General features: G+C 71.5%; 100 protein-coding genes, 2 tRNA genes, 1 pseudogene and 1 riboswitch (2 of these 104 only partly in view). Of the genes and pseudogenes, 49 read left to right on the top strand and 54 right to left on the bottom strand.

What is annotated here, in order from left to right; genetic code table 11:
- Positions 1-133: the end of a hypothetical protein gene (locus AB0F38_RS06010; protein WP_361887319.1), read on the top strand. The gene continues 1,526 nt to the left of window position 1, outside the view; the window shows 133 of its 1,659 coding nt (coding positions 1,527-1,659); its start codon lies off the left edge, out of view; its stop codon occupies positions 131-133.
- Between the two features lie 49 nt (positions 134-182).
- On the opposite strand, the gene AB0F38_RS06005 is transcribed toward AB0F38_RS06010, so the two are convergent.
- Complete coding sequence (locus tag AB0F38_RS06005; RefSeq protein WP_361887316.1) at positions 183-1,307, bottom strand: Ku protein; 1,125 nt, start codon at positions 1,305-1,307, stop codon at positions 183-185.
- 59 nt (positions 1,308-1,366) lie between these two features.
- Here AB0F38_RS06005 and ligD point away from each other — a divergent pair, with 59 nt between their 5' ends.
- The 7 genes from ligD to AB0F38_RS05970 all read left to right on the top strand — a co-directional run bounded on the left by ligD (position 1,367) and on the right by AB0F38_RS05970 (position 9,636).
- Positions 1,367-2,260: a non-homologous end-joining DNA ligase gene (gene ligD / locus AB0F38_RS06000; RefSeq protein WP_361887313.1), complete on the top strand. Its 894-nt coding sequence runs from the start codon at positions 1,367-1,369 to the stop codon at positions 2,258-2,260.
- A gap of 171 nt (positions 2,261-2,431) precedes the next feature.
- Positions 2,432-4,543: a HEAT repeat domain-containing protein gene (locus tag AB0F38_RS05995; protein ID WP_361887920.1), complete on the top strand. Its 2,112-nt coding sequence runs from the start codon at positions 2,432-2,434 to the stop codon at positions 4,541-4,543.
- A complete protein-coding gene (locus tag AB0F38_RS05990; protein WP_361887310.1) occupies positions 4,540-4,854 on the top strand; it encodes a zinc-ribbon domain-containing protein in 315 nt (104 codons plus the stop codon). The genes AB0F38_RS05995 and AB0F38_RS05990 overlap by 4 nt, the downstream gene beginning before the upstream one ends.
- A 62-nt stretch (positions 4,855-4,916) precedes the next feature.
- Positions 4,917-6,293, top strand: a complete 1,377-nt coding sequence (locus tag AB0F38_RS05985; protein WP_361887307.1) for an FtsW/RodA/SpoVE family cell cycle protein — start codon at positions 4,917-4,919, stop codon at positions 6,291-6,293.
- 25 nt (positions 6,294-6,318) lie between these two features.
- Positions 6,319-7,782, top strand: coding sequence for a penicillin-binding transpeptidase domain-containing protein (locus tag AB0F38_RS05980; protein WP_361887305.1), 1,464 nt, complete (start codon positions 6,319-6,321; stop codon positions 7,780-7,782).
- A 4-nt stretch (positions 7,783-7,786) separates the two neighbouring features.
- Complete coding sequence (locus tag AB0F38_RS05975; protein WP_361887302.1) at positions 7,787-8,851, top strand: amidase; 1,065 nt, start codon at positions 7,787-7,789, stop codon at positions 8,849-8,851.
- 536 nt (positions 8,852-9,387) lie between these two features.
- Positions 9,388-9,636: a hypothetical protein gene (locus AB0F38_RS05970; protein ID WP_361887917.1), complete on the top strand. Its 249-nt coding sequence runs from the start codon at positions 9,388-9,390 to the stop codon at positions 9,634-9,636.
- Between the two features lie 176 nt (positions 9,637-9,812).
- On the opposite strand, the gene AB0F38_RS05965 is transcribed toward AB0F38_RS05970, so the two are convergent.
- Positions 9,813-10,922 carry a ferritin-like domain-containing protein gene (locus AB0F38_RS05965; protein WP_361887299.1) on the bottom strand — a complete coding sequence of 370 codons (1,110 nt, stop codon included), beginning with the start codon at positions 10,920-10,922 and terminating at the stop codon, positions 9,813-9,815.
- Positions 10,923-11,099: 177 nt separating this feature from the next.
- On the opposite strand from AB0F38_RS05965, the gene AB0F38_RS05960 reads away from it, so the two are divergent.
- The 5 genes from AB0F38_RS05960 to AB0F38_RS05940 all read left to right on the top strand — a co-directional run bounded on the left by AB0F38_RS05960 (position 11,100) and on the right by AB0F38_RS05940 (position 17,415).
- Positions 11,100-12,035 carry a diiron oxygenase gene (locus tag AB0F38_RS05960; RefSeq protein WP_361887296.1) on the top strand — a complete coding sequence of 312 codons (936 nt, stop codon included), beginning with the start codon at positions 11,100-11,102 and terminating at the stop codon, positions 12,033-12,035.
- Positions 12,036-12,179: 144 nt separating this feature from the next.
- Positions 12,180-12,917, top strand: coding sequence for a TetR/AcrR family transcriptional regulator (locus tag AB0F38_RS05955; protein ID WP_361887293.1), 738 nt, complete (start codon positions 12,180-12,182; stop codon positions 12,915-12,917).
- 230 nt (positions 12,918-13,147) lie between these two features.
- A complete protein-coding gene (locus AB0F38_RS05950) occupies positions 13,148-13,423 on the top strand; it encodes a hypothetical protein (RefSeq protein ID WP_361887290.1) in 276 nt (91 codons plus the stop codon).
- A gap of 80 nt (positions 13,424-13,503) precedes the next feature.
- The gene (locus AB0F38_RS05945; protein ID WP_361887287.1) at positions 13,504-16,119 is read left to right on the top strand and encodes a PQQ-binding-like beta-propeller repeat protein; all 2,616 of its coding nucleotides are present in this window, start codon (positions 13,504-13,506) and stop codon (positions 16,117-16,119) included.
- A 162-nt stretch (positions 16,120-16,281) separates the two neighbouring features.
- Entirely contained in the window at positions 16,282-17,415 is a 1,134-nt protein-coding gene (locus AB0F38_RS05940; RefSeq protein WP_361887284.1) for a C40 family peptidase, read from the top strand.
- Positions 17,416-17,501: 86 nt separating this feature from the next.
- Here the strand turns inward: AB0F38_RS05940 and AB0F38_RS05935 are convergent, their stop codons facing one another.
- Genes AB0F38_RS05935 through AB0F38_RS05915 form a run of 5 tightly spaced genes read right to left on the bottom strand, consistent with a single transcriptional unit; the run spans position 17,502 to position 23,212 of the window.
- A complete protein-coding gene (locus AB0F38_RS05935; RefSeq protein WP_361887281.1) occupies positions 17,502-18,743 on the bottom strand; it encodes a styrene monooxygenase/indole monooxygenase family protein in 1,242 nt (413 codons plus the stop codon).
- Between the two features lie 39 nt (positions 18,744-18,782).
- On the bottom strand, positions 18,783-19,433 hold the full coding sequence (locus AB0F38_RS05930; RefSeq protein ID WP_361887278.1) for an ATP/GTP-binding protein: 651 nt from the start codon (positions 19,431-19,433) through the stop codon (positions 18,783-18,785).
- The gene (locus AB0F38_RS05925) at positions 19,414-19,827 is read right to left on the bottom strand and encodes a DUF742 domain-containing protein (protein ID WP_361887275.1); all 414 of its coding nucleotides are present in this window, start codon (positions 19,825-19,827) and stop codon (positions 19,414-19,416) included. The genes AB0F38_RS05930 and AB0F38_RS05925 overlap by 20 nt, the downstream gene beginning before the upstream one ends.
- Positions 19,824-20,306, bottom strand: coding sequence for a roadblock/LC7 domain-containing protein (locus AB0F38_RS05920; protein ID WP_361887272.1), 483 nt, complete (start codon positions 20,304-20,306; stop codon positions 19,824-19,826). The genes AB0F38_RS05925 and AB0F38_RS05920 overlap by 4 nt, the downstream gene beginning before the upstream one ends.
- Entirely contained in the window at positions 20,303-23,212 is a 2,910-nt protein-coding gene (locus tag AB0F38_RS05915; RefSeq protein WP_361887914.1) for a nitrate- and nitrite sensing domain-containing protein, read from the bottom strand. The genes AB0F38_RS05920 and AB0F38_RS05915 overlap by 4 nt, the downstream gene beginning before the upstream one ends.
- A 365-nt stretch (positions 23,213-23,577) precedes the next feature.
- On the opposite strand from AB0F38_RS05915, the gene AB0F38_RS05910 reads away from it, so the two are divergent.
- A complete protein-coding gene (locus tag AB0F38_RS05910; protein WP_361887269.1) occupies positions 23,578-24,363 on the top strand; it encodes a hypothetical protein in 786 nt (261 codons plus the stop codon).
- Positions 24,364-24,786: 423 nt separating this feature from the next.
- Here the strand turns inward: AB0F38_RS05910 and AB0F38_RS05905 are convergent, their stop codons facing one another.
- Complete coding sequence (locus tag AB0F38_RS05905) at positions 24,787-25,284, bottom strand: MarR family transcriptional regulator (RefSeq protein ID WP_361887266.1); 498 nt, start codon at positions 25,282-25,284, stop codon at positions 24,787-24,789.
- A gap of 265 nt (positions 25,285-25,549) precedes the next feature.
- On the opposite strand from AB0F38_RS05905, the gene AB0F38_RS05900 reads away from it, so the two are divergent.
- Positions 25,550-26,314, top strand: coding sequence for a polysaccharide deacetylase family protein (locus tag AB0F38_RS05900; RefSeq protein ID WP_361887263.1), 765 nt, complete (start codon positions 25,550-25,552; stop codon positions 26,312-26,314).
- A 104-nt stretch (positions 26,315-26,418) separates the two neighbouring features.
- Here AB0F38_RS05900 and lon read toward each other — a convergent pair whose 3' ends face one another.
- Complete coding sequence (gene lon, locus AB0F38_RS05895; protein WP_361887260.1) at positions 26,419-28,854, bottom strand: endopeptidase La; 2,436 nt, start codon at positions 28,852-28,854, stop codon at positions 26,419-26,421.
- A gap of 331 nt (positions 28,855-29,185) precedes the next feature.
- Here lon and AB0F38_RS05890 point away from each other — a divergent pair, with 331 nt between their 5' ends.
- The 4 genes from AB0F38_RS05890 (at position 29,186) to AB0F38_RS05875 (ending at position 36,013) form a co-directional block, all read left to right on the top strand.
- Positions 29,186-29,869 (top strand): spermidine synthase, encoded by a 684-nt coding sequence (locus tag AB0F38_RS05890; protein ID WP_361887258.1) that lies wholly within the window; start codon positions 29,186-29,188, stop codon positions 29,867-29,869.
- 231 nt (positions 29,870-30,100) lie between these two features.
- Positions 30,101-30,838, top strand: coding sequence for a response regulator transcription factor (locus AB0F38_RS05885; protein WP_030079431.1), 738 nt, complete (start codon positions 30,101-30,103; stop codon positions 30,836-30,838).
- Positions 30,835-31,911 carry a HAMP domain-containing sensor histidine kinase gene (locus tag AB0F38_RS05880; RefSeq protein WP_361887255.1) on the top strand — a complete coding sequence of 359 codons (1,077 nt, stop codon included), beginning with the start codon at positions 30,835-30,837 and terminating at the stop codon, positions 31,909-31,911. Before AB0F38_RS05885 ends, AB0F38_RS05880 begins: the two co-directional genes overlap by 4 nt.
- A 280-nt stretch (positions 31,912-32,191) precedes the next feature.
- A complete protein-coding gene (locus AB0F38_RS05875; protein WP_361887252.1) occupies positions 32,192-36,013 on the top strand; it encodes a multifunctional oxoglutarate decarboxylase/oxoglutarate dehydrogenase thiamine pyrophosphate-binding subunit/dihydrolipoyllysine-residue succinyltransferase subunit in 3,822 nt (1,273 codons plus the stop codon).
- A 100-nt stretch (positions 36,014-36,113) separates the two neighbouring features.
- On the opposite strand, the gene fxsT is transcribed toward AB0F38_RS05875, so the two are convergent.
- From fxsT to AB0F38_RS05835, 8 genes are all read right to left on the bottom strand, one after another.
- A complete protein-coding gene (fxsT, locus tag AB0F38_RS05870; protein ID WP_361887249.1) occupies positions 36,114-39,107 on the bottom strand; it encodes an FxSxx-COOH system tetratricopeptide repeat protein in 2,994 nt (997 codons plus the stop codon).
- 91 nt (positions 39,108-39,198) lie between these two features.
- Positions 39,199-40,581: an HEXXH motif-containing putative peptide modification protein gene (locus tag AB0F38_RS05865; protein WP_361887245.1), complete on the bottom strand. Its 1,383-nt coding sequence runs from the start codon at positions 40,579-40,581 to the stop codon at positions 39,199-39,201.
- Positions 40,578-41,747, bottom strand: a complete 1,170-nt coding sequence (locus AB0F38_RS05860; RefSeq protein WP_361887911.1) for an FxsB family cyclophane-forming radical SAM/SPASM peptide maturase — start codon at positions 41,745-41,747, stop codon at positions 40,578-40,580. The genes AB0F38_RS05865 and AB0F38_RS05860 overlap by 4 nt, the downstream gene beginning before the upstream one ends.
- Positions 41,748-41,820: 73 nt before the next feature.
- On the bottom strand, positions 41,821-42,024 hold the full coding sequence (gene fxsA / locus AB0F38_RS05855; protein ID WP_361887242.1) for an FxSxx-COOH cyclophane-containing RiPP peptide: 204 nt from the start codon (positions 42,022-42,024) through the stop codon (positions 41,821-41,823).
- A gap of 112 nt (positions 42,025-42,136) precedes the next feature.
- Entirely contained in the window at positions 42,137-45,556 is a 3,420-nt protein-coding gene (locus AB0F38_RS05850; RefSeq protein WP_361887239.1) for an SAV_2336 N-terminal domain-related protein, read from the bottom strand.
- A gap of 7 nt (positions 45,557-45,563) precedes the next feature.
- A complete protein-coding gene (locus AB0F38_RS05845) occupies positions 45,564-46,598 on the bottom strand; it encodes a MoxR family ATPase (RefSeq protein ID WP_361887236.1) in 1,035 nt (344 codons plus the stop codon).
- Between the two features lie 13 nt (positions 46,599-46,611).
- Positions 46,612-48,642 carry a trypsin-like peptidase domain-containing protein gene (locus tag AB0F38_RS05840; RefSeq protein ID WP_361887233.1) on the bottom strand — a complete coding sequence of 677 codons (2,031 nt, stop codon included), beginning with the start codon at positions 48,640-48,642 and terminating at the stop codon, positions 46,612-46,614.
- 56 nt (positions 48,643-48,698) lie between these two features.
- A complete protein-coding gene (locus AB0F38_RS05835) occupies positions 48,699-49,202 on the bottom strand; it encodes a CU044_2847 family protein (protein ID WP_361887230.1) in 504 nt (167 codons plus the stop codon).
- Positions 49,203-49,385: 183 nt separating this feature from the next.
- Here AB0F38_RS05835 and AB0F38_RS05830 point away from each other — a divergent pair, with 183 nt between their 5' ends.
- The gene (locus tag AB0F38_RS05830) at positions 49,386-49,568 is read left to right on the top strand and encodes a DUF6104 family protein (RefSeq protein WP_003961784.1); all 183 of its coding nucleotides are present in this window, start codon (positions 49,386-49,388) and stop codon (positions 49,566-49,568) included.
- 9 nt (positions 49,569-49,577) lie between these two features.
- On the opposite strand, the gene AB0F38_RS05825 is transcribed toward AB0F38_RS05830, so the two are convergent.
- On the bottom strand, positions 49,578-50,435 hold the full coding sequence (locus AB0F38_RS05825) for a hypothetical protein (RefSeq protein ID WP_361887227.1): 858 nt from the start codon (positions 50,433-50,435) through the stop codon (positions 49,578-49,580).
- A 156-nt stretch (positions 50,436-50,591) separates the two neighbouring features.
- Here AB0F38_RS05825 and AB0F38_RS05820 point away from each other — a divergent pair, with 156 nt between their 5' ends.
- Positions 50,592-51,449 (top strand): DUF4097 family beta strand repeat-containing protein, encoded by an 858-nt coding sequence (locus AB0F38_RS05820; protein ID WP_361887224.1) that lies wholly within the window; start codon positions 50,592-50,594, stop codon positions 51,447-51,449.
- Between the two features lies 1 nt (position 51,450).
- The gene (locus AB0F38_RS05815) at positions 51,451-52,434 is read left to right on the top strand and encodes a helix-turn-helix transcriptional regulator (protein WP_361887221.1); all 984 of its coding nucleotides are present in this window, start codon (positions 51,451-51,453) and stop codon (positions 52,432-52,434) included.
- 72 nt (positions 52,435-52,506) lie between these two features.
- Here the strand turns inward: AB0F38_RS05815 and AB0F38_RS05810 are convergent, their stop codons facing one another.
- The 5 genes from AB0F38_RS05810 to AB0F38_RS05790 all read right to left on the bottom strand — a co-directional run bounded on the left by AB0F38_RS05810 (position 52,507) and on the right by AB0F38_RS05790 (position 56,242).
- The gene (locus tag AB0F38_RS05810) at positions 52,507-53,079 is read right to left on the bottom strand and encodes a Clp protease N-terminal domain-containing protein (protein ID WP_361887219.1); all 573 of its coding nucleotides are present in this window, start codon (positions 53,077-53,079) and stop codon (positions 52,507-52,509) included.
- The gene (locus AB0F38_RS05805; protein ID WP_006127526.1) at positions 53,079-53,288 is read right to left on the bottom strand and encodes a sigma factor-like helix-turn-helix DNA-binding protein; all 210 of its coding nucleotides are present in this window, start codon (positions 53,286-53,288) and stop codon (positions 53,079-53,081) included. The genes AB0F38_RS05810 and AB0F38_RS05805 overlap by 1 nt, the downstream gene beginning before the upstream one ends.
- 31 nt (positions 53,289-53,319) lie before the next feature.
- Positions 53,320-53,856, bottom strand: coding sequence for a GNAT family N-acetyltransferase (locus AB0F38_RS05800; RefSeq protein ID WP_361887908.1), 537 nt, complete (start codon positions 53,854-53,856; stop codon positions 53,320-53,322).
- A 5-nt stretch (positions 53,857-53,861) separates the two neighbouring features.
- On the bottom strand, positions 53,862-54,827 hold the full coding sequence (locus AB0F38_RS05795) for a zinc-binding dehydrogenase (RefSeq protein ID WP_361887215.1): 966 nt from the start codon (positions 54,825-54,827) through the stop codon (positions 53,862-53,864).
- Positions 54,828-55,006: 179 nt separating this feature from the next.
- The gene (locus AB0F38_RS05790) at positions 55,007-56,242 is read right to left on the bottom strand and encodes an NADP-dependent malic enzyme (protein WP_361887212.1); all 1,236 of its coding nucleotides are present in this window, start codon (positions 56,240-56,242) and stop codon (positions 55,007-55,009) included.
- 522 nt (positions 56,243-56,764) lie between these two features.
- Between AB0F38_RS05790 and AB0F38_RS05785 the strand changes: the two genes are divergently transcribed.
- The 3 genes from AB0F38_RS05785 to AB0F38_RS05775 are packed head-to-tail and all read left to right on the top strand — an operon-like array spanning position 56,765 to position 59,481.
- Entirely contained in the window at positions 56,765-57,727 is a 963-nt protein-coding gene (locus AB0F38_RS05785) for an ABC transporter substrate-binding protein (RefSeq protein WP_361887209.1), read from the top strand.
- Positions 57,728-57,775: 48 nt separating this feature from the next.
- A complete protein-coding gene (locus AB0F38_RS05780; protein WP_361887904.1) occupies positions 57,776-58,723 on the top strand; it encodes an amino acid ABC transporter permease in 948 nt (315 codons plus the stop codon).
- Positions 58,720-59,481, top strand: a complete 762-nt coding sequence (locus AB0F38_RS05775; RefSeq protein WP_361887206.1) for an amino acid ABC transporter ATP-binding protein — start codon at positions 58,720-58,722, stop codon at positions 59,479-59,481. Before AB0F38_RS05780 ends, AB0F38_RS05775 begins: the two co-directional genes overlap by 4 nt.
- A gap of 280 nt (positions 59,482-59,761) precedes the next feature.
- On the opposite strand, the gene AB0F38_RS05770 is transcribed toward AB0F38_RS05775, so the two are convergent.
- Entirely contained in the window at positions 59,762-60,523 is a 762-nt protein-coding gene (locus AB0F38_RS05770; protein ID WP_361887203.1) for a class I SAM-dependent methyltransferase, read from the bottom strand.
- A gap of 87 nt (positions 60,524-60,610) precedes the next feature.
- On the opposite strand from AB0F38_RS05770, the gene AB0F38_RS05765 reads away from it, so the two are divergent.
- Entirely contained in the window at positions 60,611-61,240 is a 630-nt protein-coding gene (locus AB0F38_RS05765; protein ID WP_361887200.1) for a CGNR zinc finger domain-containing protein, read from the top strand.
- On the opposite strand, the gene sodX is transcribed toward AB0F38_RS05765, so the two are convergent.
- Entirely contained in the window at positions 61,144-61,581 is a 438-nt protein-coding gene (gene sodX / locus AB0F38_RS05760; protein WP_361887197.1) for a nickel-type superoxide dismutase maturation protease, read from the bottom strand. The two genes, AB0F38_RS05765 and sodX, sit on opposite strands and share 97 nt — an antisense overlap.
- Positions 61,582-61,760: 179 nt before the next feature.
- Here sodX and sodN point away from each other — a divergent pair, with 179 nt between their 5' ends.
- Entirely contained in the window at positions 61,761-62,156 is a 396-nt protein-coding gene (gene sodN, locus AB0F38_RS05755) for a superoxide dismutase, Ni (protein WP_361887194.1), read from the top strand.
- 350 nt (positions 62,157-62,506) lie between these two features.
- Here the strand turns inward: sodN and AB0F38_RS05750 are convergent.
- The 5 genes and pseudogenes from AB0F38_RS05750 to AB0F38_RS05730 all read right to left on the bottom strand — a co-directional run.
- Positions 62,507-63,118: pseudogene (locus AB0F38_RS05750) on the bottom strand (peptidoglycan DD-metalloendopeptidase family protein); the annotation flags it as partial.
- A 14-nt stretch (positions 63,119-63,132) separates the two neighbouring features.
- A complete protein-coding gene (locus AB0F38_RS05745; protein WP_361887192.1) occupies positions 63,133-64,014 on the bottom strand; it encodes an NAD(P)H-binding protein in 882 nt (293 codons plus the stop codon).
- A complete protein-coding gene (locus AB0F38_RS05740; RefSeq protein ID WP_361887189.1) occupies positions 64,011-64,370 on the bottom strand; it encodes a DUF952 domain-containing protein in 360 nt (119 codons plus the stop codon). The genes AB0F38_RS05745 and AB0F38_RS05740 overlap by 4 nt, the downstream gene beginning before the upstream one ends.
- 9 nt (positions 64,371-64,379) lie before the next feature.
- Entirely contained in the window at positions 64,380-65,384 is a 1,005-nt protein-coding gene (locus AB0F38_RS05735; protein ID WP_361887186.1) for an NAD-dependent epimerase/dehydratase family protein, read from the bottom strand.
- A 195-nt stretch (positions 65,385-65,579) separates the two neighbouring features.
- Positions 65,580-66,533, bottom strand: a complete 954-nt coding sequence (locus tag AB0F38_RS05730) for a LysR family transcriptional regulator (RefSeq protein ID WP_361887184.1) — start codon at positions 66,531-66,533, stop codon at positions 65,580-65,582.
- 296 nt (positions 66,534-66,829) lie between these two features.
- On the opposite strand from AB0F38_RS05730, the gene snpA reads away from it, so the two are divergent.
- A complete protein-coding gene (snpA, locus tag AB0F38_RS05725) occupies positions 66,830-67,480 on the top strand; it encodes a snapalysin (protein WP_361887181.1) in 651 nt (216 codons plus the stop codon).
- 134 nt (positions 67,481-67,614) lie between these two features.
- Here snpA and AB0F38_RS05720 read toward each other — a convergent pair whose 3' ends face one another.
- From AB0F38_RS05720 to AB0F38_RS05705, 4 genes are all read right to left on the bottom strand, one after another.
- Positions 67,615-68,283: a DUF6304 family protein gene (locus tag AB0F38_RS05720; RefSeq protein WP_361887178.1), complete on the bottom strand. Its 669-nt coding sequence runs from the start codon at positions 68,281-68,283 to the stop codon at positions 67,615-67,617.
- Positions 68,284-68,360: 77 nt separating this feature from the next.
- Positions 68,361-68,957, bottom strand: a complete 597-nt coding sequence (locus AB0F38_RS05715; protein ID WP_361887175.1) for a GNAT family N-acetyltransferase — start codon at positions 68,955-68,957, stop codon at positions 68,361-68,363.
- Positions 68,958-69,048: 91 nt separating this feature from the next.
- Positions 69,049-70,092 carry a family 2 encapsulin nanocompartment cargo protein polyprenyl transferase gene (locus tag AB0F38_RS05710; protein ID WP_361887902.1) on the bottom strand — a complete coding sequence of 348 codons (1,044 nt, stop codon included), beginning with the start codon at positions 70,090-70,092 and terminating at the stop codon, positions 69,049-69,051.
- A 104-nt stretch (positions 70,093-70,196) separates the two neighbouring features.
- A complete protein-coding gene (locus tag AB0F38_RS05705; protein ID WP_361887172.1) occupies positions 70,197-71,603 on the bottom strand; it encodes a family 2B encapsulin nanocompartment shell protein in 1,407 nt (468 codons plus the stop codon).
- 174 nt (positions 71,604-71,777) lie between these two features.
- On the opposite strand from AB0F38_RS05705, the gene AB0F38_RS05700 reads away from it, so the two are divergent.
- The 3 genes from AB0F38_RS05700 to AB0F38_RS05690 all read left to right on the top strand — a co-directional run bounded on the left by AB0F38_RS05700 (position 71,778) and on the right by AB0F38_RS05690 (position 74,625).
- The gene (locus AB0F38_RS05700) at positions 71,778-72,230 is read left to right on the top strand and encodes an Rrf2 family transcriptional regulator (protein ID WP_361887169.1); all 453 of its coding nucleotides are present in this window, start codon (positions 71,778-71,780) and stop codon (positions 72,228-72,230) included.
- A 100-nt stretch (positions 72,231-72,330) separates the two neighbouring features.
- Entirely contained in the window at positions 72,331-73,527 is a 1,197-nt protein-coding gene (locus AB0F38_RS05695) for a globin domain-containing protein (RefSeq protein WP_361887167.1), read from the top strand.
- A 150-nt stretch (positions 73,528-73,677) separates the two neighbouring features.
- A complete protein-coding gene (locus AB0F38_RS05690) occupies positions 73,678-74,625 on the top strand; it encodes a pyridoxal-phosphate dependent enzyme (RefSeq protein ID WP_361887164.1) in 948 nt (315 codons plus the stop codon).
- Here AB0F38_RS05690 and AB0F38_RS05685 read toward each other — a convergent pair.
- Positions 74,601-76,202, bottom strand: a complete 1,602-nt coding sequence (locus AB0F38_RS05685; protein ID WP_361887161.1) for a Na+/H+ antiporter — start codon at positions 76,200-76,202, stop codon at positions 74,601-74,603. The genes AB0F38_RS05690 and AB0F38_RS05685 overlap by 25 nt on opposite strands.
- Before the next feature lie 35 nt (positions 76,203-76,237).
- On the opposite strand from AB0F38_RS05685, the gene AB0F38_RS05680 reads away from it, so the two are divergent.
- The 3 genes from AB0F38_RS05680 (at position 76,238) to AB0F38_RS05670 (ending at position 78,093) form a co-directional block, all read left to right on the top strand.
- Positions 76,238-76,498, top strand: a complete 261-nt coding sequence (locus tag AB0F38_RS05680; protein ID WP_361887158.1) for a UBP-type zinc finger domain-containing protein — start codon at positions 76,238-76,240, stop codon at positions 76,496-76,498.
- A 231-nt stretch (positions 76,499-76,729) separates the two neighbouring features.
- Entirely contained in the window at positions 76,730-77,143 is a 414-nt protein-coding gene (locus AB0F38_RS05675) for an anti-sigma regulatory factor (RefSeq protein ID WP_003966375.1), read from the top strand.
- A 23-nt stretch (positions 77,144-77,166) separates the two neighbouring features.
- Positions 77,167-78,093 (top strand): RNA polymerase sigma factor SigF, encoded by a 927-nt coding sequence (locus AB0F38_RS05670; RefSeq protein WP_361887155.1) that lies wholly within the window; start codon positions 77,167-77,169, stop codon positions 78,091-78,093.
- Positions 78,094-78,170: 77 nt separating this feature from the next.
- Here AB0F38_RS05670 and AB0F38_RS05665 read toward each other — a convergent pair whose 3' ends face one another.
- Complete coding sequence (locus AB0F38_RS05665; RefSeq protein ID WP_361887899.1) at positions 78,171-78,548, bottom strand: hypothetical protein; 378 nt, start codon at positions 78,546-78,548, stop codon at positions 78,171-78,173.
- Between the two features lie 221 nt (positions 78,549-78,769).
- Here AB0F38_RS05665 and AB0F38_RS05660 point away from each other — a divergent pair, with 221 nt between their 5' ends.
- Together AB0F38_RS05660 and AB0F38_RS05655 are read left to right on the top strand one after the other, a co-directional pair.
- Positions 78,770-79,738: a diacylglycerol kinase family protein gene (locus AB0F38_RS05660; protein WP_361887152.1), complete on the top strand. Its 969-nt coding sequence runs from the start codon at positions 78,770-78,772 to the stop codon at positions 79,736-79,738.
- Between the two features lie 320 nt (positions 79,739-80,058).
- A complete protein-coding gene (locus AB0F38_RS05655; RefSeq protein ID WP_003953983.1) occupies positions 80,059-80,316 on the top strand; it encodes a WhiB family transcriptional regulator in 258 nt (85 codons plus the stop codon).
- 171 nt (positions 80,317-80,487) lie between these two features.
- Here the strand turns inward: AB0F38_RS05655 and AB0F38_RS05650 are convergent, their stop codons facing one another.
- The gene (locus AB0F38_RS05650) at positions 80,488-81,954 is read right to left on the bottom strand and encodes a PAS domain-containing sensor histidine kinase (protein ID WP_361887896.1); all 1,467 of its coding nucleotides are present in this window, start codon (positions 81,952-81,954) and stop codon (positions 80,488-80,490) included.
- Between the two features lie 591 nt (positions 81,955-82,545).
- Between AB0F38_RS05650 and nagB the strand changes: the two genes are divergently transcribed.
- A complete protein-coding gene (gene nagB / locus AB0F38_RS05645; protein ID WP_361887149.1) occupies positions 82,546-83,331 on the top strand; it encodes a glucosamine-6-phosphate deaminase in 786 nt (261 codons plus the stop codon).
- Between the two features lie 131 nt (positions 83,332-83,462).
- Here nagB and AB0F38_RS05640 read toward each other — a convergent pair whose 3' ends face one another.
- The 4 genes from AB0F38_RS05640 to AB0F38_RS05625 all read right to left on the bottom strand — a co-directional run bounded on the left by AB0F38_RS05640 (position 83,463) and on the right by AB0F38_RS05625 (position 88,306).
- A complete protein-coding gene (locus AB0F38_RS05640) occupies positions 83,463-84,989 on the bottom strand; it encodes a glycoside hydrolase family 3 protein (protein WP_361887146.1) in 1,527 nt (508 codons plus the stop codon).
- A gap of 8 nt (positions 84,990-84,997) precedes the next feature.
- Positions 84,998-85,870 (bottom strand): carbohydrate ABC transporter permease, encoded by an 873-nt coding sequence (locus AB0F38_RS05635; RefSeq protein WP_361887143.1) that lies wholly within the window; start codon positions 85,868-85,870, stop codon positions 84,998-85,000.
- On the bottom strand, positions 85,867-86,883 hold the full coding sequence (locus AB0F38_RS05630) for a sugar ABC transporter permease (RefSeq protein WP_361887140.1): 1,017 nt from the start codon (positions 86,881-86,883) through the stop codon (positions 85,867-85,869). Before AB0F38_RS05630 ends, AB0F38_RS05635 begins: the two co-directional genes overlap by 4 nt.
- 124 nt (positions 86,884-87,007) lie before the next feature.
- Positions 87,008-88,306 (bottom strand): sugar ABC transporter substrate-binding protein, encoded by a 1,299-nt coding sequence (locus tag AB0F38_RS05625; protein WP_361887137.1) that lies wholly within the window; start codon positions 88,304-88,306, stop codon positions 87,008-87,010.
- 286 nt (positions 88,307-88,592) lie between these two features.
- Between AB0F38_RS05625 and AB0F38_RS05620 the strand changes: the two genes are divergently transcribed.
- From AB0F38_RS05620 to AB0F38_RS05600, 5 genes are all read left to right on the top strand, one after another.
- A complete protein-coding gene (locus tag AB0F38_RS05620; RefSeq protein WP_361887893.1) occupies positions 88,593-89,357 on the top strand; it encodes a GntR family transcriptional regulator in 765 nt (254 codons plus the stop codon).
- Positions 89,358-89,526: 169 nt separating this feature from the next.
- Positions 89,527-89,781 carry a DUF3311 domain-containing protein gene (locus tag AB0F38_RS05615; RefSeq protein WP_361887134.1) on the top strand — a complete coding sequence of 85 codons (255 nt, stop codon included), beginning with the start codon at positions 89,527-89,529 and terminating at the stop codon, positions 89,779-89,781.
- Complete coding sequence (mctP, locus tag AB0F38_RS05610; protein ID WP_361887132.1) at positions 89,778-91,412, top strand: monocarboxylate uptake permease MctP; 1,635 nt, start codon at positions 89,778-89,780, stop codon at positions 91,410-91,412. The genes AB0F38_RS05615 and mctP overlap by 4 nt, the downstream gene beginning before the upstream one ends.
- A gap of 285 nt (positions 91,413-91,697) precedes the next feature.
- Positions 91,698-91,829, top strand: a riboswitch (cobalamin riboswitch).
- Between the two features lie 135 nt (positions 91,830-91,964).
- Positions 91,965-94,361: a ribonucleoside-diphosphate reductase subunit alpha gene (locus AB0F38_RS05605; RefSeq protein ID WP_361887129.1), complete on the top strand. Its 2,397-nt coding sequence runs from the start codon at positions 91,965-91,967 to the stop codon at positions 94,359-94,361.
- Positions 94,361-95,377, top strand: a complete 1,017-nt coding sequence (locus AB0F38_RS05600; protein ID WP_361887126.1) for a ribonucleotide-diphosphate reductase subunit beta — start codon at positions 94,361-94,363, stop codon at positions 95,375-95,377. The genes AB0F38_RS05605 and AB0F38_RS05600 overlap by 1 nt, the downstream gene beginning before the upstream one ends.
- 250 nt (positions 95,378-95,627) lie before the next feature.
- On the opposite strand, the gene AB0F38_RS05595 is transcribed toward AB0F38_RS05600, so the two are convergent.
- From AB0F38_RS05595 to AB0F38_RS05555, 9 genes are all read right to left on the bottom strand, one after another.
- Positions 95,628-96,365 (bottom strand): D-Ala-D-Ala carboxypeptidase family metallohydrolase, encoded by a 738-nt coding sequence (locus tag AB0F38_RS05595; protein WP_361887123.1) that lies wholly within the window; start codon positions 96,363-96,365, stop codon positions 95,628-95,630.
- Between the two features lie 166 nt (positions 96,366-96,531).
- The gene (gene def, locus AB0F38_RS05590; protein ID WP_361887120.1) at positions 96,532-97,170 is read right to left on the bottom strand and encodes a peptide deformylase; all 639 of its coding nucleotides are present in this window, start codon (positions 97,168-97,170) and stop codon (positions 96,532-96,534) included.
- An 81-nt stretch (positions 97,171-97,251) separates the two neighbouring features.
- Complete coding sequence (locus AB0F38_RS05585; RefSeq protein ID WP_361887117.1) at positions 97,252-98,244, bottom strand: hypothetical protein; 993 nt, start codon at positions 98,242-98,244, stop codon at positions 97,252-97,254.
- A gap of 90 nt (positions 98,245-98,334) precedes the next feature.
- Positions 98,335-99,591 (bottom strand): HD domain-containing protein, encoded by a 1,257-nt coding sequence (locus tag AB0F38_RS05580; RefSeq protein WP_361887114.1) that lies wholly within the window; start codon positions 99,589-99,591, stop codon positions 98,335-98,337.
- Complete coding sequence (locus tag AB0F38_RS05575) at positions 99,588-100,982, bottom strand: HD-GYP domain-containing protein (RefSeq protein ID WP_361887111.1); 1,395 nt, start codon at positions 100,980-100,982, stop codon at positions 99,588-99,590. The genes AB0F38_RS05580 and AB0F38_RS05575 overlap by 4 nt, the downstream gene beginning before the upstream one ends.
- Positions 100,983-101,125: 143 nt before the next feature.
- On the bottom strand, positions 101,126-101,446 hold the full coding sequence (gene rsrA, locus AB0F38_RS05570) for a mycothiol system anti-sigma-R factor (protein WP_361887108.1): 321 nt from the start codon (positions 101,444-101,446) through the stop codon (positions 101,126-101,128).
- Positions 101,443-102,099, bottom strand: coding sequence for a sigma-70 family RNA polymerase sigma factor (locus tag AB0F38_RS05565; RefSeq protein ID WP_361887890.1), 657 nt, complete (start codon positions 102,097-102,099; stop codon positions 101,443-101,445). Before AB0F38_RS05565 ends, rsrA begins: the two co-directional genes overlap by 4 nt.
- 299 nt (positions 102,100-102,398) lie before the next feature.
- On the bottom strand, positions 102,399-103,055 hold the full coding sequence (locus tag AB0F38_RS05560; RefSeq protein ID WP_361887105.1) for an alpha/beta family hydrolase: 657 nt from the start codon (positions 103,053-103,055) through the stop codon (positions 102,399-102,401).
- An 18-nt stretch (positions 103,056-103,073) separates the two neighbouring features.
- Positions 103,074-103,889, bottom strand: a complete 816-nt coding sequence (locus AB0F38_RS05555; protein WP_361887103.1) for an SOS response-associated peptidase — start codon at positions 103,887-103,889, stop codon at positions 103,074-103,076.
- Between the two features lie 74 nt (positions 103,890-103,963).
- On the opposite strand from AB0F38_RS05555, the gene AB0F38_RS05550 reads away from it, so the two are divergent.
- The 7 genes from AB0F38_RS05550 to AB0F38_RS05520 all read left to right on the top strand — a co-directional run bounded on the left by AB0F38_RS05550 (position 103,964) and on the right by AB0F38_RS05520 (position 109,569).
- Positions 103,964-104,677: a M50 family metallopeptidase gene (locus AB0F38_RS05550; protein ID WP_361887100.1), complete on the top strand. Its 714-nt coding sequence runs from the start codon at positions 103,964-103,966 to the stop codon at positions 104,675-104,677.
- A gap of 97 nt (positions 104,678-104,774) precedes the next feature.
- The gene (gene aroA / locus AB0F38_RS05545; protein ID WP_361887097.1) at positions 104,775-106,148 is read left to right on the top strand and encodes a 3-phosphoshikimate 1-carboxyvinyltransferase; all 1,374 of its coding nucleotides are present in this window, start codon (positions 104,775-104,777) and stop codon (positions 106,146-106,148) included.
- Positions 106,149-106,152: 4 nt separating this feature from the next.
- Positions 106,153-107,169 (top strand): ribosome small subunit-dependent GTPase A, encoded by a 1,017-nt coding sequence (gene rsgA / locus AB0F38_RS05540; protein ID WP_361887094.1) that lies wholly within the window; start codon positions 106,153-106,155, stop codon positions 107,167-107,169.
- A 105-nt stretch (positions 107,170-107,274) separates the two neighbouring features.
- A complete protein-coding gene (locus AB0F38_RS05535; RefSeq protein WP_361887091.1) occupies positions 107,275-107,598 on the top strand; it encodes a multidrug efflux SMR transporter in 324 nt (107 codons plus the stop codon).
- 83 nt (positions 107,599-107,681) lie between these two features.
- Positions 107,682-108,482: a histidinol-phosphatase gene (gene hisN, locus AB0F38_RS05530; protein WP_361887088.1), complete on the top strand. Its 801-nt coding sequence runs from the start codon at positions 107,682-107,684 to the stop codon at positions 108,480-108,482.
- 136 nt (positions 108,483-108,618) lie between these two features.
- Entirely contained in the window at positions 108,619-109,020 is a 402-nt protein-coding gene (locus tag AB0F38_RS05525) for a CBS domain-containing protein (protein WP_361887085.1), read from the top strand.
- Between the two features lie 129 nt (positions 109,021-109,149).
- Positions 109,150-109,569, top strand: a complete 420-nt coding sequence (locus tag AB0F38_RS05520; RefSeq protein ID WP_361887082.1) for a Fur family transcriptional regulator — start codon at positions 109,150-109,152, stop codon at positions 109,567-109,569.
- A 131-nt stretch (positions 109,570-109,700) separates the two neighbouring features.
- Here the strand turns inward: AB0F38_RS05520 and AB0F38_RS05515 are convergent.
- The 4 genes from AB0F38_RS05515 to AB0F38_RS05500 all read right to left on the bottom strand — a co-directional run.
- Positions 109,701-109,774, bottom strand: a tRNA-Met gene (locus AB0F38_RS05515).
- A 104-nt stretch (positions 109,775-109,878) separates the two neighbouring features.
- On the bottom strand, positions 109,879-111,873 hold the full coding sequence (locus tag AB0F38_RS05510; RefSeq protein WP_361887079.1) for a tetratricopeptide repeat protein: 1,995 nt from the start codon (positions 111,871-111,873) through the stop codon (positions 109,879-109,881).
- Positions 111,874-112,087: 214 nt separating this feature from the next.
- Positions 112,088-112,161: transfer RNA gene (locus AB0F38_RS05505), tRNA-Met, on the bottom strand.
- A gap of 42 nt (positions 112,162-112,203) precedes the next feature.
- On the bottom strand, positions 112,204-113,371 hold the final stretch of the coding sequence (locus tag AB0F38_RS05500) for a UPF0182 family protein (RefSeq protein ID WP_361887887.1). It continues 1,769 nt past the right edge of the window; only the last 1,168 of its 2,937 coding nucleotides appear in the window; its start codon lies off the right edge, out of view; it ends in the stop codon at positions 112,204-112,206.

Below are 113,371 nucleotides of genomic sequence, written 5' to 3'. Positions count from 1 at the left end.
TTACGCGTCCGGTTCCCGCGTCAAGCCCGGTTACTCGTACACGAGTTGCACCTATCTCATCGAGCGGGACAAGTACGGCCTGGACCTCCCGCCCCTGGCGGACCCGCTGAAACCCTCCTCGTTCCGACGGTGAGAGCCGCGGCGGCCCGGTCAGCCGGACCGTGCGGGCGGGAGCCCGCGCCTCAGGCCGAGGTGCGCTTCCGCGCGGCCGGGGCCGGCTTCTCCGCCGCGGACTTCTTCGTCGTGGTCTTCGTCGAGGTCCTCTTCGCCGCCGTCTGCTTCGCAGCGGACTTCCGCGGGGCGGTCTTCTTCGCCGTGGTCGTCTTCGCCGCGGTCTTCTTCGCGGCCGTCCTCCCCGGCGCGGCCTTCTTCCCCGGCGCGGCCTTCTTCCCGGTAGCCGCCTTCTTCGGCGCGGCCCGCTTCGAGGGCGTCCGCTTCGACGCGGCCCCGGTCCGCTCGGTACCGCCGCTCCTGCCGGACTCGATGGGGTGGACCTCCGCCATCCCTCCCCCGGCGCCCCCGGCCTCCCCGTGGGACTCCTTCGCCGCCCGCACACTGCTCTCCAGCGCCGCCATGAGATCGATGACCTGACCGCCCCCTTCGCCCTCGTCCTCCTCCGCCTCCACGGTCTCCCCGGCGGCCTTCGCCGCGACGAGCTCCTCGACCGCCTCGCGGTAGTCGTCGTGGAGTGTGTCCAGGTCGGCCTCGCCGAGGGTGTTCATCAGGGCGTCGGCCAGGTCGAGTTCGGCGTCGCGGATCCTGACACCCGAGTCCGGGGCGACGCCTTCCGGGGCCCGGATCTCGTCCGGCCACAGCAGGCCGTGCATCGCGATGACGTCGTCGGTCACCCGCAGCATGCCGAGCCGTTCCCGCCCGCGCAGCGCGTACGTGGCGACGGCGACCTTCCCACTGCGCTTCAACGCCTCGCGCAGCAGGGCGTACGGCTTGGCGGCCGGGACCCCGTTGGCCGAGAGGTAGTAGGCCGAGTCCAGCTGGAGCGGGTCGATCGCGGAGGCGGGGACGAAGCCCTCGATCTCGATCGTCCTGGCCGTGGGCAGCGGGAGCGAGGCGAGGTCCTCGTCGGTCACGGGGATCACCGTGCCGTCGGCGTCCTCGAACGCCTTGCCGGTCTCGGCGCTGGTGACCTCCTGCTCGTCGAGTTCGCAGACCTTGCGGTACCGGATCCGGCCACCGTCGGCGAGGTGGATCTGCCGGAAGGAGATCGAGTGGTTCTCGGTGGCGTTCATCAGCTTCACCGGGATGCTGACCAGCCCGAACGAGATGGCTCCGTTCCAGATGGACCTCACCGTTCACCCCTTACACCCGCAAAGAACTCATACAACCGATTTCATGTGATTCTTATCGTATGACGCCGATCACGGAGGTGGAGGGGCGGCGCCTGGCGCTCAGCAACCTCGACAAGGTGCTGTACCCGGCCACCGGCACCACCAAGGGCGAGGTGCTGCACTACTACGCGGCCACGGCGGCGGACGTGATGCTCCCGCACCTGCGCGACCGGCCACTCTCCTTCCTCCGGTACCCGGACGGCCCGCAGGGGCTGCGCTTCTTCACCAAGAATCCGCCGCCCGGTACACCCGACTGGGTGCGGACGGCCCCGGTGCCCCGCCATGACGAGCCGGGCGCCCGCCAGGTGCTCGTGCAGGACCTGCCCTCGCTGATGTGGGCGGCGAATCTGGTGGTGGAGTTCCACACCCATCAGTGGCGCCAGGACAGGCCCGCGGTCGCGGACCGGCTGGTGTTCGATCTGGACCCCGGGGTGCCCGCGAGCATCGTCGAGTGCTGCACGGTGGCGCTCTGGCTGCGCGAGCGGCTGGCGGCCGACGGACTGTCCGCGTACGGGAAGACCTCGGGGTCCAAGGGGCTGCACCTGCTCGTCCCGCTGGAGCCCGGCCCGTCCGAGGAGGTGACGGCGTACGCGAAGGCGCTGGCCGTCGAGGCCCACGGCGCACTGCCCGATCTGGCCGTGTACCGGATGACGCGGGCCCTGCGCCCCGGGAAGGTGTTCGTCGATTTCAGCCAGAACGCCGCGGCGAAGACGACCGCGGCCCCGTACACCCTGCGCGCGAAGGACAGCCCGACCGTCTCCGCGCCGGTCACCTGGGACGAGATCGAGGCCTGCGGGGCACCCTCGGAGCTGGTCTTCCTCGCCGGTGACATGGCGGCCAGGATCGCCCGCCACGGGGACCTGCTCGATCCGCTGAACGATCCCCGGCAGGCGCGCCCGCTCCCCGCCGGCTGAAGCGGACAGGGGAATCACAGCCGGCCCACAGCTGTGCTGCCACACCACAGGAAAGGCCACAAGTGGACGGTGGATTGTCCTGGCCGTGGTGCACACTCTGCGCAGACGCTGCTTCATGAACACGGTATCGACCGGGTTCGGAGCAGAAGACGACACGGGGAGGGGATGGGCGTGTTCGCGGGGATCGACGAGGTCGACTGGGCCTCGATGGAGCATGCCTACGGGCCGGCCGACGATGTGCCGGGGCTCCTGCAGGGACTCGCATCGGCCGATCCGGCGGAGCGCGAGAGCGCGCTCGACGGGATGTACGGCGCGGTGCACCACCAGGGCGACGTGTACGCGTGCACGCTCGCCTGCATCCCGTTCCTCTTCGAGCTGGTCGTGGATCCCGGCCTCCAGGACCGGGGCCCCGTCGTCGAGCTGCTGACCAGCATCGGCGGCATCGATCTGGACGAGGACGACCTGGACGAGGACGAGATCGAGGGCGCCGCGAACTACGCGATGGCGGCGGCCGCCGTCACCGCGGGTGCGGGGGTGTTCTTCGAGCTGATCGCCGACGAGGACCCGGGCGTACGGCTGGCGGCGCCGCTGGCCCTCGCCACGCTGCACAGCCATCCGGTCAAGGTGCTGGCACTGCTGCGGGAGCGCCTTCCGGTGGAGGCGGACGACGAGGTGCGGCTGGCGCTCGTCGAGGCGGCCGGACGGGTCGCGCTGCGCCACCGCCCATTGGCCGGGCAGGCGGCGGACTGGCTGAGCCGGCTCGCCGCGGAAGCGTACGCGCCGGGGCTGCGGCTCGCGGCCCTCGCACAGCTGGCGCGGTGCGCCCCGGACGCCCTGCCCGGCGATGTCGTCCGGGTGGTGTCGGGGCTGCTTCGGGAGCTGCGCTCCGGGCCCGCCCGGCCGGAGCCGCAGCCCGTGGAGGCGCCCGGCACCGAAAGGCCGGTGGTGGAGCGGAACGCGACGCCGACGCTGGTGGAGCAGTTGCGGGCGCTGTCCGCGGAGGAGTCCGCGGGGCGCGGCACGCCCTGGGCCGCCGATCTGCTGCGGACGCTGCACGTCGGCCTGGACGACCGCGTGGAGGACCGCACGGCGTTGCTCACCGACCAGCTGCGCAGCCCCGATCCGTGGCAGCGCATCGACGCCGTACGGATGAGCAGCGGGCTGATACGGGCCTGGCGCGGATCGTACGAGGGGCTGGTGCGGCTGGTCGGTGTCCAGCTCACGGATCCGGAACCGCGGCTGGCGGAGGCCGCCTCGCACGTGCTGGAGGAGCTGTTCGGGCTGGCCGCGCCGGCTGCCGACGCCCTGGCCGGACGGGTGGCCGCCGATCCCGGTGGCTGGGTGCGGGAATGGTCCAGCGGGCCGCCCGGGCTGGGTTCCGCGGTGAAGGCGCTGGCCAGGCTGGGCGACGCCCGGGTGCTTCCCGCGCTGGCGGCGGCCCTGGAGCGGCCGGAGGTGCCGCACGACGTGGGTTTCACGATCGGGCATCTCGGCGGCACGGCCGCCCCACTCGCCGGGACGCTGCGGCGCAGACTCGGCGAGGTCGACCTGGACGAGGGCGCGTACGACCGGGCGAGCCCGCTGCTCGCCGGGCTGACGGCACTGCGTGCGGGCGAGGCCGCGCCGGAGGTGCTGCGGGTGCTGCGGGGGGCACCCGAGTACCGGGGCGAGTGGCTGCGTTCGGCGGCGCTGCGCGCGCTGGGGTCCTTCGGCCCCGCGGCCCGGTGCGCCGTGCCCGAGCTGCGGACGCTGATCCGGCGGCCCGGCACGGCGGCCGCGACGGAGGCGGCCGAGGCCCTGTGGGCGATAGACGGGGACGCGGACGCGGTGCTGCCGGTGCTGATCGAGGGCCTGCGGGCGGATCAGGTGCACGACCGCCGTGCGGCGGCGAGCGCGCTGGGCGGGCTCGGGGAGCGGGCGGCGGTGGCCGCGCCCCGGCTGCGCGCCCTGCTGGCGCACGAGGAGCTGTGGCTCCGGGTGGACGCGGCGATCGCCCTGTGGCAGGTCACCGGGCGGACCGGCGGTACGGTACCGGTGCTTCTCGCGGCCTGGGAGAAGAACCGGCACGTCAGGGTCCGCGTCGCGGAATGCCTGGCGCGGATGGGTACGGCCGGGGCGGGAGCGGACGCGGTGCGGGTGCTGCGTGCCGAGCTCCTCTCCGTACGCCGTCACAACGCGATGGACGGCGGCTACGGCAGTCACGACACTTATGAGGACGAGAAACTGCTGGCACTGTGCCGGCGGGCACTTCTGAGCACCACGGGGAAAGGAACCACATCATGATCATTTTCGGTACGCGGGGTTATCTCCAGCAGCTGGCCGTCCTCACGATGGTCTGCGGCTGGTGCGGCAACCCCGCCGCGCACACGCTGCGCAAGCGGGTCACGAAGTTCACGCTGTTCTTCATCCCCCTGTTCCCGTTCTCCACGAAGTACGCCACGCAGTGCACCTTCTGCGGCGGCGAACGGCAGATACCCAAGGAGGAGGCCGACCAGCTGCTCGCGCAGGCCCACGCGGGACAGGACGGCAATCCGCACGGCACGGCACAGCGGCCCGGGTACGCGCCTCCCGGCCGGAACCCGTACCAGAGCTGAGGGCACATGCCACGAAGCTGACATAAGGGAAATAACACTCGCCTCTTGCTACGTTGCGGGACATGACCGCAACGACGGCGGAGGCACGCCCGCCCGAGCTACGCCTGCCCAAGCGGCGCGGGGTCGAGCTCTCGCTCCTGATCGGGGCCGTGCTCATCTCCGTCTACGGCTACGCCGCCGTCGGCCTCGCGAGGAACAACGCCGTGCCTCCCGACGTCGCCGGTTACGGCGCCGGTCTCGGCCTCCTGTCCCTGCTCGCCCATCTCGCGGTCCGCTTCCGCGCCCCGTACGCCGATCCGCTGCTGCTGCCCATCGCCGTCCTCCTCAACGGCCTGGGTCTGGTGCTGATCTACCGGCTCGACCTGGAGACCCCGGGGGACCAGGCGGCGACGACACAGCTGATCTGGTCCACGCTCGGGGTCGCGTTCTTCATCGCCGTCGTGGTCCTGCTGCGCGACCACCGGGTGCTCCAGCGCTACGCGTACCTCTCGGTCGCGGTGGCGCTGGTCCTGATGATCGTGCCGATCTTCTTCCCCGCCGTGAACGGGGCCAAGATCTGGATCCGGTTCGGCGGACTCTCCTTCCAGCCGGGCGAGTTCGCCAAGATCCTGCTCGCCGTCTTCTTCGCCGCGTACCTGGCCGCCAACCGCAACGCTCTCGCGTACACCGGACGCACGATCTGGAAGCTCCAGTTCCCCACCGGCCGGGTGCTGGGCCCCATCGTCGCGATCTGGCTGATCAGCGTCGGCGTGCTGGTCCTCGAACGGGACCTCGGGACCTCGCTGCTCTTCTTCGGCCTCTTCGTCATCCTGCTGTACGTGGCCACCGGCCGGACCGGCTGGATCGCGGTCGGGCTGCTCCTCGCCGCCGCGGGCGCCTTCGTCGTGGGGTCCTTCGAACCCCATGTGCACAGCCGGGTGGAGGACTGGCTGAACCCCTACGCCACCATCGACGCCGGCCAGGGGCCCGGCCAGCTCGCCCAGTCCCTCTTCGCGTTCGCCGCGGGCGGCATGCTCGGCACCGGCCTCGGGCTCGGCCACTCCGTCCTGATCGGCTTCGCCGCCAAGTCCGACTTCATCCTGGCGACCGCGGGCGAGGAGCTGGGCCTGGCCGGACTCACCGCGATCTTCCTGCTGTACGCCCTGCTGGTGGCCCGCGGCTACCGGGCGGGCCTGGCGCTGCGGGACCCGTTCGGGCGGCTGCTGTCGATCGGCCTCGCGTCGATCCTGGCCCTCCAGGTCTTCGTGATCGCGGGCGGGGTGATGGGGCTGATCCCGCTGACGGGCATGGCGATGCCGTTCCTGGCCCAGGGCGGCTCGTCCGTCGTCACCAACTGGATCATCGTGGCGCTGCTGATCCGGGTCAGCGACGTGGCCCGTACCCCGGCGCCCCAGGCGGGGACCGGTGCCCCCGCCCCGGTCGTCGAGGACGAACGGTGAAGCCCCGCGGCCCGGGAGGCGCCTCGTGATCCGGTACATCCGGCGGGCCGCCGCCTTCTGCCTGCTCCTCCTCGTGGCGCTGCTGGCGAACGCCGCCCGCGTCCAGCTCTTCGAGGCCGACGAGCTCAACAGCAACCCCGCCAACCGCCGCACCACGATCGACCGTTACGACCGGCCGCGCGGCGACATCCTGGTCGACGGGGAGTCCGTGACCGGCTCGAAGGACACCGGCGAGCAGCTCGCCCACGAGCGCACCTACCGCCACGGCCCGCTGTACGCCCCCGTGACGGGGTACGCCTCGCAGACGTACGGCACCACCCTGCTGGAGAACGCCGAGGACGACATCCTGTCCGGCAGCGCCCCGGTCCTGGCCCCGCTCCCCCTGTGGGGCGACTTCACCCGCAGCCGGCAGCCCGGGGGCAACGTGGTCACGACCGTCAAGGACTCGGTGCAGCGGGCCGCGTACGAGGGCCTGGCCGGCCGGCGCGGTGCGGTCGCGGCCCTCGACCCGGCCACCGGGAGGGTCCTGGCGCTGGTCTCCTCCCCCTCGTACGACCCCGAGCTCCTCTCCGGCACCGGCTCCTCGGTCACCGACGCCTGGGCGCGGCTCAACCGGTCCGCCGGCCGGCCGATGCTCAACCGGGCCATCCGGCAGACCTATCCGCCCGGCTCCGCCTTCAAGATCGTGACGGCTGCGGCGGCCCTGGACGCCCGCGTGGTGACCGACCCGGACGCGGCGACGGACACCCCGTCCCCGTACGTCCTGCCGGGCACCTCGACCACACTCCCCGACGAGGCGCGCGGCTGCCGGAAGGCCTCGCTGGCGGAGGCGGTCCGGGTCTCCTGCAACACGGTGATGGCACACCTGGGGGTCGAGGTGGGCCTGGACGGGATGCTGGAGGCGGTGGGCAGGTTCGGCTTCAACGACGACGACCTGAAGATCCCCTCCGGGGTGGCGCGCAGCAACTTCGACTCGGAGATGAGCGACGATCAGCTGGCCCTGTCCTCGATCGGACAGTTCGACACGACGGCGACCCCGCTCCAGATGGCGATGGTGGCCTCGGCCGTGGCGAACGGCGGCGACCTCAGCCGCCCCCACCTGGTGGACCGGGTGACCACGCACGCCGGGGACACGGTGCGCCGGCAGGGCACCGAGTCGTACCACCGGGCGATGAACCCGGCGACAGCCGTGCAGCTGCGGCGGATGATGGTGGACGTCGTGGAGAGCGGCACGGGGACGAACGCGGCGATCGAGGGCGTCACGGTCGGCGGCAAGACGGGCACCGCGCAGCACGGCGTCGACAACTCCGGCACGCCGTACGCCTGGTTCATCTCCTGGGCCCAGGAGCCGGGTTCGGGGCGGCCGGCGGTCGCCGTGGCCGTGGTGGTGGAGGACGCCTCGGCGAACCGGGCCGACATCAGCGGCGGCGGCAGCGCGGCCCCGATCGCGCGGGCGGTGATGGAGGCGGCGCTGGAGGACCGAGACTGACCCCATGACATCAGCGGTGGCGGCGGCCCTGGCCCGGATCGACGAACTGGACCCGGCGCTCGGCGCGTTCACGGAGGTGTGGCGCGAGGAGGCGCCGGCCCGGGAGCGGGCCGCCCGGGGCCTTCCGCTCGCCGGACTGCCGTTCGCGGTGAAGGGCCGCGCGGGCATCCGCTCGTACGCGGCCCGCCGTCTGATCGCCGCGGGCGCCGTCCCGGTCGGCGCCACGTCCGTCCCCGGTCCCGGCACCCCCTGGCAGACCTGGGGGCAGGGCGCGCACGGCCGTACGGTCAACCCGTGGCGCCCCGACCGGACTCCCGGAGGCTCCTCCGCGGGTTCGGCGGTGGCGGTCGCGGCGGGCATGGTGGAGCTGGCGACGGGCAGCGACGGGGCGGGGTCGGTACGGATACCGGCGGCCTGGTGCGGGGTGTTCGGCCTGAAGACGACGACGGGCCTGCTGCCCTCCGCCGACCGCACGGGCCTCGCCTCCCCCGGCGTGCTCGCGAGCTCGGCGGCGCGGGCGGAGACGTACCTGCGCCATGTGCTGGACGCGTACGCGCCCCGGCCGGCGCGGCTCCCGGTCCCGGCCGTCTACAGTCCGGACCTGGGCTTCGCGTCCGTCGACCCGGACGTGGCGGAGGTGACCCGGGCCGCGGTCGAGCGGCTGGCCGCGGCAGGGGTGATCCGTCTCGTCCGGGCCCCCGTCACCCTGCTCGATCCGGCGGAGGCGTGGCCGGCGGTACGCGGTCAGGCTCCGACCCCCGCCACCCGGGCGCTGCGTGCCGCCAACGACCGCGCCCTCGACGGCTTCTTCGCCCGTACGCCCCTGCTCCTCACCCCGGTCACGCCGAACCGGCCGCACGGCCACGAGGGCCCGGGCGACGTCTACTCCACGGCCCTCACCTGGGCGTTCAACCTCAGCGGCCACCCGGCGGCGAGCGTGCCGGCCGGATTCACCCCGGACGGCTGCCCGGCCGGCCTCCAACTGGTGACCGACCGGGGGAGGGACGCGGAGCTGCTGGGCGCGGCGACGGCGGTGGAGCGCGTCCTGCCGCCGCCGCGCCTCAGCTGATCGGCTTGCGGATCCTCGGACCGCACGACCTGGCACTCCACCGCGATGCCGTACCCCTCGGGCCCGAACTCCTTCGGGGGCACCGCGACCGTCGCCCCCTCCGCCTCGGCCGCGCCCTCCATCATCGTGCCCCGCATGAGCTCCGGGCCGGCGAGCCCCCGTACATGCCGCAGAGCACGAGCCGGACGGGCTCGTGCGGGGTCCGGCGCACCCGGACCTCGTCCTACGCCGGCTGGGGCGGACGGAGGAGCGGGAACCACCGCTCCCCGAAGGCGTCACCGAGGGCGAGCCGCTTCGGGACTGCGCCGGGCTGCCGCACAATCGCCCGTGCCGGGAGGGGAGTTCATGCCTCCCTCCTCCGCCCTCGTGCCCGGTACGCACACCGGATATGAGTACGCGTGCTCACGATCCACACCTGCGGTCACGGCAGGCTGTACCCCGTCAGCCGCACACCAGAGGGAGCACCGACCATGCACACGCCCGACCGACTCCGTCCGCCGTCACGCACCACGCTCGGGCTCGCCCTGGCCGGTGTCATGGTCGCGCTGCTCACCAGCGCCTGCTCCATGCAGCAGGCCACCTGCGGGGGCGGCGAATACCCGGTCCTGGCGGTGGGAAGCGCCGGGAGCGCGTGCGTACCCGACGGCGAGGAGCCGCCCAAGGGCTACGCCCGCTACCCGGAGGGCAAGGTCCCCGAGCACGAGGGCGACAAGTGGGACACCTACTGGAACACCCGGACGCTCGACGAGAAGGGCGAGACGATCGAGCTCCCCGACGAGAACTAGTGCCGCACAAGGCGACGTTCGCCCCGTCGCGACGCCCGGCACGCACTCTCGCCGGGCAAACGTCGCCTGCCGCGGCACTGGCCCTTCGTCGGGATCAGGCCCGCCCCCGCGAGCCCGGCATGATCCCGAGGCGAGACCCCGGCCGCCGGCCGGAGGCCGCTACGGCCGGCCTCCGGTCAGCCGGCCGCCCCGCCCTCGGCGATCGCGTCCGCGACCTCCGCCACCCGCGCCCGCTCCTCCACGGCGAAGCGGTCCTTGTCGAGCTGCTCGGCGATCTCCTCGTCCTGGGCCATCAGCAGGTCCAGGCTGGAGTCGCCGAGCTCGAGGACGCCCATGTCGACGTACGCCGTCTGCAGGCGCTCGCCCCACAGTCCGATGTCCTTGACGCACGGGACGATGCGGCTGAACAGCAGCTTGCGGAACAGCTGCAGGTACTCCGAGTGCTCGGAGAGGTCCTGGGCCTCCTGCCTGGCGATGCCGAAGTTCTCCAGCACCTCCACACCGCTGAGCCGGTCGCGCATCAGATAGCAGCCCTCGATCACGAACTCCTCGCGTTCGCGCAGTTCCGCGTCGCTGAGCTGCTTGTAGTAGTCGCGCAGCGCCATCCGCCCGAAGGCCACGTGCCGGGCCTCGTCCTGCATGACGTACGCGAGGATCTGCTTCGGCAGCGGCTTGGTCGTCGTATCGCGGATCATGCCGAACGCGGCGAGTGCCAGGCCCTCGATGAGGACCTGCATGCCGAGGTAGGGCATGTCCCAGCGGGAGTCGCGCAGGGTGTCCCCGAGCAGGCCCTGGAGGTTGTCGTTGATCGGGTAGAGCATCCCGACCTTCTCGTGCAGGAAGCGCCCGTAGATCTCCGCGTGCCGGGCCTCGTCCATCGTCTGCGTCGCGGAGTAGAACTTCGCGTCCAGGTCGGGGACGGACTCCACGATCCGGGCCGCGCAGACCATCGCGCCCTGTTCGCCGTGCAGGAACTGACTGAACTGCCAGGAGGTGTAGTGCAGGCGCAGTTCACCCCGGTCCCGCTCGGTCATCTTCGCCCAGTACGGGGTGCCGTGGAGCGTGAGGGCCTCGTCCGGGGTGCCGAGCGGATCGGCGGGGTCGACCTCCAGGCTCCAGTCGATGCGCTTGTTGCCGTCCCACTGCTTGTCCTTGCCCTTCTGGTAGAGGGCGAGGAGGCGTTCGCGGCCGTCGTCGTAGTCCCAGCTGAACCGGGCCGCGCCGCTGGCGGGTACCTGCCACGACGGGGCGTCGGGGGCGGTGGTGTAGAGGTCGTGTGTCGACACGGACAGCTCCTTCGCCTGGCGAGGATCGTATGTTCCGTGGTGCTGACTTCAGTTGGCAGGTTCACATGTTGGTAGACGCGTAGTCAACAAGTCGTGCGCAAGGGATTGACGACCTTGCTGACAAGTAGTCTCATAAAGCATGACCGCCGGTAACCCATGTGCGAGGTGCCTTCAGCCATGACGACAGTGTCCGAAGAGGACGTCCAGGTGCTGCGTGACGCACTCGGCCCGCTCAGGGACCGCGAACAGATCGCCGCACGCCTGCTCGAATCCTCGGCCAAGCACTCCTTCGACCCCGACACCGAGCTCGACTGGGATGCGGCCGTCGAGGAAGGCAGGTGGTTCTGGCCGCCCGAGCTCGTCTCCCTCTACGACACCCCGCTGTGGCGGAAGATGTCCGAGGAGCAGCGGATGGATCTGGCCAGGCACGAGGCGGCGTCCCTGGCCTCGCTCGGCATCTGGTTCGAGATCATCCTGATGCAGCTGCTGGTCCGGCACATCTACGACAAGCCCGTGACCAGCAACCACGTCCGCTACGCCCTCACCGAGATAGCGGACGAGTGCCGGCACTCGATGATGTTCGGCCGCATGATCCTGTGGGGCGGCGCACCCACGTACCCGGTCCCCCGGGTCCACCACAACCTGGCGAGGATCCTGAAGACGGTCTCCACCACCCCTGGTTCGTTCGCCGCGACGCTGCTCGGCGAGGAGATCCTGGACTGGATGCAGCGGCTCACCTTCCCCGACGAGCGCGTCCAGACGCTCGTGCGCGGCGTGACCCGCATCCACGTCGTCGAGGAGGCCCGGCACGTCCGCTACGCCCGCGAGGAACTGCGCCGCCAGATGGTGACCGCGCCCGCCTGGGAGCGCGAGCTGACCCGGCTGAGCTGCGGGGAGGCGGCGCGCGTCTTCTCCGTCTGCTTCGTCAGCCCGCAGGTGTACGAGAACGTCGGCCTGGACCGCCGCGAAGCCGTCGCCCAGGTGAAGGCGAGCGGCCACCGGACCGAGGTCATGCAGACGGGGGCCAAGCGGCTGACGGACTTCTTCGACGACATCGGGGTGCTGAACGGTGTGGGGCGCAGGCTGTGGAGGCGTTCGGGACTGCTGGCCTGAGCCGGCACCCCCACGGATGACAGGCCGGGGCCGGGGCACCGCGGCGGAGGACGGGGCATGACGGAGTTCCACGGCCTCCGCGGGGTGCGTACCGGACCCCGTGACGCCGCACCCCGGGTGCCGGCCGGTCTTAGGCTTCGGAGTATGACCTCCGTCCCCGCAGCACCTCCCGCCCGCGCCTACCGACGGCTCGGTGTCGAGGAGCGCCGCGCGCAACTCCTCGGCGCGGCACTCACACTCTTCGCCCACCGGGCGCCGGACGACGTGTCGATCGACGAGGTGGCGGTCGTGGCCGGCGTCTCCAGGCCGCTGGTCTACCGCTATTTCCCGGGCGGTCGGCAGCAGTTGTACGAGGCCGCCCTCGGATCGGCCGCCGAGCAGCTGACGCTCTGCTTCGCCGAGCCCATGACCGGCCCGCCCACCGAGCGGGTGGGCCGGGTCCTGGACCGCTACCTCGGCTTCGTCGACGAGCACGACGCCGGCTTCAGCGCGCTGCTGCGCGGTGGCAGTGTCGCCGAGACCTCGCGCACGTCCACGATCGTGGACGGTGTGCGCCGGGCGGCGGCCGAGCAGATCCTGCTGCACCTGGGCAGGGGGACCGGGCCCGGCCAGGTGGCCGCCGGGCCCCGGCTGCGGATGATGGTGCGCACCTGGATCGCGGCAGTCGAAGCGGCCTCCCTGATCTGGCTGGACGAGGAGAAGCAGCCCCCGGCCCCCGATCTGCGCGGCTGGCTGGTGGACCATCTGATCGCGCTGCTCGCGGCGACCGCCGCCTCGGACGAGGAGACCGCGTCCGTGGCCGCGGAGCTGGTGAGCCAGGAGACCGCCGACGGCCCCGTCGGACGGCTGGCGGCCCTGGTGGCCGAGTCGCTGAACCCGTAGGCGTGACCCGCGGGGGCCCGGCCGGCCGCGCCCGGAGAGCTCTGCTGGATCGAAGCGGCGGGCGATCGAGATCGCACGGTCCCGGACGCACAGGGCCGGTGGCACGGTCGGGGCCCGCGGGCGCGCCCGCGCCCCGCGGACCTGCCGTCCCGTGCGAGCGGGACGACCGTCGGCCGGCACGGCACGGGCCGGGAGGGCGGTCCGCCGTCCGCCTGGGTCAGACTGACCTGGTGAAAAGCGAGAACACCCCCTTCACCGGCGGCCCCCTGGACGGCCGGGTCCTGCCCGTGCTCCTCGGCCCGACCGGGCACCCGCCCAAGTGGTACGAGGTCCCCGTGCCGGCCGCCGACGGCGGCCCCGCCTCGGTGTACGCCTACCGGCGGGCCCCGGCCGGCTACACGAAACGGCTGGGTCTGCAGCGTGGCTGGGTGTACGAGTACGCCCCCGGGGGCCGCGAGCGCCGCACGCTCAAGTGGCCCTGGACCAAGCCGCGCGGCGGCACCTGAGCGGCGTGCCCTCGTGACGCGCCGCACCCTCTAGGATCGGCGGTCAGGTGCCCAGGGCACGGTCACAAGGGGGGTGCGCCATGGAGGCGCTGCGTCAGGACGATCCACGCCACTTCGGCCCGTACACCGTGCTGGCACGCTTCCGTGGGACCGCGAGCGCGGTGCAGTACCTGGCCGGAGGCCCGGACGGGGACGACCTCGTCGTGGTGACGGCCGCGCGGCCCGCCCTCGCCGCCGTGCCCGCTTTCCGGCGGCGTTTCCGGGCCGAGGCCCAGATGGCCGAGCGGCTGTCCGGGCGCTGGGTGCAGCCGCCGCTCGCCACGCCGGACGACGGTGACGTGTGGACGGCGGCGGCCTATGTGCCCGCCCTGACACTGGCCGAGGCGATCGCCCTCGCCGGTCCGCTGCCCGAGCGGGCCGTGCGGATACTGGGCGCGGGCCTCGCCGAGACCCTCTCCCGGGTGCACGCCACCGGGGCGGTGCTCCAGGGGCTGGCACCGGGGACGGTGCTGCTGGCCGAGGACGGCCCACGGCTGACGGCGTTCGGACCGCTGGGCGCCGCCGCCTCCGCCGAGGCCAGGGCGGGCGGACAGCTGTCCGTGCGGCTGGGCTATCTGACGCCCGAACAGGTCGAGGGCCAGGACGTGGGTCCCGCCTCCGATCTCTTCGTCCTGGGACTGCTGCTGGCGTACGCGGCGACCGGGACGACCCCGCTCGCGGACGGCCCGGTGGACCAGGCGGCCGAGCGCATCGCGCACGCCTCGGCCGAACTCGACTCCGTGCCCGCCGAGTTGCGTGCGCTGATCGCGGGATGCCTGGCGAAGGATCCGGCCGACCGGCCGAGTGCGGGATCGGTCGCGGCCGAGCTGGCTCTGGAAGGCGCCGCGGGCCTCGCCAGGGGCGGCTGGCTCCCGGACGCCCTGGCGGCGGCGGTCGCGGACCAGGCGGCAGGGGCACGGGCGCTCAGAGCACCGGTGGACGAGGACCCAGACGCGGGAGCGGCGGCCGGCCCGTCGGCCGACGTGGCCGGGGCGGGGCCGCAGGACGCCCGGCCGGACCCGTCCCGCGCGCAGGAGCAGACGGGCCAGGAAGGTCCCTCCGCCCCCGCCGGCGGGGACACCGGCGCGGACACCGGCACCACCCGTTTCCTGCGCACCGGACCGCGCACCCCGCCAACCGACCTGGCGACGACCCAGCTCTCCGTCCCCCGCGGGCCGGCCGCTGCCCTGCCTCCGCGGCCCCCCATGCCCGGGCCGCCGGCAGCGCCCGCACAGCCGCACCCCTCCTACGCGCACCCGGCCGCCCCCGCCGCGCTCTCCCTGCCCGCACCGTCCCCGGCACCGGCCGGGCCCCCCGCGCCCGCTCCCCCAGCCACTCCCGCTCCCGGCCGGCGGGCCCTGCTCGTCGCCGCCGCCGCGGGGGCCGCCGGACTGGTCGTCGGCGGGGGCGCCGTGTTCGCCCTCGGGTCCGACGACTCCGCCCCCGCCTCCGACGACAAGTCCGCGCCCAAGCCCCGGACGGTCGTCCCGGGCCGGGCACCGGAGCCGCGGTGGATGTACACACACCCGGCCGACGAGCCCGCCCCGCTCACCTCCGGGGTATGGCAGGACACGCTGCTGGTGCTGACCACCGCGGCCGGGGCCACCGGTGTCGACCTGCGGACCGGTCGTCAGGTCTGGCAGTGCGCGGACGCCGCCGGCGCCCAGGCCGTGCTGCCCGCCGGGGACGGCCTGTGCTTCCTGGCGAGCCCCACCGAGTTCCTGTGGCTGTCGCCCGGGGAGGGGACGGTCAAGCACCGGGTCCGGTACGCGGACCAGTTCACCGGTGTACCGGACATGAAGGTGGCCACGCTCACCGGCAGGTCCGGATCCGTCGTCTGGTTCACCGGCTCCCACACCGTCACCGTGAAGGCGCCGAAGCCGAAGAAGGGCAGGAAGCCCGGCAAGGACAGGTCGGTCGCCAAGGCCTACTTCTTCGCGTACGACCTCGTGCGGCGCGAGGAGCTGTGGCGCGTCGCCGTCCCCGCGGGCCGGACCCCCGGCACCCCCGCCTACCGGCTCACGGCCGTCCGGGAAGCCGACATCGTCGTACGCCAGGACGCCACGACGCTCACCCCCGCCGACGTCGCGGCCGGCAAGGGGAAGGCCTTCTTCCGCTGCTTCGACCGCACCACCGGCAAGCTGCTGTGGAACCGTCGGTTCGGCGCGGTCGCTCCGGGCGGGGCCGCGATCGGTGATGAGGAGGGCCGGCTGTACGGAGCGGTGGGCGACGATCTGCAGGCCTTCGAGACGGGCACCGGGAAGCCGGCGTGGACACTGAACGGCACCTCCGCGTCCGTGTTCGGCACACCGGTGCCGGCCGGGGAACTGCTCCACACGACGAACCGCAACCAGGAGGTCGGCGCGGTGGAACGGGCCACCGGCAGGGTGATCTGGCGGCGGTCCACGGAGGTACCGCTCGGCGGCAACGCGCCCGCCCTCACCCTCAGTGGCGGCGGGAAGACCCTGCTCGCCGCGGACGCCACACAGGTGACCGCGTTCGCGGCGGCCGACGGGCGGCGGCTGTGGAAGTTCCAGGACATCGGCGTGCAGGACCCGAAGGGCGCCGCGGTCGGTGTGCCGTACCGGGTGCTGGCCGCCGGGAGGACGGCGGTCGTCCAGCGTGACCGGGCCTTCTACGCGTTCCCTGTGGAGTGACGCGGGGCGGCCGTGCGGCCGTCCGCCGTTCGGAGGGTGCCCGGGGCGCCACGCCGGACGGTCCTTGCATCACCTGACACCGAGTGACCGGATGGACAAAATCCGAGCATTTGTGGGGTAGTCCGATTTATCGGCACCATCCCTGTCACCGGAGGTGTTGTCGTGTCAGGCAGAGTCGCGCGTACCCTCTGTACGGCGGCGCTGGCGGCGGTCGTCGCCGTCTCCCCCGCCACCGCGGAGCCGGCCGGTCCGGACCGCGCGCCCGCCGCCCCGCAGGACATCGCCGGCATGCTGACGCGGCTGCAGACGCTCTACCGGGAGGCCGAGGAGGCCGGCGAGCTCTGGACCGGCGCCGCGGAGGAGCTGAAGAAGCAGTCCGCCCGTGCCAGGAAGCTCGACACCCGGCTCACCAGGGCCCGCGCGGCCCTGGACCGCAGCCGCCAGGACGCGGGCCGCCTGGCCCGTGCCCAGTACCAGGGGCACACCGACTTCTCGGTGTACCTGCGGCTGCTGCTGTCCCCCGACCCCCAGCACGCCCTGGAGCAGAGCCATGTGATCGAACGCGTCCAGGCGGGCAGGCTCGCCACGGTCGACCGGCTCACCGGCGCCGAGAAGCACGCGGACACGCTGGCGGCCAGGTCCCGTGCGGTGCTCGACCGGCAGCGGAAGCTGGTCGCCCGGCAGAAGAAGCACCTCGACACCGCCCGGTCCCGGCTCAAGGAGGTCGAGGCACTGCTGGCCTCGCTCCCCCCGGAGAAGCTCGCGGCGCTGTCGGAGCTGGAGCAGCGGAACACCGACGCGGCTCAGGACGAGCTGGTCGCCTCGGGGGCGCTGAGTTCGGCCCGGCCGCCGACCGGGCCGGGCAGCGAGGCGGTCCGGTACGCCATCGAGCAGATCGGCAAGCCGTACGTCTGGGGAGCGGAGGGCCCGGACGCGTACGACTGCTCCGGGCTCACCTCCCAGGCATGGTCCACCGCGGGGCTGACCATTCCTCGGACCTCGCAGGAACAGTGGCGGCAGCTGCCGAAGGTGCCGGTCGCGTCGCTGCGCCCCGGTGACCTGGTGGTCTATTTCCCGAAAGCGACCCATGTGGCGCTCTACATCGGCAACGGCCTGGTGGTGCAGGCACCCAGGCCCGGAGCCGCGGTGAAGGTCTCGCCCGTGGCGTCCAACCCGCTGCTGGGCGCGGTCCGTCCCGACCCGGACGGTGAACCGCTCTCCTCCTACACGCTCCCCGAGCTGCCGAAGGGCGCGTCCTCCGGATCGGACACGGGGTACGACTCCCCGGAGTCGTGAGGTCTTCCGCCTGGATCAGGCCCTGGGGACCGGGCCGCCGCGCCCTCGTGACGGGCCCGGCGGTCCGGTTGCCGTGTGCCCGGGTCTCAGGCCCGCGCGCCGGAGATCCCGGCGAGGTACGTGTTCGTCTTCTCGGGATCGAAGAAGAAGTTCTCGAAGTCCGCCGGGTTGTTGAAGCCGTTGGCGAACCGGTCGGCGGCGGGCTGGAGCTGACCGGCCGCGCCGATGAGGTTCAGGACGTGCTCCGGCGGCGGACCGAGCATCGCGTTCGTCCACTTCACGACATGCTGGGTGTTCTCCCAGTGCCGCTCGAAGGTGGCCTCCATCCACTCCTCGTCGAACGCGCGGTCGCCGTGCTCGAGAATCGAGTGCAGGTAGGAGTGCGCGCACTTGGAGGCGGTGTTGGAGCCCTGACCGGTGATCGGGTCGTTGGCGACGACCACGTCCCCGACTCCCAGGACCAGGCCGCCGCCGGGCAGCCGGCCGACCGGGCGGCGCACCGTCGGGGCGTAACGGCCCGCCAGGGTGGCGTTGGCATCGGTCAGTTCGACCCCGGTGGCGCGCGCGTACTCCCACGGAGTGAACCGCTCCATGAGCTCCAGCGTCCTGGCCAGGTGCTCCGAGGGGTCCTTGATGCCCTGGAAGGCGTCGAGCGGGCCGCCGGGCACACCCTCCCAGAACAGGATGTCCGCACGGCCCGACGTCGTCAGGGTCGGCATCACGAAGAGCTCGCCGACCCCGGGGACCAGGTTGCAGCGGACCGCGTCGAAGTCCGGGTGCTCGGGGCGCGGGCCCATGCCGTGGACGTACGCGACGGCAAGGGCGCGCTGCGGGGTGTCGTACGGCGAACGGGAGGCGTCCCGGCCGAACATGGAGACGAGCTCACCCTTGCCGGCCGAGACCATGACCAGGTCGTAGGTGCGGGAGAAGTAGTCCAGGTCGGATACGGCCGCGCCGTGGATGACGAGCTGGCCGCCACGCTGCGCGAAGGTCTCCATCCAGCCGGCCATCTTCACGCGCTGGTCGACGGACTGCGCGTGGCCGTCGAGCCTGCCCACCCAGTCGACGGCCCGCGAGGAGTCGGGGGCGGCGACCGAGACGCCGAGTCCCTCGATGCGCGGGGCCTGCGACTCCCAGAAGTTGAGCTGGAGGTCGCGCTCGTGCTGGAGGGCCGTGTGGAACATGCACTGCGTCGACATGACCCGGCCGGACCGGATCTCGTCCGCCGTGCGGTTGGACATGAGGGTGACGTCGTACCCGTGGGACTGCAGTCCGAGGGCGAGCTGGAGACCGGACTGGCCGGCCCCGACTATGAGTATCTTCCGCATCGCGGTTCTCCGTTGTGTGTGCGTGGGTGCGTGTGACGCCTACGCGGGCGAGACGTCGAGCGCGTGCCCCACCAGGGCGAGCAGCGACTCGACGACCGTGATCCTCTGACGCGCATCCATGATCACGACAGGCACGTGCGGCGGTACGGTCAGGGCCTCCCTGACGTCCTGCTCCTCGTAACCGGGTGTTCCCTCGAAGTGGTTGACGGCGACGATGTACGGGAGCCCGCAGCTCTCGAAGTAGTCGAGGGCCGGGAAGCAGTCGGCGAGGCGCCGGGTATCGGCGAGGACGACCGCGCCGATCGCGCCGCGCACCAGGTCGTCCCACATGAACCAGAAGCGCTGCTGGCCGGGGGTGCCGAAGACGTACAGGACGAGGTCGTCGTCGAGCGTGAGACGGCCGAAGTCCATCGCAACGGTCGTGGTGACCTTGTCGGGCGTCGCGCTGAGGTCGTCGGTCTCCTCGCTCGCCTGCGTCATCAGCGCTTCGGTCTGCAGCGGGGTTATCTCGGAGACCGAGCCGACGAACGTCGTCTTGCCGACGCCGAAGCCGCCCGCGACCACGATCTTGGTCGCGATCGGCGCACGGGTGTGGTCGAGCTGCCAGGACTGCACCGAGTCGTCGGTCTGGTCCTGCGGCCCCGGCTGACGCGGGGCGAAGAGCGGCGCCTCAGAGACGGCGGAGTCCATTGAGCACCCTTTCGAGCAGTGCGCGGTCGGGCTGGCCGGTGCCGTGACCGGTTCCGTACACGCGGATCTTTCCCTGGTCGGCCAAGTCGCTGAGCAGCACCCGGACCACACCGAGCGGCATCTTGAGCAGGGCCGAGATCTCCGCCACCGTACGCATACGACGGCAGAGTTCGACAATGGCGCGGAGCTCCGGCATGACGCGGGAGGCGAGGTTGCCGTTCGTGAGCTCGCGGCGCTCCTCGGGGGCCTCCAGCGCGGCGACGAACGTCTCGACGAGCAGGACGTGGCCGAAGCGGGTACGGCCACCGGTGAGGGAGTACGGGCGGACCCGTGCGATCTTGCGGTCGGAACCCCGGACGGGGAGCTTGCGTACGGGTTCAGCAGCAGAGGTCACTGGGCGCTCTCCATCGATTTGCGCAGTTCACTGCGGAGTTCGGGGGTGAGTACGTGTCCGGCGCGGCCGACGAAGAGCGCCATGTGGTAGGCGACGACGCTCATGTCGCAGTCGGGGGTGGCGTGCACGCCGAGCAGCGAACCGTCACTGATCGACATGACGAAGACACTGCCCTCGTCCATGGCGACCATCGTCTGCTTGACGCCGCCGCCGTCCATCAGCTTCGCGGCGCCGATCGTGAGGGAGCCGATACCGGAGACGATGGTGGCGAGGTCGGCGCTGGAGCCCTTGGGGCCGTCCTGCTGCCGTCCGGCCTCCTCGGCGACCGCGAGACCTGGGTCGGAGGAGAGCAGCATCAGCCCGTCGGACGAGACGACGGTGACGGAGTGGACCCCTGGCACCTCCTCCACCAGATTGCTCAGCAACCAGTGAAGATTCCGGGCCTCGGTACTCAGCCCCAACGTGCTCGGCGCAGTCAACTGCGTGCCTCCTCGACTGTGTCCCCCGTCTCATCGATGCGACCATCGGTCCGGCCGGTCAGCTCAGTGTTGTCGGTCTGGGGTGCGCCCTCCGCGATCTCGGCCTCGACATCGCGCCGGCCGTTCTTCGCGCCCTGGTGGAAACCGCCGAGCTTGCGGCGCAGGGCGTCCTTGTCCAGACCACCCTTGCGCTCGGTGGCCGGCGCGGCGGCGGGGGCGACGGTCTTGGGGGTGCGCTTGGGCAGCCCCTTGTCGGTGAGGCGCTCCGGCACGGGGGCCGGATCGGGCACCTCCTCGCCCAGGCCCACCGGGGGCGTCGCCGTCACGGGCTCGGTGAGGGGCTGCCGAGGGCCGGGCAGGGCGTCGGCGACGGGCGACGGGGCCGGGGCGGGGGGACTCGCGTCGGCGGCGCGCTCGTGGCGGTCGGGCCCGATCGTGTACGGGCCCGGCGCGTCCTGCGGCCTGGGCAGCCGGACCTGCATCGTGGTCTCGGCCTCGGACACGGCGGGGGCGGCGGTCTCGTGCGCGGTCTCCGCCGCGGCGGGCTCCTCCGCGGCCGGTTCCCCGGCGTCGGGCTCCTCCGCGGCCGGTTCCTCGGCGTCCGGCTCGGCGGGTACGGGCTCGGCGGCGGGTGCCGGGTCCGCACCCGCCTCGCTGAGCGTCCGTTCGGCCGCCGCGATCAGCGGGTCGGCGTCGGCACCGGGCGGACGTGCCGGCAGTGCGTTGGAGTTGGCCTCGGCCACCGAACCCGGCAGGTTCAGCGTGGGCGCCTCCCCGGGCAGTTGTACGGGCGGCGGGGACGCCGTCGGCGGAGCCTTCGGCAGCAGGGCACCGGGAAGGACGACGACCGCGGCCACCCCGCTCCCCTTCTGCTCGCGCAACTGCACCTGGACGCCGTGGCGGGCGGCCAGCAGCGAGGTCACCTGAAGTCCGAGTCCTGCCCCGTCCGCCGCCTGTTCACCCGCCTCGAAGGACGCCGGGTCCGCCAGCCTGGCATTGAGCTCACCCATCCGGACCGCCGACATGCCGATGCCCTCGTCCTGCACGGAGAGCATCACCTCACCGGTCTCCAGCAGCCAGCCGGAGAGCTCGACATGGGAGTCGGGCGGTGAGAAGGCCGTCGCGTTCTCCAGGAGTTCGGCGACCAGGTGGCTCAGGTCGTCGGCGGCGAAGCCCGCGACCTGGGCGTGCGGCGGCAGGGACCGGATGGTGACGCGCTCGTACCGCTCGATCTCGCTGACCGCGGCGCGCAGCACGTCGACCAGCGGGATCGGCCCCGCGTGTCCGTGGCCGTGCTCGGTTCCCGCGAGGACCAGCATGTTCTCGCTGTGGCGCCGCATGACGGTGGCCATGTGGTCCAGCTTGAAGAGCGTCGCGAGGCGCTCCGGGTCCTGCTCACGCTCCTCCAGGCCCTCGATGACCCCGAGCTGGCGCTCGACGAGACCGAGGGTCCGCAGGGAGAGGTTGACGAAGGTGTGGTGGACCGTGTTCCGCAGCTGTTCGAGCTGCTTGGTCAGCTCGGCGACCTGGGTGCGGAGTTCGTCGCGCTGGAGCGTGAGGGTCTCGTGGCCCGCGACCAGCTCGGCCCGCTCGGTCCGCAGGCTCTCGGAGCGGCCGGTCACCTGCTGGTGCAGTGCGTGCAGCTTGCCGTGCAGGGCGTTGATGGACCGGACGACCTGGGCGAACTCGTCGTTGCGTCCGGTGTAGCGGACCGGTTCGGCGGTCTCCGGTTCGGCGGCGATCCGGCCGGCACCGATCCGCAGGACGGCGAGGGGCTGGGTGAGCGTGCGGGCCACGGCGGTGGAGACACCGACGGCGATCAGCAGACAGCCACCGAGCAGCGCGAGCCGGAGTTCGAGCGCGGTGACGTCGTCGTCGCGCAGCTGCTGCAGACGCTTGATCTGGGCGGTGCCCAGGGCCGACTCGACGCTCCGCATCCGGTCGATACGGGCGGAGAGTGCCGCGCTCACCTTCTCGGGGTCGGAGGCGCGGTCCGTTTCGGAGAGCTCGGGACGGTCGGTGAGCCGGGTGAGGTACTTCTCCGCGCTGTTGACCTCGGGGCCGGTGACCGTGGAGGCGAGCTTGTCGCGGGCGGTGGGCCCGGCGGCCTGGTCGAATTCGGCGAGCGAGGCCAGTTCCCGCACCCGGGCCTGCTGGGCGGCGGCGCTCAGCTCGTCGCGGTTGCGGTCGTCCTCGCCGCTGCCCTCGTCCGGGTTCTGGACGGGCAGACCGGTGAGCGGGTCGATCTGCGGCTCGGCGGACCCCGCGCCGGGCACGGCGAGTGCGGCCAGGAGCAGGCCCCGGGTGGCGGACGCCTGCTCGACGGCGCCGCCGAGGGCGAGCGGGGCGCGAGTGGCGTCGGCGGCCCGCGGCGGGGTCTTCTCGGCGAGCTCGTCCGCGAGGCCGTGGAGCTTGGCGATGACCTCCGAGTACGCCTGGTGGGCCTCCATCGCCGTGCCCTTGCCGGTGAGGGCGGTACGGCGCAGCGAGGGGATGGTGGAGAGGTCACGGCGCAGCGCGGCAGGGGCGGCCTCCCGGATCTCGTCCACCTGCTGGTCCACGCGGGCGGTGGGATCTCCTTCTCCGTCCTTACCGCCCTTGGCGTCGCGGCCGGCCGCGATGTGGGCGGTGACGGAGTCGCGCTCGTCCGCGAGGGAGTGCGCGAGGGTGATCGCCTGCTGGTTCAGCTCGGCGAGCGTGACCAGCCGCTGGGACTCGTTGAGGTCGGAGGAGGCGCCGAGGGCCGCCGGGGCTCCCGCGGCGATGACGGTGATCCCCACAACGGCGACACCCGCGACGAGCCGGCTGCGCACCCGTACGGTCCGCTTGCCGGCACCCGCTGCCGGAGGCATGTCCCCGGCCCCTTCACGCGTGCTGTCCTTGCTCCGAGGCCGCTTCTTCTGCACCGGTGCTCGCAATCTTGACTCGTCCACCCTTGAAGCAGAGGTGACGCACGGTCATGTGAAAAGGCGCCCCCCTTCTCTGGTACGGCTTCTGACCATTCCAGCGCTTTTGAGAGGGGGGCGCGCATCAACCGCTCCGCCACTCGAAGGAGTGAACATCACTCCGGAGTTGGCGAACAAGTTTCCCCACAGGTTCCCCCTGTCATGCCCGGACCACCGGGTGGAACTTCCGCCCAGGCTTTGGGAAGATGCCCGCCCGCATATGCGCAAAGATCTTCCCTCCATCGGCAAGGGCCTCGCTGACCTGCCGGTTCGGGCCAACGGCCGGATCGTGGAGGGCCCGTGAAGCGATCGTGCAGACTGGCCGGATGCGCATCGCACTCGCCACCGAGCCGGGCAGTCCTCAACGCCCCAACGAGGACTGGGCGTCGACCGCCGTTCCCGCGGCCGGCCAGGGCGGTGTGCTCGTCCTGCTCGACGGTGTCACCCCGCCGAAGGGCGACGACGGGTGTGTGCACCCGGTGCCCTGGTTCACCGCGCGACTGGGTGGGTCACTGGTCGAACTGTCCGCTTCGCGCCAGGATCTGACACTGACGGAAGTCCTCGCGGAGGCCATCGGGCGCACCGCCGACATCCATCGCTCGACGTGTGACCTTTCTCACGTGCGTACGCCCCAGGCGACCGTGGTCCTGGCACGGTGGGACGAACAGGCGGTCGAGCACCTGGTGCTCTCCGACTCGGTGCTGCTTCTCGAAGCCCCCGACGGAGCGGTCCTGCCGGTGGTCGACGACCGCATCGACCGGCTGCCACCCGGCTCTCTCGCCTCCGAGGCCGTCGCGGACGCCCGTGTACGGAACAAGGAGGGCGGCTTCTTCACGGCCGCCGCCGACCCCCGGGTGGCGTCACGCGCGGTGACGGGCAGCACTCCGCGCACGGAGGTCAGGGCGCTCGCGGCGCTGACCGACGGGGCGAGCCGCTGGACGGAGACGTTCCGGGAGGGCGACTGGACGGCCGCCCTGGGACTGTTGCGCGAGGCGGGGCCACAGGGGCTGATCGAGCGCGTCAGGGAGCTGGAACGGGCCGACGCGGACCGCGGGTATCCGCGCCGGGGCAAGACACATGACGACGCGACAGCGGTCCTCGTCGAGCTCTAGGACGTGACAGCGGTCCTCGTCGAGCTCCGGTCCGGGGCCGGCGTGGACTGCTGCCGGCGCCCGGCCCGTGAGCGGTGCCCGTCACCGATACCCGGCCGTCTCCGCCGGCCGGCCGGCGTTGTCGGCCGTCCAGGTGACGCGAGCCGTCGCGGCCGGTGAAACCGTAGTCGCTGTGCGGGCTGCCCACGGGACGGCGACCGACCGCGCGTCCGACGCACCACGGGCTCTCCGACATGTGTGAAGGGGGGCGCCGCCTCAGCGCGTCGCGTCGGTCGTCCTCGGTGACACCGAACGGGACGAGCATCATCTCCGAGCGCCGCCGGCCGGGGGTGGGCGCCACCGCCGTCCCGCCATGCGGCTTCCGCTCGTGTACGAGCAGGGAGCCCGGGCCGGCGCCGCCGGCCCCCGCCCCTGCCGTCCGGCTCAGTCCTCCGCGCGTTCGTTCAGGTGGTGCAGCAGTCTCGCCAGCTCCGCGACCTCGGCCCGGTCCCAGTCCGCCAGCTTGCGGGCGTAACGGCCGCGGCGGGCGTCCCGGACGCTGCGGAACCGCGCGAGGCCCTCGTCGGTGAGGTGGACGAGCGAGGCCCGGCCGTCGGCCGGATCGTTCTCGCGCGCCACCAGGCCGAGGACCTCCAGGGCGCGGAGCTGGCGGCTCATGGTCGCCTTGCCGACGCCGAAGTAGGCGGCGAGATCCGTGGCGCGCTGCCGCCCTGCCGACTCCAGCCGTACGAGGAGGCCGTAGGCCGCGGACTCCAGATCCGGGTGGACCTCACGCGCCATCTCCCCCGAGCTGGCGCGCGCCCGGCGCAGGAAGACCGCCAATTCGCGCTCCAGCGCGAGGAATTCATGGTCCACACCACTCCCGGCCGCCGGAGCGGGTTCACTCCCGGTTCCGCTCCCGTGCACGTCAGCACTCCTCATACGCTTTCCTGCCGATGAAGGCCTCTCGGCTCCGGCCATCGCCGCAGCTGAGCCAGTATTTCGCAGGAGTACACCTCCGACGGGGCCGGACCCTCCCAGGTGGCTGACCGCCCCCGCCGTACGGCCGAGCGCCGGCGTGGAGCCCCGGGCCATCGGGACGCCCCGCCGCCTCCGGGCCCACTATGCACTCGGCGTATACACACTATGTATAGTCACACCGTCCCGCACCGCCGGTGTGCGGCCCGGCGATGGGGAGTGACCTGCTGTGCCCAGAAAGACGACGCGCTTCGGTACGGGGTTGGCCGCGACGCTTGTGACCGCGCTCACGCTGACGCTGAGCGGCTGCTCCGTGGCCACGACGGCCCCCGCGACAGCGCGCGGCGGCGCCGCCTCCGACGCCAGGGGGGCGTTCGGCCGGGTCGACTGCCGCGAGGCCAAGTGCATCGCGCTGACCTTCGACGCGGGCCCGGCGGAGGACACCCCGCACCTCCTGGACGTCCTCAAGGAGAAGAAGGTGCCGGCGACGTTCTTCCTGCTGGGCAGGAACCACGTCCTGAAACACCCCGGCACCGTGCGTCGCATCGCGGCCGAGGGACACGAGGTCGCCAACCACACCTGGACACACGCGATCCTGACGGAGCTGAAGCCCGACGCAATACGCGCCGAGCTGGAGAGGACCCAGCTCGCGATCGAGGAGATCACCGGGAAGAAGCCGCGGCTGATGCGTCCGCCACAGGGCCGTACCGACGACACCGTCTCCAGGATCAGCAAGGAGCTCGGCCTGTCGCAGGTCCTGTGGAGCGCGACCGCCAAGGACTACTCCACGAACGACTCCGCGCTGATAAGGAAGCGAATACTCGACCAGGCGGGCAGGGACGGGATCATCCTGCTGCACGACATCTACAAGGGCACCGTCCCCGCGGTGCCGGGCATCGTCGACACACTGAAGGACCGCGGCTACACCTTCGTGACCGTCCCTCAGCTCATGGCGCCCGCCGAGCCGGAGCCGGGCACCGTCTACCGGCCGTGACCCGCCCTGCCGGACACGCGGAACGGCCCGCCCCTCCCTCGCGGGAGGAACGGGCCGTCCGTACCGGCCGTGTCCGTGGTGCCGCGCCCGTCACCGCGTGGCGCCTACGCCGCGGCCGGGATCCTGTCCTCGGCCCTCGCCGTGGCCGGGGTGAGGGCGATCTCCAGGACCTGGCGGACATCGGTCACCGGGTGGACCTCCAGGGTGTCGAGGACCTCGGCCGGGACGTCGTCCAGGTCGGCCTCGTTCCGCTTGGGGATCACCACGGTGGTGATGCCGGCCCGGTGCGCTGCCAGCAGCTTCTGCTTCAGGCCGCCGATCGGCAGCACGCGTCCGGTCAGCGACACCTCACCGGTCATCGCCACGTCCGTACGGACGAGCCGCCCCGAGAGCAGCGAGGCCAGTGCCGTCGTCATCGTGATGCCGGCGCTCGGGCCGTCCTTGGGAACGGCGCCCGCCGGGAAGTGGATGTGCGCGCCACGGTCCTTCAGGTCCGCGACCGGCAGCTCCAGCTCCGCCCCGTGCGACCGCAGGAAGCTCAGCGCGATCTGGGCGGACTCCTTCATCACGTCGCCGAGCTGGCCGGTGAGGGTCAGCCCGGACGCCCCGGTCTCCGGGTCGGCCAGCGACGCCTCGACGAACAGCACGTCGCCCCCCGCTCCGGTCACCGCGAGCCCGGTGGCGACGCCCGGCACCGCGGTACGGCGCTCGGCCGGGTCCTGCGCCGACTCGGGAACGTGGTGGGGGCGTCCGATGAGGTCCCGCAGGTCCTCGTCGGTCACCATGAACGGGAGCTCACGGTCGCCCAGCTCGTGCTGGGCCGCGACCTTGCGGAGCAGCCGGGCGACGGCCCGCTCCAGATTCCGTACGCCGGCCTCCCTCGTGTACTCACCGGCCAGCTTGCGCAGCGCCGACTCGTCGAGGCTCACCTCGTCCTGCTCCAGACCGGCCCGCTCCAGCTGGCGCGGGAGCAGGTGGTCACGGGCGATGACGACCTTCTCGTCCTCCGTGTAGCCGTCCAGCCTGACGAGCTCCATGCGGTCCAGCAGGGCCTCCGGGATGGCTTCGAGCACGTTGGCGGTGGCCAGGAACACCACGTCGCTGAGGTCGAGTTCGACCTCCAGGTAGTGGTCGCGGAAGGTGTGGTTCTGCGCCGGGTCGAGCACTTCGAGCAGGGCTGCCGCCGGGTCGCCCCGGAAGTCGGAGCCGACCTTGTCGATCTCGTCGAGCAGGACGACCGGGTTCATCGATCCGGCCTCCTTGACGGCGCGGACGATGCGTCCGGGGAGCGCCCCGACGTACGTACGCCGGTGTCCCCTGATCTCCGCCTCGTCCCGGACACCGCCGAGCGCGACCCGGACGAACTTGCGGCCCATGGCGTGCGCGACGGACTCGCCCAGCGAGGTCTTCCCGACCCCGGGGGGGCCTACGAGGGCCAGCACCGCGCCGCCGCGCCGTCCGCCGACGACGCCGAGGCCCCGGTCGGAGCGGCGCTTGCGCACCGCGAGGTACTCGGTGATGCGTTCCTTCACGTCCTGCAGGCCGGCGTGCTCGGCGTCGAGGATCTCCTGGGCGCCCTTGATGTCGTACGCGTCCTCGGTCCGCTCGGTCCACGGCAGTTCCAGGACGGTGTCCAGCCAGGTGCGGATCCAGGACCCCTCGGGGCTCTGGTCTGAGGCGCGCTCCAGCTTCTCGACCTCCTTGAGGGCGGCCTCACGGACGTTCCCCGGAAGATCGGCGGCCTCCACGCGTGCCCGGTAGTCGTCGGACTCGTCCCCGGAACCGGATTCGCCGTTGAGCTCGGAGAGCTCCTTGCGCACGGCGTCGAGCTGGCGCCGCAGCAGGAATTCGCGCTGCTGCTTGTCGACACCCTCCTGGACGTCCTTGGCGATGGACTCGGCGACGTCCTGTTCGGCGAGGTGCTCGCCGAGCCACTGGACGGCGAGTTTCAGGCGGGCCACCGCGTCCGCGGTCTCCAGCAGCTGCACCTTCTGTGCGGTGGTGAGGAAGGGCGAGTACCCGGAATTGTCGGCGAGCGCCGAGATGTCCTCGATCTGCTGCACCCGGTCCACGACCTGCCAGGCACCGCGCTTCTTCAGCCAGCTGGTGGCGAGCGCCTTGTACTCCTTGGCGAGCTCGGCGGCGGAGCCGGGCAGGGGGTCGGGCACGGACACGTCGATCCTGGTGCCCTCGACCCACAGCGCGTTCCCGGGACCACTGGTGCCGGCGCCGATCCGCACCCGGGCACGGGCCCGGATGAGGGCACCCGGGTCGCCGTCCGAGAGCCGGCCGACCTGTTCGACGGTGCCGAGGACACCCGTCCCGGTGTAGCTGCCGTCGATGCGCGGCACGAGCAGCACCTCGGGCTTGCCGCCCCCCGGCCGTGCGACGGCCTGCGCGGCCTCGACGGCGGCACGGACCTCCGCATCCGACAGGTCGAGCGGCACCACCATTCCGGGCAGCACGACCTCGTCGTCGAGCGGCAGCACGGGCAGGTCGATCGGCGTGAACGCCTGGGACGCATTGGACTCAGCAGTCATGATCTCCCCTTCGGCAGGCAAGTTGAGTTACATGCACTCAATGCTCGTCAGTCGCCGAATGTTCCCCACGCCGCGTTCGCCCTGAGCGATCACCATGCCCGGGGGCGGCCAGGGGGACGGGCCCCGGACGACGCCGCCCGGACCGCTCCGCCGCACCCGCATCCAGGGCAGCACCCTGCGGGGCACCGCCATTCCCGGAGCCACCGTCAGGATGTGCCGCACGCCCGCGTCCGGAGGGTGAGTCCGCGGGAATCCGCTGGTCCGCCGGACCGGGTCCGGGCAGGATGGGCCGGATCAGGATCGCCGACGGCCGGAGACCGGAGACCCGCCCATGCCCACCGCAGATGCCCACCGCCCCGTGACCCTCGACCGGCGCGAAGGGCCGTTCGGCGAGGTCGTCCTGCGGGAGCGCGGCGACGACTTCGAGATCATCGCCAACGGCTGTTTCCTGATGGACACCGCCGACGGCCGCTCCGAGCGGCTGCTGATCGACGCGGCGCTCGCCGCCCTGCCGCCCGGCCGGCCCGACCCCGCCCTGCTCATCGGCGGGCTCGGTGTCGGATTCTCGCTCGTCCGCGCGGCCGAGGAGCGGCGCTGGGGCCGGATCGTCGTCGTCGAGCGGGAGCAGGCCATCGTGGACTGGCACCTGGAGGGGCCGCTCGGCCGGATCTCCGCCGCCGCCCTCGCCGATCCGCGGACCGGGATCCTCCGTACGGACCTCGTCGATCACCTCAGAACGGCCACGGAGCGTTACGACGCACTCTGCCTGGACATCGACAACGGGCCCGACTGGACCGTCACCGAGGACAACGGGAGCCTCTATTCACCCGCCGGTCTGGCGGCCTGCCACGCGCGCCTGACGCCCGGCGGAGTCCTCGCCGTATGGTCCGCACAGCCGTCCGCGGCCTTCGGCGAAGCACTGCGGAATGCCGGATTCCACGCGGTACGGACCGAAGAAGTAGCGGTTGCCCGAGGTGTGCCCGACGTGGTCCATCTCGCAGTGCGGGCCCGCTGAACCCCCACCCGGTCCGCACGGTCGCCGCCGGACCACGGGCCAAGTGGCACAAGGCCGACGATCCGCCTCCTCCGAGGGGTTCCGCCCCCACGTCGGACAACACCCTGCGTAGCCGGGAGCCGTCTTCTGCCTTTACGCTGCTGAGCGGCACAAGGGATCACCGACGACATCCACAAGCGATAACCGCGCTCCGGGGGAATGGCCTCCGCGAGAACGGGCAGGGGCGGGGCGATGGAACAGACACACACCACCCACAACGGCGTCGCTGCCACCCCCGGGGCTCAGCGCCGGGTTCTGGTGGTAGAGGACGACGCGACGATCGTCGACGCCATTTCCGCCCGGCTGCGCGCCGAGGGCTTTCTGGTGCAGACAGCGCTGGACGGTCCCGCCGCCGTGGACGCGGCCGAGGCCTGGCAGCCCGACCTGATGGTGCTCGACATCATGCTTCCCGGCTTCGACGGCCTCGAGGTCTGCCGCCGCGTCCAGGCCCAGCGCCCCGTGCCGGTGCTGATGCTCACCGCGCGCGACGACGAGACCGACATGCTGGTCGGGCTCGGGGTCGGCGCCGACGACTACATGACCAAGCCGTTCTCCATGCGCGAGCTGGCGGCGCGGGTGCACGTCCTGCTGCGCCGGGTGGAGCGGGCCGCGCTGGCCGCCGTGACCCCGCGCAGCGGCATCCTGCGTCTCGGCGAGCTGGAGATCGACCACGCGCAGCGCCGGGTCCGGGTGCGCGCCGAGGACGTCCACCTGACGCCGACCGAGTTCGACCTGCTGGTCTGCCTGGCCAACACGCCCCGGGCGGTGCTCTCCCGGGAGCAGCTGCTGGCCGAGGTCTGGGACTGGGCGGACGCCTCCGGGACCCGCACGGTCGACAGCCACATCAAGGCCCTGCGCAGGAAGATCGGCGCCGAGCGGATCCGTACGGTCCACGGTGTCGGTTACGCCCTGGAGACACCCGCGCCATGACGCGGCCCGGCTCCGGACTGCGGCCCTTCTCGATCAAGGCCAAGCTGGGAACGCTCGTCGTGGTCTCCGTGTTCATCACGACCGGACTGCTGATCGTCGCCCTGCGGACCAGGACCGAGTTCCGGTTCATCACGGTCTTCTCCGTGATCGCCACGCTGCTGATCACCCAGTTCGTGGCGCACGGGCTGACCGCGCCGCTGGACGAGATGCGGGCGGTGGCCCGGTCCATCTCGCACGGCGACTACACCAGACGTGTGAGCGGCGCCGGGCGGCGCGACGAGCTGGGCGACCTCGCGCAGACGATCAACCGCATGGCGGACGATCTGGAGGCGGAGGACCGGCACCGCAAGGAGCTGGTGGCCAATGTCTCCCACGAGCTGCGCACGCCCATCGCCGCGCTCAGAGCCGTGCTGGAGAACGTGGTGGACGGGGTGTCCGCCGCCGATCCCGAGACCATGCGTACGGCCCTGAAGCAGACCGAACGCCTGGGCAGGCTGGTGGAGACCCTGCTGGACCTCTCCCGGCTGGACAACGGAGTGGTGACGCTCAAGGCACGCCGCTTCGAGGTGTGGCCGTATCTCTCGGGCGTGCTGAAGGAGGCCAACCTCGCGGCCTCGCGGCGCCGGCTCTCGTCGGGCTCCGGGAACCACTCCCGTACGGACGTCCATCTGCACCTGGACGTGTCGCCGCCCGAACTGACCGCGCACGCCGACGCGGAACGGCTGCACCAGGTGGTCGCCAACCTCATCGACAACGCGGTCAAGCACAGCCCGCCGCACGGACGGGTCACGGTACTGGCGCGGCGCGGAGCCCGTCCCGAGTCGCTCGAACTGGAGATCATCGACGAGGGGCCCGGGATCCCGGAGGCGGAGCGCCACCGGGTCTTCGAGCGCTTCAACCGCGGGCAGGCACCGTATCCGCACGGCCCCGGCAGCGACGGCGGTACGGGACTGGGGCTGGCGATCGCCCGCTGGGCGGTGGATCTGCACGGCGGTCATATCGGTGTGGCCGAATCAGCCCGAGGCTGCCGAATCCGAGTCACCCTCCCAGGGACTCCGAGCTCGCACGGTTGACTCGGCGTTCGAACCGAACGTCACCCTGTGCGTACGGAAGGTCACATTCTACGTCGCGACCGGGAAAGCGATACGGTCCAGGTGGGCCGTAACACCGGTCCCGCGTACCCGAAGTGCAGCGGAACCCCGCTTGTTTCCCGCCATTTCATGCGCCGAAACCCGGTTTCCGATGTGATGTGCACGACGAAGACCGGCCCGGCCTGCATGTGACGGCTGGGGAGGCGTAGCCTTGATTTCCGCTGTCCATCACCTTGTGAAGCGGAAGAGGGCGGTTCACGCCGTGTCGTCTCAGTCCCCCAGTAACTCGAGCATCTCGACCGATCAAGAAGCCGGCTCCGGGTCCAACCCCGCCGCCGCTTTCGGCCCCAACGAGTGGCTTGTCGACGAGATCTACCAGCAGTACCTCCAGGACCCGAATTCGGTCGATCGCGCCTGGTGGGACTTCTTCGCCGACTACAAGCCGGGTACGTCCGGCACGGCGGACAAGCCCGTCCCCACAGATGCGGGAGCGGTGACCCCGGCCCCGGCCGCCGCCGCTTCGAGCACCGCCGACAACACCGCTCCGGCCCAGCAGGCCGCTCCGGCACCGGTCGCGGCGCCCGCGGCCGCTCCGGCGAAGGCGGCGGCTCCGGCCCAGGCCGCACCCGCCGCCCCGGTGAAGGCAGCGGCTCCGGCCGCTCCCGCGAAGGCAGCTCCGGCCGCCGCCAGGGCCGAGGCTCCGGCCGACGCCCCGGCCGGCCCGGAGTACGTGACGCTGCGCGGCCCTTCGGCCGCCGTCGCGAAGAACATGAACGCCTCGCTGGAGCTGCCGACGGCCACGTCCGTCCGCGCCGTCCCCGTGAAGCTGCTGTTCGACAACCGCATCGTCATCAACAACCACCTGAAGCGCGCCCGCGGCGGGAAGATCTCCTTCACGCACCTCATCGGGTACGCGATGGTGCAGGCCCTCAAGGCCATGCCGTCGATGAACTACTCCTTCGCGGTCAAGGACGGCAAGCCGACCCTGGTCAAGCCGGAGCACATCAACCTCGGCCTGGCCATCGACCTGGTGAAGCCGAACGGCGACCGCCAGCTCGTCGTCGCGGCCATCAAGAAGGCCGAGACGCTCAACTTCTTCGAGTTCTGGCAGGCGTACGAGGACATCGTCCGCCGTGCCCGCGTCGGCAAGCTCGGCATGGACGACTTCTCCGGAGTCACCGCCTCGCTGACCAACCCCGGCGGCATCGGCACCGTCCACTCGGTGCCCCGCCTGATGCCCGGACAGGGCCTCATCATGGGCGTCGGCGCGATGGACTACCCGGCGGAATTCCAGGGCACCTCGCAGGACACCCTGAACAAGCTGGGCATCTCGAAGGTCATGACCCTGACCTCGACGTACGACCACCGGGTCATCCAGGGTGCCGCGTCCGGCGAGTTCCTGCGCGTCCTGGCCCAGCTCCTGCTCGGCGAGAACGAGTTCTACGACGAGATCTTCAAGGCGCTGCGCATCCCCTACGAGCCGGTCCGCTGGCTCAAGGACATCGACGCATCGCACGACGACGACGTCACCAAGGCCGCGCGGGTCTTCGAGCTGATCCACTCCTACCGGGTCCGCGGCCACGTCATGGCCGACACCGACCCGCTGGAGTACCGCCAGCGCAAGCACCCGGACCTGGACATCACCGAGCACGGCCTCACCCTGTGGGACCTGGAGCGCGACTTCGCGGTCGGCGGTTTCGCCGGCAAGACGATGATGAAGCTCCGCGACATCCTCGGTGTGCTGCGTGAGTCCTACTGCCGCACCACCGGCATCGAGTTCATGCACATCCAGGAGCCGAAGGAGCGCAAGTGGCTCCAGGACCGGGTGGAGCGTCCGCGCCCGGCTCCGGAGCGCGAGGAGCAGCTGCGGATCCTGCGCCGCCTCAACGCCGCCGAGGCGTTCGAGACGTTCCTGCAGACCAAGTACGTCGGCCAGAAGCGGTTCTCGCTGGAGGGCGGCGAGTCCGTCATCCCGCTGCTCGACGCGGTCATCGACTCCGCCGCCGAGGCCCGCCTCGACGAGGTCGTCATCGGCATGGCCCACCGTGGCCGGCTGAACGTCCTGGCCAACATCGTGGGCAAGTCGTACGCGCAGATCTTCCGGGAGTTCGAGGGCAACCTCGACCCGCGGTCGATGCACGGCTCCGGCGACGTCAAGTACCACCTGGGCGCCGAAGGCACCTTCACCGGTCTGGACGGCGAGCAGATCAAGGTCTCGCTGGCCGCCAACCCCTCGCACCTGGAGGCGGTCGACCCGGTCCTGGAGGGCATCGCCCGCGCCAAGCAGGACATCATCAACAAGGGCGGTACGGACTTCACGGTCCTGCCCGTCGCGCTCCACGGCGACGCCGCCTTCGCGGGCCAGGGCGTCGTCGCCGAGACGCTCAACATGTCGCAGCTGCGCGGCTACCGCACCGGCGGCACCGTGCACGTGGTGATCAACAACCAGGTCGGCTTCACCGCCGCCCCGGAGTCCTCGCGCTCCTCGATGTACGCCACGGACGTGGCGCGCATGATCGAGGCGCCGATCATCCACGTCAACGGTGACGACCCGGAGGCCGTGGTCCGTGTCGCGCGGCTCGCCTTCGAGTACCGGCAGACGTTCAACAAGGACGTCGTCATCGACCTCATCTGCTACCGCCGCCGCGGTCACAACGAGGGCGACAACCCGGAGTTCACCAACCCTCAGATGTACACGCTGATCGACAAGAAGCGCTCGGTGCGCAAGCTCTACACCGAGTCCCTCATCGGTCGCGGCGACATCACGCTGGAAGAGGCCGAGCAGGCGCTCCAGGACTTCCAGGGCCAGCTGGAGAAGGTCTTCGCGGAGGTCCGCGAGGCCACCTCGACGCCGTCCCAGCCGCATGTCCCGGACGTCCAGGCCGAGTTCCCGGTGGCGGTGGCCACCGCGGTCTCCTCGGAGGTCGTGAAGCTGATCGCCGAGTCCCAGGTCAACATCCCCGACGAGATCACCGTCCACCCGCGCCTGATGCCGCAGATGCAGCGTCGTGCCGCCTCGGTGGAGAACGGCACGATCGACTGGGGCATGGGCGAGACCCTGGCCATCGGGTCGCTGCTGATGGAGGGCACCCCGGTCCGGCTCGCCGGCCAGGACACCCGCCGCGGCACGTTCGGCCAGCGTCACGCCGTTCTCGTCGACCAGAAGACCGGCGAGGACTACACCCCGCTGCTCTACCTCTCCGACGACCAGGCCCGGTACAACGTCTACGACTCGCTGCTCAGCGAGTACGCGGCGATGGGCTTCGAGTACGGCTACTCGCTGGCCCGTCCGGAGTCGCTGGTCATCTGGGAGGCCCAGTTCGGTGACTTCGTCAACGGCGCGCAGACCGTCGTCGACGAGTTCATCTCCTCCGCCGAGCAGAAGTGGGGCCAGACGTCCGGCGTCACCCTGCTGCTGCCGCACGGCTACGAGGGCCAGGGACCGGACCACTCGTCCGCCCGCCCGGAGCGTTTCCTGCAGATGTGCGCGCAGGACAACATGACGGTCGCGATGCCCACCCTGCCGTCGAACTACTTCCACCTTCTGCGGTGGCAGGTCCACAACCCGCACCACAAGCCGCTGATCGTCTTCACCCCGAAGTCGATGCTGCGCCTGAAGTCGGCGGCCTCGAAGGCGGAGGAGTTCACCACCGGTGGCTTCCGTCCGGTCATCGGCGACGAGTCGGTCAGTGCCGAGGCGGTCCGCAAGGTCGTCTTCTGCGCGGGCAAGCTCTACTACGACCTGGACGCCGAGCGCGAGAAGCGCGGTGACACGGAGACGGCGATCATCCGTCTGGAGCGTCTGTACCCGCTGCCGGGTACGGAGATCCAGGCCGAGATCGCCAAGTACCCGAACGCCGAGAAGTACCTGTGGGCCCAGGAGGAGCCGGCCAACCAGGGTGCGTGGCCGTTCATCGCGCTCAACCTGATCGACCACCTGGACCTGGCCGTCGGCGCCGACGTGCCGCACGGTGAGCGCCTGCGCCGCATCTCGCGTCCGCACGGCTCGTCCCCGGCGGTCGGCTCGGCCAAGCGCCACCAGGCCGAGCAGGCACAGTTGGTCGCCGAGGTCTTCGAGGCCTGATCAGCGGCAGTACACGCCACAGGGCCCGGACCCGCGAGAGTCGACTCGTGGGTCCGGGCCCTGTGGCGTCGTGGGAACGCCGTCCCGCGTCGTGTCGCGGTCAGATCATCTGCGGCTCGAAGTCCCAGTACGGCCGGTTGCGCGAGCGTGCGGAGACGGTGTGCACGTGCTGCGCGCCGAGGCTCGACGCGAGGTCGCCCAGCGCCTCGCCCTCGACCTTCTCCGCCCCGGTCCGGTCCCGCAGCCCCCGCAGGTCGGCCGCGTACGCGATCCTGGCCGACAGGGTCAGCGGGTGGGTGCGGCCCATGACTTCGGTGGCGCGGGTCACCGTGGCCTCGGTGAGCTCGGCCGCGGACTCCGGGTCCCCGACCAGGTTGCGCAGCGCCGAGGCGTTGATCGCGCAGCCCAGGGTCCAGGGGTGGTTCTCCCCCACCGCCCGGGTCATGTCGGCGAGGGCCCCCTCGATGAGCAGGTGGGCCTGGTCCCGTTCGCCCACGTTGCGCAGGATGAGCCCGTGGTTGGCCCGGATGCCGGCCAGGTACGGGTGATCCTCGCCGAGCATCATCCGGTACCCGTCCATGACCCGGTCGCTTATGGCCCTCGCCTGGTCGACGTCCGCGTGCTCGCGGGCGAAGCAGCTCTGGCCGGCCGAGAACATCAGGGTCAGCGGGTCGGACTCGCCGAGCACCCGCTCGGCCCGTTCCAGGACCCGGGCGAGCGCCGTCCCCGCCTCGCCCCGCTCGCCGAGGCGGTAGCGGCAGAGCGCCAGGTTGTACTCGGCGATCAGTGTCTGCGGGTTGTCCGCGCCCAGTGTGATCACGTGGACGCGGGCGCTCTGCGCCTGGAGGGACTCCGCCTCGCTGTAGCGGCCCAGCAGGCGCAGGTCCGTGGCGTAGCTGATCTCGGAGAGGAGGGTCCAGCGGTGCCGCGGTTTGAGGAGCAGACGCCGGGCCTCCAGGGTGCGCCGGTCGAGGTCGCGGGACTCCTCGTACCGCCCGAGCAGGCGCAGGGAGACGGCCAGGTTGTTCTGGGCGTTGACGGTGCGTGAGTCCTGGTCCCCGAGCAGGTCGCGGTAGGCGAGGAGGAGCCAGGTGGACATCTCCAGGGCCTCGTCGTACCGGCCGAGCCCGCGCAGGTCCGCGGCGAGGCCGGTGGCGGCCCTCAGGTGGTTCAGGTCCTGCGGCCCGCGCTCCTCGCGCAGATGGTTCACGACGACCCGCTCCATGGCCTCCGTGACCGCGTAGTCGCCCACGGCCCGCAGCAGGTTGGCGTAGTGGTAGCCGACGTCCCACACCCGGGGGTGGGTCTCGCCGAGCAGCTCCCGCCAGGTCTCCATGGCGCGTTCGCCGAGCTTGATGCCCGCCCGGTACTCCCCGGAGCAGTACATGTAGCGCAGACAGTTGAGGACCAGGTTCTGGACGGCCGGGTCGGTGCTCTCCAGGACCTGGGCCCATTTGAGATGCGGGACGACCTCTGCGTAGGCGGGCCAGTACAGCGCCTCCATGGGACGGCCGGGGTCCGCGGCGGCCAGGGCGCGGCGCACGACGTCGACGAACTCCCCGCGGTCGGGTTCGCGCAGGTCGAGCCCGAGGACCTTGTGCACCATCCGGTGCAGGTAGATCGACTCGCCGGAGGACGCCTCCTCGGTGCCCGACTCGTGCGACTCCAGCCGGACGACGGAGTACTGCCGCAGCCGGCCGACCGCCCGGTTCCACAGCACCGGATCGTTCATCAGCCGGGCGAGCTGCTCCGGGAGGTCGCCGGGCGGCATCTCCTTGAGCAGCCGTACGGGGATGGAGCCCGGGGCGAAGAAGCTGCACAGCCGGAGCAGGTCGACTGCCTCGGGGACGGTCTCCTTGAGCTGGTTCAGCAGTATCGACCAGGCGGTCTGGAAGGCCAGCGGGAAGTCCGCGGAGACCTTGACCACGTCTCCCTCGATGCCGTTGTCGAGGAGCTGGATGTACTCCCGCACGGACATGTCGGAGTCGTTGAGCCAGCCCGCCGTCTGGTCGAGCAGCAGCGGGAGGTCGCCGAGTGCGCCGGCCAGTTCGTCGGCCTCCGTCTCCGTGAGCCTCGGGGCCCGGCGGCGGACGAAGGAGACGGACTCGTCCCGGTCGTACTCGGGCACCCTGATCAGCGAGCTGTTGTACTCGCCCCACTCGGTGTTGCGCGAGGTGATCAGCACATGGCCGGGTCCGTTCGGTACCAGGTCGCTGATCTGGTCGGGTTCGTCGGCGCCGTCCACGACGAGGAGCCAGCGGGAGTGCGGTGCGCCGCGCCGCAGGGCGTCGCGCACGGCGCGCAGCCGCTCCCCGTACTCGGCGCCGGTGTTCAGGCCCAGCTCCGGAGCCAGTTCGGCGAGCTTCTGGCGGTAGAGGGCCCGCCGGTCGGCCGGCACCCACCACACCACGTCGTACTCCGCGTTGAAGCGGTAGACGTACTCCGCGGCCAGCTGGGTCTTGCCGACGCCGGACATCCCGTGCACGGTGACGACACCGGCGCCCGGACCCGCGTCCTGGAGGGCGTGGTAGACATCGCTGAGCAGGGCCTCGCGACCCGTGAACCGCGTGTTGCGGCGGGGCACGCCGCCCCAGACCTCGGGGGTGACGGCCGGATAGCGCGGTGCCGGTTTCGCTCCTTCGGGCCGGGGCAGCGGTTCCTCGGGCAGTTCGAGGTGGGCGAGCAGGCGCCGCTCCGCGTCCGCCTGACCGGTGTTGGTCAGGTCGGCCGCGGCGAAGACCGAGGTGGCGCCGGGAAGCGCCGAGGTGGTGACGGAGACGGCGGCGAAGCGGCCCGGGTCGGGGGCGACCACCGCGTGCAGCGCCCTGTTCCACTCCTCGTGGCCGCGGGGGCCGAGCTGGAAGTACCACTCGCTGAGGACGACGAGGATCCGGCCGGGGGCGAGCATCAGATTCCGGAGCTCGTCCTCCAGCGAGGTGCCGGCCCGCGGGTCCCAGCGCTGATAGCCGACCCGTACCCCGCGCCGTTCGAGGCAGTCCCCGATCCAGATGGCCCAGGCCCGGTTGAACCCCGCGAAACTGATGGTGACCAACTGCGTCCCGGCCGCCCCGACGTGCCTACCTGATACGGGCATTCAACCGTCTCCCTGCATCGTCACAAGCCTTTTCAACATACACCGGCGGCCTTGCCGGGACCGTGCGTTCCCGCCCGGCGGGCACGGTTGCTCACAGCTGCCCCGAGCCGTTCCTCTGCTGCCATATCACCCGCGCCGTACCCACGTAGGCCCGCGCGCGGGCCCGGTGCCCCGTGGGGGCGGGAGATTCCGCCAGACGGTGGTAGAGGTCGATCAACTCGTCGACGATCATGCGTCCCTCCCTCGTCAGCCCGCCTGATCCGGCCAGGACGGGCAGCACGGCGCCCACTTGCTCGTGGCAGCGGGCGTGTTCGGTCCACGCCAGGTCCCGCTCCCCGGTGCGGTCCGCGGCGAGCGCGCAGCGCTGCCAGTAGCCGGCGAGGGCCGCGTGCGACACGGCGCCCTGCAACAGCCCGTCGAACGGCCGGGGGTCGGGGCGCCAGGGCGCGAAGTGCCGCGCCTCCGGGCCCTCGTGGTGCAGCGGCACGAGCGCGGTGAGCGCGGCCAGCTTGGTGTGCTGCAGTTCGTGCACGAGGGTGGAGGCGAAGTACGCGGGCGTTCCCGGGCTGCTGCTGAGGACGGCCCCGAAGGCCTCGCGCCGGGTTCCGCTGCAGTGCGACGTACTCCCGCCCGCCCGGCCGGAACCGGGCGGCGGGGCGAGCGGGACCAGGCAGCGCAGCAGGACCGCCGCTTCGGTGAGCCGGTGGCCGCCGCCGGCCCTGAGCCGGTCGGCGACCCCGGCCCAGGACCCGGCCCAGCCCGCCCGGGCCCGGTCGTCGAGGCTCACGGCGCCGCTCAGGCCGTGGTGCCCCGGGCCGCCGCCCGCCGTGCGGTAGGGATCGAGGTCGTCGAGGGGGACGGGCGCGGCGCCGGGCACGAGGGGCGGCAGCACGTGCACGGGCCGCCACCGCGGGTCGGGGAGGGCCGCACCGTTCCCGGGCCGCACCACGACATCCGCCTCGCCCCTTCGACGTACGGTCATCACCCCCTCGGCGAACGTCAGATCGACCTGGCCGGGGCCGGTCCGCAGGGCCCCGAGGGTGGGCAGCGACAGCGTGGCGCCGCGGGTGGTGAGCCGGGTGGTGAAGGGCATCCGGGCGCGGATCGCGGCGGCGGCGGCGAGGGCCCCGAAGTGGGCGAGGTCGGTGAGGAGTCGCGGGGTGGCCACGTCGCCGCCGAGGCCGGACAGGCAGCGCCTGCCCCAGGGGCCCGCCAGCGGGTGGAGCAGCACGGCGCGGGCGGCGGCGCGATCGGCGCGCTCGGCCGCCTCCAGCAGGGCCCAGTCGGTACGCAGACGGTGGCGCAGGACGGGTGGACAGACCGCGTCCGGTGCCTGGTCGGCAGCGTCGAACAGGGCCCGCAGGAGGACGAAGCGGCGCGTGTCCTGGTCGTGCACCAGCAGGCCGAGGGCGCGGGCGTCCCCTTCGGTACGGCCCAGCGCCCGCAGCTCGCGGTCGGAGAGGACGGGGGTCACGGACGGTCTCCTGTGACGGCGCCGGCCAGCCGGGCCGCGATGTGGCGGATCAGCCGTTCGAGGTCGGCGCAGTAGACGGACGGGTTCACGAAGCCGTGTCCGGCGCGGTAGCGGTGGGCGTAGTGGCCGCCGCCGCAGACGGTGAGCAGCGGGCAGGCACGGCAGGCAGGGGCGAGCGCCCCCGCGCCTGCCTGGCGGGCGGCGACGCCGGGGTGGCGCAGCGCCTCGTCGAATCCGTGCCGGAAGACGTCGAGTCCCGTCGCCGCCGCCGTGTCGTAGGCGGACTTGAGGGAGTCGACCTGCTCGATGCTTCCGTCGGTCTCCACCACGATGGCGTTGACGGGGGCGAGTCCGAGGGATTCGGTGGCGGCGGGCAGGCCCAGCAGGAGGGCCAGGCACTCCTCGAAGAGGCGGATCCGGGTCTCCCGGCGTCCCGCCTGCCACCAGCGGTCGAAGACGGTGCACAGCCAGTCGCCGTACGGGGCCGGCCGCGGGCCCCGCGTGCCGGGGCCGCCCTCCGCGGGCGCGGCGGGCAGACCGGGCGGCGGGGTGGTCCAGTTGCCGTGCGGAAGCAGCAGGTCGAGGGCCGGCGGCCGCAGGGCGAGCAGCGACTCGTACACCTCGACCGGATCGGTGCGCGGGTCGACGACGGTGAGGATGCCGGCGTACGCCCCGGGGTGACGGGCGGCGAGCAGCCGGGCGCCGCGCGAGGCGGCGGGCCAGGAGGGGCGCCCGGCGTGGTCGGTGCGCCGGGTGTTGTGGGCGGGGAGGCCGCCGTCGAGGCTGATGCCGATGCGTATCCCGTGCCCGGCCAGGGTGGCGGCGCGTGCGTCGGTGAGCAGTGTGGCGTTGGTCTGGAGGGTGGTGCGGACGGTGCAGCGGCCGGGGACCCGTGCGCGGACCAGGCCGGCGAGTGCGGCCAGCCGGTCCGCGCCCGCGAGCAGGGGTTCACCGCCGTGCAGGACGAGCGAGATCTCCTTGAGCCGGTGCGTGGCTGCGTGTTCGGCGATGCGCGCGGCGGAGCGGTCCAGGACCGCGTCGGATGCCGCGCCGGGACGGTCGCGCCAGGTGCTGTCCGGCCCCTCGTAGAGGTAGCAGTAGCGGCACGCGAGATTGCAGCGGCCGTGCACCTTGATGATGAACTGCCCGAAGGGTACGGGGGTCACGGGACCGGCGGGCGGCGCCGTGGCAGGGATCTCCCGTGCGGATGCGGACACTCCGGCCTCCTCGCGGGGCCGGTCACAGCGCGCTGGTGAAGCCCCACAGCATTTCCTGCGGCGTCCCGGCCCGGCCCCGCAGATCCGCGACCACCGAGGCGAGGACCGGGTGGTCCATCGTCCGCAGGGCCTGGAGGTCCAGCTCCAGCAGGTCCGGCAGCGGCTCCGGCCCCGCGTGCGGCCCCCGCCGCGCATCTGCTCCGCCTTCACGCGCGGACTGACTCATCCCGACTCCCCGATGCCGTCGTACCCGGCTCGCAGCCGTGCGCCCGCCCGTGAGCGCGCGGCCCTGACGTGGGCGGTGCGGAGCGTGCCCGGCGGCGTTCCCCGTCGCACGCTCATCGCTCCAGCGCGTCCAGCCGACGGTCCGTCGACTCACCTGCCGGGCCGCCCGCGCCCGGCAGTTTGCGCCACTCGAGACGGGCCGCCCGGTACGCGTCGCGCGCGGCCCTGGGGCGCCCCGCCTCTTCATAGGTCATACCCCGCCAGTGGTTGGCTGTAGCAGCCAATTCCACTGCTTGTCCGATCAGTTGTGGAATCTCCGACTCCTCTTCGGCGGTACCGGCGGACTCGGACGCGGCGCGGAAGGCCTCCGCCGCCTCGTCCAGCCGGGTGGCCCGGCCGAGGCTGTGGTAGGCGTCGAGGTGGGACCGCCCCAGCTCCAGCCTGCACTCCGCCTCGGTCAGCGGATCGCGGGCCTCCCGCGCGGCGAGGTCGAAGAGGTGCTCGGCCTCGCGCAGGTCCACCCGTTCCTCGGTGGCACGGTGACGCAGCATCAGGGCCCGGCCGAGCATCAGCAGTCGCCCCGCCTGACGCGGACTGCCGCCCGCCGTCTCCGTGCGGCAGTCGCGCAGCACCCGCACCGCGTCACCGATGTACCGGTCGCCGTCGGGCAGTCCGGCGCGCCGCAACAGGGCGCTGCCCCACTCGGCGAGCAGGTCGGCGCGGTCCCGGGAGTCCCTCGGGACGCTCCGCGCGGCGCCCTCGAACCACTCGGCGGCAAGGATCAGTTCGGCCGGGTCACCGGAGTGCTCGTGGCGTGCGACGCCGATCCGGCCCGCCCTCGCCCGGAGCGGGGCCCGCATCCTCCGGTCGTGCACGGTCTCCAGTGCCTGTTCGACCAGGGTCGACGCCTCGTGCGGGTCACCTCCGCAGCCCAGCAGCGCGTCCACCAGGTCCAGCAGGACCCGCGTGCGGGTGCCCCCCGTGTGCTGGGTGGCGCCGGCCTCGAACGCCTTGCGCAGCGACCGCGCCGACTGGCGGGCGTACACCCGGGACTGCTCCCCGTCCTCGGTCGCCCCGGCCAGCCGCAGCAGGATCCGGCCGTGGGCCAGGACCAGCGACGAGGGGCGGTCCTCCTGGGCGGGCCAGACGTCGGCGAAGGCCTCCAGCATGCCGACGGCGGCCTGCAGCAGCGCGGTGTCACCGCCCAGCCGCCACTGCGCCTCCAGGGCGCGTACCCGCTCCAGCGTGAGCCGCAGCGCGCCCCCGGGGTCCAGCCGCGGGTCCGCGCAGGCCACCGTGTACTCGCGGTCCGCGCGGCGCAGCAGCTCCAGCGCTCCGCGGCGGTCCCCGCGGCGCCGCCGGTCGTCGGCGGCGGCGTGCAGCACCTTGGCCAGGACCGCCCGTTCGGCCACCGCTCCGGGGTGTCCGGCCGCGCGCTCGGCGGCGCTCCCGGCCTCCCGCAGCAGCTCGTCGCCGCCCCGCACCTCCCAGAGGCGGAGCAGGCAGCGCGCGTACTCGGCCCACAGGCCGGGATCGGGATCCGACCGTTCCCGCTCGGTGGCGCCGCGCAGCAGTTGGACGGCGTCGATCAGGTACTGCACCATGCTGTCGGACTCGAACTGCCGTACGAGGTCGCGGGCACCGGCCACCGCGGTGTCTCCGGCCGGATCGGGGTGCCGGGGGCGGAACGCGCCCCCGGGGTGGGCGAACTGCTCGGGCAGTGGCATGAAGCGCTTCAGCACCTGGGCGGCGACCTCGGCGAAGGGGTGCGGGACCCGGGGCGGCGCCACCTCACCCTCGGGCGTGTCCGCCGGGACGCCGCCGGACTCGGGGTCGTCCGCACCGTCCTCGCCGGGCGGGCCCGCCGGATACGGCGCGCCGTACCTGCCCTCGCCCAGCTGAGCCAGGGCCAGGGCCGGGAAGTTGGGGCCCGACCGTCCGAACCGCTGCTCGATGTACTCCGAGCAGTGCTTGAGCACGAGCTTGGCCTCGTCCCGGCCCAGCGATCCGAGCAGTGCCTCCTGGACGCCCGGGGCGATCGCGTACCACTGGCCGTCTTCCGCCGTGTCGCCCGCGGTACGGGTCAGCAGCCCGCTCAGCAGGACCTCGGCGAGCTCGGAGGGGCCGGAGTCCGGCAGCATGGTCCGCTGCACCAGCTGCATCACCGGCAGGCAGAGCGGTGCGGCGGCGAGGTAGACGGCCAGCTGCCCGGCGGCCGGGGAGGCCGACGAACGGAACCGGCTGACCAGCTGGAGCGAGGACAGCCGGACGCCGCCGCCCGGCACGGGGGCCGCGGGCTGGTCCGCGCGCACCCGGGCGACGGCACCGTAGATCCGTCCCGCGCCGGTGCCGGAGAGCAGTCTGGCCCAGCCGGCCAGCGCGCCCGCGACAGGGGGCAGCACGGGGACGGCCAGCGATCCGTCGTACACGCGGAGCAGCGCCCCGGACTCGTCGGCCACCCTGATCGAGGCGGCTCCGCCGGTGCCCTCGCCGCGCGACAGGACGCCGTAGGTCACGGGCAGTCTGGTGCGGTTCCACAGACGCTGCGGCAGTGGCTGCAGAACGGCGGTGGGGGCCTGGCGGGTGAGGTGGTGCAGGAGCCGGTGGGCGTGCCCGCTGCGCCAGATCGGCCCGGCGCAGTCGCTGACCACCACGGTGACGCGCCGGCCCGTGGGGTCGCTGAGCCGGTCCGCGGAGTGCAGGGGGGCGGCGGCCGGGTCGGCGCTGCCGCTCACCGCGGGTGTCCCGTCCGGGCCCTCGTGCAGATAGCGCACCTGGACGTCCCTGAAGGCACCCAGCTGGGCGAACACCACCTGCAGTTCGGTGAACATCCGGTCCCAGACCCGCATGGACGAGGAGGCGTCCATGACGCACTGCAGGACCGCGTCGGCTCGGGACACCCCGCGGAACACCGGGATGATCAGTCCGCCCGTCCGGGCGCTGAGCTCCGCGGTCGCTGCCTCGTCCAGGATGCTGCGCCGGGGCCGGGCGGCGGTCCGGTATCGCTGCAACGGGCGCAGCGCGCGCTGCAGTTCGAGGAGGTCGGGGAGCGCCTGGGCGGCGGGCACCCCGAGGGGGAGCGCCGTGGCACTCCGCCGTCCGGTCCGGCGTGCGCCGCCGGACGTGGTGGGCGCGCCGGTCCCGTACGCGACGGGGTACAGCGCGACGCGCGGGTCCCCGGGCGGCGCCCCGTCCGGCTCGTCGGCCGCTTCGCCGTCGGGAGCGGCCGGGGCCGGCCCCGGGCGGGCGGGCGGCCCGTCGGGGCCGTGGCGCCCGGGATCCGCGGCGGTCCGGTCCGGCAGCGGCCCGGGGACGGCGGATCCCTCCTGCGTGTCCGCGCCGCCGGTCTGCCGGGCGAGCCAGAGCACGTCGCAGATCTGCTCGGCGTCGGGGTCGAGCCCGGCCTCGCGCAGCCTGGCGACGAATGCGGGCAGCAGCCCGCTCCCGCTCCCCGGCTCGTCGCGTCCGCCGTGCCGCGGGGCTGCTGCGTCGTGCGGGCCGCCCGGTCCGTGCCGTGCCCCGGCATCGGACATCAGCTGTTCACCTCGGCCGGTCGAGTCGCTGGATGAGCAGGTCGGCGAGCCGGTCGCGGCCCGCGGGCGCGGCCACGTCGGTGAGGTAGACGGCGTTCAGCAGCTGGTCCGTCGCGAGGAGTTCACCGCGCGAACGCTCCAGGAAGTGGCTGATGAGATCGTCCCCGGACCGCGCCGCCTCGTCCCCGAGGTGCGCGCGGACGAAGGTGGCCAGTCGCTGGTGGTCGGGGCGACCGAGCTCCAGGTGGAGGCAGCGCCGCATGAGAGGGGCCGGGAAGTCGCGCTCGCCGTTGCTGGTGAGGACGACGAAGGGGAAGGAGGTGCACCGGACCCTGCCTCCCGTGATCACCGCCTTGTCGCCGTCGTCGTCCAGGACGCGCGCCCGGCCTTCCGGCAGCCTGTCGCTGATGCGCTCCAGCTCGGGGATGGCGAACTCGCCCTCCTCCAGCACGTTGAGCAGGTCGTTCGGCAGGTCGATGTCGCTCTTGTCGAGCTCGTCGATGAGCAGCACGCGCGGCCGGTCGGAGGGCAGCAGCGCGGTGCCGAGCGGCCCGAGCCTGATGTAGCTCCCGATGCCGTCCGCGGCGCCGGTGCCCGCCTGTTCGCCGGCCGTCGCGTGTGCGGCGATCTGCACGTCCTGCAGCCGGGCGATGGCGTCGTAGTGGTACAGCCCGTCGAGCAGGGTGGAGCGGCTGACCACCGGCCAGCGCAGGACCCTGCCGAGACCGAGCTCGTGGGCCACCGAGTGCGCCAGGGTGCTCTTTCCCGCCCCCGGGCTGCCGGTGACGAGCAACGGCCGTCTGAGGTAGAGCGCGGCATTGATCATCTCCAGCTCCTCGGCGCCCGGCCTGTGGAGCTCGGCCAGATGCCGGTGGCTGCCCAGGCGCCGGTCGGCGGAGCCGTCGGCCTCCTCGGCGCCGCCGGCCGGCGGACCGGCACGGTTCGCGAAGTCCCGCCAGGGCGGCGGGGAGGGCAGGCGCTCGATCCCCTCGTGCGGCTCTCCGGCCCCTCGGTAGATGAGCCACTCACTCGGTTCACTCATGGCGTTCCTCCCGTCATGGCGCCTCCAGGAGCTGCCCGGAGCCGGGCAGCGGATGGTGCGGGTCGTCGTAGAGCAGGGCGACGCTGTCGGACCAGTACGTCTCGATACGGCTCGCCCGTACCGATTTCCTCAACTCATGGATCACGTAAGGGAGCCGGTCACTCGTACCGGCCTGCGTCACGGTGTCGGCAGCCCGCCGGTGGAACTCCGTGCAGACGGCCCCGGCCTGCCCCGCACGCCTGCGCCACAGCACCACGCCGTAGCCCGCGCTCATCACCCGGCCGAGCCCGGCCAGGGCATCCGACGGGGAGTGGCCGCCGTACTGGCAGAGCAGCGGAACGGTCTCGTGCGCGAGCGTGCGCAGTTCGCCCGTCTCAGGAGCGCGTACCCTGATGCCGCCCACGCAGTCGGACACTTCGCCGCGCATCGGGCCCGCCGCCGTGCGGTTCCAGCGGACCTTCCGCTCCTTCGCGGACCACTCCTCGTCGTACGGCTCCTGGTCGGCGCACCGGAGGACCACGGGACGCACCACCCCGAGCGGTGGTTCGTACGGCGTCAGGCACCACTTGTCCACGTCGAGATCCAACAGGGCCCGGCCGGTGGCCACCTGGAGAACGGCCGGAGCGTCCGGTTCGTCGCAGCACCTGAAGGCTTCGGCCAGCGGAGCGGCCAGCCGGGACGGCAGGTCGGCCAGCGCGGTGCCGTGGGCGTCCTCCGCCACCGGGCGGAAGTCGCCGTTGCTCTCGCCGACGGCGATCCGCCAGTCGTAGCGCCCCTGCTCCCAGCCACGCAGCTCCAGGGCCAGCAGGACGAAGGACCGCCCCGTCGCACCGGGACCCGCTCCGCCGGGCGGCATTGGCGGCGTCCGGCGCCCGGGGCCCGGGCGGTTGCGGCCCGTGCTCCAGAGCAGGTCGAGCTCCTTGCGGAAGCTGCGGGAGAGGTGGTCGTCGGCCGTCCGGCGCACCCATTCCCACAGGGCCTGCGTGGCGTCCGCGGTGCCCGGGGCCTCGTAGGGGCGGTCGGCGGAGATGACGGCCATGCAGTAGCGCAGGACCAGCTCGAGCGCGCGGTCGCCGTCGCGCACCTCGTACAGCGCGGCGAGGCCGTCACGCCAGCCGCGCGGGGCCGGGCGGTGGTCGCCGGAGTAGACGTCCGGGAGGCCGTCCAGGATGTCGAGCAGGGCACGGGTGCTGACCGGGGGCGGGATGTCCGCGAGCCGCCCCAGCAGGACGATGCGCTGGCGCGGGCCGAGCGTGCGGCCGGGGCCGGACACGAGCTCGCTCTGGGCGTCGACCCAGGTCCGCTCGACGCCGGCCGTGCTGTTGTGCCGGTCGGCGTGATGACGGTCGTGGGCGTGGAAGACCGCCTGGTACGGGTCGCTCTGCTCGTCCTCGGCCGGTCCGGCCTGGACCGGGAGGGTCCGCAGGCGTTCGACACCGACGGCCGTACCGCCCTGCTCCCCCTCGATCCGCGACTTGAGGACGCCGACCACCTCGCCCCGGGCGAGGTCGACCACGGGGCCGCCGGACATCCCGGCCTCCATCCAGTCGCCGCCCAGCCGGATCTGCTGCCCGTCGTCGGCGGGCCCGCCGAACATGCCCTTCACCGTGCAGTCGCCGCTGACCGCGGCCGGTCTGCCGCCGCGCGGGCCGGTCCAGCCCACGTAGTGGACCCTGCTGCCCGGGAGCATCGCGGCGGGCCGCTCCGTGACGTACACACACGCGTGCTCCGCCGGTTCCAGCAGCCGGATCAGAGCCAGGTCGGGAGCGGGCCAGCCGGGCATCCGCGGGCCGGCCGGCCCGGACTCGGGCAGCGTGGCGACGACCGCGCCCGCGACGGCGGTCTCCTCGGCGCTGTGCCGGTCGGGCCTGAACACCACGTTCACCCCGCCCCCCTCCCCCTGCGACGCCACGTGGGCGCATGTGAGGACCCAGCTGGGGGCGATGAAGAAGCCACTGCCGAGAAAGCCCGTGTCGGATCCGTCTGGGACATACCCGGGCTCCGGCCGATGGATGCGTACCGTCGCTTCCCTGACGAGGCCCATCAGGGCAAGGGTCGTCCGGTCCCGTCCGCCCTCTGCGCCCCCGCCGGAGGGCTGCGTCATGAGCCGCCGCCGCCGGGCGCCCCACCGCCGTGGGGATGCGCCGGTGCGCCGGTGGACGCCCCGGCGGACGGCCGGCCCGTCGGGGCGCCGGCGGGAGGCGGTGCGGCGGGCGGCGGCAAGGTGGCGGGGGGCGGTGCGGCGGGCGGCCCTCCGCCGGACCAGGTGAGAGTGACCTTGATGGCGCCCTTGGCCTCGCCGTCCGCGAGGAGCCCGACCACCTTGCCGGCCTTGGCCGTGAGCTCGATGCCGAATTCCACACTGACCTCGTCCGGCCGCACCGCACGCAGTGGCTCGGCGAGCGAGCGGGCGACGCCGGTGACGACCCCCGTGAGGCTCTCCACCCTGGCCTGGATCCGATCGGTCAGGTCCTCGTATCCGATGTCCGTGTAGGTCAGCCCGCCCTCGGGCTCCCGCAGCTCCTCCGCCCCCGATATCCGCGCCCAGACCGGTGTACCGTCCGGCATCTCGATGCGCGTGATCCGGGCCCCACTGTCACCCATGACACCCCCCGTTGCCCAACTCGTCGCAGATTAGCGGGAGTCCGCGGGCCATGTGGGGCTCATGGAGCACGACACCGCTTGCGGTACGCCCGCTCACGGTGTTCTGCCCTGCACGGCCACGGGGCGAACGCCCTACCCTGGCGGGAAGAACAACTACCGTCCCCACCCGGAGCGAGCACAGGCATGTATTTCACGGACCGTGGCATCGAGGAACTGGAGAAGCGGCGCGGCGAGGAGGAGGTCACCTTCGAGTGGCTCGCCGAGCAGCTGCGTACGTTCGTCGACCTCAACCCCGACTTCGAGGTGCCCGTCGAGCGCCTGGCGACCTGGCTGGCCCGGCTGGACGACGAGGACGAGGACGAGTAGTCACCGCCCTCACCCGCGCGCGACCTCCGCTTCGCGTCTGAACCGGTTGTACGCGAGGCCCAGCGCACCCTGCGCCAGCAGGACCAGGCCCGCCGTGATCCAGCCGCCGCTGCGGCGGCGGGCGCCCCACAGAGTGAGCGGCATCCCTGCCGCGACCTGCGCGACAGCGACGGCGCGGGCCCGCGGGCCGAGCAACCAGGGTCCGAGACCGCCGCCCTCCACGGCATCGAGTTCCACCCGTACGGCATCGCGCCAGCCGGGCCACTCGATCAGTTCCGCTTCCCGGTGCGCCCCGGCTGCGGCGCGGAGCCGGCCGGCCGGTTCGCCGGGGGTGAGGCCGGGCGGCAGGGACACCCCTGTGCGGGCGAGGACGGCGAGCAGTCCGAGCAGCCGGGCGTCGGCGTCCGTCTCCGGGTCCTCGTGGGTGAGAGCCTCCAGGGCCTGGACATCGAGGACGGGGTCGAGGCCGAGCCGGGCGGCGAACGTGCGCATGGCCTCGTCCTCGCCGGCCGGCGTGCCGTCCGCCAGCCAGGTGTAGCCGACCGGGCGGCGGAAGCCCGCGGCGAGGGTGAAGCCGGACCGTTCACCGTCCCACCACAGTGCGAGCACCGGCCAGGCGGATCCCACCGCGAGCGCGGTGGCCCAGCCGCCGAGGACCCGGTCGACGGGCTCGGCGCCGGCATGGCCGGCGGCGTGGCCGCCACCGTCGCCGCCGCGGCGCCAGGGCTTCCCTTCGGGGACGAGGACACTCCAGCCGTCCCCGGCCGGAGTCAGCAGCATGCTCTCCTGCAGCAGACGAGCCAGGGGCCGTACGGTCTCGGGGTCGGCCCGGCACAGCAGCAGAGCACCCACGGAAGTCGCGGTCATGCTGCACACGCTAGGGCAAGAGGCACATTTATGGAGGTTTTCGAGCACCCAGCCTCCCACCCGCAGCCCTCTTGACTTCTCCGATCCGCGATATATCGTGTTCATCAGAGACGCGATATGTTGCGTCGTGTCCACGCCGTCCCGGAGGTCAGATCCATGCCTGAGTCCACGTGGACCGTCGCCGAGCCCCAGAAACTCACCTTCGACACCCCCGTGACGGCGCTCCACGTGCGTGTCGTGAACGGCACGGTCAATGTCGTCGGCACCGATGAGCCGAGCGCCCGGCTGGAGGTCTCCGGAATCGAGGGCCCGCCGCTGATCGTGACCCAGCGGGACGGCACCCTCACCGTCGCCTACGAGGATCTGCCCTGGAAGGGGTTCCTCACCTGGCTCGACCCCAAGAGCTCGCGCCGGAGCGTCGTCGTCTCGCTCGCCGTGCCGGCCGGCTCGACGGTGGAGGTCGGCGCGATCGGCGCCGGCGCCGTCGTCTCGGGGATCCGCGGGCGTACGGAGCTGCGCGGCATCACGGGCGACAGCACCCTGGTGGGGCTCTCGGGCGTGGTCCGGGCGGAGACCGTAGCCGGAAGCCTGGAGGCCCAGGCCGTCACCGGCGACCTGCACTTCCAGTCGGTGTCGGGCGATCTGACGGTCGTCGAGGGTGCGGGCACGTCGGTGCGGGCGGAGTCCGTCAGCGGCCACATGGTGCTGGACCTCGACACGTCCCCGAAGCCGACCGACATCCGGCTGACCACGGTCTCCGGTGAGATCGCCATACGGCTGCCGCACCCGGCGGACGCGAAGGTCGAGGCGAACACCGCGAGCGGTGCGGTCTCCAACGCCTTCGAGGATCTGCGGGTCGGCGGCCAGTGGGGTGCGAAGAAGATCACGGGCACGCTCGGCGCGGGCACGGGGAAGCTGAGGGCGACAACCGTCTCCGGCTCGATCGCGCTGCTGCGCCGCCCACCGTCCCAGGACGACCCGCACGCCGCCGAATCCACCGGAAAGGTGCTCTGACATGGCTCCCGTATTCGCCCATGGACGCCTGCGTCTGTACGTCCTCAAGCTGCTGGACGAGGCCCCGCGCCACGGCTACGAGGTGATCCGGATCCTGGAGGAGCGCTTCCAGGGGCTCTACGCACCGTCGGCGGGCACCGTATATCCCCGCCTGGCCAAGCTGGAGGCCGAAGGCCTGGTCACCCACGCCACCGAGGGCGGCCGCAAGGTCTACTCGATCACCGACGCCGGGCGGGCCGAGCTGGCGGGCCGGGGCGGTGAGCTGGCCGATCTGGAGCTGGAGATACGCGAGTCGGTCTCCGAGCTGGCTGCCGAGATCCGCGACGACGTACGCGGCGCGGCGGGCAAGCTGCGGAGCGAGATGCGGGCCGCGGCCTCCGAGTCCCGTCACCGGAGCACCGGGAAGAGCGGCTGGGAGTCCGATCCCCTCGGAGACGGCGAGGCATGGCGCACGGCGAAGGAGGAGCTGCGCAAGGCCAAGCAGGAGTGGAAGGAGCAGGCCCGGCGGGCGAAGGACGAGTCCCGTCGCGCCCGCGAGGACGCCGAGCAGGCGCGACGCCAGGCCCAGGAGGCCCACGAGAAGGCGCGCGAGCAGATGCAGAACGTCGCACGCCAGGTCCAGGAGCATTTCGCCCGGGGCGACTGGCCCACAGGGGTGCGGGAAGGGCTGGCCGAGATCACGGGCCAGCTCGGCAGCTTCGCCAGGACCGGCAGCTGGCCCTCGTACACCAGGCCGGATCCTGCCGCTCCGGACGTCGAGTGGGCCATGGACACGGCGACCACGGGCGATCCGGCCCGTGATCTCGACCGGTTGCTGAACCGCTTCCGCGACGACATCCGGGACGCGGCACGGGACCGTGGTGTCACCGCGACCCAGCTGGCGGAGGCCCGGAACCACCTGGCCACGGCCGCCGCCCGGATGGACAGGCTGCTGCGGGGTGCGGGTGACGCGGCGGAGGGCGGCACGCCCCCGAAGAAACCCTGACGCCGCGCTGTCCGGCGGCCCGGGACGACGGACCGCGGGACAGCGGGACCGCCTCGGGTCGGCCGGGGCGGATCAGCCGGCCCTGGCCTGCCCCTCTCCCCCGGCTCCGTACAGCGCCCGCTCCACGGCCGTGTACGTCGCACCGTGTTGCGCGAGCACGTCGGCGACCACGCCCGGGGAGGCTGTCAGGGCCAGCAGGAGATGCTCCTCGCCGATGAAGCGGTCGCCGCGACCGAGGGCGATGCGCAGGGACTTCTCCAGGATGCCCTTCGCGCCGGTGGTGAACGCGCGGCGCCCCGTCCACCACCGGCGGCTCCTGCGGTCGCCCGCCAGGGCCCCCTCCCCGTGGGCGCCCTCGACCTTGGCGACGATCTCGGTGACGTCGATACCGATGCCGGCCAGCGCCTCCATGTCGGCCTGGGTGAGCCCGCCCCGGCGCCGGGCCTCGGTGAGCGCCGCCTCCAAGGAGGCGCGGCGGTCGGTGAGCCCCAGGGCGGCGACCGCGAAGGAGGACCGGCTGCCCTCCTGGTCCAGCAGCGCGAGCAGCAGGTGTTCCTCGGTGACCGAGTCCGCCCCGGCCCGTTCGGCGTGGGTCAGCGCGCCGGTCACCGTACCCCGGGCACCCTTGGTGAATCGCTCGAACATCAGCGCCTCCCGTACTTCTTGTGCACGGCCTGCCGACTGACGCCCAGCTCGGCAGCGATTTCCTGCCACGACCAGCCCTGGACGCGGGCGCTCCTGACTTGCACGGCTTCGAGTTGCTCCAGTAGCCGCCGCAGCGCGGCGACGGCCCGCAGCCCGACACGCGGGTCACGATCACCGGCACGTGCGGCGAGATCCGTTGCTTCGGTCACGATGTCAATCTACGTTGACAATCGCTACGCGTCAACCAATGTTGACAGGGTCGGTGGCCAGGCGGGCATGGCGCTCCACGTCGTACCGCGTCTCCCCGTAGCGGAGCTTCCCCCGCTCGACGCCCTCCGCCGCGAAGCCGGCCCGCCGGGCCACCGCGCAGGACGCCGGATTGTTCGTGCGATGTCCGAGCTCCAGGCGGTACAGTCCCAGGTCGTCGAAGGACCAGCGGGCCAGTGCCCGCACCCCCGCCGTCGCCGTTCCTGTACCGCGGGCCGCCTCGACGGTCCAGTAGGAGACCCATCCGGTGTCGTGGACGTGATTCACCGCGGTCACGGCCACGCAGCCGAGCACCTCGCCTTCGCGGACGACGGCCCACGCGTATCCCGTGCCGGCCGTCCGCGCCCTCTCCCGTTCGGCGATCCACTCCAGCGCCTCGGCCGGGGTCGTGACGGGGCGGCCCGCCTGGCGGGCCATCCCGGCAGGTGCGAAGGCACGGAGCACCGCCGGAGCGTCCGACGGCTGCCAGGGGCGCAGCAACAGCCCTCCGGGAGTCCGCAGTTCCGGCAGGGGTGTCACGAGACGGTCAGCACGATCTTCCCGAAGAGGTCTCCCGCGGCAAGCCGTTCGAACCCGTCGCGGGCCCGGTCCAGCGGCAGCGTCTCGTCGATGACGGGCCGTACACCGGTGGCCGCGCAGAACGACAGCAGGTCCTCCAGCTCGTCCTTGGAGCCCATCGTGGAGCCGACGACCTTGAGTTCCAGGAAGAAGATCCGGGTCAGTTCGGCGTGCGGGGGGCGGTCGCCGCTGGTGGCCCCCGAGATGACCAGCGTGCCTCCGGGCCGCAGCGACTTCACCGAGTGGGACCAGGTGGCGGCCCCGACGGTCTCGATGACGGCGTCGACGCGCTGCGGCAGCCGCGCTCCGGACTCGTACGCCTCGACGGCACCCAGTTCGACCGCCCGCCTGCGCTTGGCCTCGTCCCGGCTGGTCGCGAACATCCTGAGCCCGGCGGCCTTGCCGAGCACGATGGCGGCGGTGGCGACGCCGCCGCCGGCTCCCTGGACGAGGACCGAGTCGCCGGGGCGTACGCCCGCGTTGGTGAACAGCATCCGGTACGCGGTGAGCCAGGCGGTCGGCAGGCAGGCGGCCTGCTCGAAGGTGAGCTCCTTTGGCTTGGGCAGTACGTTCCAGCTGGGGACGGTGACCTGCTCGGCGAAGGTGCCCTGATAGCGCTCGGTGAGGATGGAACGCGGCTCCCGCGGACCGACCCCGTGCCCCGTCTGTCCGATGACCGAGTGCAGGACGACCTCGTTGCCGTCCTGGTCGATCCCCGCGGCGTCGCAGCCGAGGATCATGGGCAGCTTGTCCTCGCCGAGGCCCACACCGCGCAGGGACCAGAGGTCGTGGTGATTCAGGGAGGCGGCCCTGACCTGGACGGTGGTCCAGCCGGGTCGCGCCCCGGGCGCGGGGCGTTCGCCCAGCTCAAGGCCGTTGAGGGGCTGGTCACGGTCGATGCGTGCGGCGTAGGCGGCGAACATGGCCCCGACGATAAACCGTGACGCCCCGTGACGTAACCGTCCGGTGGTGTGACACACGCCCCAGCCCGGTGGTCACGCGCCTGCTCGGGCATCAGCCTCGGAGCCCAGGATCGGGGAAAGGGCGGGCCGGGGGCAGCTCCGCGCCGCGGACCTGTCGGCCCCGTCCCGCCCTCACGGCGTCAGCGCCGTGCCACGCCCTCCGCCCGCGCGGCCGCGGCCACCGCGGCGGTGACGGCCGGAGCCACCCGCTCGTCGAACGGCGACGGGATCACGTAGTCCGCGGCCAGTTCGTCCCCGACGACGTCCGCCAGTGCGTTCGCCGCGGCGATCTTCATGCCTTCGGTGATCCGGGAGGCCCTGACCTGCAGCGCACCGGCGAAGATGCCGGGGAACGCCAGCACGTTGTTGATCTGGTTCGGGTAGTCCGACCGCCCGGTCGCCACCACGGCCGCGTACTTGTGCGCGACGTCGGGATGGACCTCGGGGTTCGGGTTGGCCATGGCGAACACGAAAGCGCCGGGCGCCATCGAGGCGACGGCCGGCTCGGGGACCGTTCCGCCGGAGACCCCGATGAACACGTCGGCTCCCGCGAGAGCCGTTTCCAGAGGACCGGAGATGCCCGCCCTGTTCGTGAGTTCCGCCAGTTCGCGCTTGACGTCCGTGAGGTCGTCGCGGTCCCTGCTGACGATGCCCTTGCGGTCGGCGACGGCGACGTCACCGATGCCCGCCTCCAGCAGGAACTTCGCGATGGCCACACCGGCCGCACCGGCGCCGGAGATGACACCGCGCAGATCACCGAGCGTGCGGCCGGACAGCTTCGCCGCGTTGCGCAGGGCCGCGAGCGTCACGACGGCCGTGCCGTGCTGGTCGTCGTGGAAGACAGGGATGTCGAGCCGCTCCTGGAGCCGGCGCTCGACCTCGAAGCACCGGGGTGCCGAGATGTCCTCCAGATTGACACCGCCGAAGGACGGCGCAAGCCGCACGACGGTCTCGACGATCTCGTCCACGTCGGTGGTGGCGAGCGCGATCGGCACCGCGTCGACACCACCGAACTGCTTGAAGAGGATCGCCTTGCCCTCCATCACCGGGAGGGACGCCTCGGGACCGATGTCCCCCAGGCCGAGCACGGCGGTGCCGTCCGTCACCACGGCCACGACCTGCGACTTCCAGGTGTAGTCGTGGACGAGCTCGGGATTCTCGGCGATGGCGCTGCACACCTTGGCCACGCCGGGCGTGTACGCGAGGGACAGGTCGTCCTTGTCGCGGATCGGGACGGTGGCCTGCACGGCCATCTTCCCGCCGCGGTGGAGGGCGAAGGCCGGATCGAAGGGCTCGTCCGTACCGCTGATGTCGTCCGCACCTTCCGCACCGTGCGTCTTGCTGTCGCTGCGAGGATTGACGATCTCCGCTGCCATTGTGTTGACCCCTTAAGTCTTCATCGTTTGAGGGTGGCCACTCCTGGTTGAGGAGGGGTGGGCGGGCACCGCGTACGTTCCCGGCACTGAGCGGGATGGCCCGCCCCGCAGGGGATGCACGTACGCGCGGGCGCGCCGCACACGCGCCCTGAGCCCCTGATGAGGGGTGTAAAGGTCTTTTTTACCCGACGGACTGTGCCTCGGACGAGTCCATATCGACGCCGTGACATGACTCATAGCTGAATATTCGGACAAGTCCACTAAGAGGCATAAAGGTCGTCCGCGGGTCGAGATGCACCGGAGATTCTCCGGAGGAAAGCTCGAATGCCAACAGATGGTCCGGCCTTGTCGCACCGGCCCGTTGGAGATCGGGGGTCGCCCGTTACCCGATTTTGACATGCCGCGGCCCCTGAATGGGCTAGTCCGAATGGCAAGATGCCCTAATCACACAAGGTGGCAACACTCGAAGGTGCGTGCGCACCCACCTGACCAGCGCCCCCTCACCGCCGGAGGATTCCGATCATGACCGCAAGCACGATCTGTCGTACGACCGCAAAGTCCCGGATTGCCACGGTCTGCGCAGTCGCGGTCGCCGGCACCCTGCTGCTGACCGCCTGCGGCGACCAGACCGACAGCGGGTCGACGAAGACCGGCGACAGCTCCGCGTCCAAGAGCGATGCCCCACTCTTCGACAAGCTCCCGGAGAAGTACCAGAAGTCCGGCGTCATCAAGGTCGGCACGAACGCCGAGTACGCCCCGATGGAGTCCGTCGAGAACGGCAAGATCGTCGGTGTCGACCCCGACATCGCCGAGGCCCTCGGCAAGCAGCTGGGCGTGAAGTTCGAGTTCACCTCCGGTTCCTTCGACGGCCTGATCACCGCCCTGAACACCGGTCGCCACGACATCGCCATGTCGTCCATCACGGACAACAAGCAGCGCCAGGAGGGCCTGGACGACAAGGGCAAGAAGCTCGGCAAGGGCGTCGACTTCGTCGACTACTTCCTGGCCGGCACCGCCGTCTACACCAAGAAGGGCAACCCCGAGGGCATCAAGTCCATCGAGGACCTGTGCGGCAAGGTGGCGGCGGTCCAGCGCGGCACCACGTACGAAGAGGCCCTCAAGAAGCAGTCCGCGGCCTGCACGGCCGGCGGCGAGAAGGCCGTCAAGATCGAGTCCTTCGAGAACGACACCGAGGCCCAGACCCGCGTGAAGTCGGGCGGCGCCGTCGCCGGCGTCAACGACTACCCGGTCGCGGTCGACCTGGCCCGCAAGGCCGGTGGCGGCAACGACTTCGAGGTCGTCGGCGAGCAGGTCGACGCCGGCCCGTTCGGCATCGCCGTGAACAAGGACAACACCGAGCTGCGTGACGTCCTCAAGGAGGCCGTCGACGCGATCATCGCCGACGGCTCCTACCAGAAGGTGCTCGACAAGTGGGGCGCCGGCACCGGAGCGATCGACAAGGCCGCCGTCAACGGCGGCAAGTGACCGGCGCACCACCGAAGGGCAGTCACCGTGACTGACAAGTTCGACAAGGTGCCCGGCGGCCCATCGGCCACCGCCGCACCCGTCTCCAATGCCACGACCGTCGCACCGGAGACCATCAGGGCCATTCCCGTACGCCACTACGGCCGCTGGGTCAGCGGCATGGTCGTCGTGGGTCTGCTCGCCGCCGTCGTGTACGCCTTCTCGCAGGGCAACATCCAGTGGCAGGCGGTCCAGGACAAGGTGTTCGACGACACCGTCCTGGCGGGAGCCGGCCGCACGCTGCTGATCAGTGTGCTGGCGATGGCCCTCGGTGTGGTCCTGGGCGTGATCCTCGCCGTCATGCGCCTTTCGAAGAACCCGGTGACCAGCTGGGTCGCCTGGCTCTACATCTGGTTCTTCCGCGGCACCCCGGTGTACGTGCAGCTGCTGCTCTGGTTCAACCTGGCGCTGATCTTCCCGGTCCTCAACATCCCGTTCATCTACAAGGACGAGATGACCGACGTGATGACCCCGTTCATGTGCGCCCTGCTGGGGCTCGCCCTGAACGAGGCCGCGTACATGGCGGAGATCGTCCGCGCGGGCATCCAGTCGGTGGACGAGGGCCAGACCGAGGCCTCGCACGCGCTGGGCATGACCCAGGCGAAGACCATGCGCCGCGTGGTGCTCCCGCAGGCGCTGCGCGTGATCATCCCCCCGACCGGCAACGAGTTCATCAACATGCTGAAGACCTCGTCGCTGGTGTACGCGGTCACCTACAACGAGCTGCTCCGCTCCACGTCGCAGATCGGCTCCACCTCGTACGCGGTGATGGAGATGCTCTTCGTCGCCTCCATCTGGTACATCGTGATGACCAGTGTGTTCAGCGTGGGCCAGTACTACCTGGAGCGCCGTTACGCCCGGGGTAGCCTGCGCAGCCTTCCGCTCACCCCCTGGCAGCGGGTCAAGGTCCATCTCGCCGCCTTCAGCAACCGTCCCTCGGGGGGTGTTTCCGCATGACCGCCATGGTGAAGGCCGAGGGCGTACACAAGTCCTTCGGCGCCGCGCACATCCTCAAGGGGATAGACCTGGAGGTCGCCCCGCGTGAGGTCTTCTGCCTGATCGGCCCGTCCGGTTCCGGCAAGTCGACGTTCCTGCGGTGCATCAACCACCTGGAGCAGATCAACGCCGGGCGGCTGTACGTGGACGGCGACCTGGTCGGCTACCGGCAGAAGGGCGACCGGCTCCACGAGCTCAAGGACAGCGAGGTCGCCCTGCAGCGCCGGGACATCGGCATGGTCTTCCAGCGCTTCAACCTGTTCCCGCACATGACGGCCCTCGAGAACGTCATGGAGGCCCCGATCCAGGTCAAGGGCGAGGCCAGGGCCGTCGCCCGGGCCCGCGCCGAGCAGCTCCTGGACCGGGTCGGCCTGTCCGACAAGGCGAAGAACTACCCGTCCCAGCTCTCCGGTGGACAGCAGCAGCGGGTGGCCATCGCCCGCGCCCTGGCCATGGAGCCGAAACTGATGCTCTTCGACGAGCCGACGTCGGCGCTCGACCCGGAGCTCGTCGGTGACGTCCTGGACGTCATGCGCGGGCTGGCCGAGGACGGCATGACGATGATCGTCGTCACCCATGAGATGGGCTTCGCCCGCGAGGTCGGCGACGCCCTGGTCTTCATGGACGACGGTGTCGTGGTCGAGTCGGGCCACCCGCGCGACGTACTGACGAATCCGCAGCACGACCGGACGAAGTCCTTCCTGTCCAAGGTGCTGTAGCCCGTCAGCGGTACGGAGAAGGGGGGGGGGGGGGCCGGGGCCGGGGGGCCCCCCCCCCCCGGGCCGCCCGCCCCCCCCCGCCCCGCGGCGCGGCGCGCCGCGCCGCCCCCCCCCCCCCCCCCCGCACCTTCCCCCCCCTCTCTTTGGTGCTCCCGCCCTCGGGGGGTCGGGTTTGGGGGGGCCGCGCCCGGGGCCCGCCCCCCCCCTTCTCCGTGTCCTCACGCCCTGTCCCTCGGCGTGCGGCGGCCGGACCTCCCCCTTCCGCCGCAGACCCGCCGCGCTACTTCACGGCGAGCACCAGGCTGTCCGACGGTGAGGACCAGACCGTGCGCGCCTCCGCGAAACCCGCCTCACGGAGGGTGCGGGCGTGCCACCGCGGGGAGGGCATGTCACCGTCCGCGTGCTCGCCGTAGATCCTGAAGCGCTCGGCGGTCGGAGCCGCGAGGACCGGGTCCTTGGCGGCGAGGGCCCACCACTGGGCCCAGTCGAGCGCGCCGTCGGCCCGGGCGCGGTCCATGGCGGCGTGCCGGCGGGCTCGCTCGGCGGCATTGATGCGGGGGGTGCCGGTGTCGATCATGTGGTCGGCGTTCATGAACACCCCGCCGTCCCGGACCAGCCGCCCGAGCTGCCCGTAGAGCGCGGCGAGCGGCTCGCTGTGCAGCCAGTGCAGAGCCGTGGCGGTGAGGACGGCGTCGTAGGAGGCGTGCGGGAGCCGATCGGGCCAGGCGGGGTCCTTGAGGTCGGCGGTGACGAAGGTGACCCGGTCGTCGCCGTCGAAGGTGCCGCGGGCGATCGCGAGGAGCGCCGGGTCGAGGTCGACGCCGGTACTGGTCGCCTCCGGGAACCGCGTGAGGAGCCGGTCCGTGATACTCCCCGTACCGCACGCCAGGTCGAGCACCCTCGGCTCGGGGCCCACAACGGCCTCGACCATGTCCAGCATCACCCGGAACCGCTCTTCGCGGTCCGGCATGTACCACTCCTGCTGACGGTCCCAGCTCTGCTGCCAGGACTGCCAGTCGGTGCCCGTCGCCGTCTCCGTCACGCGAACCTCCAAGTAATACTCGTATGAGGCGCCCACCCATTACACTGGCCGCATACCGACCATAGACCGACGCCGTAAGGACTACAAGTGGAACTGGCCTATTACTCGGACTACGCCGTACGTCTGGTCAACACCGAGGAGCCGGCCCGCAACAAGGACTCCCTCACCACGGTCGAGTCCGTGCGCGACCTCTTCGGCGCGAACGCCCAGGCGGCCCGCCGCGCGACCGACGCGGACGTGACCCGCTTCCGGTCCGTACGGACCCGGCTCCGGGCGGTCTTCCAGGCGGCCGACAACGGCGACGAGACCCTGGCGGTGGACCTGCTCAACTCGCTGCTGCTGGAATTCCCCGTGAGCCCCCAGGTCTCCGGCCACGACACCCGTGACGCGGACGGCAAGCCGGACTGGCACATGCACCTGGCCGACCATCCGTCGAACGCGACGGCCGGATTCGCCGCCATCGCGGCGATGGGACTCGCCTTCCATCTCACCTCGCACGGCGTGGACCGGCTGGGCCTGTGCGAGGCGGCACCGTGCCGCAACGCCTACCTCGACACCTCCACCAACCGCTCGCGCCGCTACTGCTCGGACCGCTGCGCGACCCGGGCCAACGTGGCGGCCTACCGGGCCCGCAAGCGCCTGGAGACGGAACGTTCCGAGGACACGGGACGCAGCGCGCGCACCGCCCAGCCCAGCACGCCGAGCACCGACCGCTGATCCTTCCTCAGCGGCCGGTAGCGGGCCCGCACCCGGGCCAGAACGAGCTCCTCGGGCACGGCCCCGTAGTCGGTGCTGTCCCCACCCGCGAACGAGTTGTCGCCGAGCACCCACCAGCCGCCGCCGCGCCGCTCGGCGGCTCGCTTCACCACCAGCAGGTCCTGCTGGAACGGATGACGCAGGATCACCACGTCCCCCGGGCGCACCGGCGCACCGTGCTGCACGAGCAGCCAGTCCCCGTGGTAGAGCGTGGGCACCATCGACGGCCCCGTCACCTCCACCACCTGGAACGACCCTCGCGCCGCCCGCCCGTCCCCCGGCCCCTGCGTCAGCTCCGGCATCCGTGGCACCTCCCGGTCCATCCTCCAGTACACCGCCGTGCGCGCCGCTCCGCGCATTCGGCCACCGGTCCTGTCCTCACCCTGGACTTTTGTCCTAAGCCCATGGGGCAGCCGCTGAAAGCGGCCTCCCACGGAGTAATGTCCCACCTGAGAAGACGATCACGAGGAAGGACAGCTCCATGCTTTCCCGCCTGTTTGCCCCCAAGGTGAAGGTCAGCGCCCACTGCGACCTGCCCTGCGGTGTGTACGACCCGGCCCAGGCCCGCATCGAGGCGGAGTCCGTCAAGGCCGTCCAGGAGAAGTACCAGGCCAATGAGGACGCGGACTTCCGCACGCGCGCCGTTCTGATCAAGGAACAGCGTGCCGAGCTCGCGAAGCACCACGTCTCGGTGCTCTGGAGCGACTACTTCAAGCCCCCGCACTTCGAGAAGTACCCGGAGCTGCACCAGCTGGTCAACGACACCCTGAAGGCGCTCTCCGCGGCCAAGGGCTCGAACGACCCGGCCACGGGCCAGAAGGCTCTTGAGCTGATCGCCCAGATCGACAAGATCTTCTGGGCGACCAAGCAGGCCTGACCTCCGTACAGGCCGTCCGATCCGCGCTTTCATGACGCGGATCGCCTGGCTGTCCGCACCCGGTCCGGGGCCGCCGGCAACGGCGTCCCCCATGGGCCGGGTGCGGTCTGCTGTCACGGCCCGGTCGCCCGCCGGGCGACCGCGCTCCGCTCCGGGGCCCGTGGACCTCTGCCGGCCGTTGCGGCCGGACCACGGCCCTTTCTCTCGTCCACGATGTCCTGGACACGGGCCTGCCGCCCGGCCGGCCGGCTCTCCCCGTCGCCGAGGCCGGACGGCGTCACCGGGTGGGCGCCGCGCCCGGCCGCACGCGACTCGGGAACCACTCCGTCCCGCCCCCGGCCGCCCCTACCGGCACGCTGGAAGCGCTCGACGGCATCAAAGGACACCGTGCCGTACTGCCCGTCGACGACCAGACCGTAGCCGCGCTGCTTCATCAGGTGCTGGATCACGACGACCGTCGCACCGCTCGCGCCGGGGTCGGTCCTGGGCCAGCCACCGCCCAGGTCCACACCTCGGGCGTCCAGGAAGGTCACCGGGTCGGACGTCACCCCGTGCCCTCCTGTATGCGTCTCGAAGTGCAGCTGAGGCCCCGTCACGTTGCCGGTGGCTCCCATGTCGGCGATACGCCGGCCGGCCGCGACCGTGGCACCGAGCGCGACCCGGTAGGCGCTGAGATGACCGTGGTAGGTGTACTGGCCGCCGCCGTGCGAGAGGACGAGGGCGTTGCCCGTCCGGCCTGCGAGGCCACCTCCCCACGAGCGGCGCACGACCGTGCCGGCCGCCGCCGCGTAGACCCCGGTACCCGTCGAGTTCGTGACGTCCTGACCGGCGTGCGCGCCACCGCCCCGGGGAGCGCCGTAATGGCCGCCGGTGGGGAAGCGCGCCGGGTCGGCCCATCTGCCTCGCCGAGGCCGTCGGCCGGTACCGGGAGCCGGCCCGGGTGCGGTCCCGGAAACGGGCACGCACCCGGGCCCGCTCAGGCTCCCGGAAGGAGGTGACGGTAGCTGTCCGGGTTCTCCCGCAGGTAGTCGGCCAGGCTCTTGGCGGGGTGACCGGTGAGAGCGGGAACGGCGTCCGAGACCACGGCCAGTTCCCCCGCCGCGATGGCCTCGTACGACGTGACCCAGCCGGCCACCTCCCAGTCCGGGGCACCGTGGTGGGCGCGGGAGGCGTAGGCCTCCTCCCTGGTCTCGGGGACGTAGCGGACGGGGCGGCCGGTGCAGCGGCTCAGCTCCTCGGCCGCTTCGGCGAGGGTGAACGCCTCGGGGCCCGTGAGGTCGTACGACGCGCCGTCGTGACCCGTTCCCTCGTCCAGCAGGACGGCTGACGCCGCGTCGGCGATGTCCTCGTGGGCCACGGCCGAGACCCGCCCGTCGCCGCCCGGGCCGCGCAGGATTCCGTCGGCGCCCGTCATCGCGGGAAGCCCCGCCAGGTACCAGCTGTCGCGCAGGAAGGTGTGGCGCACGTCCACCATCCTGAGGTGTGCCTCGGTGTGCCAGTGGTCGCGCGCGAAGGTGAACGTCGCGTCCGGTGCGGCACCCAGGAAGGACACGTACACGATCCGCTCGACGCCCACGGCGACGGCCGCGTCCACCGCCGTGATGTGCTCGCGCACCCGGTCGGGGCTCTCGTGCGCGGAGACGAGGAACAGGGTGTGCGCGCCGTGGAGGGCGCGGCGCATCGCCTCGCCGTCCCCGTACGGGGCGGGCGGTGCGGCGTCCGCGCCGGGCAACGGGGGCAGCCGGGAGGGGTCACGGCCGAGAAGCCGCACCGGGACGCCGACGCGGGCGAGCCGCCGGGCCACCCGGCCGCCCACCGCACCGCCCGCGCCGGTCACCGCGATGAGCGGGCCGTTCACAGCGCCTCGTCGTTCTCTCGGGTCGCGGTCAGGGGGGCGGCCCAGGGGCGCACCTCCACGACGGCGTCCACCGGAAGCGGCCCGTAGATGTGCGGGAACTCCTCACCGCCGGGCGCAAGGGCCTCGTACCGCACCGGGTCCTGGAGCCGGGCGGGGTCGATGACCAGCACCACCAGACCCTCGTCGTCCTCCCCGTACAGGGCCCGGGCGACGCCGGGCAGTTGGTGCGACAGGGAACAGTGGATGAACCCCTCCTCATGCAGGGTGCGGCCACGGGTGGACATCTCGTACGTCCCGGTCGCGCGGGCGGCCTCCCACAGGGACGCTTCGGTGAGGTGCAGCAGTTGTCGGGTCATCGGGCCACGCTAAGCGCTGCCGGGCGCCGCGAGGAGCTTCGCCTCGGTCCGCGCGTCAAGACCGGGCGCGGGCCGGTCCGGCCGCTGCGGTGCCGTGCCGCCCAGCTCGCACAACCAGGACCACGTGTCGGCGACGGTTTCACCGACGGGCCTGCAGCGCAGCCCTGCCGCGTGCGCCTTTCGGGTGTCACCGCGATGCAAGGTGTCGTAGAGCTCTCCGGCGGGCAGCCAGACCGGGAGATCGGTCCAGGGCTCGACACCTGCCGCGAGGAGGTCCGCCGGATCGGTCCACCGCAGGTCGGCCCGGGAGCCGGTGACCCGGACGCAGGCGTCGAGCAGTTCCCCCATGGTGGTGTGCCCGGGAGGACTGACCGTGTTGTACGCGCCGCCCAGGCCGTCCGCCGCGGCGTCCAGCAGCCACTCCGCCAGGTCACGGGCGTCGATGTACTGGAGCCCGGCATCCCGCGGGCCAGGCGCTGTCACGGGACCGCCGCGGGCCACCCGGTTCAGCCACCAGGGCAGCCTGCCCACGTTCTCCCCGGGACCGAGGATCAGGCCGGCCCGGGCCAGCAGCGCCCGGTCGCCGAAGGCGTCCAGCGCCGCGAGCTCCCCGCCTCGCTTGGCCAGGGCGTACGAGACGTCGGCTCCCGCGTCGGGCGAGGCACCGGACACCAGCGGCCCCTCCTCATCCAGTCCGGCCGGTGTGGGGTAGGCGTACACGGAGCGGCTGGAGACGTAGACGAAGCGCTCGGCCCTGCCGGACAGCAGCCGGGCGGCGTCCCGGACGGCCGAGGGTGCGCCGCTCCAGGTGTCGACGACGAGATCCCAGGTTCCCTCGGCCAGGGCGGCGAGGCCCGCCTCACCCGTCGTGCGGTCGCCGATGAGCGCCTGCGCGCCCGGCGGCGGCGCGTGACGGCCGCGGTGGAACACGGTGACCCGCGATCCGCGGGTGAGCGCCGCATCGGTGACGGCCCGTCCGACGAACTCCGTGCCACCCAGCATCAAGATCCTCATGGCCTGATCCTGCCCGTGCGGGCCTGGCCGGGAAACGGTGCCTCGCTGTCGGCAGAACGGGGAACTTTCCGGGGACGGCAGGAACCGCGGCGGGTGGCCGCCGTTTCCGGGGAAGCGGCCGCAGCTCCGCCCCGGACGGCCGGAACTCCGCGCGGGACGACCGGCACTTCGCGCACACCGCGGAGCGCCCACAGATCAGGGCAGGTGTGCGAGCGGGCTGCGGTGGCGCAGCAGCCACTGGTGATAGTCCGCCGCCCGCTGGGCCGCCTCACGGTAGGCCGCTTCAAGCTCGCCGTACACCGCGTCCATGTCGGCGCCCGGCCGGGAGACCAGCAGTAGCCGCACGGCCAGCGGATCTCCGCGCAGGGGACGGATCGCCATGTCGTCGCGTGGGCCCGAGGTGGGCTGGCAGGGGGCGACAGCCTCGCCGAGCACCACCAGCGAGGCCGCCGTGAGGTAGTCGCCGTGCAGCACGGGCGGATCGAGACCGGCGGCTCCCAGAACCCGGCGGACCCCGTCCCACTCGCCGTCCACCGACGGGTCGACCATCCAGCGGTCGGCGGCCAGGTCGTCGAGGTCCACCACGGGGCGCTCCGCCGCGGGATGGTCGCGGGCCAGGGAGATGAACTGCGGTTCACGCTCCAGGAGTACACGCTGCCGCAGGCCGTCCGGAACGGTCAGCGGGCAGCCCTCCACCTCGTGCACGAAGGCCACGTCGAGCCGGCCGGCCGCCACCGCGCCCAGCAGCGCGCGGGCCGAGACGTCGACCCGCAGCGAGATGTCGGTCCCTGGCAGCCGCACCCGCAGTCTGCGCAGCCAGCCGCCGATGACCCGGCTGGCGGTGGACCCGATGCGGAGGCGGGGGCCACCGGACCGGGCCGCTTCGGCCTCCGCCATCGCCGCACCGACCAACGCGGACATGCCGTCCACCAGGGGGCGGGCTCTGCTGAGGACGGCACGTCCGAGCAGCGTCGGCCGGCAGCCGGTCCGTTCACGGCGGAACAGCTCCGCTCCCATCGACCTCTCGATGCGCTGGAGCTGGGTGGTCAGCGACGGCTGGCTGACGCCCAGGCGCCGGGCCGCTTGGTGCAGGCTGCCCGTGTCGGCGATGGCGCAGAGCGCCTTGAGGTGTCTCACCTCCAGCTCCATGCCGAGGAGCGTATGGCTGTTCGCGCACCGAGCACCAGATGGCCCAACCCCACTAAACAGGCCGATTCAGGGGGTGTTGGGGCGACCGTGTATGCCGGTGCCGTGCGGCTTCCGCGGCTTCCGTGAGGCGATAGGGCGGCGCTATCGCCGGTTGACATCATCCGCCGGCGCCCCGTCGGGCCCGACACTCTCTCCGTACCCCCCATGGACCCCCCACCCGTTCCCCGTCCGGTCGCCGGACGGGGATCGACGGACAGGTTGGAGAACCCCCCATGAGACACCCCAGGACAGCCATCATGTCGGCCGTGGCAGGTCTCGGCCTCGGCCTCGCCGCCGCGCTGGGCACCACCCCGGCGGTCGCCGCCGCTCCTGTCGCACCCTCCGCCACCGTCTCCACCGCGCAGGCCGGCTATGCCGCGTATGCCGGTTCGAGCGAGAACGCCGCCGCCAACAAGGCCTTCTTCGACGCGGTGATGAAGTCGGTCGCCGAGAAGCGCGCGGCCCAGCCGGGCGCCCAGGCCGTGACCGTCGTCTACAGCACCACGAACGCCCCCAGCTTCCGCAGCCAGATAGCGAGCAGCACAAGCATCTGGAACGGCTCGGTCAGCAACGTCAAGCTGCAGGAGGGCTCGAACCCCGACTTCGCCTACTACGAGGGCAACGACTCCCGGGGCTCGTACGCGAGCACGGACGGGCACGGCAGCGGCTACATCTTCCTCGACTACGCCCAGAACCAGCGCTACAACTCGACCCGGGTCACGGCTCATGAGACCGGGCACGTGCTGGGGCTGCCGGACCATTACACCGGTCCGTGCAGCGAGCTCATGTCGGGCGGCGGCCCCGGCACCTCCTGCACCAACGCCTACCCGAACGCCAACGAGCGGTCACGGGTGAACTACCTCTGGCAGAACGGCTTCGCAGCCGCGCTCGCCCGCGCCACCTCCTGACCCCGGAGCGCCCCACACCGTGGGGGCCGCTCCTCGTACACGGAGCGGCCCCCACGGGTGTCAGCGCACGGTGACCACCCCCACCGGCAGGACGGGCTGCACGAAAGGCCCCTGCCGGCAGGACAGGCACGCGGTCAGGCAAGCTCCAGGGGGAAGGCGCCCCGGTGACCGGTGCCGGCTCCCTCTGCCGGGCGTGGCTCGAACTCCCGGCAGCTCCATATCTCCTGGACGAATCCCGTCCGCCGGTCCCACAGGCCGGCTACATCGCCGCCGCCCGCCGCGTCGCGGTACGCGTCCTTCGCGCCGCGGAAGCAGGCGAGTCCGCCGGACAGGCCGCGGAGGGGCGTGGGGAAGTAGTCGGAGAAGGCGCAGGCGATGCAGGTCTGCAGGTGTATGCCCGGCGGGAGGACGCGCTGGACCGTGGCCAGCGCTGCGGCGAAGTCGCCCTCGGCGCGGTTCGATTCGTACACCGCCCCGTCCAGGTGGAGCGCGAGGTACAGATCCGGGTCGGCGCGACGCAGGGACAGCAGGCAGCTGAGCGTGGCCTGGCGGACCGTGCCGGTGACAAGGACCGGGAGGGGGAGGTCCCACTCCAGCACGCAGTCGCTGAGCGCACCGTCCACCAGGTCGAACACGCCCTCCTCGGGCGGTGCACCGGCCACGGGGCCCAGACCGTCGAAGCTCACGCCCTCGAAGTCGGTCCCCCTGACACGGATCCGGAGCTGCTGTCCGTCCGTGGTGAGAATGACGGCCGAGGAACCATGACGGTCCCGGTACCAGCCTGCCCACGACTCATCTGTCATGAGCAGGGACTGTAGCCCGTGTCCGCCACCCGCCCCGTGGCACCCTCCCCTTGTGCTCCGTCGCGCCTGAGAGCTGTTCAGCCGTTCTGCGGTTCACGCCACATGGGCCACATGGAGGGTCCGTCGGGAAGGTCGACGGTCCGTCCCATGAAGGTGAACCCGAGCCGCTCGTAGAGGCCGCGGCTGCGCTCGCTGCTCGCCTCCAGGTAGGCCGCGACACCCTGGCGGTCGCAGCGTTCCAGCACCCCGCTGATCAGTGCTTCCCCGATCCCCTCCCCCTGGCGCTCCGGGGAGACGCCGATCATCAGCAGATACTCATGCGCACGGTCGTGCGGATGGACCGCTCCCGTCAGCCTCCCCACCAGCTCGGCCCGTTCGTTCTCGGGATCCGCGGCCTCCCGCATGCGCGCGGGTGTGTCGTTGCCCCCCTCGGGCGCGCCCGCGGGCACGGAGAGCCAGAGGGCCGCGGCCGTGCCGTCCTCCAGCAGGTCGATACGGCCTCCCGCCAGCGTGATGTCGGCGAAGACACCGAGGAACGTACCGTGCACCGCGCGCCGGTGCTCCTCGTCCGGGAAGATCCAGCTGCTGACCGGATCGTCGTGGAACGCCTCGTCCAGGATCCGTACGACCTGGTCCCTGTCCCGCCCGTCCGCCTGCCGTATGCGTACACCCATGCGCCCCGCCCCATCGTCCCCGTGATGATGCCCCGACCGATCCACCGGATCTTAGAGTTGAACCGGGGCACCGGTCACGGACGGGTGACACTCAGTGTGTTCTGCGGGTGACGAACTCCGCGAGGGCCAGCAGGTCGCCGGCCGCCGCCGGATCGGGCACCGCACGGGACAGGTGGTGGACCGCGCGGGCCATCCGGTCCGCCGCACAGATCTGCGCCCAGTCACGGCCGCCTGCCCGGTCGACCGCGTCGGCGGCCCGGATCACCTCGCCCGGAGTGTTCATGGCGCCCCGGTAGAGCGCGGCGAGCTCGGCCGCCGCGGATGTACCCGACCTGAGAGCGGCCACCACCGGCAAGGACTTCTTGTGGGCCGCCAGATCCGCCCCGACCGGCTTGCCCGTGCGGGCGGTGTCCCCCCAGATGCCGATCAGGTCGTCGATGAGCTGGAAGGCGAGTCCCGCCTCCCTGCCGAAGCCGTCCATGGCCCCCACCTCCCGCTCCCCCGCCCCCGCGTAGAGCGCGCCGAGCGCACAGGCGCACCCCAGCAGAGCGCCGGTCTTGGCGGTGGCCATCGTGAGGCACTCGTCCAGCGTGACGTCGTCCGGTCCGCGCTCCTCCAGTGCGCAGTCGGCCTGTTGTCCCGCGCACAGCTCGATGACGCAGGCGGAGAGCCGTGCCGAGGCGCTCCCGGAGGCCGGGTGCGTATCGTCCGCCAGCAGCCGCTGGGCCAGGGCGAGCATGGCGTCGCCCGTGACGACCGCGTCCGGCACACCGAACACCACCCAGGCCGTGGGCCGGTGCCTGCGGGTGGCGTCCTCGTCGATGACGTCGTCGTGGAGCAGGGTGAAGTTGTGCGCCAGCTCCACGGCGACGGCCGCCCGCATCGCCGCTTCCTGGTCGCCGCCCAGCGCCTGGGCGGCGGCCAGGACGAGCGCGGGCCTGATGGCCTTGCCCGCCTGTCCGGAGGCAGGACTTCCGTCGGCGTTCCGCCAGCCGAAGTGGTACATGGCGACCCGCCGTATGCCCCCGGGCAACGACTCCACGGCTGCGCGGAGGTGTGGATCGACGATGCCGCGGGTGCGCTCGAGGAGCGCGGCTGCCTCGTGTCCCTCCGTCGTGGCGTCCGTACTCGTCATGGTCACGGTGATTCCTTCCGGGCGCCACGGGGGCACCTTCGTGGCGGCCTGCACGTACGGGGCCCGGGTGGTGGTGCGGTGCCCGCCGGACCCGCGGGAGGGAACTACCGCCAGCGGCTCACCTCGACGTTCTCCAGGACTCCGAGGGCGTCGGGCACCAGGACGGCCGCGGAGTAGTAGGCCGTCACCAGGTACGAGATGATCGCCTGCTCGTCGATGCCCATGAAACGGACCGACAGACTCGGCTCGATCTCGTCCGGGATGCCGCTCTGCTGGAGCCCGATGACGCCCTGGTCCGCCTCACCGGTCCTCATGCAGATGATCGACGTGGTGCGGGCGTCGGTGACCGGGATCTTGTTGCACGGGAAGATCGGGACCCCGCGCCAGGCGGGTACGTGGTGTCCGCCGACCTCCACGCTCTCCGGCACCAGGCCGCGCCTGTTGCACTCACGGCCGAAGGCCGCGACGGCCCGGGGATGGGCGAGGAACAACTTGGACCCGCGCCGGCGCGACAGCAGCTCGTCCATGTCGTCGGGGCCGGGCGCCCCGTCGTGGGGCTGGAGCCGCTGCCCGTAGTCGCAGTTGTTGAGCAGCCCGAACTCGCGGTTGTTGATGAGCTCGTGCTCCTGGCGCTCGCGCAGCGCCTCGACCGTGAGCCGCAGCTGCTGCTCGGTCTGGTTCATGGGCTGGTTGTAGAGGTCGGCGACCCTGCTGTGGACCTTCAGTACCGTCTGGGCGACGCTCAGTTCGTATTCGCGCGGTGCCGACTCGTAGTCGACGAAGGTGTGCGGGACGACGCTCTCCCCCACGTGGCCCGCCGAGAGCTGGATCTCCGCCTCGCCGTAGCGGTTGGTGCGCTGGCGTGGAATGGCGAGCAGCCCGGCCAGGTGGTCCCTGAGGGAGTCGGCGCGGCCGGCCAGGTTGAGCACGTCCGCACGCCGCAGCGTCAGCAGGGTGCAGGCGGTCACGGCCCGGGCCGTGTACTCCCAGGCCGCGTCGCCGTCGACCAGCGCGTGGTCACCGAAGTAGGCGCCGTCCGCCAGGACTCCGAGCACCGTCTCGTCGCCGTACGGTCCTGAGCCGATCTTCTCGACCTTGCCATGGGCCAGCAGGTAGACGCGGTCCGCCGCGTCACCCGACCTGGCGAGCACGTCGCCGGGGCCCACCTCGCTCTGCTCGCACCTGCGCGCCAGCTCGGCCAGGACCTCCTCGTCCCCGAAGTCCCGCAGGGCGGGCAGCTCTCCGAGCTCGGCGGGAATGACCGTCACCCGGTCACCCGTCTGGACGAACGTCACCCTGCCGTCCCCGACCGAGTAGCTCAGCCGGCGGTTCACCCGGTACGTGCCGCCCTGCACCTGGACCCACGGCAGCATGCGCAGCAGCCACCGCGAGGTGATCTCCTGCATCTGCGGCGCGGACTTCGTCGTCGTCGCGAGGTTCCGCGCAGCCGCCGTACCGAGACTCTGCTGCGGCGGCTGCTGCGTGTCACGCACCTCTTCACCAACGGACATCCGACATCCTCTCCATCATGGGCTCACCTGCGAAGGAGCCTTTCAGCAGGAGGACTCGGTGCGCTATTACACGAAAGAGTGCGACTGATCGGGCTCTCGTCGGGGCACGTTGCCCACGTCGCGGCGCGCCTCTCTTAATTTGCATCCTCTGTGCAACTTATCTACGCTGCGTCCATGCGGCTGACGAGATTCACCGACGTGGCCCTCCGTGTGCTCATGCGCCTGGCCGTCGCGTCGGAGAGCGAGGACCCGCCGACCACCCGGGAGGTGGCGGCCACCATGCAGGTGCCCTACACCCACGCGGCCAAGGTCGTCGCCCGCCTCCAGCATCTCGGCCTGGTCGACGCACGCCGCGGCCGCGGAGGCGGCCTCACCCTCACCGCAGCCGGCCGGTCCGCGTCCATCGGCGGACTCGTGCGCCGACTGGAGGGGCCGGGCGAGGTCGTCGACTGCGAGGGCGACACCCCCTGCCCCCTCCGCTCCGCCTGCCGGCTGCGCTCCGCGCTCCGCCTGGCCGAGGAGGCCTTCTACGCCTCCCTCGACCCGATCACGGTCACGGATCTCACCTCCTCCCCCACCGGCCCGCTGCTGATCGGCATCAGCACGAGCCGCCCCGCACCCGGCTGATCCACGCGCCCCACCGCGCGTACGACCGGCCGCGCAAAAATATGCATGCAGAATACCAATTTCAGCTTCTTCCGCACCTCTCACACCTGAGGAGTCATCGATGCTCTCCGAGACGTCGACCGCCACTGTCCGAGCCACCCTGCCCGCCGTCGGGGCGGCCATCGGGGACATCGCGGACCTCTTCTACCAGAAGCTCTTCGACGCCCACCCGGAGCTGCTCCGCGACCTGTTCAACCGGGGCAACCAGGCCTCGGGGACCCAGCATCACGCCCTCGCGGGCTCCATCGCGGCCTTCGCCACCCACCTGGTCGAGCACCCTGACACGCGCCCCGACGTGATGCTGAGCCGCATCGCCAACAAGCACGCCTCCCTGGGCGTCACCGCACCGCAGTACGAGGTGGTGCACACCCACCTCTTCGCCGCCATCGCCGAGGTGCTCGGCGACGCGGTCACCCCCGAGGTCGCCGCGGCCTGGGACGAGGTCTACTGGCTGATGGCCAACGCCCTGATTTCCATCGAGAACCGGCTGTACGCACAGCACGGCGTCGAGGCGGGCGACGTGTGGCGCGAGTGGACGGTGGACTCGCGGACCGAGGAGACCGAGGACGTGGCCACTTTCCGGATCGCACCGTCCGACGGCGCGCCCGCTCCCGACTTCCGCCCCGGCCAGTACGTCTCCGTACAGGTGCAACTCCCCGACGGAGCACGCCAGATACGCCAGTACAGCCTCTCCTGCGCACCCGGCTCCACGCTGCGGTCCTTCTCCGTCAAGCGGGTACGGGGCGAAGGCACCCCCGACGGCGAGGTCTCACGTCACCTGCACGCACACGTCCGCGAGGGCGACCGGCTGCGCGTCTCCGCCCCGTACGGCGACCTGGTGATCGAGGACAAGGACGCACCGCTGCTCCTCGCCTCCGCGGGCATCGGCTGCACGCCGATGCTGTCGATGCTGGAACACCTGGCGGCCGACGGCCACAGCTCCCCCGTCACCGTCGTGCACGGCGACCGGTCGCCCGCCGATCACGCACTGCGCTCCGACCACGCTCTGCTCACCGGCAAGTTGCACGACGGCGCCGCGCACTTCTGGTACGAGACCCCCGCACCCGGCATCCCCGCGCAGCGCACCGGTACGGTCGACCTGACGGACCTCCGGATCGCCCCGGGAACCCACGCCTACCTCTGCGGCCCGCTGCCCTTCATGCGCGCCGTCCGCTCCCAGCTGCTCACCAAGGGCGTAGCCGCGGCCGACATCCACTACGAGGTGTTCGGTCCCGACCTCTGGCTCGCGCAGGCCTGAGTCCGCGCCCCGCCGCCCCGCCCGGGAACCGGTCGTCCGGGGCAAGGCCGGCCCGCGCGGCTCCTCGACGGCCGGCATCCGCACCCGGATCCACGGCAGCCCGTCGCAGCCGCCTCACCAGCGGCGGCTGCGACGGCGCACAATGGATGCATGCACCATGAAGCGCTCGACCTCTCCCGGCTGCAGCCGGCTCTCCCCTCGCCCCTGCAGCAGGTCGAGGACGAGCGCTTCGCGCGCCACGGCGTGACCCTGCTGCTCAAGCGCGATGATCTGATACACCCCGACCTGCCGGGCAACAAGTGGCGCAAGCTCGCCCCTAATCTCCGGGACGCCGCCGGCCGTACCGTACTGACCTTCGGCGGGGCCTACTCCAACCACCTGCGCGCCACGGCTGCCGCAGGACGGCTGCTCGGCTTCCCCACGGTCGGGGTCGTCCGCGGCGACGAGCTGGCCGGCCGCCCCCTCAACCCCTCACTCGCGCAGTGCGCGGCCGACGGCATGCGACTGCACTTCGTCGACCGCGCGACGTACCGCACGAAGACCGCCCCGGACGTCCTGGACGGCCTGCTGAGCCTCTTCGGAGAGTGCGCGGTCATCCCCGAGGGCGGCAGCAACGCGCACGCCGCACAGGGCTGCAGGGCGCTCGGCGGCGAGCTGTGCGGGACGGCCGACACGGTCGCGGTCGCCTGCGGCACCGGTGGCACCCTGGCGGGGCTGGCCGCCGGGCTCGGCCCGGAGCAGCGCGCCCTGGGCGTTCCGGTTCTGCGCGGCGGCTTTCTGGGAGAGGCGGTGCACGACCTGCAGCGAAAGGCGTTCGGCGGACGGGCCGGGCGCTGGTCCCTGGACGAACGCTTCCACTTCGGCGGCTACGCCCGTACGCCCCCGGAACTGCACTCCTTCGCCGACGACTTCGAGGACCGGCACGGCCTGCCCGTCGAGCGGCTCTACGTCGCCAAACTGCTGTACGCGCTGAACGCGCTGACCGGGGAAGGCGCCTTCGCCCCCGGATCCACGGTCGCCGCCGTCATCACCGGGCGGCCCTGGCCCACGGACGGCGACCGCGACCCGCACCCCTACGCCCCGTCCGACTCCCGGTAGGCGGCCGCCTCTTCCAGGTCCAGCCGGCGCAGCAGTGCGCGCAGCATCTCGTCGTCGATCCGCCGCTCGTCCCTGAGGCGGACGAAGACCTCACGCTCGGCCTCGATCATCTCCCTGGCCAGCCGCCGGTAGGTGTCGTCCGCCGACTCCCCGGTGACCGGATTGGCCGCGCCCAGCCGCTCCCAGACGGCGTTGCGGCGCCGTTCCATCACCGTGCGCAGCCGGTCGGCGAGGGGACCGGGAAGCGCGTTGCGCTGATCGGACAGCAGCGCCTCCAGACGTTCCTCCGCGGCCGTGGACGCCTCGCTCTGGGCCTGAGCCTCGGCCAGTGTCCCGGCCCGCACGTCACGCCCCGGGAGCTTCAGCACACGCACCAGGAGCGGCAGGCTGAGACCCTGGATGACCAGCGTCCCGATGACGGTCGTGAAGGTCAGGAAGAGCACCAGGTTGCGGGCGGGAAAGTCCTCCCCGTCGTGCATGACCACCGGGATGGAGAAGGCGATGGCGAGGGAGACGACACCCCGCATCCCGGCCCAGGCGACGATCAGCGGCGAGGTCCACGGCATCGCGGGTTCGCGCTCCCTGATGCGCCTGGAGAGCCACAACGGCAGATAGGTCGCCGGGTACACCCAGACGAAGCGCACCACGACGACGGCGACGAAGACCGCGACCGCGTACCAGAGGGCCTCGCCGACGCCGTAGGTGCCGAGCCCCTTGAGCACGAACGGCATCTGCAGTCCGATGAGCGCGAAGACCGCGGACTCCAGGACGAACGCGACCATCTTCCAGACCGCCGCCTCCTGGAGCCGCGTCGCGAAGTCGACCTGCCAGGAGCGGTGTCCCAGGTACAGCGCGACGACGACGACGGCGAGCACTCCGGAGGCGTGCACCCGCTCGGCCGCCGCATAGGCGACGAAGGGAATCAGCAGCGACAGGGTGTTCTGGAGGAGCGCCTCCCTGAGGTGGGTGCGCAGCCAGTGCAGCGGCACCATCAGCACCAGTCCGACACCGACACCGCCGACGGCGGCGAGCAGGAACTCGCCGATGCCCGCGCCCCAGCTCATGCCCTCGCCGACCGCGGCGGCGAGGGCCACCTTGAAGGCCGTGATCGCGGTGGCGTCGTTCACCAGGGACTCCCCCTGGAGAATCGTGGTGACCCGGGAGGGCAGCCCGACCCGACGGGCGATCGCGGCGGCCGTGACGGCGTCCGGTGGGGCGATCACCGCGCCGAGCACCAGCGCGGCGGTGAGCGGCAGATCAGGCACGACCAGGTAGGCCAGCCAGCCCACGGCGACGGTGGCGAAGAGCACGTACCCCACGGAGAGCAGCGCGACGGGACGCAGATTGGCCCGCAGATCGAGGTAGGAGCTGTCCACCGCGGCCGTGTAGAGCAGGGGCGGCAACAGCAGGGGCAGCACGACGTGCGCGTCCAGCGTGTAGTCCGGCACGCCCGGCAGGTAGGAGGCCATCAGGCCCGCGGCCACCAGCAGCAGGGGCGCGGGGACCGGGGTACGGCGTGCGGCCCCCGCGACCGCCGCACTGGCCGCGACGAGTGCCACCAGCGGCAATGCGTCCATCTCACCGTCCTCGCATCCGACGTAACGTGGCCATCATGAGTGAGTGCCTGCATCTTCTCGAACTGCCGCGCCCCGAGCCCGGCCCGCTCGGTGAGACCTGCGCGGAGTGCCCGGCGGCGGGCAGCCATCCCGTGCAGCTGCGGCTCTGCCTGGTCTGCGGGCACGTCGGCTGCTGCGATTCGTCGCCGCTGAAGCACGCCACGGCACACTTCGAGGAGACGGGTCATCCGGTCATGCGCAGCTTCGAACGCGACGAGAGCTGGCGCTGGTGCTTCGCGGACGGTTCGATCGTGTGACGTCTGGGTACGTCAAACCGGCGCCGGTTCTTCGCAATTGACCGCCGCAGACCTCTAGCCACTGTGCGTACTCATGGGTTTACCATGAGTGACGGTCGCGCACGAGGTCTCGGCGACACGGCATCATGGGGCGCGATAGCGTCGCCGAACCACAGAACCGACGACAGACCGCATGGCTCCGGGCACTCGTCCCGGGGCCTCGAACGAGTTTGTGCCACCTTGGAGGTGAGGGTGTCCCAGATCGCAGGCGAGCCCGGGAATCAGGACTTCGTAGAGGTCCGACTGCCCGCCGCGGGTGCCTACCTGTCGGTGCTGCGTACGGCCACGGCCGGTCTCGCAGCGCGTTTGGACTTCACTCTCGACGAGATCGAGGATCTTCGCATCGCGGTCGACGAGGCCTGCGCGATCCTGCTTCAGCAGGCCGTGCCGGGCTCCGTCCTCAGCTGCGTCTTCCGCCTCGTCGACGATTCCCTCGAAGTGACCGTGTCGGCCCCCACGACGGACGGCCGCGCTCCCGAGCGCGACACCTTCGCCTGGACGGTGCTCTCCGCACTGGCCGGAAAGGTCGACTCCACGGTCGCCGACGACCGTACGGTCAGCATCAGCCTCTACAAACAGCGCGGCGCGGGACCCGGGCCGGCGTGAGCGAGGGGAACGGGGACGGTCCTGTGCGGGACGAAACGATCCGGTCCGAGGCGGTGCGCCCAGCAGCCGTCCCGGAGCAACAGGCCCGGCCGCATCCGGTGGACGGTGCGGACGGGACGCATGGTCGTACGGTCGCGGTGGAGCAGCCGCAGGCAGAGCGGGCGGGCCAGATGAGCGAGCACGGGCATCACGATCCACACGACCGCAGCGGGGCACGGGCGCTCTTCATCGAGCTGCGCGGGCTTCCCGACGGCTCCCCGGAGAAGGCCGAGCTGCGCAACCGGCTGGTGCGCATGCACCTGCCGCTCGTGGAGCACCTGGCCCGCAGATTCCGCAACCGCGGCGAGCCGCTCGACGACCTCACCCAGGTCGCCACCATCGGTCTGATCAAGTCGGTGGACCGCTTCGACCCGGACCGCGGAGTCGAGTTCTCGACGTACGCGACGCCCACGGTCGTCGGTGAGATCAAGCGCCACTTCCGCGACAAGGGCTGGGCGGTGCGGGTGCCGCGCCGCCTCCAGGAGCTGCGGCTGTCGCTGACCACGGCCACCGCGGAGCTCTCCCAGCAGCACGGCCGCTCCCCGACGGTGCACGAGCTGGCCGAGCGTCTGGGCATCTCCGAGGAGGAGGTCCTGGAGGGCCTGGAATCGGCGAACGCCTACAGCACGCTCTCCTTGGACGTGCCGGACACGGACGACGAGTCGCCGGCCGTCGCGGACACGCTGGGATCCGAGGACGAGGCACTGGAAGGGGTCGAGTACCGGGAGTCGCTCAAGCCGCTGCTGGAGGACCTCCCGCCGCGCGAGAAGCGGATCCTGCTGCTGCGCTTCTTCGGCAACATGACCCAGTCGCAGATCGCGCAGGAGGTCGGCATCTCCCAGATGCACGTCTCCCGCCTCCTGGCCCGCACGCTCGCCCAGCTGCGCGAGCGGCTGCTCGTCGAGGAGTAGCGAAGCCGGGGCAGCGAAGCCCGGAGACGGGGAAGCCCAGGCGCCGGGGCGCACGCGCGAGCGCCGGGGCGCGGCGGTCAGGCCCCGGGGGTCGCCCGCGGCCCCCGGATGCCCAGCGCCCGCGTGGTCGTCGGGTCGAGCAGGAGCACGAGCGCCGTCACGGCGACCGCGGCGAGGGCGATCCCCGCAGGGATCAGCGCACCCTGCGCCCGCAGCAGCGTCCAGGCCACCGGCAGTGCCATGATCTGCGTGATGAGGGCCGGGCCACGGCTCCAGCTCCGCCGCAGCCGCAGTCCGCGGGCGGCGGACAGCGGAATCAGGCCGAGCGCCAGCAGGGTGAGCCCGCCCATCTCGGCCTGTTGCGGACTGTCGGGGCGGCCGAGAAGGCCCATGACCAGCATGTAGACCCCGCCGATGACGAGCGCCGCGCCCTCGAGGGCGTTGAGTGCGGCCACGGTGGCGATCCGGCCCGGCTTCTCCGGACCGGCCGGGGGCGACGAAGACGGTCTGTTCTGCTGAGTAGTCACGCCCTTCAGACTGGCATCCCGGCCCGTGGAACGTGAAGCCGGGGCCGAGGCCGACGCGCCGCGAAACACCGGTCACTTTGCGTCACCGCAGGTGGACCCGGTGGATCAGGACTTCAGGGCGGTACCGCGCGGTAGGTACTCTGGCAGGCATGCGCGCACTCCTCGTGGTCAACCCAGCTGCCACCACTACCAGTGCGCGGACCCGTGACGTGCTGATCCACGCGCTGGCGAGCGAGATGAAGCTCGAAGCCGTGACCACGGAGTACCGGGGGCACGCCCGGGACCTGGGGCGGCGGGCGGCGGACTCCGACGACATCGACCTGGTGGTCGCCCTCGGCGGCGACGGCACGGTCAACGAAGTGGTCAACGGGCTGCTGCACCGCGGGCCCGACATGGACAGCCTGCCGAGCCTCGCCGTGGTTCCGGGCGGATCCACCAATGTCTTCGCACGCGCCCTGGGCATTCCCAACGACGCCGTGGAGGCGACCGGCGCCATCCTGGACGCCCTCGCCCACCGGAGCGAGCGCACGGTGGGCCTCGGTCTCGCGGCCGGCACCCCGGGCACGGCGGACGAGGCCGTCCCGGAACGTTGGTTCACTTTCTGCGCCGGGCTCGGATTCGACGCGAGCGTCCTCGGCCGGGTCGAGCAGAAGCGCGAACGCGGCAAGCGTTCGACCCATCCGCTGTACGTACGCCAGGTGGTCCGGCAGTTCATGGAGGAACCGCACCGGCGCCACGGCCTGATCACCCTGGACGTACCCGGACAGGACCCGGTCACGGACCTCGCGCTGTCCATCATCTGCAACACCGCACCCTGGACCTACCTGGGGAATCGTCCGATGTACGCCGCTCCCAAGGCGTCCTTCGACACCGGCCTGGACATCCTCGGACTGAAGCGCCTCACCACCGCGGCGGTGGCCCGGTACGCCACGCAGCTGCTCACTTCGAGCCCCGAGAGGGGCCCGCACGGCAAGCATGCCGTCTCCTTCCACGACCTCAGCGACTTCACCTTGCATTCGAAGGCGCCACTGCCCTTCCAGATGGATGGCGACCACCTGGGACTGCGTACGAGCGTGACGTTCACAGGCGTACGCCGTGCACTGCGTGTGATTGTGTGAGTGGAAGGGCTCAAAGTCCTTTAACTCGAACGTTTGGACTGTCCCCCACCCCTAAGAAGTACGGCTGTGACCTAGTCGACACCGAGGAATCAAAAAAAACTTTCCAGAAGGGGTTGTATCCGCCGCCGAGGTTTGCGAATCTCTACATGGCGATCGGGACAGCCCGCAGCATCGGCATCCACTGAGAGCCAGAACCCCTCCTCACCACAACAGGACCACAACCAGTTCATCTGGGCGTCGGACCTTCGTCTGCGGGGGGATTCGTGAAAGCGTTCACATTCACAAGCATCAGCATGTAATACCAAGGAGAGGTAGCAGCCATGGACTGGCGTCACAACGCCGTTTGTCGTGAGGAAGACCCCGAGCTGTTCTTCCCCATCGGCAACACCGGTCCTGCGCTGCTGCAGATCGAGGAAGCCAAGGCCGTCTGTCGTCGCTGCCCCGTCATGGAGCAGTGCCTGCAGTGGGCGCTCGAGTCCGGCCAGGACTCCGGCGTCTGGGGTGGCCTCAGCGAGGACGAGCGCCGCGCAATGAAGCGCCGCGCCGCTCGCAACCGGGCGCGTAACGCCAGCGCCTGACCGACGCCCCCCGCACGACGAGCCTCAGCCAGGCGGCGCGTACAGAGCGTACGCACAGTCCCGCCTTCGAGTCGCAGCGCGCAGTACCCCCGAAGCGCATCGCACCGTGAGCATCACGCAGTGGGCCCGGACCGTTACCACGGTCCGGGCCCACTGTGCTGTGCGGCGGGGCTACTTGTCGTTCCGGACCGGGATGTCGAGCACGACCTGCGTGCCGCGCTCAGGTGCGGGGACCATACCGAAGGTGCCGCCCAGCTCACCCTCCACCAGCGTCCGTACGATCTGCAGCCCCAGGTTGCCGGCCCGCTGCGGATCGAAGCCTTCGGGGAGACCACATCCGTCGTCCGCCACGGTGATCAGCAGCCGGCCTTCGGCGGGTGATCCGCCGCGCACCGCGGAGACCTCCACCGTGCCGCGTTCGGCCGGGGTGAACGCGTGCTCCAGCGCGTTCTGCAGGACCTCGGTGAGCACCATCGAGAGCGGAGTGGCCACTTCCGCATCCAGGATCCCGAAGCGACCTTTACGGCGGCAGGTGACCTTGCCGGGAGAGATCTCGGCGACCATCGCGATGACCCGGTCGGCGATCTCGTCGAACTCGACCCGCTCGTCCAGATTCTGGGACAGCGTCTCATGCACGATCGCGATCGAACCGACGCGCCGTACAGCCTCGTTGAGCGCCTCACGGCCCTGCTCCGAATCCATCCGGCGGGCCTGGAGTCGCAACAGGGCGGCCACCGTCTGGAGGTTGTTCTTCACCCGGTGGTGGATCTCCCGGATGGTGGCGTCCTTCGTGATCAACTCCCGCTCGCGACGGCGCAGTTCCGTCACATCGCGGAGCAGGACCAGCGAGCCGATGCGGACGCCCTTGGGCTTGAGCGGAATCGCCCGCAGCTGGATCACCCCGCCGGCGCCCTCGACCTCGAACTCCCGGGGGGCGTACCCACTGGCCACCTTGACCAGGGCCTCGTCCACCGGCCCGCGCGAGGGAGCGAGCTCGGCCGTGGTCGCGCCGAGGTGATGGCCGACCAGATCGGAGGCGAGACCGAGACGGTGATAGGCGGAGAGGCCGTTGGGGCTGGCGTACTGGACGACGCCGTCGGCGTCGAGCCTGATGAGCCCGTCGCCCACGCGCGGCGACGCGTCCATGTCGACCTGCTGACCCGGGAACGGGAAGGATCCGGCGGCGATCATCTGGGCCAGGTCGGAGGCGGACTGGAGATAGGTGAGCTCCAGCCGGGACGGCGTGCGCACCGTGAGGAGGTTGGTGTTGCGGGCGATGACGCCGAGGATGCGGCCCTCCCTGCGTACGGGGATCGACTCGACCCGTACGGGGACCTCCTCCCGCCACTCCGGGTCCCCCTCGCGCACGATCCGGCCCTCGTCCAGGGCGGCATCCAGCAGCGGACGGCGGCCGCGCGGCACCAGATGGCCGACCATGTCGTCCTGATAGGAGGTGGGGCCGGTGTTGGGCCGCATCTGCGCCACGGACACATAGCGGGTCCCGTCGCGGGTGGGGACCCACAGGACGAGGTCGGCGAAGGACAGGTCGGAGAGCAGTTGCCACTCCGAGACCAGCAGATGGAGCCACTCGAGGTCGGTGTCACTCAGGGCTGTGTGCTGGCGGACAAGGTCGTTCATGGAGGGCACGTGTGCGAGCGTACCTGTGGATACGGGGAGGTTCCGAACCGATCGGCCCGCGCATGCGTGACACTGGGGGAGCGTCCGCGCCGTGACCGGGCGAGGAGCGACCGCGCATGGAATGTCCGCGCGATGGATGGACACGCACTATTGGTCTAGTCCACAATGCGTCCTGTACGAACATCACTCCGTACGAGCATCATGTACAAGACAGACCTCCGCTCTCCCCGCACAGGAGAGCGGACCGAGGCAACCGGCGCTCTCTGCCCTGACCGCGCCGGTTCCTCCAGTGGCCGGAGGCACCGCACACCGCCGGCCAGGCAGCTCCGGGCTGCGGTGCCGGACGGGCCGAGGGTCCCGTCCCGGCGCCGCGGCCCGCGGGTGTTTCCGGGGTCACCGCGGACCCCGTCGGCAGATCCCCCGACCGGCGAAGGCACACCCCTCGGCATCCGCCGGAGCGGGCACCCACCGACGGGGCGACAAGGGCCGCACACACGTGATCGGTTCACCCCCGCGACGCCCCGATCTGCTAGATTGACATCTAATTGGTCTATACCACATGACGTCATTCTCCAGATCGGCAGGCACAGCGTGGAAGTTGTCATCGTCCCGGACGCCACGGCAGGCGGCGAGCTCGTCGCCGAGGCCATCGGCGCCCTGCTGAGCCGCAAGCCCGGCGCCCTGCTCGGCGTTGCCACCGGCTCGACCCCGCTGCCCGTCTACCAGGCGCTGGCGGCGAAGGTCCGCTCCGGCGCCGTGGACGTCTCACGGGCCCGCATCTGCCAGCTCGACGAGTACGTCGGACTGCCCGCCGGGCACCCCGAGTCCTACCGTTCGGTGGTACTGCGCGAGGTCATCGAACCGCTCCGTCTGTCCGAGGCGTCCTTCATGGGTCCGGACGGCACCGCCGAGGACGTACAGGCCGCCTGCGAGGCGTACGACAAGGCGCTCGCCGAAGCCGGCGGGGTGGACCTCCAGCTGCTCGGCATCGGCACCGACGGACACATCGGCTTCAACGAGCCGTGCTCCTCACTCGCCTCACGTACCCGGATCAAGACGCTGACCGAGCAGACCCGGGTCGACAACGCGCGTTTCTTCGACGACGACATCGACCAGGTGCCCCGCCACGTCATCACCCAGGGGATCGGGACGATCCTGGAATCGCGCCACCCCGTCCTGCTGGCCACGGGCGAGGGCAAGGCCGACGCCGTGGCCCGGACCGTCGAGGGCCCGATCGCCTCGATCGTGCCGGCGTCGGCACTGCAGCTGCACCCGCACGCCACGGTGGTGGTCGACGAGGCCGCCGCGTCGAAGCTGAAGCTCGCGGACTACTTCCGCGCCACGTACGCGGCGAAGCCGCGGTGGCAGGGCCTGTAGGTCTTCCGCCACACGTGAGGCCGGGCGCCCCGACGGGGGTGCCCGGCCTTTTCGACTGTCCGGCCCTACGGCCCTACGCGCGACGGGGCGGTGGGTCCGGGGACAAGAGCCCCCGGACCCACCGCCCCGGCTCACGCGCCCCGCGTCCCCGTGATCGCCTCCGCCGCCGCGACGCCACACACCCGGGCCGCACCGTGCGTGGCGATGTGCGGTGCACCCCTGGGCGGCGCCTCGGGAAGTCCCATCTCGACCACGATCGTGTCGGGTCGCGCCGCCACCAGCGTGTCCAGCGCCGCGCTCATCCACGGGTGCCGGTGCTCGTCACGGACGACCGCGACGATGCGCTGCTCCCCCGCCGCCCTCAGCACCTCGGCCGCGGGGTCCTCGCTCCCGCCGCCGTAGGTGTCCGTCCGGGTGCCGGGCAGCACCCGGGCGAGCTCGGCCGCGACGCCCCACGGGGTCTCGTCGCCGACCGCGATGTTCGCGACCGGGGTGAACGCGGCGACGTACGCCCGCTCGTCCAGCGGTTCGGCGCTCCCCGTGACGGTCACGGCGCGGCGGGCCGCCACGAGCCCGATGCCGGCTCCGGTGCCGGGCGCGGTCCCCTCCTGCGTGTCCGCGCCCGACTCCGGGGCAGCCCCCCTGGCCCGCTGCGTCCAGGACGCGAGGGCCCGTACACGTGCGGCCGCGTCGGCCAGCCGCTCCTCGGACAGTTCACCGGTCCGTACCGCGGCCACCAGCGCATCGCGCAGCCGCAGCACGGTGCCCTCGTCCGCCAGCCCACCCCCGACGCAGATGGCGTCGGCGCCCGCGGCCACGGCGAGGACCGATCCGCGCTCGATGCCGTACGTGCCGGCGATGGCGTCCATCTCCATGCCGTCGGTGACGATCAGCCCCTCGTAACCCAGCTCCTGGCGCAGCAGACCGGTGAGGATCCGCGGGCTCAGCGTCGCGGGCCGCGTCGGGTCGAGCGCGGGCAGCAGGATATGTGCACTCATCACGGATCGGGAACCCGCGGCGATGGCGGCGCGGAAGGGCACCAGCTCACGGGCGTGCAGCGTGTCGAGGTCCACATCGATGCGCGGCAGCGCGTGGTGCGAGTCGACCTCGGTGTCTCCGTGTCCCGGGAAGTGCTTGGTACAGGCGGCGACACCGACGGACTGGAGGCCCTCGACGTAGGCGGCGGTGTGCCGGGCGACGAGAGCGGTGTCGGCGCCGAAGGACCGTACGCCGATGACCGGGTTGCCAGGGTTGGAGTTGACGTCCGCGGACGGCGCCCAGTTGAGGTTGACGCCGCACTCGGCCAGTCGGCGGCCGAGCTCCCGGGCGACCGCCCTGGTGAGGTCCACGTCGTCGACGGAGCCGAGGGCGAAGTTCCCGGGGAACGAGGACCCGTGCCCGACCTCGAGCCGGGTGACGTCGCCGCCCTCCTCGTCGATCGCGACGAGCACGTCGTCCCGTTCGGCCCGCAGTTGGGCGGTGAGCGCCGCGAGCTGCGCGGGCGATGCGATGTTGCGGCCGAACAGCCCGACGGAGGACAGGCCCTCGCCGAGTCTGCGCAGCAGCCAGTCGGGGGCCGTCGTGCCGGTGAAGCCGGGCTGGAGGACGGCGAGCGCGTCGCGCGTGACGGTGTCCGTGGTGGAGACGAGGGTGGTCATGGCGCGCGTCATCCCTTCACTGCGCCGGAGGTCAGGCCCGTGGCCATCTTCCCCTGGATGATCATGAAGAAGACGACGACCGGGATGGAGATGAGCGTGGAGGCGGCCATCAGGGCGCCGTAGTCCGTACCCCGCTCGGTGGTGAAGGTCATCAGCCAGACGTTGAGCGTGTACTTCGAGTTGTCGTTGATCAGGATGTACGCGAAGAGGTACTCGTTCCACGCGTTGACCAGCGCGAAGATGGACGCGGCCGCGAGCCCCGGGGCGAGCAGCGGGAAGATGACCCGGCGGAAGGCCCCCATGCGCGTGCAGCCGTCCACCATCGCGGACTCCTCGAGTTCCACCGGGATGTTGATCACGAACCCGCGGATCATGATGGTCGCGAAGGGCAGCGTGGACACCAGGTAGACGACGATGAGTCCCCAGTACTCGTCGATGCCGCCCAGGGCGTTGAGCTGCAGGTAGATCGGGATCAGCATCGCGGTCGGCGGCAGCATCTGGACCAGGATCATGATCATCATCAGCGCCTTCCGCCCGAAGAAGCGGAAACGTCCGATGGCGAGCGCGGCCAGCGTCGCGATGATCATGCCGCCGACCACCGCGGTGACCGAGACGATGAGGCTCGACTGGATCGCCGTGGCGAAGTTGTCCTGCCTCACCGCGCGCGCGAAGTTGTCGAACGTGAGGGAGGACGGCCACAGGGTCTGGTCGTAGGACCGGATCTCGTGGTTGGGGCGCAGCGAGCTGACGATCAGCCAGTACACCGGGAAGGCCATGATCGCGGCTGTGCCCAGCGCCAGGATGTTGTAGCCGAGGCGGTTCCTCCTGCGGTCGGGCCGCAGGAGCTGGGCCGGCGCGTTCGTGGGCGTGGAGGCGCTCATTCGACCTCTCCCGTCTTGATCAGCTGGCGCAGGTAGTACACGGCGACACCGGAGAGCATCAGGACGGTGATCAGAGCGATCGCGCTGCCCTGGCTGAAGGAAGTGGATTCGAACGCCTTGGAGAAGGAGTAGAGGCCGAGGGTCTCGTAGTCGGGCTCGGGCTTGTTGCCGCGCAACAGCCAGATCTGGCCGAAGACGTTGAAGTCCCAGATGACCGAGAGGGTGGCGACCATCGTGAAGACCGGCTTGATGACCGGCCAGGTCACGAAGCGGTAGACACCGAACGCGGAGGCACCGTCGAGGGAGGCCGCCTCCTCCAGTTCCCTGGGGACCTGGGTGAGGGCGGCGTACATCGTGATCACGACGAACGGGACGGCGCCCCAGACGACCAGGAGCGTGATGATGCCGAACCCCTGCCAGGGGTCGAGGAACCAGTTGTGGCCGAGCCACCTGTCCTCGTTCCCGGTGAGGTCGGCGAGCAGGGTGTTGATCAGGCCGTAGTCGGAGTCGGAGAGCCAGCGGAAGACCGACGCGGCGACCATGAGCGGCATGGACCATGCGGCGATCAGCGCCACGGTGAGGACGAGCCGCACCCAGGTGGACACCCTCAGCATCATCAGGGCGATCAGCAGGCCGATGCCCATGGTGAGCACGACGCAGATGGTCATGAAGACGACGGTCCGGCCGACGACCGACCAGAACTCCGTGTCGCCGAGGATGTTGGTGAACTGCTCGAAGCCGACCCATGGGGTCTCGCCGTTGCCCCAGAGAGCCGCCCGCCCCAGGTCCTGGAAGGACATGATCACGGTCTTGATCAGCGGATAGACGTAGACGGCGGCGATCGCCAGGATCGCGGGCAGGATCAGGAAGTAGGGGAGGAGCTCCCCCTTCTTCCGTCGCTTCTTCGGGCGTGGCCCGGCGGCGTCCTGCTCGGAGGGCGAGGTCCCGGTCTTCTCCGGGGCACGCGGTACGGGAACCGGTGGACCGGCGGCCTGGGTGTCGGCAGCAGTCACGTGACTGACCTTCCATCGGGATTCCGGGTATCTGCACCCGGGAATCACGGCGTTCTCAACCTAAGAAAAGGGGCGGGGGCCCGGTGTTCGCCGGGCCCCCGCCTGGAGAGCCGAAGGCTCGGGACTACGTGTTGATGAGCTCGTTGATCTTCTCGTCGGCCTTCTTGGCGGCGTCGGCCACCGAGGCACCCTTGAGGATCTCGAGGAGCATGTTCTCCAGGACCTCCTCCTTCTCGATGGAGGTCCAGCCCGGCGCGATCGGCGTGAACCAGGCGTCCGGCACCGCGTTGGCGACGGCGGCCGTCTCAGGCTTCGACTTCAGCGGCTCGAGCTGCTTCTCGTTGTTCGGGAGGATGTTCTTGGCGGTGAGCACCTCCTGCGACTTCTCGCTGGTGAAGAGCGAGACCCACTCCTCGCCCAGGTCGGTGACCTTGGACTTCGCGGTCACCGCGAGGTCCGAACCGCCGATGAAGGAGGGGAGGGCCTTGCCGTTCGGGCCGGGCATGCCGGCCGTGCCGATCTTGCCCTCGAGCTTCGGGTTGCCGTTGTTGGCGCCGTCGACGACCGAACCGGCCTCCCAGCCGTTGCCGTAGATCAGGGCCGCCTTCTCGTTGGCCATGACGTTGGCGTGATCCTGCTCGTCCTTGGTCAGGTCGGCCTTGTTGTACTTCTTGACCAGGTTGACGAAGTGCTCGATGCCCTTCTGCGACTCGGCGGAGGAGAGGTTGCCCTTCCACTCCTTCGCGCCCTCGTCGTACTCGGCGATGGAGCCGCCGTAGCCGGCGACGTAGGACATGGCCGCGTACCAGTAACGGCCCGGCAGGTAGAGGGACGAGAAGCGCTTGTCCTTCTTCTCGTACGCGGCCGAGACCTCGTCGAGTGCGGCGAGCAGCTCGTCCTCGGTCTGCGGGAGGGCATCACTGCCGGTGCCCTTCTTGAGCATGTCCTTGTTGTAGATCGCGACACGGGCGCCCGCGTAGTAGGGCACACAGAACTGCTTGCCCTCGAACGTACAGGTGTCCTTCAGACCCTTGATCCAGGTATCCGAGTTGTCGTACTTCTCGGGGTCGATCTCGGCGAGCGCGCCGTTCAGGATGTACTGCATCGTCTCGGTGTTGCCGAGCTCGACGACGTCCGGGAACTTGTCACCACCGAGCGCGGTGTCGAGCTTCTTGGCCTTGTCCGCCCACTGCTGGTACTGGACGTCGACCTTGACCTTCGGATACTTCTTCTTGAACTGCGCGTTGACGTCCTTGACCAGCTCCGGCCAGGTGCTCTGCGCGTCGACCATGAGCCAGACCGTCAGGCTCTCGGTACGGTCCTTCGGGTCCTTCGAGGTGTTGTCGCCACTGTCCCCACCACACGCCGCGATACCGGTCATCATCGCCGCGACGCCTACTGCCGCTATGAGCTTGCGCTTCATGCCACACCCTCCTCAGGGATACCAGCAACCCCCCGCCCACCGCGGAAACGTACGACCAGTACTGCCTGTGGGGCTGGGACCTGGTCTTTAATGGTTTAGACCAGTACCGGGAGCTTGGCCTAGACCTTTAGGGGTGTCAAGGGTGTATAAGAAGTGCACTCGCGTCCGTTACAGGACCGACACCTGAGGGAGGACGACGACCCGTGACCGGACCGTGCCACCATGTGAGCCGCGACAGACGGAGGAACCGGTGACGGCAGCAGCACAGCAGTCGGGAAGGCGGGCCATGGGTACCGACGGGGCCAGCAGTACGGGCGAGACCGGTGCGGGTGCGCGTACGGCGCGCGTCCCCAAGTACTACCGGCTCAAGCGCCATCTCCTCGACATGACCGACACCTTGCCGCCCGGCACCCCGGTGCCGCCCGAGCGGACCCTGGCCGCCGAGTTCGACACCTCGCGCACCACCGTGCGCCAGGCACTCCAGGAGCTGGTCGTCGAGGGCCGGCTGGAGCGCATCCAGGGCAAGGGCACCTTCGTCGCCAAGCCGAAGGTCTCGCAGGCCCTGCAGCTCACCTCGTACACCGAGGACATGCGCGCCCAAGGGCTGGAGCCGGCATCTCAGCTGCTGGACATCGGTTACGTCACGGCGGACGACACGCTCGCCGGGCTGCTGGACATCACGGCCGGCGGGCGGGTGCTGCGGATCGAGCGGCTCAGGCTCGCCAGCGGTGAGCCCATGGCCATCGAGACCACGCACCTGTCGGCCAAGCGCTTTCCCGCGCTGCGCCGTTCGCTCGTGAAGTACACCTCGCTCTACACCGCGCTCGCCGAGGTCTACGACGTCCGCCTCGCGGAGGCCGAGGAGACCATCGAGACCTCGCTGGCCACCCCGCGCGAGGCAGGACTGCTCGGTACGGACGTGGGCCTGCCGATGCTCATGCTGTCCCGGCACTCGATCGACGGCCACGGAGAGCCGGTGGAATGGGTGCGCTCGGTGTACCGGGGCGACCGGTACAAGTTCGTGGCCCGCCTGAAACGGCCGGCCGACTGACCCTCACGTATGACCCATCCCCTTGCAATTGCAGGGGGATCAGTCATTTCGGGCGAACACAGGACCGTTGCAGGACCGCAATGCGGACGGGGGGTGACGGTGGCCGGAACTCTCGCCTAGATTTCCTGCGCATTACACCAGGTGATCAGCGAGGGGACGGAGTCGCCACATGTCAGAAGATACCGAAGTGAAACCACCGACAGTGACACCGGCGAGGGTGGTCATCGCACTCTGCCTGATCGCGCCGTTCGTCGCGATGCTCTGGGTGAGCTCGTACGCAAAGGTGGAACCGACTTTCGTCGGCATCCCGTTCTTCTACTGGTACCAAATGCTCTGGGTGATCGTCTCGACCGCACTCACCATGATCGCTTACAAGCTGTGGCAGCGTGACCAGCGCGCCCGCAAGGGGGGTGCGTCAGCATGAAGGACGGCGTGAACGGCGTCGCACTCGCCGTGTTCATCTTCTTCTTCCTGGCCGTCACGGTCATCGGGTTCATGGCCGCGCGCTGGCGCAAGGCCGAGAACGAGGCCAGCCTGGATGAATGGGGCCTGGGCGGACGGTCGTTCGGCACCTGGGTCACCTGGTTCCTGCTCGGCGGCGACCTGTACACGGCGTACACCTTCGTCGCGGTCCCCGCGGCGATCTACGCGGCGGGCGCGGCCGGCTTCTTCGCCGTCCCGTACACGATTCTCGTCTACCCGCTGATCTTCACCTTCCTGCCGCGGCTCTGGTCCGTCTCGCACAAGCACGGGTACGTCACCACCTCGGACTTCGTCCGCGGCCGCTTCGGCTCGAAGGGGCTCTCGCTGGCGGTGGCCCTCACCGGCATCCTCGCCACGATGCCGTACATCGCGCTCCAGCTCGTCGGCATCCAGGCCGTGCTGGACGTCATGGGCGTCGGCGGCGGCGAGACCACGCACTGGTTCGTCAAGGACCTGCCGCTGCTGATCGCGTTCGCCGTACTCGCCGCGTACACGTATTCGTCGGGGCTGCGCGCACCCGCGCTGATCGCGTTCGTCAAGGACGGTCTGATCTATCTGGTCATCGCGGTGGCGATCATCTACATCCCGATCAAGCTCGGCGGATTCGACGACATCTTCGCCAAGGCGGGCGAGGCGTTCGCGCAGACGAACGAGGCGACGGGCAAACCCCGCGGAGCGCTCGTACCCGGCGACATGGGCCATTGGGGATACGCCACGCTGGCACTGGGCTCGGCGCTGGCGCTCTTCATGTACCCGCACTCGATCACGGCGACGCTCTCCAGCCGCAGCCGTGAGGTGATCCGGCGCAACACCACGATCCTGCCGCTGTACTCACTGATGCTGGGCCTGCTGGCCCTCCTCGGGTTCATGGCGATCGCCGCCGGGGTGAAGGTGGACAACGGCCAGTTGGCCATTCCGCAGCTGTTCGAGAACATGTTCCCCGACTGGTTCGCCGGTGTGGCCTTCGCCGCCATCGGAATCGGCGCCCTGGTGCCCGCCGCGATCATGTCGATCGCGGCGGCGAACCTCTTCACCCGAAACATCTACAAGGACTTCATCAGGCCCGGCGCCACCCCCGCGCAGGAGACCAAGGTCTCCAAGATGGTCTCCCTCCTGGTCAAGGTCGGAGCGCTCGCCTTCGTCCTGACCATGGACAAGACGGTCGCGATCAACTTCCAGCTGCTCGGCGGGATCTGGATCCTGCAGACGATGCCGGCCCTGGTCGGGGGCCTGTTCACCCGGTGGTTCCACCGCTGGGCCCTGATCGCGGGCTGGGCGGTCGGCATGCTGTACGGCACGGTGGCCGCGTACGGCGTCGCGAGCCCCACCCAGAAGCACTTCGGCGGATCCTCGAAGGAGATCCCCGGCATCGGGGAGATCGGCTACATCGGTCTCACCGCGTTCGTCCTGAACGTCGTGGTGGTGGTCGTTCTCACCTTCGTCCTCAACGCGCTGAAGGCCCCGGCGGGCGTCGACGAGACCTCCCCGTCCGACTACACCGCGGACGTGGGCGACCCCGGCGTCCAGGAGAAGCTCCCGCCGGCCACGGTGGGCGCCCCGGGCGGCCACTGACCCCGCCCGGCACACGGTTCCGGTCCGGGCCGCCGCATCCCGCACGGGGCGCGGCGGCCCGTCGCGTTCCGGGCGGCCGTGACGGGGGGTCGCCCCCGGTCGTGGAGGAGCACGAGGGGCACGGCAGGGGCGGGCACGCCGTACCGGATCCACCGGGGCGCCAGGCCTCGCAGGGCCACGGAGCGGGACCAAAAGCCACGACCGCCTTCCCGTTCCTGACGGTTTCGCCCGGACCTCAGACGCAGTTCGACACAACATGTGGGGGCCGTCTCGCAGGGCGGCCCCCACATGTATGCTCATGCTCGCTGTCGCCGCAGGGGAATCCGGTGTGAATCCGGAACTGTCCCGCAACGGTATGACCGGTGCGCTTTTGCGCACCCGGAAGTCCGAAGACCTGCCGACAGCGCGTCCGGCTCGACCGAGCCGGAGGCCATACGTCCGGGCCTCGCGGAGGGCCGGTGGACGCCGTGCGCCGTGCTGCCCCCACCCGGGCACCGCCCTGCCCGGCTTCCCCGCTCCCGCCGGCCCCGAGCCGAGCGAGGGATAGCCCCCGTGACCATCGCGCCAGCCGATCCGGTTTCAGCGGTAGATTCAGCCGAGTCCACGCCCGACGGGCCCGGGACCGCACTGCTGCGGACCCTGACCGACCTCACCGCCGATCTGCCCGACACCGACCCCGGACGGGTCGCCGCCGCCGCGCTGCGCGGCCGCAGCGCCCGGTCGGACGAGGCGGAGCTGCGCACGCTGGCCACCGAGGCCGCCGCGGGACTCATCTCCGAGGACCCCGCCTACTCCCGGCTCGCCGCCCGGCTCCTCACCTGCTCGATCGGGGACGAGGCGGCCGGCCAGGGCGCGGTCTCCTTCTCCGCCTCGGTCGCCACCGGTCACCGCGAGGGCCTGATCGCCGACCGCACGGCCGAGTTCGTCACGCTGCACGCGGCGGCGCTCGACGCGCTGGTCGAGCAGGCGCTCGCCGACCGTGCCGACGACCGCTTCGGCTACTTCGGCCTGCGGACGCTGTACAGCCGCTATCTGCTGCGCCACCCGCTCACCCGCCAGGTCATCGAGACCCCGCAGCACTTCATGCTGCGGGTCGCCGCCGGGCTCGCCGAGGACACCTCCGGGCACGCGCTGGACGAAGTGGCCGCGTTGTACGGCCTGATGAGCCGGCTCGACTACCTCCCTTCCTCCCCCACCCTCTTCAACTCCGGTACCCGGCACCCGCAGATGTCCTCCTGCTACCTGCTGGACTCGCCGCTGGACGAGCTCGACTCGATCTACGACCGCTACCACCAGGTGGCACGCCTCTCCAAGCACGCGGGCGGCATCGGCCTCTCGTACTCCCGCATCCGCGCGCGCGGTTCGCTGATCCGTGGCACCAACGGGCACTCCAACGGCATCGTGCCGTTCCTGAAGACGCTCGACGCCTCGGTCGCCGCGGTCAACCAGGGCGGCCGGCGCAAGGGCGCCGCCGCCGTCTACCTGGAGACCTGGCACGCGGACATCGAGGAGTTCCTGGAGCTGCGCGACAACACCGGTGAGGACCAGCGGCGTACGCACAACCTCAACCTGGCGCACTGGATCCCGGACGAGTTCATGCGCCGCGTCGACGCCGACACCGAGTGGTCGCTGTTCTCGCCCGCCGACGTGCCCGGGCTGGTCGACCTGTGGGGTGACGCCTTCGACGCCGCCTACCGCGAGGCGGAGGCCGCGGGCCTGGCCCGCAAAACGATGCCCGCGCGTGACCTGTACGGCCGCATGATGCGGACGCTCGCACAGACCGGGCAGGGCTGGATGACGTTCAAGGACGCCTCCAACCGCACGGCGAACCAGACCGCGGAGCCGGGCCGGGTCGTGCACTCGTCGAATCTCTGCACCGAGATCCTCGAGGTCACCGACGACGGCGAGACGGCCGTCTGCAACCTGGGTTCCGTCAACCTCGGCGCGTTCGTCACCGGCGGGGAAATGGACTGGGAGCGGCTGGACGCCACCGTCCGTACCGCCGTGACCTTCCTCGACCGCGTGGTGGACATCAACTTCTACCCGACCGAGCAGGCCGGCCGCTCCAACGCCCGCTGGCGTCCGGTGGGCCTGGGCGCGATGGGCCTGCAGGACGTCTTCTTCCAGCTGCGGCTGCCCTTCGACTCGCCGGAGGCCCGCGCACTGTCCACGAAGATCTCCGAGCGGATCATGCTCGCCGCGTACGAGGCCTCCTGCGACCTCGCCGAGCGCTCGGGCCCGCTGCCCGCCTGGTCCGAGACGCGCGCCGCCCGCGGTGTGCTGCACCCCGACCACTACGACACCGAGGTCAGCTGGCCGGAGCGCTGGGACGCGCTGCGCGCCCGGGTCGCGAAGACCGGGATGCGCAACTCCCTGCTGCTCGCCATCGCGCCGACGGCGACGATCGCGTCGATCGCCGGGGTGTACGAATGCATCGAGCCGCAGGTCTCCAACCTCTTCAAGCGCGAGACGCTCAGCGGTGAGTTCCTCCAGGTCAACGCCTACCTGGTGGACGAGCTGAAGAGGCTCGGCGTGTGGGACGCGCGGACCCGTGAGGCGCTGCGTGAGGCGAGCGGCTCCGTGCAGGGCTTCGCCTGGATCCCCGAGGACGTGCGGGCGCTGTACCGCACGGCGTGGGAGATCCCCCAGCGCGGTCTGATCGACATGGCGGCGGCCCGTACGCCGTTCCTCGACCAGAGCCAGTCCCTGAACCTGTTCCTGGAGACGCCGACGATCGGGAAGCTCTCCTCGATGTACGCGTACGCCTGGAAGCAGGGACTGAAGACGACGTACTACCTGCGCTCGCGTCCGGCGACCCGGATCGCCCGTGCGGCGTCCGGGACGGCCACGGCCGCAGCCCCCCTTCCCGTACAGCAGGCAGCGGCGCCCGACGCGGACGCCGTCGCCTGCTCGCTCGAAAACCCCGAGTCCTGCGAGGCCTGCCAGTAATGAGCTCCCCCGAGAACAAGAACCTGCTCGACCCGGGCTTCGAACTGACCCTGCGCCCCATGCGCTACCCGGACTTCTACGAGCGCTACCGGGACGCGATCAAGAACACCTGGACGGTGGAGGAGGTCGACCTCCACTCCGACGTCGCCGACCTCGCCAAGCTCTCCCCCGGAGAGCAGCACATGATCGGCCGGCTCGTGGCGTTCTTCGCCACGGGCGACTCGATCGTCTCCAACAACCTGGTGCTGACGCTCTACAAGCACATCAACTCCCCCGAGGCGCGCCTGTATCTGTCGCGTCAGCTGTTCGAGGAGGCCGTGCACGTCCAGTTCTACCTGACGCTGCTCGACACGTATCTCCCCGATCCGGCGGACCGCGCGGCGGCCTTCGACGCGGTCGAGGAGATTCCCTCGATCCGCGAGAAGGCGCAGTTCTGCTTCCGGTGGATGGACTCCGTCGAGAAGATCGACCGGCTGGAGACGCAGGCCGACCGGCGCCGTTTCCTGCTGAACCTGATCTGCTTCGCCGCGTGCATCGAGGGGCTGTTCTTCTACGGCGCCTTCGCGTACGTCTACTGGTTCCGCTCGCGGGGTCTGCTGCACGGTCTGGCCACGGGCACCAACTGGGTGTTCCGTGACGAGACGATGCACATGAACTTCGCGTTCGAGGTCGTGGACACCGTCCGCAAGGAGGAGCCCGAGCTCTTCGACGACGCCCTCCAGCAGCAGGTCGCCGACATGCTGAAGGAAGCGGTCGAGGCGGAGCTGCAGTTCGGGCGCGACCTGTGCGGCGAGGGCCTGCCCGGGATGAACACCGAGTCGATGCGCCAGTACCTGGAGTGCGTCGCCGACCAGCGGCTCACCCGGCTCGGCTTCCCGCCGCTCTACGGCTCCGAGAACCCCTTCTCGTTCATGGAGCTGCAGGGTGTACAGGAGCTGACGAACTTCTTCGAGCGCCGGCCGTCCGCCTACCAGGTGGCGGTGGAGGGCTCGGTCGGCTTCGACGACGACTTCTAGCCCCTCGTCCGGCTTCCGGCGGACGGGCGCCGCGTGGCCACGACGGCTGCGCGGCGCCTGCCGTCTGTGGGGGCACCGGGGGCCGGTCCCGTTCCGCTTCCGCAGCCGGCGGGTCGATCCGGCGCACGGTCGGCCAGGCGCCGTACATGAAGCGCCCCCTCCCCGTCCCCCGCTGCGGCACGGGGAAAGCCCCGCCGGGGTGATCATGTGATCACCCCGCCGGGGCCGGACTACCGCGGCCGTGCGGTCGTCAGATGCCGCACTGCGAGGCCGACCAGAAGTGGTTCGGTCCCTGGTTCACGTGGATGTGGTCGCCGTGCCCGGCGTAGCCCGGGCCGAGGATCCCGTTGAACCCGTGGTACCGGGCCTGCTTGGCGATGGTGCACAGCGAGTGCGGGCCGGAACCGAGGTCGACCGCGTCACCGTACAGATGACGGCTGTTCGACGCCCCACCGACCGCGGAGTTGCAGGAGTAGGACCGGAAGCCGCTGGTGACACGGATGGACTGGTCGCCGAGCGCGTGCCGGAGGGCTTCCAGCTTCCACATGGAGCTCAGGGCGTTGGCCTTGGCGGTTCCCGCGGCGACCGCACCACCGGCCCAGGTGCTGTTGCACTGGTTCAGCTCGGGGTACGTGAAGTGGATCGGCGTGCAGTCGTCGTCCTGGAGCGCGTAGAGCTTGGACTGCGTGGCCGGGCCCGCCACGCCGTCCGCGGCGAGGCCGTAGGCGGCCTGGAAGCGCTTGACCGCGGCCGTGGTGGCGGGTCCGTACGAGCCGTCGATGGCGAGCACGGAGTTGTACCCCGGGTAACCGGCGACCCGGATCTGGAGCTGGGTGACGTCGTTGCCGGTGGCGCCGGGCGCGAGGGTACGGGTCCACGTGTAGCAGCCGTCTGCCTGCGCGGTACCCGCGGTGACCAGGGCTCCACCCAAGGCGAAAGCCATGGTCATGACAAGGCCGAGCAGCATGTGTACGGAACGTCTGAGCATGGGGTCTCCCAATTACTTCGAGGTGTCGGAGTGAGCCTGTCGGACGAGTCGACGCGCGTCAACTACCCTCCGGGAAACGCTTGTTGGCAACCCCCGTAGCAGCTTCCTGCAACCGGGAGGGGCTCTGCTCCGGCCGACCGGCAGCAGGGCCCCTTCCAGGGTGGGATCAGGCGTTCGCGACGACCTCGTAGCGCGGCGTGCCCTCCGCCATCTGCTTCAGCGCGTCCTTGCGGTCCCGCTTCGAGAGCCGGTCGATGTACAGGTAGCCGTACAGGTGGTCGGTCTCGTGCTGGAGGCAGCGCGCGAAGTATCCGTTGCCCCGCACCTTCACCGCGTTGCCCTGGGCATCCTGGCCGCGCACCACCGCGTAGTCGGGGCGGGCGAGTGCGGCGTAGGCCGTGGGGACGGAGAGGCAGCCCTCGTTGGAGTCGTCGAGGTGACGCTGCTCGGGCGCGAGCTCCTCCAGCACCGGGTTGCAGATCGCGCCGACGTGCCGCACCCCGTCGTCGTCCATGCAGTCGTAGACGAAGACCTTGAGGTCCACACCGATCTGGTTGGCGGCCAGGCCGACGCCCTCCGCCGTCCGCTGGCTGGCGAACATGTCATCGATCAGCTGCGCGAGTTCGGGGCCGAACTCCGTGACGTCCTTGCACTCCTTGTGCAGGACCGGATTGCCCACGACCGTGATCGGGCGGGAGGTGCCGCGCTCGCGGTACGCCGCCTCGCGCGCCTCACAGTCCTCGGTGTCCACGAGGAATCCCTCGTCGTCCACGCCGACCTGCTCGTCCGTCTCCTGCTGCGACATGTCCGCCGTACGCCTTCCTGCAAACCTGAAACCCGTGAGAACCGCACCGGAATCGGTGCCCGTACAGCCTACGGGCACCGGTCAGCAGACTTCTTCCAGATCCCGCCACTCACGGCTGTCCGGGCTGTCCGCGACCCAGCCGTCCAGCAGTCCTCGCACCAGCCCGGGCGGCGCCGCTATGCCGCACTCACGCTCCGGAACCCAAAGGTCACCGGCGGTGCGGTGGCCCAGCGGCCCCGGATGTCCCGGCTCGCTGTGGTCGTGCGGGTCCAGATGCTCCCCATCGCCCTCGTCGCTCTCCATCCGGCTCTCCGAACAGGCCCGGCAGAGCAGCCGCACGGAGGAGGACCAGTCCTCGGCGGCGAATCCGGCGTCGGACGCGAGCTGCTCCAGCGCGTCCCGGTCTTCCTCGGTGGCGGCTTCCAGGAGAACCACCCAGGTGGGCACGGGGGACGGCGCCCACAGCTCGATCTCGTCGAAGACAGGATAGGAGGGCCCGGCCGCGGTGATCCGCTCGCCGTGCGGCACCCCGTCGTGCAGGACGACCTCGCCCCAGCGCCGCCCGGACGACGGCAGCGGGATCGACAGCACTTCCATCCGTGCCGGATCCAGCCTGCGGCCCCAGACGACCTCGGCCTCGCCCTCGGGCGAGAGCCGCACGGCGGCGCTGCCGAGCTCCATGCCCGTCGGCTCGCTGTTGGACGCGGCGTCGTACTGGCCGCTGCCGGGCACCTTCAGCCCGTACGCCTGCCAGGCCCGGCGCGCCAGCGGCCAGTCCTGCAGCGCGGTGGCCGCGATCCCGACGTTCCACCAGTCCGGCGCCCCGGACTCCCGGTCGAGCAGGGCGACGGCCCGCAGACCCGCGGCCCTCGCCTGCTCCCAGTCGTGCCGGAACTTGTGCAGCAGCGCCAGATTGAACCAGGACTCGGAGAGCCAGGGCTCCAGGTCCGCCGCGCGCGTCAGCAGCGCCCCCGCGTCCTCGTACCGGCCGTCGCCGATCAGCGTGAACGCGCGGTCCGTGGCCTGCCGCCAAGAGGCGGACGGCCGATGCCGTACCTTCCCGAAGATCCTCACGATTCCCGCCTGTCCCGACTGGGCACCCTCGTTTTCCGCTCTCTTCGCATCCAACCATGCCCGGCCGGACGCCCGCTCATTACCCATGGGTTATCCCGGCCGGACCGGGGTCGGGCCGCCACGCGCCAGGACTCTGGCCAGCGCTTCCACGACCTGCGGCTGGTAGTCCCGGCCGGTGCCGAGCCTGAGCTGCTCCAGCGCCCCCAGAGGCCCCTCGGCTCCTTCCCCGCACAGGTCGTCGTACGCATTGACCGCACGGACGATCCTGGCGGCGGCCGGCTGGTCCCGGTACGGATCGGCCTGCTGTTCCACCACCACGGCCACCGCGGTGTCCACCCCGGTCTGCCGCACCACCGCGCCGCCGAGCAGCGCGATCCGGCGCTGCTCGGCGGCCGGGAGGCGGGCGGTCGCACCGTCGGGCACCGGGTCCACGAGCGAGAGCTGGCCGATGTCGTGCATCAGCGCCGCGTACTCCAGGACGGACAGCTCGGGACCGGCCAGCCCCAGCTCTCTCCCCACGGCGGCGGAGAGCTCGGCCACCCTGCGGGCGTGCCCGTGCGGGGTGTATCCGGCGATCTCCGTGGAACGGGCCAGCGAGGCGATGGTCTGCCGGTAGGTCGTGCGGACGGCGGCGTGGCGGCGGAAGGACACCTGGGTGAGCAGCAGCGGTACGCACAGCAGGGGCAGCGCCCACAGCCCGGCGACGGCGACCCCGAGCGCCATCACGGCGCCGGTCGCGCAGACGGCCGGGCCGATACCGCTGAGCGCCCGGAGCTCGTCGCGGAGCAGCGGGCCGAACGGACGCGGGGTCCCCGCCGTGAGTGCGGCGAGGACCGCGTCGCACAGGGCGGTGAGGGCCAGCAGCAGGATCAGGAAGAGGGCGAAGTACAGCCCTTCACCGAACCAGCGCCCCGGCCGTCCCGAGTTGAAGAGCGGCTGGAAGCACACGGCGGCGAAGCCCACGGCCAGGACGCGGCGGGCCGCCCGGTCGGCCCCCGGGCCGCTGCCGCGCGCCGTGTGGGGCACGGAGGCGAGCAGCTGCGCCGCCACGACGACGGTGACCACCTGGAGGGCCCCGTGCGTGGTGGGCTCCCCCGCGCTGCACCCGAGCAGCGCGTACGCCAGGGCGCCGGCCGCCCCGAGGGGCGCGGGCTCGCGCTCGCCGGGCAGGGAACCCCAGCGGGCCAGTTCGCCGACGGTGACGAGGACCCCGAAGGCCAGGGCGTGCCCGGGTTCGACGACACCGTTCCACAGGGTGTGCCCGAGCGCGACGAGGGCGAGGAGCAGGGCGGCACCGCGCACCGCGAGCGCGGCGGGGGACGGTGCCGAGCGGCGCAGGGGGGTCACCGGGGCCGCTGCCCCGGCCGGTCCGTGGTTCCGGAGGCCGCGGAAGGCTGGTCCCCGGCCCGCGCGCGGGGCAGCCCGGCCGGCTGCTCGTCCGAGGTGACCGTGTTGGCCTCCGCGGACCAGCCGTGCCGGTCCAGTGCCCGGGCGAGCGCCCGTACCATCCGCGGATCGAACTGGCTGCCCGCGCAGCGTTCCAGCTCCTCCACCGCCGCCGGAACGGGTCGCCCCCGCCGGTAGGAGCGGGTCGAGGTCATCGCGTCGAAGGCGTCCGCGACGGCGACGACCCGGGCGAATTCGGGGATCCGGTCGCCGGCGAGGCCGTAGGGGTATCCGCTGCCGTCGAGCCGCTCGTGGTGGTGCAGGATCGCGGCGCGCGCCTCGTCGAGGAAGGCGATGCCCCGGACGATCTCGTGCCCGTACTCCGGATGCAGCTCGATGACCCGGCGTTCCTCGGGGGTGAGCGGCCCGTCCTTGCGCAGGACCCGTGTGGGGACTCCGAGCTTGCCGATGTCGTGCAGGATGCCGGCGAACCGGAGCGCTTCCATCCGCTCCGCCTCCATGCCGAGCTCACGGGCGATCAGTTCGGAGGCGCGGCCCACCCGCTCGCTGTGCCCCCGGGTGTATCCGTCCTTGATGTCGACTGCCTGGACCAGCGCCCTGATGGTGGCGCGGTGTGCGGCGTCCTGGCGGTGGTACTGGGCGAACACCCAGCAGGAGATGTACATCGGGAGCACCACGACCAGCGCGGACACCGGCCCGTACGAGCTGCGCCAGAGGATCGCCATCATCAGCCCGGCGAGCGCGTGCACCAGGTGCGGCCCCACCGAGCGCGCCAGCAGGCCCCGCCAGGCGTGCCGGACGGCGACGCGCTCGGCGGTGACGAGGATGCCGCCGTCCAGGGCCGCCAGGACGAGGCTGAAGACGAGCGCTGCGGCGCAGGCGAGGAGCAGGGCGTACGGGAGGTCGGGAACGGCTCCGCCCCCGGCACCGCCGAGGGTCGCCGGACCGCCCAGGGACGCGTAGGTCCACGAGGCGGCGCCCACGGTCAGGGCGAGCTGCGCCGCCCGCCAGACGCGGCGGGCCGTCGCGGGCGGCTGCTCGACCCGGCCGGCCAGCGAGCCGGGGACCGGCACCAGGACGGCGGCGGCCGGCGGCAGCAGGAAGGCCGCGGCCAGCAGCAGGGGGAAGAACGATCCGGCACCGACCGGCACGGAACTGCCGAAGAAGGGGCAGCGGCCCGGAAGCTCACAGGCCAGATACAGCGCGGCGAGGAGCCCGAGCGTGCCCCAGGGCGTCGCGGCCCCGGGGGAGAGTGCGGGCAGGGCGCAGACAACGGCGCAGACCGCCGCGCACAGGATGTACGCGCGCGCCGCCCCCGGTGTGGTCCTCACCCGTACCGCCCGCCCCCAGCCTGGTCAATGAGGGCGCCAGGCTAGCGACTGGGAGGTGAACAGGGGCCCCGATGGGCCGGATTAGCACATTCGGGTGACATGACCGGGGTCACGGCGCCCGGCGGCAAGGCGGACAGCAGCCGTCACTCGGCGGCGGCGGCCGGCCGGTCGACGCCGCCCAGGGCGACGTCCTGCTCGGGAACGGCCTGCCCCGAACGGATCAGATCGATCCGTCCCATCACCTTGGACCGCAGATCGGTCGGGACGTCGTCCTGCCCGCAGCAGCGCTTCACCAGCTTCTTCACGGCCTGCTCCAGGCCGTACTTCTCCAGGCACGGGGAGCACTCCTCGAAATGCACCTCGAACTTGGTGCACTCGCCCTCGGGCATCTCATGGTCGAGAAACTCGTAGAGATGATCGAGAACCTCTGAGCAATCCGTCTCGTGCGGCTCTCCGCAGCTCATGAGGCCGAGCCTTTCCTGTCGTCCGACTCACCGGCTCCGGCCGGGACGAGCCCGCGCTCGCGCGCGTAGTCCTCGAGCATGCCGCGCAGTTGGCGGCGTCCCCGGTGCAGGCGGGACATCACCGTACCGATGGGTGTCCCCATGATGTCCGCGATCTCCTTGTAGGCAAAGCCCTCCACGTCGGCGAGATACACGGCGATGCGGAACTCTTCGGGGATCGACTGCAGTGCGGACTTCACGTCGGAGTCCGGCAGATGATCGAGGGCCTGGGACTCCGCCGAGCGCAGACCCGTGGACATGTGCGACTCGGCACGTGCCAGCTGCCAGTCCTCGATCTCCTCGGCGGCACTCCGCTGAGGCTCGCGCTGCTTCTTGCGGTACGAGTTGATGAAGGTGTTGGTGAGGATGCGGTACATCCACGCCTTGAGGTTCGTGCCCTCGCGGAACTGGTGGAAGGAGCCGTACGCCTTGGCGTACGTCTCCTGGACCAGGTCCTCGGCATCGGCGGGGTTGCGCGTCATGCGCAGCGCCGCCGAGTACATCTGGTCGAGAAACCCGAGAGCGTCCCGCTCGAAGCGCGCGTTGCGCTCGGCAGTCGTCTCCTCGGCACGGCCGTCGTCGGTCCCTGTGTCGGTCCCAGTGACCGGACCCACCTCCTCCAACGATGTGGCGGAGCCGAAACCGGACCCGCTCGCATCGGAGAATAGTCGACCCTGCTTCTTCGCGGGCTGCCGATCCGGTCCGCCCGGGCCACGCTCGGAAGTGGTCCTGCCCGCGTGCAGCACCGTCCACTCCAGGTCAGCGGTGTTCGAGCGCTGCGGGCAGATGGTCGAACCCATGCGACGGACTCCCTCTCCACGTACGACGTTGTTGTACCGACGTCCCGAACAACAGCCGTCCCGCACGCGGCATTCCCGGGGCATTCGCGGCGTCCCGGGACGGGTGGGGCAGGTCACTCCTCCCGGAGCCGGTCCAGCCATTCGGCCACCGCACCGGTGAGCAGGTCCATCGCCTGATCCTGGGTCAGCGGGGCCTTCTTCGGGACGGCGAAACCATGGTCCCCGTGCGGTACCTCGACGAGGTCGTGTCCGCCCGGGGGGAATTCCTCCGGTCGTCCGAACGGGTCACGGCCACCCTGGACCACGAGGGTGGGCACGCCCGCACCGAGCAGTTCGTCCTTGCGCGACCTCTCCGGCCTGCCCGGCGGGTGCAGCGGGAAGCTCAGCGCGAGCACCGCGCGGGCGCCCAGACCGGCCGCCGTGCGGCAGGCCACCCGGGCCCCGGCGCTGCGTCCTCCGGCCACCACGGGCAGGCCCGGGACGGTCAGTGCGGGCCACAGTCCGCGCCAGCCGGTGTCCAGGGTGCGGGGGGCCGGTGCGAGCCTCTTCCCCGCCACCCGCCACGGCTGCTCCACCAGGGCGACGGTCACCCGGCGTCCGGGCAGCACCGCGGCGAGCGCCTGGAGATCCCGGGCCTCGATGCCGCCGCCCGCCCCATGGCTGACGGCGAGCACCAGCCGGGCGTCCTTCGCGGCGCGCCAGGTGATCCTGGCCACTCCGGCGTCCGTCTCGACGGTCTCGGTCCTCCGCGCTGTCCCTGTACGGCTCACGGATCTCATCCTGCCGGGTCAGAACAGCGTGCTCACCTCGGGCGCGGCCAGTTCCTCCAGCAGTTCCGGGCCGTTGTTGCGGACGTTGCTGACGGCGGTGGACACCGGGTAGGCGCGCATGAGCCCGCCGGGCGGCGGTTCCAGCAGCGTCTTCAGCTCCCCGATGTCGGTGCGCGTCGGGTCGAGCCAGTCGTCCCAGCGGTCCGGGGTCAGCATCAGGGGCATCCGGGGATGGATGTCGGCGAGGGCCGCCGGGCCCTCGGCGGGGGCGACGGCGAGCGGGGACGTCTCGGCCTCGGTGGTGATCACGGAGCAGGTCACCCACCAGGCCTGCGGATGGTCGTCGGACAGGGTCCGGTCGCGCCAGAACTCGTACAGCCCCGCCATCGCGAAGACCGAACCGTCGGCGGGTGTCACGAAGTACGGCTGCTTGCGGGGCCGCTTCCTCCTCCCCTTCTCCTCCAGCTGCCGCTCGTCGGCCCCGGTGACCCACTCGTAGTAGCCGTCGGCTGGCAGGATGCAGCGCCGGGACACGAAGGGGCGGCGGAAGGAGGGCTTCTCGTGAACCGTCTCGGCACGGGCGTTGATCATGCGGGCGCCACCCTCGGGCGACTTCGACCAGGACGGCACGAGGCCCCATTTCAGGGCGCGCAGCTGGCGAACCGGACGCTGGTCGTCCGCGTCCTTCACAGGACGCTCCAGCACCGCGTAGACCTCTTTGGTCGGGGCCACGTTCCAGTCGGGCTCCAGGGTCTCGGTGGGTTCCCACTTCTCCACCGCGAAGAGCCCGGTCAGATCCTCAGGCCGCCGACTCGCTGCATACCGTCCGCACATAAGTGCCAGACTGCCACGACCCCCACGCCGAGTGGACGCAGATCCCTCATGTACCGCAAGGAGCCGCCCGCCTCATGGACAGCACCGATCTGGGCGATCTGTGGGATCGCGTCTTCGGGACCCAGCCGGCGCCCGAGCAGTGGCTGGTGGTCGTGACGGCCACCGTGGCGCTGGTCGCCGTCGTACCGAACTTCATATGGCGGCTCTCCCGCAACGCGATCACCATCGCGCACGAGGGCGGCCACGGGCTCGTCGCCCTGCTCACCGGCCGGCAGCTCTCCGGTATCCGGCTGCACTCGGACACCAGCGGCCTGACCGTCAGCCGCGGCAAGCCGACCGGCGTCGGCATGATCCTCACGGCGGCGGCCGGCTACACGGCGCCACCGCTGCTGGGCCTGGGCGGCGCCTGGCTGCTGACCAACGGCCGGATCACGCTGCTCCTGTGGCTGGCGACCGCTCTGCTCGCCGTGATGCTGGTGATGATCCGCAATCTGTACGGGGCGCTGACGGTCATCCTCACGGGTACGGCCTTCCTGCTGATCTCCTGGCTGACCTCGGCGGAGGTCCAGTCGGCGTTCGCCTACACCGTGGTGTGGTTCCTGCTGCTGGGCGGGGTCCGTCCGGCGTTCGAGCTCCAGTCCAAGCGGCGGTTCGGCGGTGCGCCCGACTCGGACGCCGACCAGCTGGCCCGGCTGACGCAGGCGCCGGCCGTGCTCTGGCTGTTCCTCTTCCACTCGGTGTCGCTCTGCGCGCTGATCGGCGGAGGACGCTGGCTGCTCGGACTGTGACGGCTCACGGCGGCCTCTGTCCCCCTTGCATGAAGCGCCGGTTTCAGCCCCATTCGTTCAGGATCCGGGTTTGCGTCGAGCCACTAAAGTGAGGGGCATGACCGAAAGTCCCGCGCACCCCGCCCTCTGGCCCGCTCCCCGTGCGACCGGAGCCGTCGACGCGACCGTCACGGTGCCCGGATCGAAGTCGGTCACCAACCGCGCCCTCGTCCTGGCCTCCCTGGCCTCCGAGCCGGGCTGGCTGCGCCGGCCGCTGCGCTCCCGCGACACCCTGCTGATGGCCCAGGCGCTGCGGGCGATGGGCGTCGGGATCGAGGAGGGTGTCGGTCCGGACGGCTCGGGCGAGGCCTGGCGGGTCATCCCGGCCGGCCTGCACGGCCCGGCGACGGTCGATGTGGGCAACGCGGGAACGGTCATGCGCTTCCTGCCGCCCGTGGCCTGCCTCTCGGACGGCCCCGTCCACTTCGACGGGGACCCCCGCTCCTACGAGCGCCCCCTGAACGGTGTGGTCGACGCGCTCCGGGCCCTGGGCGCCAGGATCGACGACGACGGGCGCGGCGCGCTGCCGCTGACCGTGCACGGGGCGGGCGCGCTGGACGGCGGCACGGTGGCGATCGACGCCTCCTCGTCCTCCCAGTTCATCTCCGCCCTGCTGCTCTCCGCACCCCGCTTCAACCAGGGCGTGGAGGTACGCCACACCGGTGCGACCCTCCCCTCCATGCCGCACATCCGGATGACCGTCGACATGCTGCGCGCGGTCGGCGCCCAGGTCGACGAGCCGGAGACGGGTGGCGAGCCCGACGTCTGGCGGGTGTCCCCGTCCGCCCTGCTCGGCCGGGATCTCACCGTCGAGCCCGACCTCTCCAACGCCCAGCCGTTCCTGGCGGCGGCGCTGGTCACCGGAGGCCGGGTCACCGTCCCCGACTGGCCGCTGCGCACCACCCAGCCGGGTGACGCGCTGCGCGAGATCTTCACCGCGATGGGTGGCAGTTGCGAGCTGACCGAGCGAGGTCTCACCTTCCGCGGCTCGGGCCGCGTCCACGGCATCGACGTCGACCTGGGCGAGGTCGGTGAGCTGACCCCGGGCATCGCCGCCCTCGCCGCACTCGCCGACTCCCCGTCGACCCTGAGCGGCGTCGCGCACCTGCGGCTGCACGAGACGGACCGGCTGGCCGCGCTCACCAGGGAGATCAACGCCCTCGGCGGTGACGTGACCGAGACGGCCGACGGGCTGCGGATCAACCCGCGCCCGCTGCACGGCGGTACCTTCCACACCTACGACGACCACCGGATGGCGACAGCGGGCGCGATCATCGGCCTCGCCGTGGCCGGGGTGGAGATCGAGAACGTCGGTACGACCGCCAAGACCCTCCCGGACTTCCCGGAGATGTGGACGGGCATGCTCGGGGCCTTCCCGGAGACGGCCGGGGCCGCGCCCGGAGCACCCTCGCCGGGAAGGCGCGGGGCCTGAGGACATGCGCCGTTACGGGAAGAACCCCGACGAGGACGACATCCGCGTCCGCCCCAACCGCAAGGGCAACCGCCCTCGCACGCACATCCGCCCCAAGCACGAGGACGCCCAGGACGGCATGGTCCTCACCGTCGACCGCGGCCGGCTCACCTGCCTCGTCGAGGGCCGCACCGTGATGGCGATGAAGGCCCGTGAGCTGGGCCGCAAGGCCGCGGTGGTGGGTGACCAGGTCTCCATCGTCGGCGACCTGTCCGGCGACAAGGACACGCTGGCCCGCATCGTGCGCATCGGCGAACGCCGATCGGTGCTGCGCCGCACGGCGGACGACGACGATCCGTACGAGCGGGTGGTCGTCGCCAACGCCGACCAGCTGGCCATCGTCACGGCGCTCGCCGATCCCGAACCGCGGCCGCGCATGATCGATCGCTGTCTGGTGGCGGCGTACGACGGCGGGCTCACACCGCTCCTCGTCCTGACCAAGTCCGACCTGGCCTCCCCGGACACACTGCTGGAGGCATACACCCCGCTGGGTGTCCCCTTCATCGTCACCAGCCGCGAGGAGCTGGAGAACGGCGACGCCGCGGACCGGGTGCGCGAGCTGCTCAACGACCGGGTGACCGCCTTCGTCGGGCACTCCGGGGTCGGCAAGACGACGTTGGTCAACGCACTGGTTCCGAAGGACAGACGGCGGACGACCGGGGTGGTCAACGCCGTCACGGGGCGCGGCAGGCACACCACGACGTCGGCGCTCGCGCTGCCGCTGCCGGACGGCCGCGGCTGGGTGGTCGACACCCCGGGTGTGCGGTCGTTCGGGCTGCACCACGTCGATCCGTCCAGGGTCATCAACGCGTTCCCCGATCTGCAGCCGGGCGCGGAGAACTGCCCGCGGGGCTGCACGCACGACAGCCAGCAGACGGAGTGCGCCCTGGACGCCTGGGTCGCGGAGGGTCATGCCGATCCGGCGCGGCTCGATTCGCTGAGGCGGCTGCTCTCGACCCGGGAGCGGCGCGAGGGCGACTGACCGGCAGGACTGCCCGACTCGCGCACGTTTGCGGGCTCTCACGACTGGTAAGGGCATAATCGCGTCGAGCGAGCAAGCGGTCACCTACGTGGGAGGCACCTGACGATGGCGTGGTTGCTGGTCGTGGTCGCCGGACTGCTGGAGACCGGCTTCGCCGTGTGTCTGAAGCTCTCGCACGGATTCACCCGGCTGTGGCCGACGATCGCGTTCTGCGTGTTCGCCCTCGGAAGTTTCGGGCTGCTGACGCTGTCCCTCAAGAAGCTCGATGTAGGCCCCGCGTACGCGGTGTGGACCGGCATCGGCGCGGCGGGGACGGCGATCTACGGGATGATCTTCCTCGACGACGTGGTCTCCACCCTCAAACTGGTGTCCATCACTCTGGTGATCGTCGGCGTGATCGGTCTGCAGCTGTCCGGGTCCTCGCACTGAGCCGTGCGCCCTCCGGCGAGGCCGCCTCCGGCCCTGGCCGGTCCCGTGTAGCCCGGACGGGTGCCTGTGGATACTGTGACCGCATGCCCGATTACCACGATGATCTGCGCCTTGCCCACGTGCTGGCGGACGCCGCCGACGCGGCGACGATGGACCGGTTCAAGGCTCTGGACCTCAAGGTCGAGACCAAGCCGGACATGACCCCGGTGAGCGAGGCCGACAAACACGCCGAGGAGCTGATCCGCGGGCACCTGCAGCGGGCCCGGCCGCGCGACGCGATCCTGGGCGAGGAGTACGGGATCGAGGGCACGGGTCCGCGGCGCTGGGTCATCGACCCGATCGACGGCACCAAGAACTACGTGCGCGGCGTTCCCGTATGGGCGACGCTGATCTCCCTGATGGAAGCGGGCGAGGACGGCTTCCAGCCGGTGGTCGGCGTGGTGTCCGCCCCCGCGCTGAGCCGCCGCTGGTGGGCGGCGAAGGGTGCGGGGGCGTACTCCGGCCGCAGCCTCACTTCCGCGACCCGGCTGCAGGTGTCGAAGGTCGAACGGATCGCGGACTCCTCGCTCGCGTACTCCTCGCTGACCGGCTGGGAGGAGCAGGGCCGGCTCGACGGCTTCATGGATCTGACGCGGGCCTGCTGGCGCACCCGCGGGTACGGGGACTTCTGGCCGTACATGATGGTCGCCGAGGGCTCGGTGGACATCTGTGCGGAGCCGGAGCTCTCCCTGTGGGACATGGCGGCGAACGCGATCATCGTCCAGGAGGCCGGCGGGCTGTTCACCAGCCTGGACGGGGTCTCCGGCCCCGGCGGCGGCAACGCGGCGGCCTCCAACGGGCTGCTGCACCACGAGCTGCTCGGCTATCTCAACCAGAGGTACTAGGAAGCCTGCCCCCTCCCACCCTCTTGTCCGGTTCCCGCGTGGGTGCCACTCTGAGAGTCCCCCCCATTTGTGAACTTGTGAATCGACTCACGAGGGTCGCGTCACGGGTCACTTTCCGAAGGAGGTGGCTCCCTTCATGCTCGTCCGAGACGCCATGAGCACGCTGGTCCTCACCATCGGCCCGGCCCACACACTCCGGCAGGCGGCCCGGCTGATGTCGGCCCGCCGCGTCGGAGCGGCCGTCGTCCACGATCCGGACACCTGCGGCCTCGGGATCATCACCGAACGCGACATCCTCGACGCGATCGGCTCCGGCCAGAACCCCGATACCGAGACCGCGTCCACCCACACCACCACGGACGTGGTCTTCGCCTCTCCGGCCTGGACCCTCGAAGAGGCCGCGGAAGCCATGACGCACGGCGGCTTCCGGCATCTGATCGTGCTGGACGGCAACGGCCCCGTGGGCATCGTCTCGGTGCGCGACATCATCCGGTGCTGGGCGCCGACCAGGCGGCCTACCGCCGCACTGACGCTCTGAGAGCCTTCGACCGGGCCGGATCCGCCGGGGCGCACCCGGCGCATCCTCAATGGATGCCGTCCAAGTCGCGCACGTATCCAAAGTCACACCGGATCGGGGCTCGGCCCCTGCGCTGTTAGGCTGGATGCCATGAGTGACCTCCTGGAACGACTGCGCGGACGCGGCTGGCGCATGACGGCGCAGCGGCGTGTCGTGGCCGAGGTCCTCGACGGGGACCACGTGCACCTGACAGCGGACGAGGTCCACGCGAGGGCGGCCGACCGGCTGCCGGAGATCTCACGCGCCACCGTGTACAACACGCTGGGCGAGATGGTGTCCCTCGGTGAGGTCATCGAGGTCTCCACCGACCGCCGCGCCAAGCGGTACGACCCGAACGCCCACCGCCCCCACCACCACCTGGTGTGCGCGCGGTGCGGCGCCATCCGGGACGTGCACCCTTCGGGTGATCCCCTGGCCGACCTGCCGGCCGACGAGCGCTTCGGCTTCACCGTCTCGGGGGTCGAAGTGACCTACCGCGGCGTCTGCCCGAACTGCGCCGCCACGGCCTGAACGCCACACACCCTGAATCATCGGCCCCGGCGGGCAACCGCCCGGGGCCTGCTCTTTTCACTGTTCGCGCCTGTTCACGGACACATGACAGAGGCCCGGATCCTTGGAAGGATCCGGGCCTCTGCCTTCAGTAGCGGGGACAGGATTTGAACCTGCGACCTCTGGGTTATGAGCCCAGCGAGCTACCGAGCTGCTCCACCCCGCGTCGTTGTGAATGCAACACTACGGGACCCCGCCGACCAGCGCAAATTCATTCCCCGGACACCTGAGCCGCCCCAAGAACGGCACCCGTCCGGAAGGAGCCCGGTGTCACGCCGTGAGTTCCTGGTGGAGCGCTTCCAGCAGCCGTGCGGCCCGCTCGGCCACCTCCGCCGGCCCGAGCTCGACCGCACGGGCGCACCAGCGCTGCCCCTCCGTGAGCTCGCCCCGGCGAGCGGCGAGCAGCGCGAGGCGAAGGGCGGCCCGGCCGTGCCCGTCGTTGGCCGCACGGCTCCACCAGAGGGCGGCTTCGCGCTCGCTGCCCTCTCGGGCGAGCAGCAGGCCGAGGTTGAAGGCCCCGTTACGGCTGCCCGACTCGGCGGCCTCGCGGTACCAGCGAGCGGCGCTCTCCATGTCGCCACGGGCGGCAGCGAGCATGCCCGCCCTGACCTGCGCGCGGCGGTGCCCCTGCCCGGCCGCCCTCTCGTACCACTCCTCGCACTCGGTCTTCTCCGGCATCGGCTCACCCAGCGCGGGCGATCCCGGTGGCGGCTGCCGCAGGTCGAGCAGTCCGGCCAGCCGGAAGGCAGCCTCTGCGCTGCCGCCTCCCGCGGCGCAGCGCAGATGGCGCTCCGCCTCCTGCTCCTCCCCCTCGCTGAGCAGCGCCATGCCGACCTGGAGCGCGGCGTCGGTGTGGCCGGCCGCCGCCGCACGCCGGTACCAGCCCAGCGCCGCACGGTCCTCGTCGCGTCCGGCGTGCAGGATGCCCAGGTTGAAGGCGGCGTCCACGCTGCCGGCCTCGGCCGCCTTGGAGAACCAGGGCTCGGCGCCCGTCGCGTCCCCCGCCTGCAGCAGCAGCACCGCGAGCGCGTTGGCCGCCTCCCGGTGCCCGGCGTAGGCGGCGCGGCGGTACCACTGTTCGGCCTGCGCGATACGGTCCTGGGCCGCGCAGAGCAAGCCGAGGTTGTACGCACCGTTGACGTCGCCCGCGTCCATGGCGGCGCGGTACCAGCGCTCGGCGGTCTGCTGCTCCCCCCTGGCCGCGTGGAGTGCGCCCAGGGCGTTGGCGGCGTTGCCGTCGCCGTCCTGGGCGGCGCGCAGCCACCACACGGCGGCGCTCTCCTCGTCACCCACGTCCCGCAGCAGGAAACCCAGGGCGCAGGCGGCGCGGGCCTCGCCTTCCTTGGCCGCCGTGAGATACCAGCGGCCTGCTTCCTTCAGCTCACCACGCTGCTCCAGGATGGCGCCGAGGTGCAGAGCCGCGCGGCGGTGCCCGCGTGCGGCCGCCTGGCGGTACCACTGCTCGGCCTCGCCGACCCGGCCGGTCGCGGGGCCCGCGACCGGGCTGTCGCGCCGCCCCGTCGCGCTGTCGTTCAGGATGTCCGGGGCGCCCGTGCCGACGCCGCGCCCGGGGCTGAAGGCGTCGTAGGCGTCGCCCAGGGCCTTCCGCTCCAGGACGCGGGCCAGGCGGTACGCGGCCTCCCGGTGGCCCTGCTCGGCGGCGGCGCGCAGCCAGCGCTCGGCGCCGACGTCACCGCGGTGCTCCAGCAGGTCGGCCAGGGCGTAGGCGCCCAGCGCGTGGCCCTGCTCGGCGGACTGGCGCAGCCAGTACTCGGCACCCGGCTCGTCACCGCGCTCCCGGAAATGGCGGCCGAGCGCGTGGGCGGCCGCGGCGGAGCCGGCGACCGCGGCGATGCGCCACCACCCGGCCGCCTCGTCCGGGTATCCCCGCTGATGCAGAAGGACGCCCAGGTTGTTGGCAGCGGCCCGGTCGCCCTCCGCGGTGGCCGCCCGGAGGTAGGCCTCGGCACCGTCCAGGTCGCCGCGGCGCAGCAGCAGCGCGCCCAGGACGCTCATGGATTCGGTGTCGCCACGGTCCGCGGCACGTCTGTGGCGCGCCTCGGTCTCCTCGGCGTGGTCCGTGGTATCCGTCGGGTCCGTGGCGAGCACGGCGTCGTCGGCGGCGCAGGGGTCGTCAGCGGTTCCGGCGTTCTCGGCGACGGCCGCGGCGAATACCGCATCTGCCACGTTTTCCGTCGTCCGAACGCGTCGCTGCACAAACCGCCCTGTCTCCAACAGAGTTGCCCTGTCCCCCATAAATACCATCGTCGCACCACCTCTTACCCGCGTACACCTCGAATACCGCGGCCAGTGAGGTCACTTCAGCGTTTTGTCGACATGCCCACAGGGAGACAAGTCAAACACGTTCGAACCCAACTCGTGCCCCACGAACCGCACTTCACTCCGACAACTTGAGAAAGCCGTCCGACGGCATGACAGAGGCCCGGATCCTTGGAAGGATCCGGGCCTCTGTCTTCAGTAGCGGGGACAGGATTTGAACCTGCGACCTCTGGGTTATGAGCCCAGCGAGCTACCGAGCTGCTCCACCCCGCGTCGTTGTGTTCAAACCGTACCACGACGCGGGGTGGAGCTTTCTCAGCTGCCCTGGTCCTCGCCCTTCTCGTCCGCCTTGTCGGCGGTGCCCGGCACATCGGCCGCACCGGCGGCACTGCCGGGCTTGGGCTGGGCCGCGGCCGCACGCTCGAGAGCCTTCTCCAGCTCCGCCTGCGCCTTGCCGTAGGCGGCCCAGTCGTTCTTCTTCAGGGCCGCCTCACCCTCCGTGTACGCCTTCTGGGCATCGGCGATCGCCCGCTTCAGAGCTGCCTCACCGGTGGCAGGAGGCTCGGTGGTGTCGCCCGGTGGCTCCGTCTCGGGTGGCGTCGTCGTATCGGAACCCTCGACCCCGAAGACCGCGTTGAGCGCCTCACCGAGGCTGTTCTCGAAGACGATCTTCGACCCGTACGAGGCTGCCACCTTGCGCAGCAGCGGGTAGTTCTGCGTGCCACCACGGGTGTACACCGGCTCGATGTAGAGGAAACCCCCGTCGAGCGGCACGGTCAGCAGATTTCCGTACTCGATGTCCGAGTCGGTGCCCTTGAGGTTCCTCACGAACTCGGCGACGTCGTCGTTGCCGTTGAGCTCACTCTGCACCTGACCAGGGCCCTTGACGGTGGTCGTGACCCGCAACAGCCTTATCGTGCCGTAGTCGTCACTGGCCGCGTCCGCGTCCACCGCCATGAACGCTCCCAGGTCGGGGCGCCCCTTCGGTGTGAACGTCGTGGTGAGGGAGAACTTCTGCTCGTCCTGGCCGGGCATCCTCATGCTCAGGTAGTACGGCGGAACGGCCCCGGGCTCCTTGTTCGTGGGGTCGTCCGGCACCTGCCAGGCGTCACTGCCGCTGTAGAACTGCGCGGGATCCTGCACGTGGTAGCGCGTGAGGAGCTCACGCTGGACCTTGAACAGGTCCTGCGGGTAGCGCAGGTGGTCCATCAGCTCCTGCGGGATGTCGTCCTTGGCCTTCACCGTCCCGGGGAAGGCCTTGCGCCACGTCTTGAGCACCGGGTCCTCGGTGTCCCACTCGTAGAGCTTCACCTTGCCGTCGTACGCGTCGACGGTGGCCTTCACCGAGTTGCGGATGTAGTTGACCTGGTTCTGCTGGGCGACGACCGCGCGCTGGTTGGTGGTCAGCGAGTCGGCCGTGGTGTCACCGAGCGTCGTGCGCGAGGCGTACGGATAACCGTTGGTCGTGGTGTACGCGTCGACG

The organism is Streptomyces sp. NPDC025273, from assembly GCF_040638585.1.
Taxonomy (GTDB): Bacteria; Actinomycetota; Actinomycetes; order Streptomycetales; family Streptomycetaceae; genus Streptomyces; species Streptomyces cinereorectus.
This window is presented reverse-complemented; position numbering and strand designations above follow the sequence as displayed.

Excerpts from the sequence above, each read along its gene's own strand:
- ligD (WP_361887313.1), top strand. The coding sequence starts at position 1,367 with ATGACGCCGATCACGGAGGTGGAGGGGCGGCGCCTGGCGCTCAGCAAC.
- AB0F38_RS05990 (WP_361887310.1), top strand. The coding sequence starts at position 4,540 with ATGATCATTTTCGGTACGCGGGGTTATCTCCAGCAGCTGGCCGTCCTC.
- AB0F38_RS05985 (WP_361887307.1), top strand. The coding sequence starts at position 4,917 with ATGACCGCAACGACGGCGGAGGCACGCCCGCCCGAGCTACGCCTGCCC.
- AB0F38_RS05975 (WP_361887302.1), top strand. The coding sequence starts at position 7,787 with ATGACATCAGCGGTGGCGGCGGCCCTGGCCCGGATCGACGAACTGGAC.
- AB0F38_RS05970 (WP_361887917.1), top strand. The coding sequence starts at position 9,388 with ATGGTCGCGCTGCTCACCAGCGCCTGCTCCATGCAGCAGGCCACCTGC.
- AB0F38_RS05960 (WP_361887296.1), top strand. The coding sequence starts at position 11,100 with ATGACGACAGTGTCCGAAGAGGACGTCCAGGTGCTGCGTGACGCACTC.
- AB0F38_RS05955 (WP_361887293.1), top strand. The coding sequence starts at position 12,180 with ATGACCTCCGTCCCCGCAGCACCTCCCGCCCGCGCCTACCGACGGCTC.
- AB0F38_RS05945 (WP_361887287.1), top strand. The coding sequence starts at position 13,504 with ATGGAGGCGCTGCGTCAGGACGATCCACGCCACTTCGGCCCGTACACC.
- AB0F38_RS05935 (WP_361887281.1), bottom strand. The coding sequence starts at position 18,743 with ATGCGGAAGATACTCATAGTCGGGGCCGGCCAGTCCGGTCTCCAGCTC.
- AB0F38_RS05930 (WP_361887278.1), bottom strand. The coding sequence starts at position 19,433 with ATGGACTCCGCCGTCTCTGAGGCGCCGCTCTTCGCCCCGCGTCAGCCG.
- AB0F38_RS05910 (WP_361887269.1), top strand. The coding sequence starts at position 23,578 with ATGCGCATCGCACTCGCCACCGAGCCGGGCAGTCCTCAACGCCCCAAC.
- AB0F38_RS05905 (WP_361887266.1), bottom strand. The coding sequence starts at position 25,284 with ATGAGGAGTGCTGACGTGCACGGGAGCGGAACCGGGAGTGAACCCGCT.
- lon (WP_361887260.1), bottom strand. The coding sequence starts at position 28,854 with ATGACTGCTGAGTCCAATGCGTCCCAGGCGTTCACGCCGATCGACCTG.
- AB0F38_RS05890 (WP_361887258.1), top strand. The coding sequence starts at position 29,186 with ATGCCCACCGCAGATGCCCACCGCCCCGTGACCCTCGACCGGCGCGAA.
- AB0F38_RS05885 (WP_030079431.1), top strand. The coding sequence starts at position 30,101 with ATGGAACAGACACACACCACCCACAACGGCGTCGCTGCCACCCCCGGG.
- AB0F38_RS05880 (WP_361887255.1), top strand. The coding sequence starts at position 30,835 with ATGACGCGGCCCGGCTCCGGACTGCGGCCCTTCTCGATCAAGGCCAAG.
- fxsT (WP_361887249.1), bottom strand. The coding sequence starts at position 39,107 with ATGCCCGTATCAGGTAGGCACGTCGGGGCGGCCGGGACGCAGTTGGTC.
- fxsA (WP_361887242.1), bottom strand. The coding sequence starts at position 42,024 with ATGAGTCAGTCCGCGCGTGAAGGCGGAGCAGATGCGCGGCGGGGGCCG.
- AB0F38_RS05850 (WP_361887239.1), bottom strand. The coding sequence starts at position 45,556 with ATGTCCGATGCCGGGGCACGGCACGGACCGGGCGGCCCGCACGACGCA.
- AB0F38_RS05845 (WP_361887236.1), bottom strand. The coding sequence starts at position 46,598 with ATGAGTGAACCGAGTGAGTGGCTCATCTACCGAGGGGCCGGAGAGCCG.
- AB0F38_RS05840 (WP_361887233.1), bottom strand. The coding sequence starts at position 48,642 with ATGGGCCTCGTCAGGGAAGCGACGGTACGCATCCATCGGCCGGAGCCC.
- AB0F38_RS05835 (WP_361887230.1), bottom strand. The coding sequence starts at position 49,202 with ATGGGTGACAGTGGGGCCCGGATCACGCGCATCGAGATGCCGGACGGT.
- AB0F38_RS05830 (WP_003961784.1), top strand. The coding sequence starts at position 49,386 with ATGTATTTCACGGACCGTGGCATCGAGGAACTGGAGAAGCGGCGCGGC.
- AB0F38_RS05825 (WP_361887227.1), bottom strand. The coding sequence starts at position 50,435 with ATGACCGCGACTTCCGTGGGTGCTCTGCTGCTGTGCCGGGCCGACCCC.
- AB0F38_RS05820 (WP_361887224.1), top strand. The coding sequence starts at position 50,592 with ATGCCTGAGTCCACGTGGACCGTCGCCGAGCCCCAGAAACTCACCTTC.
- AB0F38_RS05815 (WP_361887221.1), top strand. The coding sequence starts at position 51,451 with ATGGCTCCCGTATTCGCCCATGGACGCCTGCGTCTGTACGTCCTCAAG.
- AB0F38_RS05810 (WP_361887219.1), bottom strand. The coding sequence starts at position 53,079 with ATGTTCGAGCGATTCACCAAGGGTGCCCGGGGTACGGTGACCGGCGCG.
- AB0F38_RS05795 (WP_361887215.1), bottom strand. The coding sequence starts at position 54,827 with ATGTTCGCCGCCTACGCCGCACGCATCGACCGTGACCAGCCCCTCAAC.
- AB0F38_RS05790 (WP_361887212.1), bottom strand. The coding sequence starts at position 56,242 with ATGGCAGCGGAGATCGTCAATCCTCGCAGCGACAGCAAGACGCACGGT.
- AB0F38_RS05785 (WP_361887209.1), top strand. The coding sequence starts at position 56,765 with ATGACCGCAAGCACGATCTGTCGTACGACCGCAAAGTCCCGGATTGCC.
- AB0F38_RS05775 (WP_361887206.1), top strand. The coding sequence starts at position 58,720 with ATGACCGCCATGGTGAAGGCCGAGGGCGTACACAAGTCCTTCGGCGCC.
- sodX (WP_361887197.1), bottom strand. The coding sequence starts at position 61,581 with ATGCCGGAGCTGACGCAGGGGCCGGGGGACGGGCGGGCGGCGCGAGGG.
- sodN (WP_361887194.1), top strand. The coding sequence starts at position 61,761 with ATGCTTTCCCGCCTGTTTGCCCCCAAGGTGAAGGTCAGCGCCCACTGC.
- AB0F38_RS05740 (WP_361887189.1), bottom strand. The coding sequence starts at position 64,370 with ATGACCCGACAACTGCTGCACCTCACCGAAGCGTCCCTGTGGGAGGCC.
- AB0F38_RS05735 (WP_361887186.1), bottom strand. The coding sequence starts at position 65,384 with ATGAGGATCTTGATGCTGGGTGGCACGGAGTTCGTCGGACGGGCCGTC.
- AB0F38_RS05730 (WP_361887184.1), bottom strand. The coding sequence starts at position 66,533 with ATGGAGCTGGAGGTGAGACACCTCAAGGCGCTCTGCGCCATCGCCGAC.
- snpA (WP_361887181.1), top strand. The coding sequence starts at position 66,830 with ATGTCGGCCGTGGCAGGTCTCGGCCTCGGCCTCGCCGCCGCGCTGGGC.
- AB0F38_RS05720 (WP_361887178.1), bottom strand. The coding sequence starts at position 68,283 with ATGACAGATGAGTCGTGGGCAGGCTGGTACCGGGACCGTCATGGTTCC.
- AB0F38_RS05715 (WP_361887175.1), bottom strand. The coding sequence starts at position 68,957 with ATGGGTGTACGCATACGGCAGGCGGACGGGCGGGACAGGGACCAGGTC.
- AB0F38_RS05710 (WP_361887902.1), bottom strand. The coding sequence starts at position 70,092 with ATGACGAGTACGGACGCCACGACGGAGGGACACGAGGCAGCCGCGCTC.
- AB0F38_RS05705 (WP_361887172.1), bottom strand. The coding sequence starts at position 71,603 with ATGTCCGTTGGTGAAGAGGTGCGTGACACGCAGCAGCCGCCGCAGCAG.
- AB0F38_RS05700 (WP_361887169.1), top strand. The coding sequence starts at position 71,778 with ATGCGGCTGACGAGATTCACCGACGTGGCCCTCCGTGTGCTCATGCGC.
- AB0F38_RS05695 (WP_361887167.1), top strand. The coding sequence starts at position 72,331 with ATGCTCTCCGAGACGTCGACCGCCACTGTCCGAGCCACCCTGCCCGCC.
- AB0F38_RS05690 (WP_361887164.1), top strand. The coding sequence starts at position 73,678 with ATGCACCATGAAGCGCTCGACCTCTCCCGGCTGCAGCCGGCTCTCCCC.
- AB0F38_RS05685 (WP_361887161.1), bottom strand. The coding sequence starts at position 76,202 with ATGGACGCATTGCCGCTGGTGGCACTCGTCGCGGCCAGTGCGGCGGTC.
- AB0F38_RS05680 (WP_361887158.1), top strand. The coding sequence starts at position 76,238 with ATGAGTGAGTGCCTGCATCTTCTCGAACTGCCGCGCCCCGAGCCCGGC.
- AB0F38_RS05660 (WP_361887152.1), top strand. The coding sequence starts at position 78,770 with ATGCGCGCACTCCTCGTGGTCAACCCAGCTGCCACCACTACCAGTGCG.
- AB0F38_RS05655 (WP_003953983.1), top strand. The coding sequence starts at position 80,059 with ATGGACTGGCGTCACAACGCCGTTTGTCGTGAGGAAGACCCCGAGCTG.
- AB0F38_RS05650 (WP_361887896.1), bottom strand. The coding sequence starts at position 81,954 with ATGAACGACCTTGTCCGCCAGCACACAGCCCTGAGTGACACCGACCTC.
- AB0F38_RS05640 (WP_361887146.1), bottom strand. The coding sequence starts at position 84,989 with ATGACCACCCTCGTCTCCACCACGGACACCGTCACGCGCGACGCGCTC.
- AB0F38_RS05635 (WP_361887143.1), bottom strand. The coding sequence starts at position 85,870 with ATGAGCGCCTCCACGCCCACGAACGCGCCGGCCCAGCTCCTGCGGCCC.
- AB0F38_RS05625 (WP_361887137.1), bottom strand. The coding sequence starts at position 88,306 with ATGAAGCGCAAGCTCATAGCGGCAGTAGGCGTCGCGGCGATGATGACC.
- AB0F38_RS05620 (WP_361887893.1), top strand. The coding sequence starts at position 88,593 with ATGGGTACCGACGGGGCCAGCAGTACGGGCGAGACCGGTGCGGGTGCG.
- AB0F38_RS05615 (WP_361887134.1), top strand. The coding sequence starts at position 89,527 with ATGTCAGAAGATACCGAAGTGAAACCACCGACAGTGACACCGGCGAGG.
- mctP (WP_361887132.1), top strand. The coding sequence starts at position 89,778 with ATGAAGGACGGCGTGAACGGCGTCGCACTCGCCGTGTTCATCTTCTTC.
- AB0F38_RS05600 (WP_361887126.1), top strand. The coding sequence starts at position 94,361 with ATGAGCTCCCCCGAGAACAAGAACCTGCTCGACCCGGGCTTCGAACTG.
- AB0F38_RS05595 (WP_361887123.1), bottom strand. The coding sequence starts at position 96,365 with ATGCTCAGACGTTCCGTACACATGCTGCTCGGCCTTGTCATGACCATG.
- def (WP_361887120.1), bottom strand. The coding sequence starts at position 97,170 with ATGTCGCAGCAGGAGACGGACGAGCAGGTCGGCGTGGACGACGAGGGA.
- rsrA (WP_361887108.1), bottom strand. The coding sequence starts at position 101,446 with ATGAGCTGCGGAGAGCCGCACGAGACGGATTGCTCAGAGGTTCTCGAT.
- AB0F38_RS05555 (WP_361887103.1), bottom strand. The coding sequence starts at position 103,889 with ATGTGCGGACGGTATGCAGCGAGTCGGCGGCCTGAGGATCTGACCGGG.
- AB0F38_RS05550 (WP_361887100.1), top strand. The coding sequence starts at position 103,964 with ATGGACAGCACCGATCTGGGCGATCTGTGGGATCGCGTCTTCGGGACC.
- aroA (WP_361887097.1), top strand. The coding sequence starts at position 104,775 with ATGACCGAAAGTCCCGCGCACCCCGCCCTCTGGCCCGCTCCCCGTGCG.
- rsgA (WP_361887094.1), top strand. The coding sequence starts at position 106,153 with ATGCGCCGTTACGGGAAGAACCCCGACGAGGACGACATCCGCGTCCGC.
- AB0F38_RS05535 (WP_361887091.1), top strand. The coding sequence starts at position 107,275 with ATGGCGTGGTTGCTGGTCGTGGTCGCCGGACTGCTGGAGACCGGCTTC.
- hisN (WP_361887088.1), top strand. The coding sequence starts at position 107,682 with ATGCCCGATTACCACGATGATCTGCGCCTTGCCCACGTGCTGGCGGAC.
- AB0F38_RS05525 (WP_361887085.1), top strand. The coding sequence starts at position 108,619 with ATGCTCGTCCGAGACGCCATGAGCACGCTGGTCCTCACCATCGGCCCG.
- AB0F38_RS05520 (WP_361887082.1), top strand. The coding sequence starts at position 109,150 with ATGAGTGACCTCCTGGAACGACTGCGCGGACGCGGCTGGCGCATGACG.
- AB0F38_RS05510 (WP_361887079.1), bottom strand. The coding sequence starts at position 111,873 with ATGGTATTTATGGGGGACAGGGCAACTCTGTTGGAGACAGGGCGGTTT.